Here is a 113,025-nt window from a genome sequence, read left to right on the forward strand (position 1 = left end):
CCCCATCCCACCACCAGGACACCCCCGCACCACCGGCAGCCGCCCCACAGACCCTCCCGCAGATCCCGCCGGTCACACCACAACCCTCCCGCAGCACCTGCGCGGGCGCTGCGCCACAGCTGAGGGAGCGTCACCTACAATGCTGCCGGAGCTGCGGGAGCGCCACCGCTGATCCCCCCGAGCTGCGGGAGCGTCCGCGATTCCGGTGCGCGCCCGGCGGCGCTTGCAGCTAACGGTGCTCTGTGAGACTTGCCACCGCCCTGGTCGAAAGACCCCCTGGCGTTCGTCGTGCGCAGGGGACTCGCCTAGAATTGGATGAGATGTACGGACTTCGAAGCGCTTGATTTCGGGTTGCGTAGGAACGAAACACGGAATAGAGCGGCTGCGATTGCGCCAGTGGTCAGCTCACAACAGGAGGAATCCAGCATGGCTGAGCACAACGACGGACATCGCGGCGGAAACGACCGCGGCAACTATGGCGGTGGCCGCAATTCGGGTGGCGGCGGATTCCGTGGCACCAACAATTCCGGTGGCGACCCCCGTGGGTTCCGTGCCCGGGATGACCGCGGATCCGAGGGATCCCGTCCCTCCTCCAATGATCGGGATCGCAAGCCGTATGGTGACCGCCCGGCGCGTGAAGGTGACCGCAAGCCGTACAGCGGTGGTGGCGATCGTAAGCCGTACAGCGGTGGTGGCGATCGTAAGCCCTACGGTGATCGTGGTCCGCGTGAAGGTGGCGGGGAGCGTCGGAGCTTTGGTGCCGGTGGTACGAGCGATCGTAAGCCGTACAGCGGTGGTGGGGATCGTAAGCCCTACGGTGATCGTGGTCCGCGTGAAGGTGGCGGGGAGCACCGTAACTTCGGCGGCGACCGTGACCGCAAGCCGTACAGCGGCGGAGACAACCGGAAGCCGTTCGGCAGCCGTGATGACCGTCCGGCCCGCAGCTTCGACCGCGGCGACTCCGGCCCGCGCCAGTTCGGCCGCGACAAGGCAGAAGACCGCCCGGTCCGCGTTCCGAATGCCCGGGACCTGCGCAGCGCCAACCGCCCCGACCGCGAGCGTTCGCCGCAGATCGACGACGACGTTACGGGCAAGGAACTGGACCGTGCAACACAGCACCAGATCAAGACCCTCGAGGACAACAGCGCCGAGTGGGTGGCCCGGCACCTCGTGATGGCCGGGCGCCTGATCGACGACGAACCGGAACTCGCCTTCCAGCACGCCCTCGCGGCCAGCCGCCGCGGAGGCCGCCTCGCCGCCGTCCGCGAAGCCGTGGGGCTCACCGCCTACGCCGCCGGCCACTATGGCGAAGCCCTCCGCGAGTTCCGCACCTACCGGCGGATCAGCGGCTCCAACATGCACCTGCCCGTGATGGCCGACTGCGAACGCGGACTCGGCCGGCCCGATCGCGCCCTGGAGATGGCACGCTCCGAGGAAGCCAAGGACCTCGACGCCCCGGGCAAGGCGGAACTGGCCATCGTGGCCGCCGGCGCCCGTACTGATCTGGGTCAGCTGGACGCTGCCGTCTCCGAACTGGAAATCGTCCAGCTGGATATCAACCGGGCGTTCTCCTACAGCCCGCGCCTGTTCCGCGCCTACGCCGAGGCCCTGGCCGCAGTAGGCCGCACGGCCGAATCCGAGAAGTGGCAGCGCCAGGCCGTGGTTGCCGAGAACGCCCTCGGCCTCGACGTCACGGAGGACCCGGACATCATCGACCTCGGCTGGGACGAGGAAGAGGAAGCCCGCGAAGAAGAGCAGCAGCGCCGACTCCTCGCCGAGCAGAGTGCCCAGCGGTCCGCTGCGGCCGGGGAGCAGGCGCCGCGTGCTGCCAGCGCCGAGGCTGTTGCCGGTCTTCCGGAATCGACTGAAGGGGCTGTGAACCATGACGAAGGCTCTGACGACGCGGAATCCGACTTCTGGGAGTCTGACGACGCAGAGTCCGATGATGACTCCGTCGAAAAGGACGCCCTGGACCGCTCCGAGGTTCTGACTGGTGACGACTCCGACACCGGACACGACGACACCGAGACGGGACACGGTGATTCCGACGACGACTCGCGCGACGCCGATTCCCGCGCGCCGGAACGCTTTGAGGGCTGATCGGGAATGGCCGCACCGGAACTGATCTCGACGTTCGACGCCCTTCTCGCTGACCTGGACGGTGTGGTCTACGCGGGACCGCACGCCATTCCGGGCGCCGTGGAATCCCTGCGCCGCCTGGCCGGGATCGGCGTCGGCCTTGGCTACGTCACGAACAACGCCTCCCGGACGCCCGCCCAGGTGGCCCAGCACCTGCGGGAGTTGGGGGCACCGGCGGAGGACCACCAGGTGGTCAGCTCCTCGCAGGCTGCGGGTGAGCTGCTGGCATCACTGCTGCCGGCGGGTGCCCGCGTGTTGATCACCGGCGGGGCTTCACTGGCCGAGGAGATCGAGCTGGCAGGGCTGGTGCCGGTCCGCAGTGAATCGGAGGGGCCTGTCGCCGTCGTGCAGGGGTTCCATCCGGACATCGGGTGGAAAGACCTGGCGGAAGCCGCGTATGTCATTGCCGGCGGCGCCCTGTGGGTGGCCACGAACACGGACATGTCCATTCCCCAGGCCCGGGGCATGGCGCCCGGCAACGGCACGCTGGTTGCCGCCGTAGCCGCCGCCACCGGGCAGCGGCCCCTCGTCGCCGGGAAGCCGGAAGCGCCTTTGTTCCATGCCGCCGCGAAACGGCTGGCCGCCGATCGGCCGCTCGTCGTCGGCGACCGCCTGGACACCGACATCCTGGGCGGGAACAACGCCGGTTTCGCCACGGTCGCCGTCCTGACCGGCGTCGACACGAGGGAGTCGATCCTTGCCGCCCGCACGCTGGAGCGGCCCGACTACCTCATCAACGACCTCACCGACCTCTACCGCCCCTACCCTGCAATCGAGCTCGACGACGCCGGGCAGCACCTTTGCGGCGCGGCCTCCGCCCTCGTCGACGGGCAGACGGTCCGGGTCAGCGGCGATCCGGGCGACCTCGACGCCTGGCGGGCCGCGTGTTCGGCCTGGTGGACGGCCAACCCCGAGGCCGCTGCGGCCTCGGCGCCGGTCCTGGAATGGCGGGATCACTAGGCTGCCTGGATCAACGGACTGGCGGGATCACTAGACTGGTGAGCATGACCGAGCTGAACCACACCACTGAGACGGATCCCGACAGGGGAGACGCCCATGTGACCTGGCCGGCTGTTCCCGTGAATCCGGCGGAAGCAGGCGACGCCGCGGGAAACACGGGGTCCCGGGACCCGGACGTCGACGCCCTGCTGGACCGACTCGGCCAACTGCCGGAACTGCCGGTGGCCCGGCACGGGGAGGTCTACGCCGGCCTGCACGACGACCTGCTGGCCGCCCTGAACGAGTCCGTCAACACCACCGCAACGGGGGATGCCACGCATGAGCAGGCTTGACCAGGCCCTCGTCAGCCGCGGGCTGGCGAGGTCCCGCACCCATGCCGCACGCCTCATCGCCGAAGGCAAAGTCAGCACCGACGGGGAAGTGCTGGCCAAGGCCTCCCTACAGGTCGGGGACGACACCAACCTCGACGTGGCCGCCTCGGTCGAGGACAACTACGTCAGCCGTGCCGGGCACAAGCTCGCCGGCGCGCTGGACGCCTTCCCCGCCGTCACGGTGGCCGGCAAGCGGTGCCTCGACGCCGGTGCCTCCACCGGCGGGTTCACCGACGTGCTGCTGCGACGCGGCGCGGACCACGTGGTGGCCGTCGACGTCGGGCATGACCAGCTGGTCCCCGCGATCCGGAACGACCCTCGGGTGTCCGTCCACGAAGGCCTCAACGTCCGGTACATGACAGCGGATGAGATCGGCGGACCGGCGGCGTTGACCGTCGCGGACCTGTCCTTCATCTCGCTGACCCTCGTGCTGGCACCCCTCGCGGCCTGCACCGATCCGGGCGGGGACTTGGTCCTGATGGTCAAGCCGCAGTTCGAGATCGGCAAGGACCGGCTGGGCCGCACCGGCGTCGTCACCTCGGAGTGGGAGCGCCGCCTCGCCGTGGGCAAAGTCGCGGCGAAAGCCATGGACACCGGGCTGGAACTGAAAGGCCTCGCCAGCAGCCCGCTGCCCGGCCAGGACGGAAACGTCGAGTACTTCCTGTGGATAAGCCGCGGGATCGCAACAGACCTGCCTAAGATCGAAGAGCGGGACGCAGCCGTTGCTGCGTTACTCGGATCAATCTGGCCCAAGTACTAATAGCACCAGAAGGCGGAACCCGATGAGCAGGCGCGTCCTCATCCTTGCCCACACCGGCCGTGAGGAGTCCCTCAAGGCTGCCTGGGAGGCATGCGCCCGGCTCCACGACGCCGGCATCGTTCCCGTGATGCTGAAATCCGAGCTCGGCGACATGGTCCGCTTTTTCGGACGCCTCGACCAGCCCGTCGAGATACTCCACGACCACGTGATGCTGCCCGACGTCGAACTCGTTATGGTGCTCGGCGGCGACGGCACCATCCTCCGCGCGGCGGAGCTGGTGCGCGAAGTCGACGTGCCCCTGCTCGGCGTCAACCTCGGCCACGTGGGCTTCCTGGCCGAAAGCGAGCGAGCGGACCTGGCCCAGACCGTCGAATGGATCGCGAGCCGCGAATACACCGTGGAAGAGCGGATGACCATCGACGTCCAAGTCTGGGTCCGCGGACAGAAAATCTGGCACACCTGGGCCCTCAACGAGGCCGCGATCGAAAAAGGCAACCGGGAACGGATGCTCGAGGTGGTCACCGAGGTCGACGAACGGCCCCTCACCTCCTTCGGCTGCGACGGCGTTGTCCTGGCCACCCCCACCGGCTCCACCGCCTACGCCTTTTCGGCCGGGGGCCCGGTGGTGTGGCCCGAGGTGGAAGCGCTGCTGATCGTGCCCATCAGCGCCCACGCGCTCTTCGCCAAGCCGCTGGTGGTCTCGCCCCGGTCCCGGCTGGCGGTCGAAATCCTGAACCGCACCAATGCGCAGGGCGTGCTGTGGTGCGACGGCCGGCGTTCAGTGGACCTGCCGCCCGGAGCCCGCGTGGAAGTGACCCGCTCCGCCACGCCGGTGCGGCTGGCCCGCACGCACCAGACACCCTTCTCCGGCCGCCTGGTCCGCAAGTTCGAACTGCCCATCCAAGGCTGGCGGGGACCCATGCCTCAGGCCGCCACCATCCACACGGGGCCGGTGCCGGTCATCCGCACACCCCGCCCGATGCCCCCGCTTCCCACTCCGCCGCACGCTGGGCCAGGCGACCCGGGGCCCGCCGAGACCACCGATCCATCGACTGCGAAGTGATCCATGCTTGAAGAACTGAGAATCCGCGACCTGGGCGTCATCACCGACGCCACGCTGCCCCTCGGCCCCGGCCTGAGCGTCGTGACCGGTGAAACAGGTGCCGGCAAGACCATGGTGGTGACCGCCGTCGGGCTGCTGCTCGGCGCACGGTCCGACGCCGGCGCCGTCCGCAGCGGCGCGAAAAGCGCCGCCGCGGAGGCTACCGTGAGGCTCGACGCCGGGCACCCTGCCGTGGCGCGCGCCCGTGAGGCCGGGGCAGAGGTCGAGGAGTTCGACGGCGGCGCCGAACTGTTGCTGGCCCGCAGCGTGGGTGCGGACGGGCGAAGCCGGGCCTACCTCGGCGGTCGCGCCGCGCCCGTGGGCGTGCTCGGGGAGATCGGCGAAACCCTCGTGGTGGTCCACGGCCAGTCCGAACAGATCCGGCTCAAGAGCCCGGTCGCGCAGCGCGGGGCCCTCGACAAATTCGCGGGGGAGAGCCTCGCCGCCACACTGGGCAGCTACCAGGAGCTCCACGCCCACTGGAAGTCCAGCCAGGCCGAGCTCGATGAGCTTCGCAGCGCCGCCCGGGAGCGGCTCCGCGAAGCCGAATCGCTCGAGGTTGCCCTGGCCGAAATCGACGCCGTCGACCCGCAGCCCGGCGAGGACGAGTCGCTCAAAGCGGAGGCCGTCAAGCTCGCGAACGTCGAGGAACTCCGGATCGCGGCCACGACGGCACACCAGGCGCTCATCGCCGAGGACTTCGGCGACGGCAACGACGCCACGGCCCTCGTCGACGCCGCCAAACGCACGCTGGAGCACGTCGCCGAACATGACGAGGAGCTCGGCTCCGCGGCCGCCCGGCTGGCCGAGGTGGGCTTCCTGCTCAACGACATCGCCACCGAACTTGCCAGCTACCAGGCCGCCCTCGACACCGAGGGCCCGGAACGGCTCGCCGAGATCGAGGACCGCCGCGCCGCCCTGGCGAAGCTGGTCCGCAAGTACGCTCCGTGCATCGACGAGGTGCTGGAGTGGGCCGAGCAGGCCCGGAAACGGTTCCTGGAGCTGCAGGACGACTCCACCCGGATCGAGGCGCTGGACGCCGAAGTGACGCGCGCCGAAGTGGAGCTGACCAAGCAGGCCGCCGCCATCAGCAAGCTCCGGAAGAAAGCAGCCAAGGACCTCTCCGCCCGCGTCAGCGCCGAGCTGAAGGCCCTGGCGATGGCGGATGCCACCCTGGTGATCAACGTCGAATCCGGCGGGCAGCCGGGGCCGTACGGCGCGGACGAGATTGCCTTCCTGCTCCAGCCGCACTCCGGCGCCCCGGCCCGGCCGCTGGGCAAGGGTGCCTCCGGCGGTGAACTGTCCCGCGTGATGCTCGCCATCGAAGTGGTGCTGGCCGCCGTAGATCCGGTCCCCACGTTCGTCTTCGACGAGGTGGACGCCGGCGTGGGCGGCCGCGCCGCCGTCGAGATCGGCCGCCGCCTGGCGATGCTCGCCCGGCACGTCCAGGTGCTGGTGGTCACGCACCTGCCGCAGGTGGCAGCCTTCGCCGACCAGCACATCCGGGTCACAAAGACCTCGGTGCGCGGCGCTGACGGGGCCACCGCCACTGGTTTCACCTCCAGCGACGTCCAGCTCCTCGACGAAGGGGAGCGCGTCCGGGAGCTGGCCCGCATGCTCGCCGGCCAGGAGGATTCCGAATCCGCCCAGGCCCACGCCCAGGAGTTGCTGGACGACGCCAAACTCCTGCCGCACCAGGCCTGAGCACCCCTGCACGGCGGGCTGGAGCTGGACGACAATCACAGCCGCTTTGCCGCAAACAGACCCTTGGAAGGCTGAAATGATGATAGGCTCGAACCCCGTGGTGCAGCGATCAAATTCCCGTGTAAATTCCCGGTTCCCGGGCTCGTCCAAGACGACCAAACACATCTTCGTCACCGGTGGTGTGGCGTCCTCGCTCGGTAAGGGACTGACGGCTTCGAGCCTCGGTCACCTCCTGCGGGCACGCGGCTTGTCTGTAACAATGCAAAAGCTCGATCCCTACCTGAATGTGGATCCGGGCACGATGAATCCCTTCCAGCACGGCGAAGTCTTCGTGACTGACGACGGCGCCGAAACGGACCTCGACATCGGCCACTACGAGCGCTTCCTCGATGAGAACCTCGAAGGCTCGGCGAACGTCACGACCGGCCAGGTCTACTCCACCGTGATCGCGAAGGAACGCCGCGGCGAATACCTCGGCGACACCGTCCAGGTCATCCCGCACATCACCGATGAAATCAAGCGGCGCATGCGGCTTCCCGCCGAGGGCAAGCACGCTCCCGACGTGATCATCACCGAAATCGGCGGCACCGTAGGCGACATCGAGTCGCAGCCGTTCCTTGAATCCGCCCGCCAGGTCCGCCAGGACATCGGCCGCGGAAACGTGTTCTTCCTCCACGTCTCCCTCGTGCCGTACATCGGCCCGTCCCAGGAACTGAAGACCAAGCCGACGCAGCACTCCGTTGCCGCGCTGCGCTCCATCGGCATCCAGCCCGAGGCGATCGTGATCCGTTCGGACCGCGAAGTCCCGCAGGCCATGCGCGACAAGATCGGCCGCATGTGCGACGTCGACATCGACGCCGTCATCGGCTGCCCGGATGCCCCCAGCATCTACGACATCCCGAAGACCCTGCACTCCCAGGGCCTGGATTCCTACATCGTCCGCGCCCTGGACCTTCCGTTCAAGGATGTTGACTGGACCAGCTGGGACAAGCTCCTGGACGCGGTCCACAACCCCAAGCACGAGGTTGAAATCGCCCTGGTCGGCAAATACATCGACCTGCCGGACGCCTACCTGTCCGTGACTGAGGCGCTGCGCGCCGGCGGTTTCGCCAATGACACCAAGGTCAAGATCCGCTGGGTCCCCTCGGATGAATGCGACACCCACGAGGGCGCGGTCAAGTCCCTGGACGGGGTCGACGCGATCTGTGTTCCGGGCGGCTTCGGCATCCGCGGACTCGAAGGCAAGCTTGGCGCGCTGAAGTATGCCCGCGAAAGCAAGCTTCCGGTCCTGGGTCTCTGCCTGGGCCTGCAGTGCATGGTGATCGAGTACGCCCGCAACGTGGTGGGCCTTGAGGGCGCTTCCTCGTCCGAATTCGAGCCGGATTCGAAGTACCCTGTGATCGCCACGATGGAAGAGCAGCTGGACTTCGTCGACGGCAAGGGCGACCTGGGCGGCACCATGCGCCTGGGACTGTACGAGGCCAAGCTGGACGAGGGTTCCGTGGTCGCCGAGACCTACGGCACCACCAAGGTCAGCGAACGGCACCGCCACCGCTACGAGGTCAACAACAAGTACCGCGACCAGATTGCCGCCCAGGGCCTGGTCTTCTCCGGAACGTCGCCCGACGGCAAGCTCGTGGAGTACGTCGAACTTCCCCGCGAAGTCCACCCGTACTACGTGGCCACGCAGGCGCACCCGGAGCTCAGCTCACGCCCCACCCGGCCGCACGCGCTGTTCTCCGGACTGGTGAAGGCTGCTCTGGAGCACCAGCATGGCGCGGACCAGCCTGCTGCGCCCGTCGCCAAGGCGGCCGCTGCCAAGCCTTCCCCGGCAGCGTCGAAGTAAAAATCCCAACTGAATCAAAGGACGGCGCGATGCCCGGTTACCCTGAGACCCCCCATGCTGCACGGCAGGTTTCGGATGAACCGAGCCCGCGCCGTCTTTTGTCTTCCCGGACGGTCTACGAAGGCCGGATCTGGGACGTTGTCAGTGACAGTTTCCAGCTCAACGACGACGGCGATCCGCTGGTCCGCGACTACATCGACCACCCCGGCGCCGTCGCGGTCCTGCCGATGAACGACGCCGGCGAGGTGCTGCTGATCAAGCAGTACCGGCACCCGGTCGGCATGGACCTGTGGGAGATCCCGGCCGGGCTCCTCGACGTCGAAGGCGAGGACTTCGTGGCCGGCGCGGCCCGCGAGCTCGCCGAGGAAGCCGACCTCGTCGCCGGCCAGTGGAACGTGCTGGCCGATTTCTTCAATTCCCCCGGGTCCTCCAGCGAAGCCATCCGCATCTACCTCGCCCGCGGCCTGAGCGATGTGCCCGGCCACGAACTCCACGTCCGCACCGACGAGGAAGCCGAGATCGAGCTGCACTGGATTCCGCTGGATGAGGCGGTCCTGGCCGTGCTGGAGGGTCGCCTGCACAACCCGTCCGCCGTCGTCGGAATCCTCGCCGCCGCCGCTGCCCGGGACAACGACTTCAAGGGCCTCCGCCCGGGCGGCGCGCCGTGGCCCGCGCATCCGAGCCAGCGCTGATGATGGAGCCGCTGACTGCCGAACCCGGGCAGCTCCCTGCTGCCCCGGCGGAGGCGGCCGATCCGGGGCAGCCGCCCGCCCGGCCCCAGACAGCGGTAGACCGCGCCATGACGGATTACCTGCAGCATATGGGCGTGGAGCGGGGGCTCGCGGCCAACACCCTCTCCGCGTACCGGCGGGACCTGGCCCGCTACGCCAAGTACCTCGCCCACGCCGGCCGCCAACGCCCCGCTGAGATCACCCGGCACGACGTCACCGGCTTCGTCCAGGCGCTGTCCGACGGATCCGACGGCGGCTCGGCCCTGGGTGTCCGCTCGGCGGCCCGGACGGTGGTGGCCGTGCGCGGACTCCACAAATTCTGGGCACTCGAAGGCGTCACTCCCACCGACCCGGCCAGCGACGTCCACCCGCCGATGCCCGGCAAACGCCTGCCCAAGGCCATCAGCGTCGACGAGGTCACCAGGATCCTGGAGGCCGCAGGAACGGACACGGCCACCGGACTGCGCGACCGGGCACTGCTGGAGTTCCTGTATTCCACCGGCGCCCGCATCAGCGAGGCCGTGGGACTCGACGTCGACGATATCTCCCTGCCCACGCCCGGCGAGGAGAGCGAACCGGGTCCGGCCATTGTCCGGCTCTTCGGCAAAGGGTCCAAGGAACGGCTGGTCCCGCTCGGTTCGTTCGGTGCCCGCGCCTTGGATGCCTACCTCGTCCGTGGCCGGCCGCTGCTGGCCGCCAAGGGCAAAGGCACGCCCGCTCTGTTTCTGAACGCCCGCGGCGGACGGATCAGCAGGCAAAGCGCCTGGACCATCCTCAAGACGGCCGCCGAGAAAGCCAACATCACCAAGGACGTCTCGCCGCACACCCTGCGGCACTCCTTCGCCACCCACCTGCTGGAGGGCGGGGCAGACGTCCGGGTTGTGCAGGAGCTGCTGGGCCACGCTTCCGTGACCACCACGCAGGTCTATACCCTGGTCACCGCCGACACCCTGCGCGAGATTTACGCCGCCGCGCACCCGAGGGCGCTGGGCTAAGCGGCGTTCCGCCGGTTTCGCCGGCCCGAGCCGGGTTCCGCCGGCGCCTTCCCGCCGATCCACTGCCCGCTGCAGATACGGGCGCTCGGGGCTGGCCCGCGACCCTCGGCGACTTGTTCCCGGAGGACCTCCTGTTTCACCGTGCCTGAGCGACTAGGTGGGAGAAGCTCCACTCCAGGAATCCTGCCCACCAGCAGTTAGGAACCTCCCGGCTTCACAACGGGACCGGTCCAAGATTCGGCGGGAAGAAACGCTTGACCGCGCGACGGGTCGGCGCCGGGCAGGCTGACAGAGAAGGTCCATCATGCTCCGGGGATCCAGTTCGACCGACGCCGATCTGAGGGCGGACTCGCCGGTCCAACTGGTTTTCCCGCATCCGGCCAGCGTCTTCGCCCCGTGAATCTTCTTGCGCACCCGTGTAAGAAAAAGCCCTTCACGGGACACTTAGTCATCAGGAAGAAGTCATCCGATGTCCGGGGGAGCACCATGTTGGCTGCGAAAGAGCAAGCGTTCATCGACCTGCACAATCAGCATTCCGCGCGGGTCTACCGCTACATCGCCTGCAGGATCAATGACCGGCACCGCGCCGAGGAACTCGCTGCGGACGTCTTCAGGATTGTCTGGGAGAAACAGCCCGCGGAACCGCCTGGCATCGGCTGGCTGTTGGCGACCTCGGAATCTGCTCGGCAATGAATACAGGGGCCGCCGACGCCGCCAGGAACTTGTCGACCGGCTGAAAGAGGAGGCCCGCAGCCAAGTCCCCGGCCCGGACACTGACGAACGGACCGCCGTGGCTGATGTATTGGTGAAGCTCAGGGAGCAGGACCGCGAGGTCCTCATGCTCAGTTACTGGGATGACCTGACCACCGCTGAACTGGCCCAGACCCTGGGGTGTTCCTCGTCCGCCGCCGCGGTCCGACTGCACCGGGCCCGTCGGGCGTTCTCGAAAGCCGCACCGGCCCATCTCATGACCGAACGGAAGGACTAGCCATGGACCGCATCGAACAGCTCATGAGGAATGCCAAACCGCAGGTCGGAGCACAAGTCGAAGCACAAGACGCAGCCCCCGGAATTGACTCCGCCCGCTCGAACGTCGTCTCTATGGACCCGAATGTCGTCCGCCTGGCACTGCGCAATCCGGCACAACACAATCCCGCACGACGCGCTCCGGCACGGCACAAGGCCGTACGGACTGCGGCCGCGACGGTACTGGCCGTAGCCGCCGTCGGGGGCGCAGTGTTTGTCGGCGGCAACCTCATGCCACCACCCGCGCCCGGGCCGGCGGGGACAAGCACCGAGGTGCCGACGGTCTCCGCCACGCCTTCGCCGGCATCCCCAAGCCCGTCCGCCGCCACTTCCTCGCAGGCGGGGACTGCGGCGGCAACCCTGAGTACCGGCGGCGTCGCCTGCACCATGGCCAACGTCGACCAGCAGCGCAACGACCAGGCCCGGGAGATCAAAGCGATTCCCGCCGCCGAGCAGCCCTACTACACAGTGCTGGGCTGTGCCGACGGATGGCTCGCCTACTCCATCTCCGACGACGGGGTCCGGGCTCTCCAGCTCGACGGCGGCAATGTCTGGTTCCAGCTCGCCAAGCTGCAGAACGGGCGTTTCCTCTCCGACTTCCGGCAGGTCTGGGCCAGCGTCTTCAACTGGAAATTCCAGGCCTTGAACAATCAGGGGCTCACTCCGCAGCAGGCCATGGACAAGGAATTCGCGGACAAGGGGATCCCGGTTGAACTTCGGCCGCAGCTGGTAGGCGAAGGCCCGGCGGCCGGGTAGCCTGCGGCGGCGATAAGGTGAAACACATGACGTTCACCCCGGTCACCCTCTGCTTCCTGCTCCGTGACGCCGCGAACGGTGCACAAGTGTTGCTGGGACTGAAAAGGACCGGCTTCGGCACCGGCAAGATCGTCGGCATCGGCGGCCACGTGGAGCCGGGGGAGAGCGACGCCGAGGCCGTGATCCGCGAGGTCTGGGAAGAAGCCGGCATCGTGGTGCTGCAGGAGGACCTGGCGCACGCCGGCGTCGTCGAGTTCAACTTTCCCGCCAGGCCCGAATGGAACATGTCCTGCAGGGTCTTCACCACCCGGCGGTGGCAAGGCGAACCGGCTGAAAGTCCGGAGATCACGCCCGAGTGGTTCGACGTCGACGCGCTTCCGCTGCACCGCATGTGGCAGGACGCGGAGCACTGGCTGCCGCCGGCGCTGGCCGGCGAGACGATCGACGTCGTCGTGGTTCTCAATGGAGACAACGAAACGGTCGCTTCGATCCGGTATCCATCCGCGCCGGGGTGAGCCGGGCGTCCGCGCCGGGCATTTCCGCGACTCGAATCGTGATGCCGGGAATGCCACGGCTTGTGCAGTAGCCTGAGGCTCGAACATCGCGCCGCGGCCGGCCACGCACTACCTTCGCCCGGCAGCAAGCGGCGCACGGACCAATTGGGGGCAGGGCATGGACTCGCACAATCTCGACCTTCCGGACACGGATTCCTACGACGAGGAACTGTCCACGGGCAACAGGGCGCGCCGGCGCTGGCCGCTGGCAGCTGCCGTCGTTATCGTCGCCCTGGCGGCCGTCGCCGGGGGCGTTGCCGTGGCAGGCAACTTCCGGTCCGCAGACCCGGCCCCCGCCGCGGCCCCGACGGCCACCATGATGGCACCTACAGCCTCCGCTTCCCCGACGGTGACGCCGTCGCCCACCACCGCAACGCCGGTATCCGTGACGCCGTCGGCATCAACGGCACCGGCAACGGACGGGGCGGTCAGCGAAGTTGCAAACGGGCGATACGTCAGTGCTGCGGCCGGAGTGTCGTTCACTTTGCCCGACCGCTGGACGGTCGAGGAATCCACGAACCAGAATCCCGGGTATCCGGGGAGCGGAATCACCATTTTCAACGAGGCCAGGATGCAGGTGGCCGCGCTTTACCACGGCGCCACCGGGGCAGTTGGGGGCGCCTGCCCTTCAGGCAATTACAAAATGACCGAACTAGATACTGCGCCGGCACTGGATACGCCGTGGGCCAAGGCGATGGGCGTGCGGTTTTCCTACCGCGTGCTGGATATGCGGGCCAGCGGTGGCGCCTTCCACTACCAGATTGGACTCGTCGACAGAAACAGCGGAGAAATCAAAGACAGCTGCTTGATGTACTCTTTCGTGGCCGGTGCGCCCAAGGGCACGCTGATCTTCGCGGACCGTTCCTACCAAAGCCAGAGGAACGATGACCCCATCTTCAACTCGCTGGCCGAGGCCAAGGACTACATGCGGAGCCCGGACTACCGGAAGCTGAAGGCCATGATCGTCAGCCTGCAGATGCAGCCCTAACAACAAAAGCAACAAAAAGCGCGGGCCGGCCACCTTTGAGAGGTGGCCGGCCCGCGCATTTTACCGCCGCGAAGGGCTTACGGCATGTGCCGTTCCTCGACGCCGTTGTATTCGCTCAGCGGGCGGATCAGGGAGTTCGAGTCCAGCTGCTCCATGATGTGCGCGGTCCAGCCGGTGATGCGGCTGGCGACGAACAGGGGAGTGAAGGTGGGAGTGTCGAAGCCCATCAGGTGGTACGTGGGTCCGGCCGGGTAGTCGAGGTTGGGCTTGATGGCCTTCGCCTCGTCCATCGCCGATTCCAGACCGTTGTAGAGGCCCAGCAATTCCGGCCGGCCGTAGTGCGCGATCATCTTGTCGAGGGCGGCCTTCATGGTGGGCACCCGGGAGTCGCCGTGCTTGTAGACACGGTGGCCGAAGCCCATGACCTTCTTCTTGTGGGCCAGGGCGTCTTCCATCCAGGCCTTGGCCCGGACGTGGGCGTCCTCCAGTGACTCCTCCGGCCGGATGCCGATTTCGTCGAACGTGTGCATAACGGCCTCGTTCGCCCCGCCGTGCAACGGTCCCTTGAGTGCGCCGATCGCCCCGGTCACGGCCGAATGCAGATCCGAGAGCGTCGAGGTGATCACGCGGGCCGTGAAGGTGGAGGCGTTGAAGGAGTGCTCGGCGTACAGGATCATCGAGACGTTGAAGGCCTCAACGACTTCCTGGACAGGCTCCTCGCCGAAGGCCATCCAGAGGAAGTTGGCGGAGTAGCCCAGGTCATCGCGGGGGGCCACGACGTCCTGCCCGTGCCGGCGGCGCTGGTCGTAGGCCACGATCGCCGGCATCGCCGCGAAGAGGTCAATCGCCTTGGCCATGTTGGCCTCCCGCGAGGAGTCCTCGGCGAGCGGGTGCCGTGCGCCCATGACGGAGGCCGCCGTGCGGCAAACATCCATCGGGTGCGAGGTGGTGGGCAATGCGTCCACCACCTGCTTCACCACCGGATCGATCGGACGCCCGGCGCGTTCCCGCGCCGTGAACTCCGCCAGCTGCTCCGGGGTGGGCAGCTCGCCGTTCCAGAGCAGGTAGGCGACTTCCTCGAAGCTGCAGTTGGCGGCCAGCTCCTGCACGGGGTATCCGCGGTAGAGCAGCGAATTGGTGTCCGGGTTCACCTTGGAGACCGCGGTGTAATCCACCACGACGCCGGCGAGGCCCTTTTTGATCTCTTGTTCAGCCATGCTGAAACTCCTTTGTTCCTGTCGCCTGTGTTGGACCGGCCGGAGCCGGAAGCCCGATGCGGGGTTTACTGTCCCGGGATCTGGAAATTGAAAACCCCGGTATCGAAGCTGTTGTAGGCCTCGTAGTCCACGAGGTCATACAAACGCGCCCGGGTCAGCATGTTCCCGACCTGGGCTTCCTGGGTACCGTCAGCCCTAATCGATTCCAGCGTACGCTCCGCAGCGCCCATGGCACTACGGAGCAGCGTCACCGGATAGATGATCATGTTGACCCCGACGCCGGCCAGCTGCTCCACCGTGAAGAGGGCGCTCTGGCCGAACTCGGTCATGTTGGCCAGGATCGGCACGTCGACGGCGTCACGGATGGCCTGGAACTCGCTGAGGTCTTTCATGGCCTCCGGGAAGATCGCGTCAGCGCCGGCCTCCACGAGGGCTTTCGCACGGTCCTGCGTGGCTTTCAAACCATCGGTGGCTCGGATGTCGGTCCGCGCCATGATGAGGAAGTTCGGGTCGCGCCGGGCATCGGCCGCCGCCCGAATGCGTTTGGTGGCAGTGTCCAGGTCCACGACGTTCTTGCCGTCGAGGTGGCCGCAGCGCTTCGGGTTGAACTGGTCCTCGATGTGCAGGCCGGCGAGGCCGGCGTTCTCGAGTTCCTGCACCGAGCGGGCCACGTTCATCGGCTCGCCGAAGCCGGTGTCGGCGTCGACGATGCTGGGCAGGTCCGTCATCCGGGCGATCTGCCCGGCGCGGGTGGCCACCTCGGTGAGCGTGGTCAGCCCGATGTCCGGAAGGCCAAGGTCGTTGGCCAGGACGGCGCCGGAGATATAGACCCCGGCGAAGCCCTTTTCCTCGATCAGCCGGGCGGAGAGCGGGTTGAACGCGCCCGGGAACTGCTGGATCGTCCCGGAAGCGAGGAGCTCACGGAACCGGATCCGCTTCTGCTCCGGCGTGACCTTCGAATACAGCATTTAGAAGAGTCCCTTCGGTGCGGCGGACAGGTCGATCACGCCGTCGGCAGCCTTGATGTTGAGCTGGTCCAGTTCGCCGGCGGCCAGTTCGGGCAGGCGGGCGGCGGCGGCCAGGAACCGTTCGATTTCCTCTTCGGCGACCAGCCCGGCGGCCAGGGTCCGGAACTTGTTCACGTACTGCTCCCGTGCGAACGGCCGGGCGCCCAGCGGGTGGGCGTCAGCGACGGCGATCTGGTCGGTGATGACCGTGCCGTCCTTGAGCGTGATGACAACAGAGCCGCCGAAGGCCTTCTCCGCGATGTCGAGGGAGTGGTAGCGGCGGGTCCATTCCGGGTCCTCGACCGTGGTGACTTTGTGCCAGAGGTCCACGGTGTCCGGGCGCGCGGCGCGCTCCGGGGCGTAGGAATCAACGTGGTGCCAGGCGCCGTCCTGCAGGGCGACCGTGAAGATGTACGGGATGGAGTGGTCCAGGGTTTCGCGGCTGGCCGTGGGGCTGTACTTCTGCGGATCGTTGGCGCCGGAGCCGATCACGTAGTGCGTGTGGTGGCTGGTCTTGATCAGCACGGACTCCACGTTGGCCGGGTCGGTGACCTCCGGGTGCTCGCCGTGGAGCTTGCGCGCCAGGTCGATCCACGCCTGGGCCTGGTATTCGGCCGAGTGCTCCTTGGTGTAGGTGTCCATGATGGCGCGCTTGGTTTCGCCGGGGGTCGGCAGCGGCACGGTGTAGGAGGCGTCGGGGCCGTCCAGCATCCAGGCGATGACGCCGTCTTCGCCTTCGTAGATCGGCACCGGGGAGGTCTGGCCGCGCATGGCGCGGTCCGCGGACTCGACGGCCATCTTGCCGGCGAACGCCGGGGCGTGCGCCTTCCAGGTGGAGATCTCGCCCTTGCGGGACTGGCGCGTGGCCGTGGTGGTGTGCAGGGCCTGGCCCACAGACTGGAAAATCGTCTCGACGTCGAGTCCCAGCAGGGTGCCGATGCCGGCGGCGGCGGACGGGCCGAGGTGCGCGACGTGGTCGATCTTGTGCTTGTGCAGGCAGATGGCCTTGACCAGGTTGACCTGGATCTCATAGCCGGTGGCGATTCCGCGGACCAGGTCCTGGCCGCTGGAGCCCACGTGCTGGGCGACGGCGAGGATCGGGGGGATGTTGTCGCCCGGGTGGGAGTAGTCGGCGGCGAGGAACGTGTCGTGGTAGTCCAGTTCGCGGACGGCGACGCCGTTGGCCCAGGCGGCCCATTCCGGGGCCACGCGCTCCTCGATGCCGAAGACCTTCGAACCCTTGCCGCCGGTGGTGGGGCCGTGCGTCAGGGCCTGGGCGCGGGCCGCGACGATCGGGGCGCGGTTCAGTGAGGCGATGGCTACCGAAGCGTTGTCGATCACCCGGTTGATCACCATGTCGGTGACCTCGTCGGAGACGGCGACGGGATCCGCGGCCACCTGCGCAATCTTGAAGGCGAGCTGGTCCTCGCGGGGCAGGTTTTCCTCGCTCTTGTAAACGCGGACGTGGTGTTCCTTAACCATGGTGCTCCTTCTTAGTGAGGTATGTGTGTGGCTTTGACGTGGGAAAGACTGCGGTGCAGATGCAGGGTGGTGGCCGCCTCAGCCAGCCGGGGGTTGCCGGCGGCGATCGCTTCGGCGATGGCGGCATGCTCGGCGGCCGCCGCGGTGAGCCGCTCGGCGTCGTCGGCCGCCAGCCGCCGGACGCGGACCAGGTGGACGCGCAGGCTGCGCATGGCCTGGGCGAGGTAGGAATTCTGGATCGCGGCGTCGATGGCTGCGTCCAGCCGGCCGACCAGCCGGTAGTAGTCGTGCCGGGCCGGATCCCCGGCGCTGATCAGCGACGGCGCCTGGCACAGTTCGTCGCGGAGCTGCTCGAAAGTCGCGGCGTCGCCGCGTTCGGCAGCCAGCGCGGCGGCCTTGCCCTCAAGGGTTTCGCGCAGTTCAAAGAGTTCGTCGATGTCTTCCAGCGAGATGTCGGTGACGACGACGCCGCGGCCGCCCGCCGTCGTCGTCAGGCCTTCTGCGGTGAGCCGGCTCAGGGCCTCCCGCAACGGGGTGCGGGAGATGCCGAGCCGCCCGGACTGCTCCACTTCCGCGAGCACCGTCCCGGGCAGGAGGCGCCACTCGATGATGTCGTCGCGCAGGGCCGCGTAGGCCTTGTCGCTGGCGCGCATCCTGCCTCCTTCGTTGGCTGACGGAATCCAGTGTATACACGGATGCCACAATTGCCTAGTATTTGGCCCCCAAACGCCTCGCGGTTCGCTTCAGTGTATACACGGGCCTTGTGGGCTGAGCCGGGGCGGGCTACCATAACGTCCATCACATCGTCGTGGACGGGACTCATTTCATGGTTACCAAGAACTACCGGGACAGCTACACACGCAGCCTGGAGAAGCCCGAAGCCTTCTGGCTCGAAGCCGCCGCGGAGATCTCGTGGTCCACCCCGCCGCAGCGCGCCTTGGACTCAGGCAGGGCGCCACTGTTCGACTGGTTCCCCGACGGCGTGCTCAACACGTCCTACAACGCGCTGGACCGCCATGTGGAGGAAGGCCGGGGCGGGCAGGACGCCCTGATCTATGACTCCGCCATGCTCGGCACGCAGCGGCGCTACAGCTACGCCGAGCTCACGGACCTCGTCGCCCGGTTTGCCGGCGTCCTGCGCAACCGTGGCGTGGGCAAGGGCGACCGAGTCGTCATCTACATGCCGATGATCCCCGAGGCCGCCATCGCCATGCTGGCCACCGCCCGGCTTGGTGCCGTGCACTCCGTCGTCTTCGGCGGCTTCGCCCCCAAGGAACTTGCCGCCCGCATCCGCGACGCCGCGCCCGCCGCCGTGGTCACGGCGTCCGGCGGCATCGAACCCTCGCGCCGGATCGAGTACCTCCCCGCCGTCGAGGAGGCCCTCGGCCTGGCCGGAGCGCCGGACACTCCGGTGGTGGTCAAGGCCCGGGACGGCTTCAATTCCACGGTGTCCGACCACTCCGGCTGGCTGGACTGGGACACCGAGATGGCCACCGCCGCGCCCGCCGCTCCGGTGGACGTCAAAGCCACGGATCCGCTCTACATCCTGTACACCTCGGGGACCACGGGTGCCCCCAAGGGTGTGGTGCGGGACAACGGCGGCCACGCCGTGGCGCTCAGCTGGACCCTGGCGAACATCTACGACGTCGGGCCCGGCGACGTGATGTGGACCGCCTCCGACGTCGGCTGGGTGGTGGGGCACTCCTACATCGTGTACGGGCCCCTGCTGGCCGGCGCCACGACCGTCATCTACGAAGGCAAACCCGTGGGAACGCCCGACGCCGGTGCGTTCTGGCGGGTGATCGAGGACCACAAGGTCAACGTGCTCTTCACGGCGCCCACCGCCCTGCGGGCCATCCGGAAGACCGATCCCGAGGCGAAGCTGCTCGAAAAGTACGACATTTCCAGCCTGCGCACCCTGTTTGCCGCCGGCGAACGCCTGGACACCGATACCTTCCACTGGGCCTCGCGGATCCTGGGCGTCCCGGTGGTGGACCACTGGTGGCAGACCGAGACCGGCTGGGCCATCTGCGCCAACCCCCGCGGGCTGGACGGCCTGCCCATCAAGGCCGGCTCGCCCAGTGTGCCGATGCCCGGCTTCAAGCTGAACATCGTCGACGGAGCCGGCATGGAGGTTGGGGCGGGGACCGAGGGCAACATCGTCCTGGCGCTCCCGCTGCCGCCCGGCACGCTGACAACGCTCTGGGGCAACGACGAGCGCTACATCTCCTCCTACCTGCAGGCATTCGAGGGCTACTACGCCACGGGAGATTCCGGTTACCGGGACGAGGACGGGTACCTCTTCGTGATGGGCCGCACCGACGACATCATCAACGTCGCCGGCCACCGGCTGTCCACCGGCGCCATGGAGCAGGTGATCGGCCAACACCCGGCCGTGGCCGAATGCGCCGTGATCGGCCTCGCGGACCCGTTGAAGGGCCAGCGCCCCAGCGGCTACGTGGTGCTCAAGTCAGGGGTGGATGTGCCCGAGGAAATCCTGGTCAAGGACCTCATCGCGCTGGTCCGGCGCGACATCGGCGCCGTTGCGGATTTCAAGCACGTCACCGTGGTGGAGGCCCTGCCCAAGACCCGCTCCGGGAAGATCCTGCGCAAGACTATGCGCCAGATCGCCGACGGCGACGACTACGTGGTGCCCTCGACGATCGAAGACGCAGGCGTGATCGACCAGCTCATCGGAACCCTGCGGCCCGGCCAGTAGGCCGCCAGCCAAGCGCGCCCCAGCCCGACGCCGAGTGTGCATTTCGCGGGAGTGTTTCCGTGGCACATTGCCGCGAAAATGCACACTCGATGGGCGTGTCGGCCGGTGGTACGCTCCGTATACATTCTCGGCACCCGCCCTGCGTGGCCAAAGCGAGGGGACCAACCGACCATGGGACGCCGTTACCGCTCGCCGGAGTCACCCGGGTCCACCATGGGCAATGCCGGAGCAATCTCATGGCTGTTCATACTGGTGGCTGCGCTGGTCGGCTGTGGCCCGGTTGGCGGGACGGAGCCGCCCGCAGCGACTCCAGGGCAGGCGACTCCGGCGCAGGCCGGCCTTGGCGCTTCACAAGGAACCGATTGCATAATTCGTGACGAGTTGGGCCAGCAAGTATGGTTCGGCGAGGCGGACCCCAGCGTGACCGCCGTCGGAAATGCGCTCCAGGCCATCGTTGAGGAGCACAACGACCAGACCACGGGAGTTGCGCTGTGCTCGCACTACGAGGGAGCAACGATCTTTGTTGTCTCGCCCGGCAATGATGTGCAGCAATCCATCGCAGAAGTCGCGTCAAAATTCCCCGATCTGCACGTGATCACCCGTGCAACCACAGCGTCCATTTCCCAGTTGTCGGCCGCAGGCAGGAAGCTGCTCCAGAGCCCGGGCATGCAGGGCCTCGTTACAGGTGCCGGCCCAGACATGTACTCCGGCGGACTCCGCATCACCGTGGCCCAGGACAAATGGCCACTGTCGGCGACAGAAAAGGGTCGAATTGACGATGCCGTGAAAGTCCTCAACGGCTCACGGCTGCCTCTCATCTACGAGCAGGGCGGCACAGCGGTCTTGGATTGATCGACCCGAGCCCCAGCCCGGCGCCGAGTAGGCATTTCGCGGCAATGTTCCACGGAATCACTGCCGCGAAATGCGCACTCGGCGGACGAGGGAGCGGAAGGCTTACGACGCCGGCCGAGTCCAGCGGTATTCGTTCTCCGGCCGGCCCGGTGTGCCGTAACGTGCCGTCCGGGAGACCGTGCCGGCGTCGGCGAGGTATTCCAGGTAGCGCCGGGCGGTGACCCGGGACATGCCGAGTGCGTCCATGACCTCGCTCGCTGACACGGCCCCGGACTGCTGCTTCATGAAGTCCTGCACCGAGTCCAGCGTTGACGCGGCCAGGCCCTTGGGCAGCGGCAGCTCGGAAGGCGCCCGCAGGCTCGCAAAGGCCTGGTCCACGTCGCTCTGCGACGCGCCGGGACCGGCGTGTCCGGCGGCGGGGGAGGTCAGCTGCTCGCGGAAGTGACGGTAGCTGGCGAGCTTGTCCGCGAACGTGGCGAAGGTGAACGGCTTGATCAGGTACTGGACCACCCCGGTGGCCACCGCGCTGCGGACTATATTCAGTTCCCGGACGGCTGTGATGGCGATGATGTCGGCGAACAATCCGGCGGCGCGCATCCGCCGCGCGATGTCCAGCCCATGCAGGTCCGGCAGGTTCATGTCCAGCAGCACCAGCTCCACGGGGGTGCCCGCCGCTGCGAAGTCCGTCATCAGCCGGAGCGCGGACTGTCCGTCCGGGGCCGAACCGGCCAGCGTGAATCCCTCCAGCCGGCCGATGTAGGCGGCGTGGGCTGCCGCGGCGATGGGCTCGTCTTCGACGACGAGTACACGGATGTCGCTCATTGCTGTCCCTCGGTGGTCAGTGATGTCGCCGTTGATGCCGCCGGCGACGTTGGCAGCGTGACCCGGAACAGCGCCCCGGCCGGGCTTGTGATTGTCATGGTACCGCCGAGCCGCTGCACCGCCTGGCGGACCATCGCCAGCCCCAGGCCCCGCCCGAACGGTCCCGGAGACTTGGTGCTGAAGCCGTGCCGGAAGATGTCGTCCACAGCCTGCGGATCGATCCCGGGGCCGCTGTCCTCCACCGTGATCTCCAAGGCGCCGGGGGAGGCCTCCACCGTGAGCTCCACGAGTCTTGGCGCGGGTGCCTCGGCCGCGGCGTCGATGGCGTTGTCCAGGAGGTTGCCCAGGATGGCCACAAGGTCCTGCACCGCCAGCCCGGTCACTGGAGTGGGCCCATGCCCGTTCCCGCCGGTGTTGAGGGTCAACTCGACGCCCCGCTCGTGGGCCTCGGCGGCCTTGCCCATGATGAGGGCTCCCAGCACAGGCTCCTCGATGGAACTCACCAGGTCATCGGTCAGCCGCTGGCTGAGCTCAAGGTCCTGGGTGACGAAGTCCAAGGCTTCCGTGCCCCGTCCCAGCTCCATCAGGGAGACGATCGTATGCAGCCGGTTGGCGTGTTCGTGGGTCTGGGCGCGCAGGGCATCGGAGAGCGTGCGCATGGTCTCCAGCTCGCTGCCGAGGGACTCGATCTCCGTGCGGTCGCGGATCGTGGCGACGGTTCCGTAGACGGCCGCGCCGGTGCGTCCGGCGGCGGAGCCGGGCCCGACGGCGGGTCCCTGGTTCACCACGAGGATCCGCGAGCCGGTCAGGTGGATCTCGTCGAGCGCGGTCCGGCCCGATTCGAATAGTTCCCTGAGGCTGGGGGCCAGCGGGAGGTCAGCGAGCGACGGCGCCTCCTGCCGGCCGCCGTCGGCCGCTGTACCGTCGCCGCCGGCAGCCGCATCTCCGGGGTTTGACGTGCGGGGAGCGAGGCCCAGCAGTTCGGCGGCCTGGTCGTTGTACATCACCACCTTGCCCTTGGGATCTATCAGAATGACGCCTTCGCGGACCGAGTGAAGGACAGATTCGTAGTACGCGAAGAGCTGGGCGAGCTGCTCCGGGCCCCAGCCCCGGGTGACCTGCCGGAGGTACCGTCCCAGCAGCCAGGACGCCGCCGATCCGCCCGCGAGCAGGGCCAGCCCGATCGCGAGCAGCGCCGGCAGCCTGCCGGAGACGGCGATGTCCACGGTGCGGACGGTTACCCCGGCCGCGACGAGGGCCCGCACCGTGCCGTCCGCGTCCTTGACCGGGGCAATGGTGCGGACGGAGGGGCCGAGGGTGCCAGCCGTGATTTCGGTGAAGACCTGGCCGTTCAGGGCGGCGTCGATGGAGCCGATATAGGGCTTGCCGAGTTCCTCGTTCTTCGGGTGGGTCCACCGGGTGCGGTCCGGCGCCATGATCGTGATGAAGTCAGCGTCCGCGTCCGCCATGACCTTGAGGGCGTAGGGCTGCAGGAGGGGCGTGGGATCCGCGGCGCCTGCCGCGTCCAGCACGAGGGGGTTGTCCGCCATGGTGGTCGCGACGGCGGCCATCCGCCGGCCGGCCTCGTCATAGGCCTGGTCGCGGGCATCAACGAACGTGGCCGTGCCGACGACGGCCGTCAGTGCCAGCATAAACAGCAGATGGGCAACAAACAGCCGTCGGGCGATGCTCCAGCGGTGGATCATCAACACCTTCCATGACCAATATGAACGCAAGGGTGATGCGCGTCACTCCATCACCAATGATGGTGGAACACGCAGAACGGACGCGACGGGCCCACAGCCTGGGCCGCACCGACTTCCAGCCTATCCAAGGAGAACACCATGGCCTCTCAACGAGGAGAGTCAGCGGCACTGGCCGCGACGCCGGTCAAGAAGCGCAAGGGGCTCGACAAGTCCCATTATCTGTACATCGCGGTCATCGCCGCCGTCATCCTCGGGGCCCTGGTGGGGCTGCTCTTCCCCGAGTTCGCCAAATCCCTGAAGCCCCTCGGTGACGGGTTCATCAAACTCATCAAGATGATGATCGGCCCGGTCATCTTCTGCACCATCGTGCTGGGCATCGGTTCGATCGCCAAGGCGGCCACCGTCGGCAAGGTCGGCGGTCTGGCGCTGGGCTACTTCATGGTCATGTCCACCTTCGCGCTGGCCATCGGCCTCGTGGTCGGCAACCTGATCCACCCGGGCGAGGGCCTCAAGCTGGCCCCCTACGATCCGAACAAGAAGGCCGCCACTGACAGCACCGTCGACTTCCTGCTGGGCATCATCCCCGGCGACATCCCGGTTCTGCCGACCCTTCTCGCCGCGCTGCTGGTGGGCTTCGCCCTCCAGCAGATGGGGTCGCAGGGCGCCCCGATCCTCAAGGCCGTCGGCTACGGCCAGGCCCTCGTCTTCCGCATCCTGGTCATGATCATGTGGCTGGCCCCGGTCGGAGCCTTCGGCGCGATCGCCGCCGTCGTCGGCGCCACCGGCATGCAGGCCATTCTCAGCATGGCCACCCTGATGGGCGCGTTCTACATCACCTGCGCCCTGTTCATCGTGGTGATCCTCGGCGGCCTGCTCAAGGTCGTCGCCGGCGTCAACATCTTCCGGCTGATGAAGTACCTCGGCCGCGAGTACCTGCTGATCTTCTCCACCTCATCCTCCGAAGCCGCCCTGCCGCGCCTGATTGCGAAGATGGAACACCTGGGCGTGTCCAAACCGGTTGTCGGCGTCACGGTCCCCACCGGCTACTCCTTCAACCTCGACGGCACCGCCATCTACCTGACCATGGCATCCCTGTTCGTGGCCAACGCCATGGGCACCCCGCTGGACCTCGGCGCCCAGGTCTCCCTCCTGATCTTCATGATCATTGCCTCCAAGGGGGCTGCCGGTGTCACCGGCGCCGGGCTGGCCACCCTGGCTGCCGGACTCCAGGCCCATAAGCCGGAACTGCTCGGCGGCGTCGGCATGATCGTCGGAATCGACCGCTTTATGTCCGAGGCCCGCGCCCTGACCAACTTCACCGGCAACGCCGTCGCCACCGTGCTGATCGGCACGTGGGTCAAGGAAATCGACGGCGGACGCGTAGAGCGGGTCCTCGCCGGCGGCGAACCCTTCGACGAGCAGACGATGATCGCCGGACACGGTGTGCACGATGCGGCCCCGGAAGCTACCACCGAGCCGGCCCGCCCGGTTCTGGCTAACGCCTGATACGCAGCACGACCCCACAAAACCGCCCGGACGCCCCCAAGGGTCCGGGCGGTTTTTCGTGCCCGGACTGGAACCTTCGACTTCTACCAGAAGGTTGAGGCTCAAATATTGGCCGCTGTCAAGGTCCGCGGAATACCGTGTCGGGCGCTGTAACCTTGGGAGGAATAAGATCGGCGCTGGACGTCCAGCACAGATCAAAAAGCATGATGATCACGCAGGCAGCAACACCAAGCAGGCAGAGACATCACGCAGGCAGCAATACCAGGCACGACCATCACCGTCATCGAAAGTGTGGATAGATACGTGAGCAGCGAACAGGGTTCAGCAACTCTGGAAGGCACCGAACTCGATCTGGAAGACGCCGTCATGGGCCCCACCGGGCGCCCTCAACGCGACTTTCCGGAGCCCGCGCCGCTGTCATCCCACGGCCCCGCGCGGGTCATCGCCATGGTCAACCAGAAGGGCGGAGTGGGTAAAACCACCTCCACCATCAACCTGGCTGCCGCGCTGGCCGAATACGGCCGCCGCGTGCTCCTTGTCGACTTCGACCCGCAGGGCGCCCTCTCCGCCGGCCTCGGCATCAACCCCCACGAACTGGACCTCACGGTCTACAACGTCCTGATGGACCGCAAGGTGGACATCCGCGACGCCATTCACAAGACCGGCGTCGAGAACGTGGACCTGCTTCCGGCCAACATCGACCTGTCGGCCGCGGAAGTCCAGCTCGTCAACGAGGTTGCCCGCGAGCAGGTGCTGGACCGTGCCCTCAAGAAGGTCGAGGACGATTACGACGTCGTCCTGATCGACTGCCAGCCCTCCCTCGGCCTGCTCACCGTCAACGCGCTGACCGCCGCCCACGGCGTCATCATCCCGCTCATCTGCGAGTTCTTCGCCCTGCGCGCCGTCGCGCTGCTGGTGGAGACCATCGACAAGGTCCAGGACCGGCTGAACCCCCGGCTCCAGGTCGACGGCGTCCTGGCCACCATGTATGACGCCCGCACCCTGCACAGCCGCGAGGTGATCTCGCGCCTGGTGGAGGCCTTCGGCGATAAGGTCTTCGAGACCGTGATCAAGCGGTCCATCAAGTTCGCCGATGCCACCGTCGCGGCCGAGCCCATCACCAGCTACGCCGGCAACCATATCGGCGCCGACGCCTACCGCAACCTGGCCAAAGAGCTCATTTCGCGCGGCGGCGCGCCCTAGTCAGGGCTGTGGCAGGGGCGGAAGCTCCGACGGCGGACGTCTCGCCGCCGGACGCGAAGAGCGGCGCGGTGAGCAACCCGGCGGCAGACACAGGGCAGCTGGAGGCGTCCGCCGGGAAGAAACCTGGGTTCGAGGTCCGGCTTGCCAACTTCACCGGTCCCTTCGACCTCCTGCTCGGCCTGATTTCCAAGCACCAGCTGGACATCACCGAGGTGGCACTGTCCACCGTCACCGACGAATTCATCAAGTACATCAAGGGTCTGCAGAAACTGGGCGAGGAGTGGGCCCTTGATGAGGCCAGCGAATTCCTGGTCATTGCCGCCACCTTGCTGGACCTCAAGGCAGCACGGCTGTTGCCCGCCGGCGAGGTTGAGGACGAGGAAGACATCGCCCTGCTGGAGGCCCGTGACCTGCTGTTCGCCCGGCTCCTGCAGTACAAGGCGTTCAAGCACGTGGCGGGCATGATGGGGTCCACCCTCGAGCTTGAGGCCGCCCGGTATCCCCGGCAGGTCGCGCTGGAAGGACACTTCGCGGCACTTCTGCCGGAACTGCTGTGGCGGCACACCCCGCAGCAGTTCGCAGCCCTCGCCGAGGCCGCCCTCAAACCCAAGGAAGCCGCACCCACCGAGGTCGGCCTCGCCCACCTGCACGGCACCCCCGTCAGCGTCAAGGAACAGGCCGAACTGCTGGGGCGCCGGCTGCAGCATGCCGGCCCGCTGACCTTCCGGGCGCTGATCGCCGACGCCGAATCCACGCTCGTTGTCGTGGCACGCTTCCTGGCGCTGCTGGAGCTGTTCCGGGACAAGGCAGTGGCCTTTGAACAGTTGCTCCCGCTGGGGGACCTGACGGTCCGCTGGACCGCCGACGGCGAAGCCTGGAGCAGCGCGAACCTGAGTGAAGAATATGAGGAGCAGCCGTGAACGAAGCACCCGACACCGGTCCCGACACCGGCCTGCCCGACGTCGGCAGCTTGCCCGGCGGCGCCCGGGCAGCCCTCGAGGCCGTCCTGATGGTGATCGACCAGCCGGCGACGGCGGCCGAGCTCGCCTCCGGCCTGAACCTGACCGTCGACGTCGTCGAGGACCTGCTCGCGGAACTGCAGCGGGAGTATAACGGCTATACTGTTAATGCCCCGGATGTGGACGATGCCAGTTTCGCTATCAATACTGCTGGTTTCCGTGCCGCCCCCCGGGGTTTTGAATTGCGGAATATCGCCGGAGGCTGGCGGATCTATTCACGCGCGGAGTTCGCCGACATCGTCGGCGGGTTCGTGCTGGAGGGACAGACAGCCAGGCTGACGCAGGCGGCGCTCGAAACGCTCGCCGTCATCGCTTACCGCCAGCCTGTATCAAGGGCGCGGGTGTCTGCAATTCGAGGAGTCAACGTTGACTCTGTCGTGCGGACGCTGACGCAGCGGGGGCTGATCGAGGATTCAGGAAATGATCCTGAATCCGGGGCCATCCTGTACCGCACGACGTCGTATTTCCTGGAAAGAATGGGAATCGGCTCGGTGGCGGAACTACCGCAACTTTCCCCCCATCTTCCGGGGCTGGAAGGCATCGAAGAGTTCTACGACGCAGGAAGAATGTAGACAGTATTGGTGCAGGCACAACTGCCTGCGCACGAGTATCCACCGGGGCGCTGTTTGCCCCAGCCGGCGGGTGCTGTCGGGAGACAGCGGCCGTGGACAACAAACGAAGGACGGGTCATGACACAGGCGGGACGCCAGGGTTCACCACGTAACAGTTCGGGACGCAACAGTGCCGGACAAAGCAGCGCCGGACAAAGCAGAGGTCAGGGCTCCGGCCGCGGCGCACAGGGCGGCGCAGGCCGCAGCGGCGCAGCCGACTACAAGGGCGGCTCCGGCCGCCCACAGGGCGGAAGCCGCAGCGGGGGAGCAGGCTACAAGGGCGGCAGCGACCGCCCCTTCAAGCACCCCAAGCCCCGCGAAGAGGCCTTCATCGATCCGGACCTGCAGGGACCCGACGGTGCGCCGTCGGCAAGGCCGTCGACAAGCCGCCCCGCCTCCGGGGACTGGAAGTCCAAGGCGCCCTCCGGCAAGGACGCGGCCCGCAAGGCTGCCGCCCGCAAGCCCGGCTTCGGCAAGGCCCCCGGCACGCCCGGGGCCCTCAAGCCCAAGCCGCGCATCGGCGCCGGAGCGGCCAAGGCCACCGGTTCCCGCGCCTTCGGCAGCGAACGCTTCGGGCAGAGCCTCGGGCCCGTGCGCAAGCCGGCCCGCAAGCGCGGACCCCGCGCCGAGGTGCCGCAGTCTGAACTGCATGACCAGGACGGCATCCGCCTCCAGAAGGTCATGGCATCGGCCGGCGTCGCCTCACGGCGTGTCTGCGAAGAAATGATCGCCGAGGGCCGGGTTGAGGTCGACGGCCAGGTGGTCACCGAGCTCGGTGTCCGCGTCGACCCGAAGTCGGCCGTGATCCACGTCGACGGCCTCCGCATCCAGCTGGACGAGAACATGGTCTACATGGTGTTCAACAAGCCCAAGGGCGTTGTCTCCACCATGGAAGACCCGGACGGCCGCCCGTGCATCAGCGACTTCGTCCGCAACAGCCATGGCGAACGCCTGTTCCACGTCGGACGCCTTGACGTCGCCACCGAGGGACTGCTGCTGCTGACCAACGACGGCGAACTCGCCAACCGCCTGACGCACCCGTCCTACGAAGTGCCCAAGACCTACCTCGTGCAGGTCCGCGGGCCCTTCCCGCAGGGTATCGGTGCCGAGCTGAAGGCCGGCGTCGAACTCGAGGACGGCATCGCTTCGGTGGACTCCTTCAAGCTCGTTGACTCCACCCCGGGCCACGTGCTGATCGAGGTGGTGCTGCACTCGGGCAAGAACCGGATCGTCCGCCGCCTGTTCGACGCCGTCGGTTTCCCGGTGCTTCGCCTGGTCCGCGTGAAGGTCGGGCCCATCGGCCTGGGCGACCAGCGCCAGGGCAGCATCCGCAACCTCGGCAAGCAGGAAGTCGGCCACCTGCTGGCATCCGTAGGGCTGTAGGCATGTCCGCCTTTCGCACCCACGGCCGCGGCCACCTCAACGGCCCGGTCGTGGTCGTGGGGACCGGGCTCCTTGGCACCAGCATCGGACTGGGCCTGCGGGGCCGCGGAGTGGCAGTCTTCCTCTCCGACCCTTCGCCCACCAACCAGGCGGTCGCCGTCGACATCGGCGCCGGCCTGCCTTTGGCGCGCCTTGACGGCGAGCAGCCGGAACTCGTGGTGGTCGCCGCACCGCCGGATGTCACCGCCGATGTTGTGGAACGCGCCCTCAAGGACTACCCCGAGGCCACGGTCGTGGACATCGCCAGCGTCAAGGCCGGCATCCAGGCCGAGCTCCGCACCCGCGGCGCCGACCTCAGCCGGTACGTGGGCACCCACCCGATGGCGGGCCGTGAAAAGTCGGGTCCCGTCGCCGCCCGCGGTGAACTGTTCACCTCGATGCCGTGGGTACTGTGCCCCTCGGAAGAGACCCTTCCGCAGGCCCTCAAGGCAGCGCACGCGCTGGCCGGGGACCTCGGCGCCGTCGTCTCCGAGTTCGGGGCCGAGGAACACGACGAGGCGGTGGCGCTCGTCTCGCACGTGCCCCAGGTGGTGTCCTCCCTCGTGGCCAGCCGGCTGCAGGGCACACCCCTGCACGCGCTGTCCCTCGCCGGCAACGGACTGCGGGACGTCACCCGGATCGCGGCGAGCGACCCCACCCTGTGGGTGCAGATCCTCGGCGCGAACGCGGACAAGGTGGTGGATATCCTGCACGGGGTCCGCGAAGACCTCAACCGGCTCATCGGCACGCTCGAGAACCCGACGGCGCCCGGCGCCCGGCTCGACCTCGCGCAACTGATCAGCGAAGGCAACGCCGGGCAGTCCCGCATCCCGGGCAAGCACGGCGGACCGCCGCAGGCGTACTCCTGGCTGACTGTCCTGGTGGACGACACGCCCGGACAGATCGCCAGGCTCCTGACGGAGATCGGCGAGATCGGCGTCAACCTCGAGGACCTCAGGCTGGACCACTCCTCGGGACAGAACGTGGGCATGGTGGAAATCTCCGTGCTGCCCAACAAGCACGAAATGTTAATCGAAGCCCTCAATGACCGCGGATGGCGGGTACTCCAGTAATGACCCAGGAACTTATTGAAAGCGTGGACATTCTCCGTCCCGGAAAAAGCCTTGTCGTCGCAATCGACGGGCCGTCCGGATCGGGCAAGTCCAGCGTCAGCAAAGAGGTGGCACGCCGGCTCAAGCTGGCCTACCTCGACACCGGTGCCATGTACCGCGCCCTGACCTGGTTCTGCCTGGACAGCGGCACGGACCTGGACGACGGCGCCGCGGTGGAGGCAGCCGCCGAGAACCTCCCGCTGGAAATCAGCACGAGCCCGCTGGAGGAATACGTCCGGGTGGGCGGCACCGACGTCACCCTCGCGATCCGGGAGCCGTCGATATCCGCCGCCGTCAGCGCCGTCGCCACCACCCTCGGCGCCCGCACCGAACTGATCCGCCGGCAGCGCGAGCTGATCGAAAAGCACCACCGCCGCATGGTGGTCGAAGGACGGGACATCACCACCGTCGTCGCGCCCCATGCCGAAGTACGGATGCTGCTCACCGCGAGCGAGGAGGCGCGGCTGCGCCGCCGGGGCATCCAGCTCGGCGGCAGCCAGAGCGCCGAACAGCTCGCCGCACAGGTAACCCAGCGCGACGCGAAGGACTCGACCGTGGTGAACTTCACCCGGGCCGCCGACGGCGTGGTCACGCTGGACTCCTCGGAGCTCGATTTCGCCGAGACCGTCGACGCCGCGCTCAGCATCGTCGACGGCATCGTCAACCACCAGGCCCTCAACCGTGACTGACGCCGGGCAGCGGCCGGACATGTCTCCTGCCGGGACTTCCGCCGCCGCGGTGCCGGCCCGCTGGACCACCCTCTGGAGCCGGCCCGTGGGCTGGGCCCTGAACCACGTCCTGTACCGGACCTCGGTCACCGGCCGCTCGAACGTTCCGGCGACCGGTCCGGTGATCTTCGCCGGAAACCACATCAGCTTCCTGGACGGACCGGTGATGTTCGGGGCGTCCCCGCGGGCCATGCACATCCTGGTCAAGAAGGAGATGTTCAGCGGTTTCCTCGGCCGGGTGCTCCAGGCCTCCGGTCAGCTGGCCGTGGACCGCACGGGCGACCGGGCGGCCCTCCTGACGGCTAAGAGCGTGCTGGACGCCGGCCGGTGCATCGGCATCCTTCCCGAAGGGACGCGGGGGAGCGGCGAAGCCTCCGCCATCAACAACGGGGTCGCCTGGCTCGCGCTGAACTCCGGTGCGACCGTGGTCCCCGTGGCCATCCTTGGTACCCGGACCGGCGGCGAACACCTCGACGCCGTTCCGCGGCTGCGCCGGCGTTTGCACGTCAGCTTCGGCGGAGCCCTCAACGTCAGCCGCAGGCCCGGTGAGACCGGGCGTGTTTCAATGGACAGGGCCGGAACCGAGATCCGCGCCGCGCTGGCCCGCCATGTCCAGGACTCGATCCAAAGAACCGGGCAGCCTCTGCCCGACGCGGATTCCCCGCAAGAACGTCATGAAGCAGCAGCCGGGACGCCGGCAGATCACCCCATAAGGAAAGTGCAATGAGCGATACGACTCAAACCTCCGGCCCCTTTGGCGCCGGCGAAGACGAATACACGCCCACCGGCACGGACCAGGTGGCCGAACACCTTGCCGCCCTGGACGATGAGGAAGCCGAGGTCCGCGCGGCCTCCCTCCGGGCCGGCCTGGACGACTACGAGCTGGATGAAGACGACGCCGCGCTCCTGAGCGGCGAATACGACGACGAGGATTTCGACGGCCCGGTCAAGCTTGACCCGGTCCTGGCGATCATCGGCCGGCCCAACGTGGGCAAGTCCACCCTGGTGAACCGTATCCTCGGCCGCCGCGAAGCCGTGGTGGAAGACACCCCCGGCGTCACGCGTGACCGCGTGATGTACTCGGCGACGTGGAACGGCCGGAACTTCACCGTGGTCGACACCGGCGGCTGGGAGCACGATGCCCGCGGCATCCACGCCCGTGTTGCCGAACAGGCCGAGATGGCCGTGGAACTCGCCGACGCCGTGCTGTTCGTCGTCGACTCCGCCGTCGGCGCCACGGCCACGGACGAAGCCGTCGTCAAGATGCTCCGCCGGTCCAAGAAGCCGGTCATCATGGTGGCCAACAAGGTGGACGACTTCGCGCAGGAAGCCGACTCGGCAACCCTCTGGGGCCTCGGTTTCGGCGAGCCGTACCCGGTTTCGGCTTTGCACGGCCGCGGCGTCGCCGACCTCCTGGACCACGTGATGGACACGCTGCCCGAGTTCTCCACCATCGAAGGCCTGGAGCGTTCCGGCGGTCCGCGCCGGATCGCCCTGATCGGGCGTCCGAACGTCGGCAAGTCCTCGCTGCTGAACAAGCTGGCCGGTTCCGAGCGCGTTGTTGTGGACAACACCGCCGGCACCACCCGCGACCCGGTGGATGAGTTCATCGAACTCGGCGGCCGCACCTGGCGTTTCGTGGATACCGCCGGTATCCGCCGCCGCCAGCACATGGCGCAGGGCGCGGACTTCTACGCCTCGCTGCGGACGCAGAGCGCCCTCGAAAAGGCCGAGGTCGCCGTCGTCCTCCTCGCGGTGGACGAGGTGCTCAGCGAGCAGGACGTCCGCATCCTGCAGCTGGCCATCGAATCCGGCCGTGCCCTGGTTCTGGCGTTCAACAAGTGGGACCTGCTGGACGACGAGCGCCGCACCTACCTGGAACGTGAAATCGAGCAGGACCTGGCCCACGTGGCGTGGGCGCCGCGCGTCAACATCTCGGCGCTGACCGGCTGGCACAAGGACAGGCTGGTCCCTGCCCTGGACACCGCCCTGGAGAGCTGGGACAAGCGCATCCCCACCGGCCGGCTCAACGCCTTCCTGGGCGAACTCGTCGCGGCGCACCCGCACCCGGTCCGCGGCGGCAAGCAGCCCCGCATCCTCTTCGGCACCCAGGCCTCCAGCCGTCCGCCGAAGTTCGTGCTCTTCACCACCGGATTCCTGGACCCGGGCTACCGCCGCTTCATCACCCGCCGGCTCCGCGAAACCTTCGGATTCGAGGGCACGCCCATCGAGGTCAACATGCGTGTGCGGGAAAAGCGCGGCAAGAAGCGCTAATTCCGGACCGCCCGCCGAGGGAAAAAGTTCCCGTGACGGGCCAAAAGTGTCACGGGCACCCTCCGGGATCGTGTAAGCTTTTCAAGGTGGTTCGGCCGGACTGCTCAGATGAAATCTTCTGGATATTCAGAGGATGGAATCGGGAGCGGAGAACGGCGGAACCAGCGGGCTGTAGCGCAGCTTGGTAGCGCACTTGACTGGGGGTCAAGGGGTCGCAGGTTCAAATCCTGTCAGCCCGACCAACAGAAAGTACCCCGTCATTCCCGATCAGGGAGTGGCGGGGTTTTCTGCGTCCCCGGCCCGGTTCCCAGCAAGGGCCCGGGCCGACACAAAGGGCGGCGACGCCTATTTCAGGAAACGCGACGTCCGGCGGTCGGCCAGGATTTTGCCCTGCGTCTGGCAGCCGGGACAGTACTGCAGGGCCGTATCGGCGAACGACACCTCGCGGACGGTGTCGCCGCACACCGGGCACGCTTCACCGGCCCGGCCGTGGACCCGCATGTGGCTCCGCTTCGTGTCCTTGAGTTCAGCGGGCGGCTTTCCGGCGGCTTCCCGGAGGGCCGTACCGAGAACGCTGTGGATGGCGTCGTAGAGCCGCTTGACCGCTTCGCCGTCCAGGGACTTCGCCACGGCGAAGGGCGACATCCCGGCCGCATGCAGGATCTCGTCGCTGTAGGCGTTGCCGATGCCCGCCATTACACTTTGGCTCCGCAGCACACCCTTGATCTGGTGCGGACTGGCCGCGAGGATGCCCGCTAAGGTGTCGGCGTCGAACCCTTCACTGAACGGATCGGGCCCGAGGGCGGCGATTCCGGGAACGTCGGAGGGATCCCGGACCACATACACCGCCAGGCTCTTCTTCGTTCCGGCCTCGGTCAGATCGACGCCGAGCGGGCCGGAGCCGCCGGCAAATGACAGCCGCGCCGCGATGTAGCCCTTGCCGGGCTTCAGCGGGGTGTCGGTGGGCGCGTCGGTGAAGCGGACCCAGCCGGCCCGCGCCAGGTGGAAGACAAAGAACAGCCCCTCGGCATCCAGACTGACGAACTTACCGAAGCGGCGCACGCCGGTTACCGTCCGCCCCTCCAGTGCGGAGAAGGGCGGATCAGCGGTTTTCAGCACGGCGAAAGATACGATCTGGACCTTTGTGACGAGGGCGCCCCGCAGGTGCCCGTCCAGAAAGTCCGCGAGGGCCGCCACTTCCGGAAGCTCTGGCATTGCCTAGCCGATTTCGGTGTTTTCGGTCATCGCTTCATGATGCCAGAGTCCTCCCCGGGCCCGCCCGGATATGCCTATACTTTCACCGGCGGACAGTTCAGCTGACCGCCGAAGACAATGGTGATTGACCCGATGAAAGGCCCGTCATGAGCATCATTCCCGAAGAGCTGTCCTATACCGCAGAACACGAGTGGGTTTCCGCTCCGAACGCCGACGGTGTGGTGCGCGTGGGTATCACTGATTTTGCCCAGGACGCGCTGGGAGACGTCGTTTATGCACAGATGCCGGAGGCCGGCACCGCCATCAAGGCAAACGACGTCATCGGCGAGGTCGAGTCCACCAAGAGCGTCAGCGACATCTACGCTCCGGTCTCCGGTGAAGTGGTGGCCCGGAACGAGGCCCTGGACACCGATTCCGCCCTGATCAACTCGGATCCCTACGGTGAGGGCTGGCTGATGGAAATCAAGCTGGCGGAGGCCGACGCGATCGAGTCGCTCCTCAGTGCATCGGAGTACGAACAACAGGTAGGCTAAAGCTAAAGGCCATTCGGGCCGGGGCGTTGGGACAACCGTTGGGAAACCAGTCGAACGACGCCCCGCCGGAGGGCTGTATCCCGGATTTGCGAGGCATTTCCGGACGGCATGCGTTGTTTGCAGGGGGGACACCTGCAGCGAATGGAGGAATCAATGTTTGGGCACGAACACAACAACACCGGTGACGGCTATGGCACGGGTGGAGTGAAGGCTTCGGAGACCACGTCGATCAACCTCACCCCGGTCCGCGATGAACCCACCATCGCCCCGAAACTCTCGGCTGAGGAGCGGTCCGCCGTTGAGGCGCTGCCATATGGCTCCGCCCTGCTCGTGGCGCACAGCGGACCCAACACGGGCGCGCGTTTCCTGCTGGACTCGGACGTCACGACGGCGGGCCGGCACCCGGATGCCGACATCTTCCTCGACGACGTCACGGTTTCCCGCCGGCACGTCGAGTTCCGCCGCACGGCGCGCAGCTTCGAAGTGGTGGACACCGGAAGCCTGAACGGCACCTACGTGAACCACGACCGCGTCGACAGCGTGGAGCTGAAGTCCGGCAACGAAGTGCAGATCGGGAAGTTCCGTCTCACCTTCTACCTGAGCCCTGCCCGCGCAGCAGGCAACGTCTGATTCCGGGGTAGCTGCCTGTGGCCATGGCACAAGCTGAACGGCGCGGACCCCAGGTTCTGAACATCGGGGAAGTCCTGGCTCAACTGAGCGACGATTTCCCCAGCATGACGGCGTCAAAAATCCGGTTCCTCGAGGAAAAGGGGCTGATCAATCCCCAGCGGACCCCTGCCGGGTACCGGCAGTACGCCGAGAACGACGTCGAGCGGCTGCGCTTCGTCCTGTCGCTCCAGCGGGACCAGTACCTGCCGCTGAAGGTTATCAAGGACTATCTCGATGCGATCGACCGCGGGGAACGCCCCGAGAACCTGCCCCCCGGTGTCACGGTCTCGCCGCGGATTGTCTCCGAGGAACTGGCTTCCGAACTGCAGAACCGGGTCCGCCGGCTCAGCGAGGAACAGCTCCGGGCGGAGTCCGGGGCGAGCGTTCCGCTGGTTGAATCGCTCCTGAGCTTCGGCCTGATCGGGCATGTCAACGGCAAATTCGATGAGAACGCCCTCCAGGTGGCCCGCGCCTGCGTGCAGCTGGAGAATCACGGCCTGGAACCGCGGCACCTGCGGCCGTTCCAGGCGGCCGCCGAGCGGGAATTCGGACTCGTGGAGCGCGCGGTGGCCACCCTGACCTCCCGCAAGGACGCCGCCTCCCATGCCCGGGCCGCCGAGGCCGCCCGGGAGATCAGCGAATTGTGCCTGACGCTGCACCGCGCGCTGGTTCAGGACCGCATCTCGAGGATGGACATCTGATGATTGAGGTGGAAATTGTAGGCGTGCGGATCGAACTGCCGTCGAACCAGCCGCTCGTCCTGCTCAAGGAGATCCACGGGGAGCGGCACGTGCCGATCTGGATCGGCACGCCCGAGGCCAGCGCGATCGCCTTGGCCCAGCAAGGGGTGGTGCCGCCGCGCCCAATGACCCACGACCTGCTGATCGACGTCGTCGAATCGCTTGGCCACAACATCGTCAGCGTGAATATCGTGGCCGTGGAAGACAACATCTTCTACGGGCAGCTCCAGTTCGAGAACGGGACCACCGTCAGCTCCCGCGCCTCGGACGCCCTGGCTCTCGCCCTCCGCGCCAAGTGCCGGATCTGGTGCGCCGATGCCGTGATGGAAGAGGCCGGAGTCCGGATCACCGAACACGACGAGGGTGAAGACACCCACCCGGGACCCGCCGTCGACGAAGAGGGGGAGCTGCGCAGGTTCCGCGAGTTCCTCGACGACGTCGAGCCTGAAGACTTCGCCGGTTGAGCGGGCCGGTGCCACATCAAGGTTAAAGTCGAGGATGAAAGTTTCGACACGCCCCGGCAATACCCCGAACGTCTTTGACCTTGGGCCCCGGCAGGCCTAACGTCAGAAGTACAAGTTCCCATTGCATGCAACAGCCGCTCAGGTCACACTGGAAGGTGCAGCCTCGGCAGAATTACACGGATGAATTTTATCCACCTGTGGTTCGTTTTAGCTAGGCATAACCGGTTGTTGGTGCATTGTCCGCAGGGGAGCCATGACAAGGAGGATCCACGTGAGTCCGAAAGGCGAAGCAGGCGAGCTGAAGCAGCCCTCGACGGCTGGTGTAGCCGTGCCCGCAAGCGGTGCCCAGGGCCTGCTGTTCACCGAGGATCTCCCTGTCCTGGACGAGGACGCGGGCTACCGCGGTCCCACCGCCTGCAAAGCGGCTGGCATCACGTACCGCCAGCTGGACTACTGGGCGCGTACCGGTCTGGTGGAGCCCGCCGTCCGCGGCGCTGCCGGCTCAGGCTCCCAGCGACTCTACGGTTTCCGCGACATCCTCGTTCTCAAGGTGGTCAAGCGCCTCCTCGATACCGGCGTCTCCCTGCAGCAGATCCGCACCGCCGTCGAGCACCTCAGGGAGCGCGGCGTGGAGGACCTTGCCCAGATCACCCTCATGAGCGACGGCGCCAGCGTGTACGAGTGCACCTCGGCGGACGAAGTCATCGACCTTGTCCAGGGCGGACAGGGTGTCTTCGGCATCGCCGTCGGCCGTGTCTGGCGCGAAGTGGAAGGCAGCCTCGCGGCCCTTCCCAGCGAGCACGCCAGCGACCAGTCGTTTCCCGACGACGAACTCAGCAAGCGCCGGGCCGCCCGCAAGATCGGCTAGGCTGCAGCTGCCCTAGTTCCACCAACGGCGAAGGCCGCCTTCCCCAGGGAAGGCGGCCTTCGCCGTTTAAACGTTGCGGGCCCCGTTAGGCACCTTTTGTCGCCGCCGGGGTGGGTGCGTCCGCCTAGTGGTGGACACGCTCCCGGACCGGGGCGCCGGTTTGCCGGCGGTCCGTGTCCAGCACGTTCGCCAGCAGGGCGTCGAACAGGGCGGCGGCGTTCTTGGCCGATTCCCCCGGCCAGTGGTGGATGGAGTGTGCGGCGCCCTGGATCTGCTGCCAGTTGGCCTGCTCCGGGATGTGCGGGGAAAGCAGCAGCCCGCCGAACATGGCCTCCATCTCTGAAAGCCGGAAGGTGTGCTCCGCGGAGCCGCTGCGCACCCGGTTGGCGACAATCCCCGCAGGGGAGAGGTTCGGGGCGAATTCCTGGCGGAACAGCTGGATGGCGCGCATGGTGCGCTCCGTGCCCGCGACCGAGAACAGCCCTGGCTCGGCCACCAGCGTGACTTTGTCGCTGGCGGACCAGGCCATCCTGGTGAGCCCGTTCAGGGAGGGCGGGCAATCCACGAGGACCAGCTCATAGTTCTGCGCGCCGGCCAGCACAGTGGAGAGCCGGCGCAGGTCGCGGCGGCCCAGGTCGGGGCGGTCATAGATGCCCGTGTAGGCGGAGCCGACGGCCACATCCAGGACGGGCGCGGCGGAGCCGGCGGGGACGACGCCGTTGGCGTGGGCCCGATCCACCCAGCCGCTGGGGACCACGTTCTCGGCCAGGCGTGCCCGCCGGGGAGCCTTGAGCATCCGGCCGATATCCTGCTGGTCACCCGGCCGGACGCCGAGGGCCGTGCTGGCATCCGCGTGCGGATCAAGGTCGACGACAAGGGTGGGGATGCCGGCGGCCAATGCCGCGGACGCCAATCCGGTGGTCACCGATGTCTTGCCGACACCGCCTTTGAGGCTGCTGATGCTGACTACTTGCACTTGAAAAACCAATACCTAACGCCGGTTGCCGGGACGGGGTCCTGCCGGCTCCTGCGTTCTCCGGAGCCGGGGCGAGCATGCGCCACCCACCCACTCATCATATGTTGCCGCCCCGAGGAAACCTGTCTCATCGGGTGCCGGGGCGGCAGATCATGGATAAGCTTCCATCAGGGCGGTAGCCGCCCTTGGCTAATCCGGTATCCCTACGTGACGCACGCCCCTGTGACGGTCGCCACAATAGTTTGTGTTTGCCCGTTCACGTCTTAGACACTGTGACCAATTACAGATACACCCGCGATGATGCAGGAGAAGTATGTTTTCGAAGATTCTGGTGGCCAACCGCGGCGAAATCGCGATCCGTGCCTTCCGCGCCGGCTACGAACTTGGCGCCAAGACCGTGGCAGTCTTCCCGCATGAGGACCGCAACTCCATCCATCGTCAGAAAGCCGACGAGGCATATCTGATCGGTGACGAGGGCCATCCTGTCCGGGCCTACCTCGACGTCGACGAAGTGGTGCGGGTGGCCAAGGAAGCCGGGGCCGACGCCATTTACCCCGGCTACGGTTTCCTCTCCGAGAACCCGCGCCTGGCCCGGTCCGCCGCCGCGGCCGGCATCACCTTCGTGGGCCCGCCCGCCGAGGTCCTGGAACTCGCCGGCAACAAGGTCGCAGCCCTTGAGGCGGCCCGCAAGGCCGGCGTGCCCGTCCTGAGATCCAGCCAGCCCTCGAAGGACCTCGACGAGCTGATCGCCGCCGCCGACGAGATCGGTTTCCCCATTTTCGCCAAGGCCGTCGCCGGCGGCGGTGGGCGCGGCATGCGCCGCGTCGACACCCGCGAGGCGCTGCCCGAAGCCCTGCAGGCCGCCATGCGCGAAGCCGACGCGGCCTTCGGCGACCCCACCATGTTCCTGGAGCAGGCTGTCCTGCGGCCCCGCCACATCGAGGTCCAAATCCTGGCCGACGCGGAGGGCAACGTGATGCACCTCTTCGAACGCGACTGCTCCATCCAGCGCCGCCACCAGAAGGTCATCGAGATCGCCCCGGCGCCGAACCTCGACGAAGGCATTCGGCAGGCGCTGTACCGCGACGCCGTGAAGTTCGCCAAGGCACTGAACTACGTCAACGCCGGCACCGTGGAATTCCTCGTCGACACCGTGGGCGAGCGGGCGGGCCAGCACGTCTTCATCGAGATGAATCCGCGCATCCAGGTCGAGCACACTGTCACAGAGGAAGTCACCGACGTCGACCTTGTCCAGGCCCAGCTGAGAATCGCCTCCGGGGAAACCCTCGCGGACCTGGGCCTCTCCCAGGAGACAGTCCAGCTCAAGGGCGCCGCCTTGCAGTGCCGCATCACGACGGAGGACCCGGCCAACGGCTTCCGGCCCGACGTCGGCAAGATCACCGGCTACCGTTCGGCCGGCGGCGCCGGCGTCCGGCTCGACGGCGGCACCGTCTACTCCGGCGCCGAGATCAGCCCGCATTTCGACTCGATGCTGGTTAAGCTGACCTGCCGCGGCCGCGAATACCCGGCCGCCGTGGCCCGGGCCCGGCGTGCCCTCGCCGAGTTCCGCATCCGGGGCGTCTCCACCAACATCTCCTTCCTGCAGGCCGTCCTGGACGACGCCGACTTCATCGCCGGCAACGTGGCCACCTCATTCATCGACGAACGCCCCGAGCTGCTCAAGGCACGGGTGTCGGCGGACCGCGGCACCAAGCTGCTGACGTGGCTCGCCGAGGTCACTGTGAACAAACCCAACGGCGACCTCACGGTCCACAGCGATCCCGCCGCCAAGCTCCCGGCCCTGGACGAGTCCGTGGCCCTGCCGGGCTCCCGCCAGCGGCTGCTGGAGCTGGGACCGGAAGGCTTCGCGGCCGCACTGCGCGCCCAGGAAGCCGTCGCCGTCACCGACACGACGTTCCGCGACGCGCACCAGTCCCTGCTGGCCACCCGCGTCCGCACCCGCGACCTCGTGGCCGCAGGCCCGGCCGTCTCCAAGCTCCTCCCGGAGCTGCTCTCCGTCGAGGCCTGGGGCGGTGCCACGTACGACGTCGCCCTCCGCTTCCTCGGCGAGGATCCCTGGGACAGGCTCGCCGCACTGCGCAAGGCCCTGCCGAACGTCTGTCTGCAGATGCTCCTGCGCGGCCGCAACACGGTCGGCTACACCCCGTACCCGGAAGAAGTCACGGTTGCCTTCGTCAACGAGGCCGCCGCCACCGGCATCGACATCTTCCGCATCTTCGATGCGCTCAACGACGTCAACCAGATGGCCCCGGCCATCCGCGCCGTCCGCGAGACCGGCACGGCCGTCGCCGAAGTGGCACTGTGCTACACCGCGGACATGCTGGACCCGAACGAGACGCTCTACACTCTGGACTACTACCTGGAGCTGGCCCAGAAGATCGTCGACGCCGGCGCGCACATCCTGGCGATCAAGGACATGGCCGGCCTGCTGCGTCCCGCCGCCGCTGCCCGTCTGGTATCGGCACTGCGCGAACGTTTCAGCCTCCCGGTGCACCTGCACACGCACGACACCGCGGGCGGGCAGCTGGCAACACTTCTGGCAGCCGTCGACGCCGGCGTGGACGCCGTGGACGTGGCTTCCGCCTCGCTGGCCGGCACCACCAGCCAGCCCTCCGCCTCCGCCCTGGTCGCCGCACTGGCCCACACGCCCCGCGACACCGGCCTGAGCCTGGCGAGCGTGTGTGCCCTGGAACCGTACTGGGAAGCCGTACGCCGGGTCTACGCACCCTTCGAGTCCGGCCTCCCGGGACCCACCGGACGCGTCTACCAGCACGAAATCCCCGGCGGCCAGCTCTCCAACCTGCGCCAGCAGGCGATGGCGCTGGGGCTCGGCGAACGGTTCGAGGCGATCGAGGACATGTACACCGCGGCGGACCGCATCCTGGGCCGGCTGGTAAAGGTCACCCCGTCCTCCAAGGTCGTCGGCGACCTCGCACTGCACCTCGTGGGCCTCAACGCCGATCCCGCGGACTTCAACGAGAACCCCCAGAAATATGACATCCCGGATTCCGTGATCGGGTTCCTGTCCGGAGAACTGGGCGATCCTCCGGGTGGCTGGCCCGAGCCGTTCCGCACCAAGGCCCTGCAGGGTCGCACGGTGAAGGTCCGCGACGTGGAGCTCAGCGCCGAGGACAGCGCCGCGCTCAAGTCCGATTCCAAGACCGTGCAGCAGACCCTCAACCGGCTGCTCTTCGCGGGACCCACGAAGGACTACCAGAAGAGCGTGGAGACCTACGGCAACCTCTCGGTCCTGGATACCCGCGACTACCTCTTCGGGCTGCAGCGCGGCGCCGAGCACGAGATCGAGCTGGAGAAGGGCGTCAACCTGATCGCCTCGCTCGAGGCGGTGTCCGAGCCGGACGAGAAGGGCATGCGCACGGTCATGTGCACGCTGAACGGGCAGTCCCGTCCGGTGGTGGTCCGCGACCGCTCCGTGGTCAGCAACGTCAAGGCCGCTGAACGCGCCGACACCTCCCAGCCGGGCCAGGTGGCCGCACCGTTCGCAGGGGCCGTCACCCTGACCGTCAAGGCCGGGGAAACCGTCAAGGCAGGCGACACCGTGGCCACGATCGAGGCCATGAAGATGGAGGCGTCCATTACGACGCCGGTCGCCGGCACGGTCTCGCGCCTCGCCGTCGGTGCGATCGAGCAGGTCCAGGGCGGGGACCTGCTGCTGGTCGTCGAATAGCGGCAGCGAACAACCTCGAGCCGGACACAAAAAGGGACCCTCCGCCACTGCGGAGGGTCCCTTTGCTGAAGTGCTTAGAGCTGGGTGGGACGCGGGGCGCCGTACATCTCCTCGATGACGTTCTCGAAGTCCTTCATCACCTGGGCGCGCTTGACCTTCATCGACGGCGTCAGGTGGCCGGAGGCCTCCGTGAAGTCGGCCGGCACAATCCGGAACGACTTGATCGCCTCCGCCTGGGACACCGACTGGTTGGCGCCGTTGATGAGCTCCTGCACCGCGGCCTTGACCACGGGGTTGTCGGTGGCTTCGGCAATGGTGGTCGAGGCGGGCAGCCCATGGCGGTGCAGCCAGCCGGGCAGGGCCTCCTCGTCGAGGGTGACCAGGGCGCCGATGAAGGGTCGGTTGTCACCCACCACGAGCACCTGGGAAACCAGCGCGTCGGCACGGATCTGGTCCTCCAGGAGGGCCGGCACCACGTTCTTGCCGCCGGCCGTGACGATGATTTCCTTCTTGCGGCCCGTGATGGTCAGGAAGCCCTGCTCATCGAGCTGGCCGATGTCGCCGGTGCGGAACCAGCCGTCGTCGAAGGATTCGGCGGAGAGGTCCTCGCGGTTGAAGTAGCCGCGCATGACGCAGACGCCCTTGGCGAGGATCTCGCCGTCGTCGGCGATCTTCACGGCGTTGCCGGGAATCGGGGCGCCGACGGTGCCGATCTTGATGAGCTCAGGGGTGTTCACGGTGACGGGGGCCGTGGTCTCGGTCAGTCCGTAGCCCTCCAGGATCTGCATGCCGATGCCCTGGAAGAAGTGTCCCAGCCGCTCGCCCAGCGGGCCGCCGCCGGAGACGGCGTGGGCTACCTCGCCGCCCATGGCGGCGCGGAGCTTGCCGTAGACGAGTTTGTCGAAGAGGGTGTGCTTGAGCTTGAGGCCCAAACCGACCTTCCCGGCCTGCCGGGCGCGGGAGAACTCGATCGCGGTGTCCGCGGCGCGGTGGAAGATGGCGCCCTTGCCGCCGTCCTCGGCCTTGGTCAGCGCCGAGTTGTAGACCTTCTCGAAGACCCGCGGCACCGCGAGGATAAAGGTCGGCTTGTAGCTCTGCAGGTCCGGCAGGAGGTTCTTGATGTCGGGCGTGTGTGCCACCGTGACACCGGCGGCCACGGCGAGCACCGAAATGAACCTTGCGAACACGTGGGCGAGCGGCAGGAACATGATGGTCCGGGCCTGCTCGTGCACGATCTTGTTCAGCGAGGTCGCCAGCGCGTTTTCCGAGAGTTCAACAAAGTTGCCGTGGGTCAGCTCGCAGCCCTTCGGCCGGCCGGTGGTGCCCGAGGTGTAGATGATCGTCGCGAGGTCCGTGAGCGAAGCCAGGCTGCGCCGGGCCTCCAGTTCCTCGTCGCTGACGGACGCACCGGCGGCGCGGACCTCGTCGAGGCCCTTGCCTTCGAGCTGCCAGACGTGGGCCAGTGCGGTGAGCCCTTCCGAGGTGGCGGCCTGCCGGATGATGTTTTCGTGGTGGGCTGACTCGCCGAAGGCGGCGACGGCGCCGGAATCGCCCAGGTTCCAGGCAACCTGCGAGGGGGAGGACGTCTCGTAGATCGGCACCGAGACGGCGCCGGCGAACCAGATCGCGAAGTCGATAAGCGCCCATTCGTACCGCGTGCGGGACATGATGCCAACCCTGTCGCCGGCCCCAACGCCGCTGGCCATCAGGCCCTTGGCGAGCAGTGAAACATCGGCCAGGAAATCGGTGGCCCGGACGTCCTGCCACTGTCCGGCCTCGTCCAGGCGGGAGAACAGGGCCGGGTTGGAGGCCTTGGCCGCCTGACGCAGGACCAGGTCCGTGACGTTCGACTCCGGGGGGACGGTGACCAGGGCCGGGACACTGATTTCTCGCACGTTAGCTCCTTTGATATCCATGGACCCGCAAGGGGTACGACTAACACTAGTATGTGGGCCAAAGCATGTGCGTTCCACCACAGTTACTGGCGAGTAACCTTACGGTTTGGTAAAGCCGCGGCTGCCGGGCGGGGGCCCGGACCATGACCGGGGGAGCGGCGGCCGCCCGGTGGAGCGCCGCCAGGCCGCCCGATGGTGCGGCCTCCGCCCGGGTGCCCGGGCAAAGCGGCCCCCGCACTGGCGCTCGGGCGAATAGGATGGGGAACCATGCACACACCAACACCTGGACAGCAGCCCGGTCCGTATCGCAGGACCTCCGCCTGGCGGCGCCGGACGCTTGCCGGAGCGGCTGCGGGACAGGCCGGCCAGGGATTCCGGGAGCATCTGCGGCTGGGCCGGAAGGGCCTCGCCATCGGCGTGGACATCGGCGGCACCAAGGTGGCGGCCGGCGTCGTGGACGCGGAGGGCAGGATCCTCGCCCAGGCCAAGCGGTCCACCCCGGGCAATGATCCCCGGGCGGTGGAGCAGGTCATTGTTGAGCTGGTTGAGGAATTGGGCCAGGGCCACCGGATCTGGTCGGTCGGGATCGGCGCGGCCGGCTGGATGGACCTCGACGGCGGCACCGTGCTGTTCAGCCCCCATCTGGCGTGGCGCAACGAACCCCTCCGGGACAACCTGCAGCGGCTGCTCCGCCGGCCTGTACTGCTGACCAACGACGCCGATGCGGCCGGCTGGGCCGAGTGGCGCTTCGGCGCCGGGCAGGGCCAGAACCGCCTGGTCTGCATCACTCTCGGTACCGGAATCGGAGGAGCCATGGTGATGGACGGCCGGCTGGAACGCGGGCGCTTCGGCGTCGCCGGGGAGTTCGGCCACCAGATCATCATGCCCGGCGGCCATCGCTGCGAGTGCGGTAACCGCGGCTGCTGGGAGCAGTATGCGTCCGGCAATGCGCTTGGTCGGGAAGCCCGGGAGCTTGCCGCCGCCAACTCCCCGGTGGCGCAGGAACTGCTCAAAGCGGTGGACGGCCACGCGGAGCGCATCACCGGTGTGATTGTCACCGAACTGGCTAAGGCGGGGGACGCCACGTCCCGGGAGTTGCTCGAAGACGTCGGGGAGTGGCTCGGTCTGGGGCTCGCCAACCTGGCTGCCGCACTTGATCCGGGCAAGTTCGTGATCGGCGGCGGACTCTGCGACGCCGGAGAACTGCTGGTCGGTCCGGCCCGGAAGGCTTTCGCCCGGAACCTGACCGGCCGCGGCTTCCGGCCGGCGGCGGACATCGACCTGGCGGCCCTCGGCCCGAATGCCGGCCTGATTGGTGCTGCGGACCTGTCCCGGGTCAGCAGCCGCATGCACAGCTAGCAGGGCTAGAGGCGGGCGCCGTCGTCGTGCTCGTCCTTCTCGCCCGGCAGCTTCATGATCAGGAAGACCACCGACGCCGCAAAGGCGGCCACCATGCCGAGGATGGCCACCAACGGGGCCGAGCGCCAGAACATCGCCGACATCACGAGCGCCACGGGACCGCCCACCGCGCCCAGCCAGGCCAGCACGGTCATGGGGTCGGCGCCGGCGAGGCTGGGCGGCTCCTCCGGCACGAACTCGCCCGTGAAGGGGTCGCCATCATCGGCTGCATAGTCCCGCGGCCCCGAAGGGGCCCCGGAAGCATCCGCGGCTGGTGTGCCTGCTGGTGTGCCTGCTGGTGAACCTCCGGCGGACTGGCTTTGCGCGAGCCGCTCCTCGGCGGAGAGTTCGATCGGGGCGCCGGCGGACAGGCCCAGCGGGTCGAAGTCGCTGAAGGGCCGGCGGGCGAAGCCCTCAGTGCCCGGGCCCTCACTGGCGGGGCCGTCGAGGGACGTGACGTCCCGGTCCACGCCGTCCGTCACAGGAGCTCCCGGACGCTCCACCTCGTCCCCGCTGTCCTTGGCTCCCGGTACGTCCGGGGCGCCGGGGTCCGCTGCTTGGTCCCTCCCTTCCAGCCTCGCGACCAGGTCGAGCCAGACGGCGTCGTCCTGGCCGGCGCGGGAATCCGATGAATCGGGGTCAGGAGAGTTGGAGTCCGGTCTACTCATCTGCCGTGTCCTTCTGGCTAGCGTGGGCAGCGTCCGGGGCGCCTCCCGCGACCAGCGACCGGATAAATTCGGCCGAGCCACGGAAGATTTCGGGCGCATCGTTGTCCATCGTAGCCACGTGGTAGCTGTTTTCCAGCCGGATCACCTCCAGCGGGGCGTGGGTCAGGCCGCGGCGCAGGGCCAGCATGCTCGATTCGGAGACCACATGGTCCACCGTGGAACGGTACACCCGCACGGGAGCGGTGATCCGGGGGAGCAGCCGCACCGTGTCTTTGAACATCCTGTTCAGCTGGTACGCCGCGGCGACCGGCGTCCGGGAGTAGGCACCCTCGTCGATGCCCTCTTTCAAGATGTCGTTGGCGATCGCGGGGGTGCTCTTCAGTACGAATCTCAGGATGCCCGCCAGCGGTGCCCGGGGATCGTCAATGACAAGGCCGGGGTTGACCAGTACCGCCCCGGCGACCGGACGCGTCGCAGCGATCCGCAGCGCCAGCGCCCCGCCCATGGACAGGCCGGCCACGACTACCTGGTCACACTCCTGGGCCAGCTCGACGTACGCGGCATCCAGTGCGCCATGCCAATCCTGCCAGTGCGTCCGGGCCAGCTCGTGCCAGCTGGTGCCATGCCCGGGAAGCAACGGCGTCCGCACTGCGTAGCCGGCGTCCGCCAGCGACCTGGACCAGTCCCTGACGCCGTGCGGGCTGCCGGTAAAGCCATGAGACACCACGACGCCGGTGCGGGTGCCGGTTCCGGTGAAAGGGCTGCTGAACGGGGTGTGGTCCAAGGGGATGGTCATGGGGTCTCCGGGGCTCGGGCGGCGGACTGGACAGCTGACGCCGGGGACTGCGGCGCGGCGGTTGCGTGGTGGAGGAAGAACTCAACGGACTGCTGGAAGATCGTGGGGGCGTCGACGTCGAGCGTTGCCACGTGGCCGCTGTCCGGCAGGCCCACGATCTCAAGCTCCCGCGATCCCAGCCGCTTCCGCAGCAGTTCCGTCGACGACGGCGGAACCACCGCGTCCGTCGCGGACTTGAAGACGAGGGCCGGAGCGGCGACCGCGGGCAGGTCGCGCAGCGTCGCCTTGAACAGCCTGCTCAGCTGGTGGACAGCCTCCAGCGGCGTGAGCGAGTAGTCACCGTCCTCGGTGGTGACGGGCGTCGGGTTCGGTTCCTGGACGGGAACCGTGGTGCGCTGGACGTGCTTGAGGAGGCCGATGTAACGCACCCGGCGGTCGTAGAAGCTCAGCCCCGGGTTGACCACGGCGACCCCGGTGACGTTGTGGCGGGCGGCCACGCGCAGGGCAATGGTCCCGCCCATCGAAAGGCCTGCCACATAGCAGTGCCGGGTTTTGGCGGCGAGGTCCAAGTAGGAGTGCTCGAAGGCCCGGTACCAGTCCTGCCACGTGTGCCGGGCGAGGTCGCGCCAGTCCGTGCCGTGTCCGGGCAGCAGCGGGACAGATACGGCAAAGCCCTGCCTTGCCAGATGTTCGGCCCAGGGGAGGACACTGAGGGGGCTGCCGGTGAAGCCGTGGCAGATGGCCACGCCGATGCCCGCGTTGCCGCCGTGGCCGGGATAACTGAACGCTGCGGGCGCCAGGGGAGTGCTGCTTCCGGTCATGTGCCCATCGTGTCACTGTTCCGGACAAAACTCACTAGAGTAGGGTGTCATTGAAGTCCGGGCCGGGTCCGACGCGGGGCCTGCCAGACGCCTTCCGGAGGGGTACACCACGTGTTTTATTGGTTCATGAAGACGTTCGTTCTCGGGCCGGTGCTGAAGACGCTTTTCAGGCCGTGGGTCAAGGGCCTGGACAACGTTCCCGCCGAGGGTGCCGCCATCCTGGCCTCCAACCACCTCTCCTTCTCGGACTCCATTTTTATGCCCCTGATGGTGCCCCGGCCCGTTGTGTTCCTCGCGAAATCGGAGTACTTCACCGGCAAGGGGATCAAGGGCAGGCTGACGGCCACGTTCTTCCGGCTCACCAACCAGCTGCCGATGGACCGTTCCGGCGGGGCCGCGTCCGCCCTCTCGCTCAATGCCGGCATGGACGTACTGAAGAACGGCTCGCTCCTGGGCATCTACCCCGAGGGAACCCGCAGCCCGGACTCCCGGCTGTACCGGGGCAAAGTGGGAGTGGCACGGCTGGCGCTGCAGGCCCGCGTCCCCGTCATACCCGTCGCCATGATCGGCACGGACAAGGTCCAGCCGATCGGCAAGCGGATGCCCAACATCCGGCGGATCGGGATGATCTTCGGCGAGCCGTTGGACTTCAGCCGGTACTACGGCATGGAGGATGACCGGCTGATCCAGCGCTCCGTGACCGACGAGATCATGTACGAGCTGATGCGGCTCTCCGGCCAGGAATACGTCGACGAGTACGCCGCAGTCGTCAAGCTCCGGCTCGCCGGGAAGGCCACGGAGGTCCCGGAGGAGGGGCCGGCCGGCGCCGGCCCGGCCGCACCCGGAAGCGTATGACCCCAGCGTGTGACGGGACCGGCGCTATCAATGACGGTCGGGGGCCGACGAACGCCACGGAGGCTACTATCCTTAGAAGGTGACTGAGCTATCTGCGCCTTCGGCCTCCCCCCTGAACAGTTCCCTGAGCGGCTCCGCCCTGACCGGCTCCGCCCTGACCGGCTCCGCGCTGACCAGCACCGCCCAGAGCGGAGCGGCAAACTACCCCGGCCTGGATCACTGGCGGGAACTGCCGGCCTCGCAGCAGCCCAGCTGGTCCGACGCGGCCGTTTTTGAAGCCTCCGTCAAGGAACTTTCCGTCCTCCCGCCACTTGTCTTCGCGGGCGAAGTGGACATCCTGCGCGAACGGCTCGCCGCGGCTGCCCAGGGGAAGGCCTTCCTGCTCCAGGGCGGCGACTGCGCGGAAACCTTCGAGGCCGCCACTGCGGACAAGATCAGCGCCCGCGTCCGCACCATCCTGCAGATGGCGGTGGTCCTCACCTACGGCGCCGCGATGCCCGTCATCAAGATGGGCCGTATGGCCGGACAATTCGCCAAGCCGCGTTCCTCCAACGATGAGACCCGCGAGGGCGTCACGTTGCCGGCCTACCGCGGCGACATCGTCAACGGCTACGACTTCACGCCGGAATCCCGCGCCCACGACGCCGGCCGGATGCTCAAGGCGTACCACACCTCGGCCTCCACTCTGAACCTGATCCGCGCGTTCACGCAGGGCGGCTTCGCGGACCTGCGGCTCGTGCACCAGTGGAACAAGGGCTTCACCGAGAACCCCGCCCACGCGCGCTACGAGTCCCTGGCCCGGGACATCGACCGCGCCATCAAATTCATGGCTTCCTGCGGCGCGGACTTCGAGGCCCTCAAGCGCGTGGAGTTCTACGCCAGCCACGAAGCGCTGCTGCTGGACTACGAGCGCGCCCTGACCCGCATCGACTCCCGCACCGGCTTCCCGTACGACACATCCGCGCATTTCCTCTGGATCGGTGAGCGCACGCGCGAACTGGACCACGCGCATGTCGACTTCCTCTCCCGTGTGCGCAACCCGATCGGTGTGAAGCTGGGGCCGGGAACCTCCGGCGACGACGCGCTGCGCCTGATCGACAAACTTGATCCGGACCGCGAACCCGGCCGCCTGACCTTCATCACCCGGATGGGCGCCGGTAACATCCGTGAGAAGCTGCCCCCGATTGTGGAGCGGGTCACGGCATCCGGCGCCCAGGTCCTGTGGGTCACCGACCCCATGCACGGCAACACCGTCACCTCGCCGAACGGCTACAAGACCCGGAACTTCGACGACGTTATTGACGAGGTGCGCGGCTTCTTCGAGGTCCACCACGCGCTCGGCACCGTTCCCGGCGGCCTGCACGTCGAAATGACCGGCGATGACGTGGCCGAGTGCCTTGGCGGCGCGGACCCGGTGGACCAGGAGTCCTTCCTGGACCGCTACGAATCGGTCTGCGATCCCCGCCTGAACCACATGCAGTCCCTGGAGATGGCCTTCCTGGTGGCCGGAGCCCTGTCCAAGCGCTAAAACCCCGTAGCATCAGAAAGCTCCGCCCCGGCTGGATTCAGCCGGGGCGGAGCTCGTTTAAACCGGGATGGCTGTCAGACCACGGTCAGGGTGACCACGGAGCCCTCCGGAACCTCTTCATCCACCGGATCCTGATCCCGAACGGTGCCAAAGAACCCGCCGAGAATGTCATTCACCTGCACGTCGAAGCCCAGCTCCCTGAGGGCTGCCTCCGCCTCGTCGGCCTGCTTGCCGATGAAGCTGGGGACTTTAACGAGCCGGGGGCCCTTGGAGATGGTGAGCGTCACGGATCCGCCCTTGGCCAGGTTTCCGGACGCCGGATCCTGCGCCACGACGGCGCCCTCGGGCACCTTCCGGTCGTTGACGGCAACGGGTGCGACGACAGCTTTCAGCCCGGCGGCTTCGATGGCCTTGACCGCGTCTGCCTGGTCCTGGCCGCGAACGTCCGGCACCGGAATCGGCTGCGGTCCCTTGGACACGGTCAGGTCGACGGGGGTGCCGTGCCGGACGGGATTGCCGCTGCGCGGCGCCTGCGCCAGGACCGTACCGGCGGGTTCGGATTCATCAAAAGTTTCGGAGATCTTCCCCAGGGCCATGCCCGCGCCGTTGAGGGCGGTCTTGGCCTCGTCCAGGGACTTTCCGGTCAGCTGCGGCAGGGGGAACAGCTGGGGCCCCTTGGACACGGAGAGGGATACCGGCAGGAACTTCCGGATCACCTCGCCGGCCGCGGGTTCCGTGCCCACCACCAGTCCCGGCTTGACGTCGTCGTCGTAGACGTCCTTCGTGGTGGACTGGAACCCGGCGGCGCGGAGCAGCTGCTGGGCCTCGGCCACGGTTTTGTTTGAGAGTTGCGGGACGGTGCCGGGGGAGCCCGGTCCCATCCCGAAGAACCAGCCGGCACCGCCGGCCAACAGCGCCGCGACCACCAGCACCAGAATCCAGAGCAGGCCGCGGCGCCGGGGGTTTCCCTCGCGCAGGCTCCGCACCGGAGTGGCGGCGGCGCGCTGGCGTGCCTTTTCTTCATCACGGTCGTGCTTGCGCTGCGCCCGTTTGCTGGCCGGGACCGCGGAGTCCGGTCCGTCGTCGGAGTTGCCGGGGTACTCAACTTCGTCCGGTGCGGACAGCGGGCCGTAGCCGTGCCCCCGGGGGGCGGCGGACATCACGGTGGTCGGGTTGTTGCCGCGGGCGATGAACTCCGTGGGCTGCTGCCGGCCGCCGATCACTTCGGTGGCGCCGTCGCCGGCAAGCGGGTCCGGGGCGCCGCCGCCGGGGCGCCGGACGGGCGGGCTGGGCGCCGGCGGTACGGGCGGCAGGGACGGGTGCGCTGCCGGGGGCTGCAGGTCGAGCTCGGCGTCGCTCAGGTTCCGCCGGATGTGCCGGAGTTCGGAGAGCAGGGCGTTTCCGTTGACGGGGCGCTTGTCCGGGTCGTTGGCGGTGCACCACTGCACCAGCTCGTCGAGTTCGCCGGCGAGTCCCGGAACCAGCTCCGAAGGGGCCCCCACGGACGAGTTGACGTGCTGGTACGCGACCTGGATGGGGACCTCGCCGTCGAACGGCTGCCGGCCGGTGATCATCTCGTAGAGCATGATCCCGACCGAATAGATATCGCTGCGGGCGTCGGCCTGCCTGCCCAGCACGAGCTCCGGGGAGAGGTACGCCACGGTGCCGATGAGGGCTCCGGTGCTGGTCGACGTCGAAATGGCGCGGGCCAGCCCGAAGTCGCCGAGTTTGATCCTCCCGTCGTCGGCAATCAGCACGTTTTCGGGTTTGATGTCCCGGTGGATGAGGCCGGCCTCGTGGGCCGCCCCCAGCCCTTCAACGACGGGGTCGATCAGGGCCAGGGCCAGGCGCGGAGGCAGTGCGCCCCTGTCTTTGAGGACGTCACGCAGGGTGTGGCCCTTGATGTATTCCATCACCAGGTAGGCCACCCGGTCGTCCTCGCCCTGGTCAAGAACTCCCACGACGTGCGGGTGTGAGAGCCGGGCGGCGGTCTTGGCTTCGCGGCCCAGCCGGTCAAGGAACTGCGGGTCACCGGCCATGTGGGGGTGCAGCACCTTCAGCGCCACATCACGCTCCAGCCGGCGGTCGGTGGCCACGTAGACGGTGGACATCCCGCCGCTGGCGAGCCTGGACTGAATCAGGTACCGGCCATCCACGAGGGTGCCAACTAGAGGGTCCGACGAGTATTCCTGCACTATACGATCCTAATCGCTGCACGGAAACGGGCCCGAATTAACATGCGATCCGGGCCCGTATCGTTATCCGCCGGGAGTGGCCTGGGCGGCTGGTCGCGCGGCCGGCCGGGGCCGCCGCGGACTCCTAGCTGAAGTTTTTCCGGTGTGCCTTGATGGACGCCACGTAGCTCTTCGTGTCGTCGTACATGCCGTACTTGCTGACCGAATACTGGCCCTGGTAGTAACCCGCAATTGCGGTGTCAAGGTCCTTGCTGGTGCGGACCAGTTGGCGGATGATGGCGACGCCGGCCGTGGCGTTGTCATAGGGGTCCAGCAGGTTCAGCTTGCGGCCCACGAGGTCCGAGGCCCACTGGCCCGAGGACGGGATGACCTGCATGGTGCCGATCGCGTTGGCGGGGGAGACCGAGCGGTGGTCGAAGCTGGACTCCTGGAAGGCGAAGGCCAGTGCCAGCGAAGGGTCAACCCCCATGCGCCGGGCGGTGTCCGCCACGATCGTCTTCATCTGTTCGCGGCTGGGCACCGGTGAGGCGTTCAGCAGGGCCTTGTTCTGGTTGGCCGAGTTGACGACGGCGGCCGGGTAGCTGAAACCGAGGAAGGTGCTGGGGACGAGCGGCGTCACCGTGGCGGCCGGCGGGGTGGAGGCCGGGGCAATGGACGCGCCGGCAAGCGCGAGCTTCTGGCCGGGGTAGATGATGCTGCTCATCGTCAGGCGGTTGGCCGAGAGAATGGCGGAGAGCTTGACGCCGTGCCGGGCGGCGATACCGGACAGTGTGTCGCCGGACTTGATGGTGTAGGAACCCGCCGGGGCAGCGGCGGTGGGGGCCGCAGGAGCAGCCGGGGCCGACGGGGCAGGCTTGGTAGGGGCAGGCGTGGACGGAGACGGAGACGGGGCCGCGGCGCCGCCGATCTTGATCTTCTGGCCGGGGTGGATGATCGAGCCCATGTTGAGCCCGTTCCAGCTGAAGACCTGGGAGAGCTTGACACCGTGGCGGGCGGCGATCGCGCCGAGGGTGTCACCGGATTTTACGGTGTAGACGGTTCCCCCGGCGGCAGCCGCCGGTTTTGGCGCGGCAGGCGCCGCCTTGGCGGGAGTTGCCGCCGGCCCGCTGAGTTTGATCTTCTGCCCGGGGTAGATGATCGAGTTGGCCTTTAGCCCGTTCGACCGCAGGACCACGGCGGTGTCCAGGCCGAACTTGCCGGCAATGGCGCTGACCGTGTCGCCGCGGGCGACAGTGTACGTCCCCGGCACGGCAACCTTGGCGGGCCGGAAGGCGGACGGAACGGTGGCCGGGACGGAATTCGCCGGGATGAAAGCGGACGCCAGCGACTTGGCGGTCAGTCCCTGGGCCTGGGCCTGGATGGCCGCGGCCAGTGTGGCCGGGATGGCGCGGGCGCGCGATTCGGCTGCGGCCGGCTGTGCGATCGCCAAAGAAGAAAGGACGACGGCGGGAAGTGCCGCCGTCGTGGCCGCAATCATCGGCAGGCTGGGCCCCGGGTTGGGCTTTGGCGAACGTGACGTCATGGGGAAGATCCTCTTCTCAGCGGCGGACGCTGCGGGTCTGGCCTGGCTTACTCGTGAAATCGCTGTTACTGATGTTACTAGTGTGACTTAAGTTGTCACTGTTACAAATGTGATCCATGTGAATCTCTCACGAATTGGCAAATAGCACAAGAAATGCTTGGCATTCCGAAAAGGCAGCCACGGGGAGTTCCGGCCGGGGGCTTCGAGCCAGGCGCGGAAGAACCGCTCGGAGTGCTGTCCTTGAATACCCGGACGCCGACTAGGCGCGGAGCCCGCCGGCATGGCAATCTTGATCCGTGAGTAATGTAGAAAGCCTTGTGGGCGAATGGCTGCCCCTGCCCGACGTGGCACAGCTCCTGAACGTTTCCATTACGAAAGTCCACGCGCTACTTGACGAGCGTGCGCTGGCTGCATTGAGGGTTGGTGAACGCCGGATCCGTTCCGTTCCCGCGGAATTCATTCAGGACGGGCATGCCGTCGAGAGCCTCAAGGGAACAATTGTGGTCCTCGCGGATGCAGGCTATTCCGACGAGGAACTCATTCTCTGGTTGTTTACTCCGGATGAGTCGCTGCGGGGCCGGCCGATCGATGCCCTGCGTGAGGGGCGCAAGACGGAAATCCGGCGCCGGGCTCAGTCCCTGGCTTGGTAGGCCACTGAATATCCCTGAACTGAAACTCAAGGCAGGCCCTGCACCTCGGACATGAGGGGCAGGGCCTGCCTTGTTGTGGAGGCGGTTAAGCCAAGTCCAGCGGGGTCCCTAGGGCCGGGTCAGGCCGTGCGGCTGACCGTGGCCTCGGCCAGCTTTCGGAGCGCCGTTTTGGGAAGTTCATCCAGCTCCAGGAGTTCCAGTTCGGAGAACGCCGCCCGTCCGAATTCCTCGATCAGTACCTCCGTGGCCTGCAGTGCACCGCAGTCCATGATGATGCGGCGGATTTCGTCCACGTCGGTGTCCTGGAGTTCGGGGCTGCCAAGCTTCGCGTCGATGTACGCGGACTCGGCCTGGCTGGCAAGGTCCAAGGCAAAGGCGATCAGTACCGTCCGCTTGCCCTCGCGGAGGTCGTCTCCGGCCGGCTTCCCGGTGGTGACAGGATCGCCGAAGACGCCCAGGACGTCGTCGCGGAGCTGGAAGGCCTCGCCGAGCGGGAGGGCGAAGGCCGAATAGCCCCGCAGCAGCTCGTCGCTGGCTCCGGCCAGCGCGCCGCCCAGAGCCAGCGGATGCTCGGTGGAGTACTTGGCCGATTTGAAGCGGATGATGGACTGGGCCCGGCTGACGGCACCGGCACGGTCCCGTTTTGGCCCGGCGACTTCCTCGAGGATGTCGAGGTACTGGCCTGCCATGACTTCGGCCCGCATCAGGTTGAAGATCAGCCGTGCCCGGCTTCCGGACGCCGCACTCTGCCCGATTTCGGTAAACGACTCCTCGCTGAAGGACAGGCACAGGTCGCCGGTCAGGATGGCGGCCGCGTGGCCGAACCGTTCGCTGTCCAGCGCCCAGCCCTGGGTCTCGTGCAGTTCGCTGAAGCGCCGGTGCACGCTGGGGCCGCCCCGGCGCGTGTCGGAGCGGTCGATGATGTCGTCATGGATGAGGGCCGCTGCCTGGAAGAGTTCCAGCGCCGAACCTGCCGTCACCACTTCGCCGGCTCCGGCCACACCGCCTGCGCCGCGCCAGCCCCAGTAGCACATGAGTGCCCGCAGGCGTTTTCCGCCGGTGACCAGGTTCGAAATGGAACCCATCAGCGGATCAATGTCGGTAGAGATCGACGACATCACAGCCTGGCGCGCGGTCAGGAAATCGGTGAGCTTTCCGGCGACGGCGGCGACATACGCGGCCTGCTCAAGCCGCAATTGCTCCGCGAGGGTCACTTGACGGACTCGGCGGCGACATTTGCGCCGATGGTGAAGGTGGAAACCCCGGCTGAGGCCACCACGGCGATGTTGACCGTGTCATTGTCACCGCGGAGGAAGTCCTTGGACGGTACGGCCCCGACAGTCTCCCCGGGAACGGCCTTGAAGCCCTGGGCCTGGAGTTCCTTCGTATAGAACGCCATCACTTCAGCCGGCGGCGCTGAGATGCTGCCGACGAGTGCCACGGTTGCAGGCACCGTGGTCTTGTCAAAGCTGCTGGAGACGATCTTCGCTTCCGGCATCACCGGAAGGAGCTTCTTCGGGAACCCGGGGACCATGGCACCGACGGTGGCTGACGTGCCGGGCTCGGCGAAGGGGCTGGCCGGCGCTGTGGAGGAGGGCTGGGCCGCGGACGGCTCGGCCGAGGCCGACGTGGGACCCGCGGAAGGGGTCCCCTGGGTGGCGGGCGTGCATGCGGCCAGGGCCATCAGCGTACCCGCCGCCAATATGGCTGCCGCGGCACGTTTGCGCTGTCCAAATACCTTCACAGGGGCTTTCCTCCTGGTGTTGACGCCGGATTCAGCCTCCAGTTTAGTCAGTCCCGGGGCATAGGATTGAAGTTGTGGTGCCGGAGAAGGATAAACAGCAGCGGGAGCAGTCTCCCCAGGGTGCAGCCAGACGGCTCAGCGAAGCGCAACTGCGCGAGTTCCGGCGCAGCAGCATCATGCACGTGGACATGGATGCGTTCTTTGTCTCCGTGGAACTGCGCAGCCGGCCGGCGCTCGTTGGAAGGCCCGTTATTGTCGGCTACCCCGCTGACCGTTCGGTGGTGCTGTCCGCCTCGTATGAGGCCCGCAGGTTCGGTGTCAAGTCGGCCATGCCAATGGCGGTCGCCATGCGGATGTGTCCGGCGGCTGTGGTCATCGAGCCCCGGCACAAGCTGTACTACGAGGTCTCCGGCCAGATCATGGATATTTTCGGGTCGATTACCGAGCTCGTGGAACCGCTGAGCGTGGACGAGGCTTTCCTCGACGTTGGGGGAGCGATCCGGCGGCTGGGTCCGCCCCGGGAGATCGGCGAACTCATCCGCACCCGGGTCCGCAGCGAACTCGGCATCACCGCGTCCGTGGGAATAGCCGCCAGCAAGTTCGTGGCAAAGATCGCGTCCACCCGCTGCAAGCCGAACGGACTGCTGCTCATTGGCCCGGAGGAGACGGTCCCGTACCTCCACAGCCTTCCGGTCAGCGCACTCTGGGGTGTGGGAGCCAAAACCGTCGAGGTGCTCTCCAGGATGGGCATCCGGACCGTCGCGGACGTCGCGGCGTCCCCGCTGCCGTCCCTGCGGAAAGTGCTGGGTGCTTCAGGGGAGCACGTCCACCGCCTGTCGTGGGGGATCGACTCCCGTCCGGTAACCCCCGTCCGGCTCGAGAAGAGCATCGGGGCCGAAGAGACCTTCGCGGTGGACACCGCCGACGAGGCACAACTGCACCGGGAACTGCTGCGGCTCTCGCACCGGACGGCGGAGCGGCTCCGCAGTGCCGGCATGCACGCCCGCACCGTTGCCCTCAAATTGCGCTACGCGGACTTCTCCACCATCACCCGCAGCCGCACAGTCAGCACGCCGATCGACAGCGCCCAATTGCTCTACGCCGTCGCCATCCAGTTGCTGGAATCAGTCGGTGACCGGCCCATGACGGTGCGGCTCGTGGGGATACGCGCCGAACAGCTCGAGGAAGCCGCCCACGCACCCTTGCAGCTGAGTCTGGACCGCAGGGACGACAACTGGCGCGCCGCCGAGCAGGTCCTGGACCAGGTGACCCGCAAATTCGGCACAAAATCGGTGCTCCCGGCCCGGCTCCTGGACCCCGGGAACAATCCGGGCTGATATTGGCCGCCAGACGCCCGCTTCATGATGTCAACAGGACGTTCGGCATCTTTCAGAACAGGGCGCAACAAACTATCCTTATTTATACGTAGGTTTGGAACGACTGGATCGAGCGTTCGGACTAATGCAGGACCAGTTGAACTCCCCGTCAGGGGCCGTGGAAAATCCCGTTCGACCAACGGCGGCGAAAGGGAACCACGCGGGAATCCCACACGTTGTGGGTTTAGGGACACTGGCCGCGTCAGTCTGGACGTTGGCCGACTTAAGGAGGTCGTGATGCCGCTCTCGGAGCACGAACAGAAGTTGCTGGAGCAACTTGAGAAGCAGCTGCATGAGGACGATCCCAAGTTCGCCAGCTCGATGGGCTCGGACGCGGGACGTTCATGGTCAACCCGCCATTTGGTGATCGGCGTCCTTGCCACCTTGGCCGGCGTCGTACTCCTGCTCTTCGGCGTGACGATCCAGAACATTTTCGTCGGAGTCCTGGGCTTCGTCGTGATGGGCGCGGGTGTGTATTACGCCACCATGCGCGGCTCGGCCGCCGGCAAGGCGAAGGCCGCAGGTACGGCCCGGAAGTCCGGAAAACCCCGGAGTTCGTTCATGAGCAGTCTTGAGGACCGCTGGGACGAGAGGCACCGCGGGGAATCCTGACCGTTTCCGGGGCTGCCGCCCGTCCAGTCGCCGGCCTCCGCTTTCCACCTCCATTCCGCGCCCTCCATTCCGCACCACCGGAACATCACAGGTGGCACAAAAGACCCGCTGCGGCGGGTCTTTTGCCGTTAATCGGGCCATTCCGGCCCGGACCGGGGACGCGGGAGTGCCCCGGGGGCCTTCGCGGCCTTCCGTGACACTCCCGCGCGCGGCCGGGCGCCCCGGCCCTCCACAATCCCTCCACTGCGCACCACCAGGCCTGGATCCTTGCCATTGCAGGGAACCGCTGAGCGGTTTCTCCCACAAATTGACGCAGAATCGTTCGGCGTGTCGTTGACTGTGGAGGGATGTGGAGTAATGTGGAGGACGTAAGAGGGTAGTGGCAGCACAGGGGACGTTGGGCTTCCTACGAACAGACAGGCGGTGGGCCGTGTTTCTCGGCACACATTCGCCGCGTCTGGACGAAAAAGGTCGAATCATCCTTCCCGCGAAGTTCCGTGAGGAGCTTGCCGGCGGGCTGGTTCTCACAAGGGGCCAGGAACGTTGCATCTACGTCTTCAGTGAGGCGGAATTCGGCCGGGTTCACGAGCAAATGCGGGAGGCTCCAATCTCCAACAAGCAGGCTCGCGACTACATCCGGGTTTTCCTCTCTGGAGCCTCCGACGAGGTACCTGACAAGCAGGGGCGCGTGACGATTCCGCCGGCGCTCCGGGAGTACGCAGGACTCGGCCGGGAACTCGCCGTTATCGGTGCAGGAACCCGGGCTGAGATCTGGGACGCCCAAGCCTGGAACGAATACCTCGCCGAAAAGGAAACGGCCTTCTCGGAGACCGACGATGCCATACCGGGGATTCTCTGAAGCCCCACAGGAACCACGCAGCACCGCACGATTCTTGACCGAGATCTCCAGCCGCCCATCCCGCGGATCTTCCTGGCTCACTTCCCCGGAGCCAGGCGGACGCAGGATAGGCGCGGATGGGGATCTGGATCAAGAAGCGGCGGACACCGACCGCACTCCCAGACGCAGCCGAACCACGAAAGGACGCAGGCATGACGGACCCTGACCAGGCGAAGCCTACGTCCGAACGGCATGTGCCGGTCCTCAAGGACCGGTGCATCAATTTGTTGGCACCCGGGTTCGAGGCGGCCCGCAGCCGTGGGGAGACTCCCGTGGTCATCGACGCCACCTTGGGCATGGGCGGCCACTCCGAGGCCATGCTCCAGCGCTTCCCGGACCTGCACCTGATTGGCATCGACCGCGACGAGGAAGCCCTGGCGCTGGCGGGGGAGAGGCTGAAACCCTTCGCCAGCCGGATTGACCTCGTGCACGCCGTGTACGACGAGATCCCCGAGGTCCTGGCTGATCTCGGTTTCGCGGAGGTCCACGGGGTCCTGATGGACCTCGGCGTCTCCTCACTCCAGCTGGACGAGCGGGAACGCGGCTTCGCGTATTCCTTCGACGCCCCGCTGGACATGCGCATGGACACGAGCCGCGGCCAAACGGCCGCCGACGTCGTCAACAACTACTCCGAAGAGGACCTGGTCCGGATCATCCGGAAATGGGGCGAAGAGAAGTTCGCCGGCCGCATCGCCAACCGGATCGTCGCCGCCCGGGCCGAGAAGCCATTCGCCACCACGGGGGAGCTGGTCGAACAGATCCGCGGCGTTGTCCCCGCCGGCGCCGCAAAATCCGGCGGGCACCCCGCCAAACGCACCTTCCAGGCGCTCCGCATTGAGGTCAACGAGGAACTCGACGTCCTGGAACGCGCCGTTCCGGCAGCCATCGACGCGATCGCCGTCGGCGGCCGCGTCGTGGTCATGTCCTACCACTCGCTGGAAGACAAGATCGTCAAGGGCTTCTTCCAGGCGGGCTCAAAATCCTCCGCGCCCCTCGGGTTCCCCGTAGAGCTCGAAGAGCACAAAGCAGAACTGAAAACCCTGACGAAGGGCACCGAGGTGCCCACCGCCGCCGAAATCGCCGAGAACCCGCGCGCCGCGTCCGCCAGGCTCCGCGCCGTGGAACGCATCAAAGCCAGGAGGGCCGCATGAGCACCGCAGCTGTCAGCAGATTCCCCGTTGCCACAGGCGCGACGGCCCGCGCCCTTCCCGGGCCCACCCCTGGCACCGGCCCGTCCCGGAAGGCGCGGACTCCGCTTTCGCTGGTCCGTTCCGCTCCGCGGAAACGCCGGGCCCCGTTCGTTGTGCTCTGCTTCGGCCTCCTCGCGGTGGCCCTGATGGCCGTGCTGGTCCTGAACATCTCCGTCTCCACCGCCCAGTACCAGCTGGTACAGCTCCGGGGCGAGCAGTCCACCCTGACGAAGCAGAACCAGGACCTCACCCAGCAGGTGCAGAACTTTGGCGCCCCGCAGAACCTGGCGGCCAAAGCCGCCGAACTGGGTATGGTCACCTCCACCGCCAAAGGCCAGATTGACCTCTCCACGCTGACCGTTACGGGCAAGGCCAAGCCCGCGGTCAAGGGAGACGCCGCCGGAGCCGTCATCGCCGCGCCGGCCGTCGCCGGGCAGCTCAGTGTCGTTCCGCCGGCCACCGTCAACGAGCCGCTCGCGAACCGCAAACCCGCCGAGGCAGATTCAAACTCTGCACCCGCCGCCGCCGCGCCCGCCGCCGCTAAGCCCAAGCCGGCCGCGCCCAAACCTGCCGCCCCGGCCGTCGAACTCCACGGTGGCACCGTTCCCGCCCCCGCACAGAAGGTGCCGGGACAGTAAGCAGGACGGACCACCAGCCAAGGCAAGCAGCAAGGAAACATCGTGGCGCAGAACACCGGCAAGGCACGCAAGGCGAAAGCGCCGAGCGCGACCCGGCGGCTGCGGTTGGGCCTCGGCGTTATGCTGACGCTCCTGCTCGTCGTCGGCGGGAAGCTCTTTCTCGTCCAGGGCCTCGACGTCGGGGGCATGGCCGAGGCCGCCCTCCAGAACAGGCTCACACCGGTTGAACTTCCGGCTGAGCGCGGCAGCATCCTGGACGCCAACGGCACGGTCCTGGCCAGCAGCGTCATTCGCTACAACGTCGTCGTGGACCAGCGGGTCAACACCAAAACCGAAACGTTCCGCCGGTTTGACGAAAGAACAGAGGAACTCGTCCAGGTTTCCCGTGACCAGGGCATCTCCGACCTGGCCGCGCTGCTGGGTATGGACGCGTCCGCGCTCAAGGACGCCCTGACCGGCGCGAAGCCCTACTACATCGTGGCCAAAGACGTGAAGCCTGACATCGAGGACCGCATCTCCAAACTGCAGATCCCGGGCATCGTCACGGTGGGCACCAGCAAGCGGGTGTACCCCAACGGCTCGGTGGCCGGCGGGATCGTCGGCTTCCTGCAGGACGGGACCACCGGCCAGGCCGGCCTCGAGCAGACCCAGGACGAAATCCTCAAGGGCACCCCCGGAAAACGGCTCTTCGAAATCGGCGCCGACGGACTCCGTATCCCGGTCGGCGTGGACCAGCTCACGCCAGCCGTGAACGGCAAGGACATCAAGCTCACCCTGAACTCGGACCTGCAGTACTTCGCCCAGCAGGCCATCCAGAGCCAGCGGGACAAACTCAGCGCCGAGTGGGGGGTCGTGATTGTCCAGGACATCAAGACCGGCGACATCATCGCCATGGCGGACACCAACTCCCCGGACCCCAACGATCCGGGCAAAGTCGACGCGCAGGACCGCGGCGTCCGTGCCGTGACCGCCGCCTATGAGCCCGGCTCGGTGGAGAAAATGATCACGGCCGCAGCCCTGATCGAGGAGGGCAAGTCGAGCCCGCTGGACACGTTCACCATCCCGCCGTCGTACACCGTGGACGGGCAGACATTCAACGACGCCTTCTCCCACGGCACCGAGGACCGGACCCTGGCCGGCATCCTGGGCTGGTCGATGAACACCGGTACGGTGATGGCCGGCCAGCGGCTCAGCAAGGAGCAACGCTATAACTGGCTGAAGAAGTTCGGCATCGGGGAGGCGCCGGACATCGGCCTGCCCGCCGAGGCCAAGGGCATCCTGACGCCGCACGATCAATGGGACGGCCGCCAGGAGTACACCGTACTGTTCGGCCAGGGCGTCTCGCAGTCCACGCTCCAGACGGTCCGGGCTTTTCAAAGCGTCGCCAACGACGGCGTAATGCTCCAGCCGCGGCTGATCGACAGCTACATCACCCCCGACGGCGTCGAGGAGAAGGTGCCCGCGCAGGCGCCCCGGCAAATCGTGTCCGCGGCCACTGCCAAGCAGGTGCGGGACATCCTCGAGAGCGCCGTCACGGAGGGCCAGATCAAGGAAGCAGGGCTGGACGGCTACCGGGTCGGGGCGAAGACCGGCACCTCGCAATCGCCCTGCGACGACGGGACGGCCGGGTTCTGCGGCTTCACGGCGTCGATGGTGGGGATGGCGCCGATGGACGATCCGCGGTTTATTGTTGAAGTGGTCCTGCAACGGCCCAAAGGCGATATCTACGGAATCTCGAACGGGCCGGTCTTCCGGTCCGTGATGAGCCAGGCGCTGCGGACGTACAACGTCCCGCCGTCCAAAGGCCAGCCCGTCAGGCTGCCGCAGTACGCCAAGTAGCACCCGCGCGAGAACCAGCACCAGCCCGTCCACGAACCTGTTCCGGGAAAATGAGCCTGCGGGCCGGAGTACTCCTCCATGCGCAGCGCCAGATCCACCAGCACCACCAACGGAGATGCACGTGTCAGATCAGAATGCCCCCGGCGCTTCCGCCGCGCCGTCCGGCCCCGGGTCCACCCCGGGGTTCCGGCCAACTGCGGTTGCCGCAGTGCAGCTGGCATCCATCGGCGAGGCGATCGGCGTCGTGGTCCCAGGGGCTTCCGGCTCCGTCCCGGTTACCGGGATTTCCCTGAACTCCCGCGCCGTGCAGCCCGGCGACCTCTACGTCGCCCTGCCCGGCGCGAGCCGGCACGGGGCCGATTTCGTCTCCCAGGCGGTGGAGGCCGGTGCGGCCGCCGTGCTGACGGACGACGCCGGCGCACGCCTGCTGGCGTTCTCACACGACATCGCCGTCCCGGTGCTGCTGGCCGAGGAGCCCCGCAGCCTCGTGGGCGGCCTGTCGGCCCTGATCTACCGGAGCCGGCCGGAGGACGCCCCGGCACCGGCCCTCTACGGTGTGACAGGCACCAACGGGAAAACCACCACCACGTACTTCATCAACGCCCTCCTGCAGGCCCTCGGGCAGAAGACGGGACTGATCGGCACCATCGAGATCCTGGCCGGCGGTGCGCCGATTCCGAGCCTCCTCACCACGCCCGAGTCCACCGATGTCCATGCCCTGCTGGCCCTCATGCGCGAACGCGGCCTTGACGCGGCCTCGATGGAGGTCTCCTCGCACGCGATCTCCTTCCGGCGCGTGGACGGTGTCGTGTTCGACGTCGCCGGCTTCACCAACCTGACGCAGGACCACCTCGACCTGCACGGCAGCATGGATGAGTACTTCCAGACCAAAGCGCAGCTCTTCACACCCGGGCGGGCCAGCAAGGCAGTGGTGACCGTGGACGACGACTGGGGCGCCCAGCTGGCCGGTGCCGCAGCCATCCCGGTCACCACGCTGTCCACACACGCGGCCGCGGGAGCGTTGGTGGCGACGGGGGAGCCGGCAGCAGCGGACTGGACCGTCAGCCGGCAGGCCCCGCACGGACTCGGCACCGACTTCACCCTCCGCCACCGCGACGGCACGGAACTGCGGGTCCACACCGGGCTGCCCGGGAGCTTCAACGTGGCCAACGCCGCGCTGGCAACGGTGATGGTGCTCGCGGGCGGCCACGACGCGGCCGCCGTCCAGGCGGCCCTCGACGCCGCCGACCCCTTCACGGTCGCCGTCCCGGGCCGCATGCAACTCGTCTCCACCGCCCCCGCCGCGGTGGTGGATTTCGCCCACAACCCGGATGCCCTGGCCCGGGCACTTGACGCTGTCCGGTCCCCGGAACCTGGGTCCCGCGTGATCGTCGTCTTTGGTGCCACCGGCCAACGCGACCAGGGCAAGCGTCCCGCCATGGGTGCCATCGCCGCCCGCCGCGCGGACACCGTGATCATCAGCGACGACGACCCGCACGACGAGGACGCCGCGGCGATCCGCGCCGACGTCATGGCGGGCGCGGTCGAAGCGAAGGAACGTGAGGGCCTGGACTGCAGCATCATCGAAGTTTTCCCCCGCGATGCCGCCATCCGGAAAGCCGTGGAACTCGCGGGCCCGGCGGACACCATCCTTGTCGCGGGACGCGGCCACGAAGTGTGGCAGGAGGTCAAGGGCGTCAACCTCGCCCTTGACGACAGGGTGGAGCTCCGCTCCGCCTTGACAGCTCGGGGATTCACCGTTCTCGAAGACCAGCGGATAGAGTCCTAAACCGACATGATTGCATTTACCGCGGCGGAAATCGCCGACATAACCAACGGCCGCCTGGCCGCCGAGCCGGGGATCACCCCCGGCTCCGTGGTGACCGATTCCCGGGAAGCGGCCTCGGGCTCCCTCTACGTGGCCAAACCGGGGGAGACGGCCGACGGCCACGACTTCGTTGCCGCCGCCTTCGAACGCGGCGCCGTGCTGGCGCTGGTGGAACACGACGTCGCCAACGACGCCGGGGTCAACTACCCCGCCGTCGTGGTCCAGGATTCGGTCCTCGCGATGGGCGCCCTTGCGGCGGAGGCCGTCCGGCGGATCCGCGCCAGCCGCGCCGCCGCCGGCGCGACGCTGACCGTCATCGGGATCACCGGATCCGCCGGCAAAACCACCACCAAGGACCTGCTGGCGGGAATTCTCGCCGCCGAAGGAACCACCATTGCCCCGCAGGGCTCCTATAACGGCGAAGTCGGCGTTCCGCTCACGGTCTTCAAAGCCGGCGTCGACACCCGTTATCTCGTGATCGAGATGGGCGCCACGGGGGTAGGCCACATCAGCTACCTTGCGGACATGGTCCGCCCCGACATCGGCGTGGTTCTTGGCGTCGGTACCGCCCACGCCGGGGAATTCGGCGGCGTCGAGAACATTGCCCTCGCGAAGGGCGAACTCGTCGAAGCCCTGCCATCCACCGGAACCGCCATCCTCAACCTGGACGATGCGCGGGTGGCCGCCATGGCCAAACGAACCCGGGCCACGGTCCTTGGCTACACCGCGCAGGCCGCCCGCGGAGGCGGATCAGACGCAGCCGGTGGGGGAGCAGTCGGTTCAGAATCAGCCGGTGCTGACCTGGTCCGCGCGGAAGGAGTCGGGCTGAATGCCGGCGGCAACCCCGAATTCGAACTTTTCCTGCCCGGCGACACCGCCGGGCACCACGTCTCAGCCAAACTGATCGGGGCGCACCACATCGCCAACCTGCTGGCCGCAGCGGCAGCCGCCCATGCCGCCGGCGTTCCGGCCGCACGGATCGCCGCCTCGCTGAGCGCGCAGACCGCCGCCAGCCGCTGGCGGATGGAACGCACCGAGCGGGCCGACGGCGTCACCGTCATCAACGATGCGTACAACGCCAACCCGGAGTCCATGCGCGCGGCCTTGCGCACGCTTGCGGACCTGGGAAGGGGCCGCCGGACCTGGGCCGTGCTGGGCGCCATGCTCGAGCTCGGCCCCGACTCCATCCGCGAACACATGGCGGTGGGAACGCAGGTGGTCCGGCTCAATATCTCCCGGCTCGTCGTCGTGGGACGCGAGGCCCGTTCGCTCTACGTCTCCGCCGTCAACGAGGGGTCCTGGGGCGACGAATGCGTCTTCGCCGAGACGCCGGAGGAGGCCTACAACCTGTTGCAGGCGGAGCTGGAGCCCGGCGACCTGGTGCTGTTCAAGTCTTCCAACAGCATCGGGCTGCGTCATCTGGGCGATCGGATAGCATTACCCCCACAGGCCCCCGGGACCGCTGCGGGTTCCGCTGAAGGGCAGGCTGCCGAAAAAGCTGCCGGAGACACCGCCGGAACCGCCACTGAAGGGAGTGCGCTGCTGTGATTGCACTGCTGATGGGGGCCGGGCTGGCCTTGCTGTTTGCCTTCCTGGGCACGCCGCTGTTTATCCGCTTCCTGGTCCGGAAGAGCTACGGGCAATTCATCCGGGATGACGGACCCACCACACACCACACCAAACGCGGCACCCCCACCATGGGAGGCACGGTGGTGGTCCTGGCAGTGCTAGCGAGCTACGGCATCACCCACCTCGTGATGTGGATGATCAACCCGGCCTCGCCGGGCCCGTCCGCTTCGGCCCTGCTGCTGCTGTTCCTGATGGTCGGCATGGGGCTGGTGGGCTTCCTGGATGACTTCATCAAGATCTCCAAGCAGCGCAGCCTCGGCCTGAACGCCAAGGCCAAACTGATCCTGCAGGCTGCCGTGGGCATCATCTTTGCGATCCTCGCGCTCTATTTCCCGGACGAGAACGGTGTGACGCCCGCGTCGTACCAGATCTCCCTGGTCCGGGACATCCCGTGGCTGAACCTGGCCTTCGCCGGCACCCTCCTGGGCACCATCCTCTTCGTGCTCTGGTCGAACCTCATCATCACCGCCGCCACCAACGGCGTGAACCTGACGGACGGACTCGACGGCCTGGCCGCCGGCGCCTCCATCATGGTCTTCGGCGCCTACACGCTGATGGGCATCTGGCAGAGCAACCAGTCCTGCGGTTCGCCGCGGCAGGCCGGCTCGGGCTGCTACATCGTCCGGGACCCGCTGGACCTGGCCCTGCTTGCCGCCATCCTCAGCGCGGCGCTGGTCGGCTTCCTGTGGTGGAACACCTCCCCGGCGAAAATCTTCATGGGCGACACCGGATCACTGGCCATTGGCGGCGCCGTCGCTGGCTTCGCGATCCTCTCCCGGACCGAACTGCTGCTCGCCTTCATCGGCGGACTCTTCGTCCTGATCACGCTGTCGGTCATCATCCAGGTGGGCTACTTCAAAATCACCAAGGGCAAACGGTTCTTCAAGATGGCCCCGCTCCAGCACCACTTTGAGCTCAAAGGCTGGGCGGAGGTCACAGTGGTGGTCCGGTTCTGGATCCTGTGCGGACTCTTTGTCGCCGCCGGGCTGGGCATTTTCTACGCCGAATGGGTGGTACTCCTGTGACCAGTCCGATTCCCGCGCCCCTCACCACATCACCCCGGCTTGAGAACCTGGTCACCTGGGACTCCGACTGGGCCGGGCTGCGGGTGGTTGTCACCGGCATCGGGATCTCCGGCTTCGCCGCCGCCGACACGCTGATCGAACTTGGCGCCCGCGTGGTGGTTGTGGACGCTGCCACGGGACCGAAAGCCCAGGCCCAGGCGGACACCCTGCGGATCGTCGGGGCCGCCGACGTCCTGCTGGGCGAGGACGCCGTGAACACCATCCCCAAAATCGACGGTGACAAGCCGGACCTGATTGTCACCTCCCCGGGCTGGCGCCCGGACCAGGCCCTGCTCGCGGCGGCAGCCCGGGCCCACATCCCGGTCTGGGGCGACGTCGAACTCGCGTGGCGGGTCCGGGAACGCAAGGGACGCAAGACCGCGGACTGGCTCACCATCACCGGCACCAACGGAAAGACCACAACCGTGGGGCTGACCGAATCGATGCTGCAGGCCGCAGGACTCAAAGCCATCGCCGTCGGCAACGTCGGCACACCCATCCTGGACGCCCTGCGCGACCCGGTGGACTACGACGTCTTCGCCGTCGAGCTCTCCAGCTTCCAGCTGCACTGGAGCCATTCCGTCTCCCCGGTGGCAAGCGTCTGCCTCAACGTCGCCGAGGACCATGTGGACTGGCACGGATCCTATGCGTCGTACCTGGCGGACAAGGCGAAGGTCTACGAAAACACCCAAAAGGCGTGCATCTACAACGCCGAGCAGATCGAAACCGAACGCATGGTGGAAGACGCCGACGTCGTCGAGGGCTGCCGGGCGGTGGCCTTCACCACCGTCACGCCGGCCGTCAGCATGCTCGGCGTCGTCGAGGGCCTCCTGGTGGACCGCGCCTTCATCGCCGAGCGCAAGGACAGCGCCGCCGAGCTGGCGTCCGTAGCGGACCTCGGCGCCGTCGCGCCACGCCACATGGTGGCCAATGCCCTGGCAGCGGCGGCCCTGGTCCGGGCCTACGGCGTGGAGCCGTCCGCCGTCCGCAAGGGCCTGCTGAACTACCTGCCGGGGGACCACCGCATCCAGCTCGTCGCCCGGCACGAGGGCGTCCTCTGGGTCAATGACTCCAAAGCCACCAACCCGCATGCAGCCGCGGCATCCCTCTCCGCGTTCGAAAACGTCGTGTGGATAGCGGGCGGGCTGTCCAAAGGCGTGAACTACGAGGCGCTGGTCCAGGAGCACGCCCGCCGGCTCAAGGCTGTGGTCCTGATCGGGGCGGACTCCAGCGATCTGCGCTCCGCGCTGCAGCGACACGCGCCGGATGTCCCCGTGATCGGCGAGGCGAAGGGCGAAACTGAAGACGTGCAGACTGCCGGTACGGCCGACGCCCAAGCAGGACCATCACCGATTTTCGGTGAGACTGTGATGGCCCGGGCCGTTGCTGCGGCGGCGCAGCTTGCCGCCTCCGGGGACACTGTGCTCCTGGCCCCGGCGGCTGCATCCATGGACCAGTTCTCTTCCTACGCTCACCGTGGCGACGCCTTCATCGAAGCTGTCCGCGAGCTCGTGGAAGGGCAGGCTCAGACCAGCGAGGAGTAACTATGGTCAGCACGCCCACACGTTCGCCCGCGGCCTCACCGGCCGCAACCAAGCCGACGGCGGCCAGGACGGCGCCAGCCCAGGCACCCTCAGGCCCTCAGGCGGCCGGCCGCAAGGTCCGGGACTGGTACCGGGGGTTCTGGTCCGCCCTTGAAGGAACGGGCAAGTCCCGCAACGGATCCACGTACTACCTGATCCTGGGTTCCACCCTCGCTCTGACGGCGATCGGCATCATGATGGTGCTCTCCGCCTCGAGCGTCGAGGCCATCGCAGCGGGGGAGTCGCCGTACACGGCGGCGCTCAAGCAGGGGCTGTTCGCCGGGATCGGCCTGTTTGGCATGTTCCTGCTTTCCCGGGTCAACGTGGTCTGGCTCAAGCGCGGCGCCTGGATCGCCATCATCGTCGCGTTCGTCCTGCTGGTGCTGGTGCTGGTCATCGGCCGCAGCGCCCTCGGCAACAAGAACTGGATCGACGTCGGGCCCTTCACGTTCCAGCCGTCCGAGGCGGCCAAACTGGCGCTTGCCCTCTGGATGGCCACCGTGCTGGACCGCAAGGCCAAGCTGCTGTCCCAGGCAAAGCACGCCCTGGTCCCCGTGGTGCTCCCGGGCGCCGCCGGAATTGTCGGGCTCATCCTGATGGGCAACGACCTTGGCACCGCCATGATCGTCATGATGATCACGGCGGCCGCCCTGTTCTTCGCCGGGGTGCGGCTGTACCTGTTCGGGATCGCCGGCGTCATCATCGCCGCGGGCACCGCCGTCATGGCCATCACGAGCCCCAACCGCGTCTGCCGCATCCTGTCCTGGACGGGGCAAACCTGCGCGGACGGCTCCGACCTGAACTACCAGTCGACCAACGGCCTGTACGGTCTGGCTTCCGGCGGGTGGTTCGGGGTAGGGCTGGGGCAGAGCCGGCAGAAGTACAGCTGGATCCCGGAAGCACACAATGACTTCATCTTCGCCATCATCGGCGAGGAACTGGGACTCGTCGGAACCCTCGTGGTGCTGGTGCTCTTCGCCATCCTCGGCACCGCCATCTACCGGGTGGTTGTGGCCCAGAAGGACATGTTCCACCGCGTCCTGGCCGGCACCATCATGGTCTGGCTGCTGGGCCAGGCGACGGTCAACATGGCCGTGGTCACCGGGCTGGCCCCCGTGGTGGGAATCCCGCTCCCTTTCATTTCCTACGGCGGCTCGGCCCTGCTCATGTCCCTGTGCGCAATCGGCGTAGTGTTGTCCCTGGCCCGGGCACAGATGGCGCCGGGCCTCCAGCCGAAACGGCTCTTCCGGTTCGGCCCGGCCGGGCTGGCGGCGTCGCTGCGGAAGCGGATCGCGGCACGCGGCGCAGCGACGGCCACAACCGGCAACGCAGTCAAGACAGCCGGCACAACTTCCGGTAAAACAGCCAAGACCGCACACCGGACCGCAGCCGGCAACGAAGCCAGGAAACCGCCTCCCAACACGTCGGCCCGTACCGCGCCAACCACCAGAACGCCGGCTGCCACAACGCCGGCCGCCAGGACGCCGTCCACCCGAACTCCCGCCCCCAGAAATCCCGCACGAAAGCGCAATAGGCCTTTATGAACACCGAGTCGTCTTTGTCCGTCGTCCTTGCCGGCGGCGGAACAGCCGGACACATCAGCCCGCTCCTGGCCATCGCGCACGCCCTCCGCGAGGCCCGCCCCGACGTGCGGCTGCTGGCCGTAGGAACACCAGGCGGCATGGAAGCCCGCTTGGTACCGGCCGCAGGGGTTGACCTCGCCACGATCAGCCGGGTCCCTTTCCCCCGACGGCCCTCGCTGGACCTGTTCCGGCTACCCGGACGGCTGGCGGGCGCCGTCAAGCAGGCCGGTGTCATCCTTGAGGACGCCCAAGCGGACGTCCTGGTGGGCGTCGGCGGCTATGTCTGCACACCGATGTACTTCGCGGCGTGGCGCCGTAAGATCCCCATTGTCATCCACGAGGCGAACACACGCCCCGGGCTGGCGAACCGGGTGGGAGCACGGCTGGGCGGACACGTTGCCGTGGCGTTCGCAGCGACCAGGCTGGGCGCCTCCCGGCACGTCGGCATGCCGATGCGCGGGGAGATCTCAAGCCTCGACCGGACCGCTGCCAGGGCCGCGGCGCGGGCAGCCCTGGGACTGGACCCGGACCGTCCGGTCCTGATCGTGACCGGCGGCTCCTCGGGCGCCCAGAGCATCAACCGCACCATTGCGGCGTCGGTCGGCCTCCTGGCGGAGTCCGGCATCCAGACCCTGCACATCACCGGGCGGGACAAAGCCGTCCACGACGTCGACGGCAAGCCACTCGCTGCACGCGGCTACCAGCAGCGCGAATACGTCGACGGCATGGAAACGGTGTACGCCGCGGCGGACCTGCTGCTGGCCCGCTCCGGCGCCGCGACGGTCTGCGAGGTCGCCGCCGTCGGCGTTCCGGCAGTTTTCGTTCCGCTGCCGATCGGCAACGGCGAACAGGCGCTCAACGCCGCCGGCCTCGTCGAAGCGGGAGGCGCCCTACTCGTGGAGGACAGCACGTTTTCTCCCGCCTGGGTCCGCGAGCACATCATCCCGCTGCTGCAGGATCCGGACCGGCTCGCCAGAATGGCCGCAAGCGCCGAAAAGCTCGGGATCCGTGACGCCGACCAGCGCATGGTAGGCCTCGTCCTGGAAGCGGCCCAGGTAAACCCACCATCAGCAAAGCCCTCGAAGCAGCACGGCAGGAAGCGGTAGAGGAATGACCCAGCCCGAACACCAGCACACCACCACGGCCACCCGCACGGCGGCGTCCCTCGGCCGGGTGCATTTCATCGGCATCGGCGGCGTGGGAATGTCCGCCGTGGCCCGCATCATGGTGGCCCGCGGGCTGCCGGTCAGCGGCTCCGACGCCAAGGACCTGCCGGTCATGGCAGACCTTGCCGCGGCCGGCGCCCGGATCTGTGTCGGCTACGACGCCGCCAACCTGGGCGACGCGCAGAGCGTGGTGGCGGGCTCAGCCATCCGCCCGGACAACCCCGAACTGGCAGCGGCGCGGGCCGCCGGGCTGCCGGTGCTCCACCGCTCCGAGGCACTCGCGGCCGCGATGGCGCAGGACACCGCAGTGACGGTGGCCGGCACACACGGCAAGTCCACCACCACGTCAATGATTGCCGTCCTCCTGCAGGGCGCGGGCCTGGACCCGTCGTTCGCCATCGGCGCGAACGTGCCCGCACTGGGCGTCAACGCCGCCAGCGGCAGTACCCCCATCTTCGTCGCGGAAGCGGACGAATCCGACGGGTCCTTCCTGAACTACCGCCCGCAGATCGCCGTCGTCACCAACGTCGAACCGGACCACCTCGACCACTACGGCACCGCCGAGGCCGTCTACGCCTCCTTCGACCGCTTCACCGCACTGCTCCCGGCCGACGGAGTCCTGGTTGCCTGCGCGGACGACGCCGGAGCCAGGGCCCTGGCCCTGCGGACGCTCGAGCGCGGCAACACCCGCGTGGTGCTCTACGGCACCGGCGATGACGCCCATCTTGTGCTGCACGACGGAGGCCCGGGAGACGTTGCCATCAGCACTCCCGCCGGCCGCTTCCCCCTCGAGCTGCACGTTCCCGGACGGCACAACGCCCTCAACGCGGCGGCGGCGTTCGCCGTCGCCCTTGAACTTGGCGTGGATCCCGCGGTTGCCGCCAGCGCCCTGTCGCACTTCACCGGGGCATCCCGGCGCTTCGAATTCAAGGGTGAGGGCCGCGGCATCCGGGTCTACGACGACTACGCGCACCACCCCACCGAAGTGCGGGCGGCCCTGTCCGCGGCACGGTCGGTGGCCGGCGGCCACAAGCTGCACGTCCTCTTCCAGCCGCACCTGTTTTCCCGGACCCGGGAATTCGCCGAAGAGTTCGCCGCGGCCCTCAACACCGCGGACACGGCCCTGGTCCTGGACATCTATCCCGCCCGCGAAGATCCGATTCCGGGCGTGAGCAGCCAACTGATCGCCGCGCACCTTGGCGCCGGCGGGAGGCTCGTCGGACCGGGCACGGAGGCAGTGCAGTCCCTTGTGTCCGCCGCCGGGCCGGGGGACATCGTGCTCACCATCGGCGCCGGCGACGTCACGGCCTACGGGCCGCTGATCGTTGCAGCCCTGAACGACCGCGCTGACCTGAACGACAGGGCTGACCTTAACGACGGAGTGCCCGGTGCCTAGCACCCGCCGCCCCGGCTACACGGCGGGCGCACGCCGGTCCCCGTCAGGGAACGGGGCCTCGGCGACGCCGGACGTCATTTCGGCGTCCAAAGACAGCAGGGACAGCCCTGGGAGCACAGACAGGGCAAACGGCCCCGAATCCGGCACCCCACGCGCCGCGTCGGGACCCGCAGCCGGAGCCGCAGCGAAACAGGCGGCCCTGCCGGCCCGGGACAACGTGCTGTCCTTCCCCGAACCAAAGGCCAGGCGCCGCAAACGCATCGTCGTGGGCACCATCGCCACCCTGGCGGTGCTGGTCGCGGGGATCGTCGCCGGGGCTGTCTACTCTCCGGTCCTCGCGCTGCAGACAGTGAGCGTGGAGGGGACGAAACTGCTGACGGCGGCCCAGATCCAGAAGGCCCTCGCCCCGCTACAGGGCAAGCCCCTGCCGCAGATCAGCGACGGCGACGTCGCGGCCCTCCTGAAACCGCTGGTCCAGGTCAAAGCAGTCACCACCCAGGCCCGCCCGCCGTCCACGTTGCAGGTCAAGGTGACCGAACGCGTGCCGGTGGCCCTGGTCAAACAGGGCAAGGCCCACCAGCTGGTGGACGCCGACGGTGTGAAGCTCAGCGACTCCGCCGACCCGGCGGCGATTAAGCTGCCGGTCATCGACGGCGGAGGCGGCACGCTGCCCAAGGACCTGTTCCATGCCATCACCGGGGTCTTGGGCGCGCTGCCCGCCGATGTGCTGGCCCGGCTTTCCAACGCCTCGGCGAAGTCGGTGGACGCCGTTGAACTCAAGCTCGTGGACGGCCAGACGATCGTGTGGGGCAACGCGGGGGACAAGGAGCTGAAGGCCAGGGTCCTCGAGGCCCTGCTGAAGGTGCCTGCGGACCCGGCCAACCCGGTCCGGATCTACGATGTCAGTGTGCCGCGGCACCCGGTCACCCGATAGCTGCCGATCACTTGGCAGCGGAACGGCGGGGCGGCAGGAAGACACCAAAAGAGGCGATTTCAGCGGTATTACCGCGACACGCGGCGCCGGTTATTGAATGTCATCACACAAGGAAATAGCGTCACAGCATGAGTTACTTGACATAACTATAACCTTCAAGTCGAAGGTTAAGGTTCAAAGCTTCAAGCCCGACTCCATCAGTTTTCGCAATAGAACACGAACAAGGGACACGTAACGTGGCAGCTCCGCAGAATTACTTGGCCGTCATCAAGGTCGTCGGCATCGGCGGCGGTGGCGTGAACGCAGTCAACCGCATGATCGAGGTCGGTCTTCGCGGCGTCGAGTTCATCGCGGTCAACACCGATGCGCAGGCATTGTTGATGAGCGATGCAGACGTCAAGCTCGACATCGGGCGTGAGCTGACGCGCGGCCTGGGAGCCGGTGCGAATCCTGAGGTGGGCCGGCAGGCTGCCGAGGACCACGCCGAGGAAATCGAAGAGGTCATCCGCGGCGCTGACATGGTGTTCGTCACCGCCGGCGAGGGTGGCGGCACCGGCACCGGCGGCGCGCCCGTCGTGGCCCGGATCGCACGCTCCCTCGGTGCGCTGACCATCGGCGTCGTCACCCGCCCGTTCACCTTCGAAGGCCGCCGCCGCGCCGGCTCCGCGGAGGCCGGCATTGACGCCCTCCGCGATGAAGTGGACACGCTCATCGTCATCCCGAACGACCGCCTGCTGTCCATCAGTGACCGCAACGTCTCCGTCCTGGACGCGTTCCGTTCCGCCGACCAGGTCCTGCTGTCCGGTGTCCAGGGCATCACCGACCTGATCACCACCCCCGGCCTGATCAACCTTGACTTCGCCGACGTCAAGTCCGTGATGCAGGGTGCAGGTTCGGCCCTGATGGGCATCGGCTCGGCCCGGGGCGAGGACCGCGCCGTCAAGGCTGCGGAGCTGGCCATCGCCTCGCCGCTGCTGGAAGCATCCATTGACGGCGCCCACGGCGTCCTGCTGTCCATCCAGGGCGGCTCGGACCTGGGCCTCTTCGAAATCAACGAGGCTGCACGGCTGGTCCAGGAAGTCGCCCACCCCGAAGCCAACATCATCTTCGGTGCGGTCATCGACGATGCGCTCGGCGACGAAGCGCGCGTTACCGTCATTGCCGCCGGCTTCGACGACGTCAAGGCGACCTCGCCGTCCATGGACCAGTCCCTTCCGCAGGCGGCACCGCAGCGCCCGGCGGCCCCGGCCGCAGCCCCGGCTCCGGTCCAGGCTCCGTCCTCGGCCCAGGTCCAGCCGCTGCACGCCACGGTTGGTGCCTCCGGTTACGGCGGCTGGGGCCAGCAGCGTCCGTCCGCGGTCCCTGCAGACTCCGGATTCGACGTCGACCTTCCGTCCGTCGTGGAGCCGGACCTGTCCGGCCGCCACTCCGACGACCTGGATGTCCCCGACTTCCTCAAGTAGGTCCTGAAGCACCATGGCACTGCCGGATGGCAGTGCCATGGTGCTTTCTCGTAGGATCGTAGTTCTGTAAACACGTTCGGCAACGATCTGGGGTTTTGAATGTTCTCGTGGCGGGCCGAAGTACGGCCGGGCGTCTGGGTGGCTTTTACCGACGCCGCAGCCGGCAACCTGGCGCTCCATGTCGGCGACAGCCCGTTGGACGTCCGGCGCCGGCGCGGGGACGTCGCAGCCGCCGCGGGGCTCGCCGGCCGGCCCTTCCGGTACATGAACCAGGTCCACGGCAACGAGGTGGCCGTCATCGGCGCCGCGACGGCGGCCGGCCGCCGTGTTGCTGCCCCCGACGCTGACGCCCGTGTTGCTGCCCCTACCGCTGACGCCATGGTCTCCCTGGGGGAGCCCCTGGCCGTGATGGTGGCGGACTGTGTGCCGGTTGTCCTGGTGGGGGACCGGGCCGACGGCGAAACTCCGGTACTCGCCGTGGTGCATGCCGGCCGCCCCGGCGTTGCCTCCGGTGTCGTCCCGGCCGCCATCACGCGGATGCGGGAACTGGGCGCGGCCCGGCTCAGCGCCTGGATTGGCCCGTCCGTCTGCGGACGATGCTACGAGGTCCCCGAGGACATGCGCCGCGATGTCGCCGCCAGGGTGCCCGCCGCATGGTGCACCACGGCCCGGGGCACACCGGGCCTGGACCTGCCGGCCGCCGTCCGCAGCCAACTGCAGGACGCCGGCGTGGCGGTCGAATACTCCGGCAACTGCACCCTGGAAGACGAACAGCTGTTCTCCTACCGCCGCGACCCGGACACCGGGCGATTCGCCGGACTCGTGTGGACGGACCGAGCCGATGAATGAACACCCCAATACGCAGCAGCCCGACGGCGGTCACACTGATCCGCGGCTCGACCAGCTCCGGGAGCGGCTCGCCGCCGTCCGGGAACGGATCAGCAGCGCCGCTGCCGCAGCCGGCCGGGCGGAATCGCCGCCGCAGCTGATCGTGGTCACCAAATTCCATCCTGCCGAGGACGTCCGGCGGCTCGCCGCCCTGGGCGTCACGGACGTGGGCGAGAACCGGGACCAGGAGGCCTCGGAGAAAGCGGCCGCACTGGCCGGGCTGGAGCTGCGCTGGCACTTCATCGGCCAGCTTCAGAGCAACAAAGCCAAATCTGTCGTGAAGTATGCCCATGCCGTGCACTCCGTGGACCGGCTCCCGCTGGCCGGTGCCCTGGCCAAGGCCATGGCCGCCGAACAGGAACGTACCGGGCGGGCGCCGCTGGAGTGCTTCATCCAGGTGAGCCTCGACGACGACGCCGGCGGACACCGCGGAGGCGCACTTCCGGCGGACGTCCCGGCACTGGCCGAGCAGTTGGCCGGCTCGGCCGGCATCCGCCTCGCGGGCGTCATGGCCGTCGCCCCCTTCGGCGCGGATCCGGTCCCGGCCTTCGAGAAACTCGCGGAGCTCTCGGCGCGCCTCACGGCAGTCCACCCCGGCGCCACGGGAATTTCCGCGGGCATGAGCCAGGACCTGGAACAGGCCGTCCGCCTGGGGGCGACACACCTTCGCGTTGGCTCCGATATTCTCGGTCCGCGTCCGGCGTTGCGGTAGGTTCAACGTATTGGAAGGTAATGGCGGGGATTCCAAGGCTGCTTAGTCATTGATCGGCCCGCTCACGGACACGATTAGGAGTCGACCATGGCCGGCGCTCTGCGCAAGACAATGATCTATCTTGGGCTCGCCGACGGCGACGAACACTACGAGTCCGAACACCAAACATCGCACAAGGATGAGGACGATTCCATGGAGCATGACCGGGAAGAGCGCCGTGCACCGGCGCCTGTCCGCGAGGTCCCCAGGGAAGAGCCCTACGCCGCTGAAGAGGAATATCGCGCACCTGTGACACCCATTAAGCGAGCGGCATCGAGCCGCGAAGATCACACCGGGCTCCGCCAGATCACCACGATCCACCCGCGGTCCTACAACGATGCCAAACTCATTGGTGAAAGCTTCCGTGACGGCATCCCCGTCATCATGAACGTCACTGACATGGGCGAGGCGGATGCCAAGCGGCTCGTCGACTTCTCCGCCGGGCTGGTCTTCGGACTGCGCGGCAGCATCGAGCGCGTGACGAACAAGGTCTTCCTGCTCTCGCCGTCGTACGTCGAAGTCATCGGCGATGACAAGAAGGTCAGCGAGACACAGGCGAGCTTCTTCAACCAGAGCTAGTCCGGATTCTGCCCAAGGATGCCAGGCGGGGACACCCTGCCTGGCATCCTTGCTGAATTATCCGTGTTGAAATAGAGGCGTAACTATCAAGAGGACACTGCGGTATCCGGAATGAACATGGAGATATGAGATAACTCATGGGAATTGTTTTCGGACTTGTCTATATCGCACTGCTGTTGTTTTTTGTTGCCCTCATCGTCCGCCTGGTCTTCGACTGGGTGCAGATGTTTGCGCGGAGCTGGCGGCCGCGCGGCGTGGCGCTCGTCACCGCCCACGCCGTGTATTCGGTCACAGACAAACCCCTCAAACTGCTCCGCCGGCTCATTCCGCCGCTGCGGCTGGGCGGAATCTCGCTGGACCTTGGCTTCCTACTCCTGTTCGTGGCAGTCACCATCGCCATGGGAGTGGCCAAGTTCCTGGTCGTGTCCCAGCCCATCACGGCGTAGCCGGGCGGCGGACCTGGTCCGCGGCCCAAACTGATAGAAACTCCGGTTTGACACTGCGGTGTTGAATTAGAGGAACCAGACCATATTTAGGTACCGTAGTTTTGACGGCCGGAAGGCCTACTGACTAACTAGACCAACGAGGTGACCAGATGGCTTTGACGCCAGAAGACGTTGTCAACAAGCGCTTTCAGCCGACCAAGTTCCGCGAAGGCTACGACCAGGACGAAGTTGATGACTTCCTGGACGAGATCGTCGTCGAACTGCGACGCCTGAACCAGGAGAACGACGAGCTCCGCAAGAAGCTCGCCGAACTGGGCGCCGGCACGCCTGCCAGCTCCGCCGCCGCGGCTCCCGTCGTGGAAAAGGTCCCGGCACCCGTCAAGGCCGATAAGGACAAGGAAGACCGCGCCAAGGCAGAAGCTGAGGCCAAGGCCGCCGAAGCCGCCAAGGCCGCTGAGGTTGCCAAGAAGAAGGAAGCCGAGCAGGCGGCCGCACCGGCCCGCAGCGCCGCTACTCCGGCTGCCGAGTCCGCTGCAGGGCTGCTGGCCATGGCGCAGCAGATGCACGACAAGCACGTCGCCGACGGCGAGCAGCAGCGCGACAAGATCATCGCCGAAGCGCAGATCGAGGCCAGCAGCCTCGTCAACGATGCCCAGGAGAAGTCCCGCAAGATCCTCGGCGCCCTCGAGCAGCAGCGCTCCGTGCTGGAACGCAAGGTCGAGCAGCTCCGCGGCTTCGAACGCGACTACCGTTCACGCCTGAAGGCCTACATTGAAGGCCAGCTGCGTGACCTGGACGCCCGTGGCTCCGTGGCCGCTCCTGAGGTCGAAGCAAGCTAGGGCCAAAAGCAAAGTATTCTGATAGCCGGTGGCTGAGGATTCCTCGGCCGCCGGCTTTTGGCATTAACCGCAGGTTCCGCCGGCGGCAGTGCCCAAGCAACCAGCTCCCAGTCCCCGCACTGGCCCGTGAACGAAAGCCCTATGACTGACGCATCATCACCTGACGCCGCGCAGCCCGCTGAGTCCGACGAAGCACGTCCCATCAAGCCGCGGCCGCGGCGGGCCCTGCTGCTCTCCTTGTTCTTTGGCCTGGCGGCCTTCGCCTATGCCTTCGACCAGCTGACCAAACTGTGGGTCACCGCCAACATGACCGAGGGGGAGCGGATTCCCGTCCTGCCCCCGCTCCTGCATTGGTACTACATCCGCAACTCCGGTGCCGCCTTCTCCATCGGCGAGAACGTCACCTGGGTGTTCACGATCATCATGACCGCGGTGGCGATCGCCATCCTGCTGCAGCTGCGGAAACTCGGCTCGCTCTGGTGGGCCCTGGCGCTCGGGCTGCTCCTCGGCGGCGCCCTGGGCAACCTCACAGACCGCCTGTTCCGCGAACCCTCGTTCGCCATGGGCCATGTGGTGGACTTCATCCAGTTGCCCAATTTCGCGATCTTCAACATCGCCGACTCAGCCGTAGTGTCCTCGGTAGTGATCATCTGCCTGCTCACGCTGCGCGGGATCTCCCTGGACGGCTCGCACCCCACGAAGGACACAGTGAACCATGACTCCTAGGGACACGGCGCCTGAGCACACGACGCCCGAAGACCTCACGCCCGAAGACCTGGCCACTTCCGGCACACTGCCGGAGGACATCCTGCCGGAGGACGTCGACGACGAATTCACAGCCGACGACACCGGGGCGGGGTCCGCCGCGACACCGGCAGCATCCTTCCGCTTTGTGGTCCCGGACGAACTGGCCGGGACCCGCGTGGATGCCGGGCTGGCGAAGCTCATGGATATCTCCCGTTCGCAGGCCGCCGTGCTGATCGGCGAGGGCAACGTCAGCAGCGGGGACAAAGCGGTCGGAAAATCGCTCAAGCTTGCCCCCGGCACCGTACTCGACGTCGTCGTCCCGGCGCGCCGGGACCCCCTGGAAATTGTGGAGGAAGTCGTGGAGGACCTGACCATCCTGCTGGACGATGACGAATTTGTCGTCATCGACAAACCGGTCGGCGTGGCCGCGCATCCCTCGCCCGGCTGGGTGGGACCCACCGTCGTCGGCGGCCTCGCCGGCCTCGGCTACCGGATCTCGACCTCCGGCGCGCCGGAACGCGCGGGCATCGTCCACCGGCTCGACGTCGGGACGTCCGGGGTGATGGTGGTCGCCAAAACGGAAGAGGCGTACACAGCCCTTAAGCGCGCCTTCAAGGAACGCACCGTGGACAAGGTCTACCACGCCGTCGTCCAGGGCCTGCCGGACCCGCTGGCCGGCACCATTGACGCGCCGATCGGCCGCCACCCGGGCCACGACTGGCGCTTCGCCGTGATTGAAGACGGCCGGGATTCCATCACGCACTACGAGGTCCTGGAGGCGTTCGGCAAGGCGTCGCTGGTGGAAGTCCACCTCGAAACCGGCCGTACGCACCAGATCCGGGTGCACTTTTCCGCCTTGCGCCACCCCTGCGCCGGCGACCTGACCTACGGCGCGGACCCGCGGCTCGCCGCCACGCTGGGGCTCACCCGGCAGTGGCTGCACGCGCGGCAGCTGTCCTTCGCCCATCCCCGGACCGGGGAACAGGTCACCGTCACCAGCGAGTACCCGCAGGACCTGCGGTACGCCCTGGAGGTTCTGGAGTCCGGACAGGCCTGATTGGCTGCCCGGGCTGCGGTCCGCTGCCCGGGTCCCGCGGTGCGATCGGGCGGCGTCCGGAGTGCCGCGCTGAATCGTCCGTGCGCGGCACTAGAATGATTCGGTGACTTCCAGCAACAAATCGTTCGTTCATCTCCACAACCACACCGAATACTCCATGCTGGACGGTGCCGCCCGGCTGGGGGAGCTGTTCGACGAAACCGAACGGCTGGGCATGCCTGCCCTCGCCACCACGGACCACGGCTACCTGTTCGGAGCCTTCGACTTCTGGAAGCGGGCCACGGACCAGGGCATCAAGCCGATCATCGGCGTCGAGGCCTACGTCACCCCCGGAACCGCACGCACGGACAAGACCCGCGTCCGGTGGGGCGAGGAAAACCAGCGCAAGGACGATATCTCCGGCGGCGGTTCCTACACGCACATGACGCTGCTCAGCTACAACAACAAGGGCATGCGGAACCTCTTCCGTGCGTCGTCGATCGCCTCCTTGGACTCGGTCTTCGGCAAATGGCCCCGGCTGGACCGCGAGCTGCTGAACACCTACTCGGAAGGCCTGATCGCCACCACCGGCTGCCCGTCGGGCGAGGTCCAGACGAGGCTCCGGCTCGGCCAGTACCGGGAAGCCGTCGAGGCGGCCGCCGAATTCCGCGACATCTTCGGCGCCGAGAACTACTTCTGCGAACTCATGGACCACGGCCTGGACATCGAGCGGCGCGTCACCGGCGACCTGCTGCGGCTGGCCAAGGAACTAAACCTGCCGCTGGTGGCCACCAACGATCTTCACTACACCCACGAACACGACGCCAAGGCGCACGAGGCCCTGCTGGCCATCCAGTCCGGTTCCACTCTCCTGGAACCGACGTACGACAACGGCGGATCCCGGTTCGCCTTTTCGGGCAGCGGCTACTACCTGAAGTCACCCCAGGAGATGCGGGAGTTGTTCCGGGACCACCCGGAGGCGTGCGACAACACACTGCTGATCGCCGAGCGCTGCGAAGTGTCGTTCAACACCGGGGCCAACTACATGCCCCGGTTCCCCTGCCCGGAAGGGGAGGACGAGACGTCCTGGCTGGTCAAGGAAGTCGACAAGGGACTCCGCTACCGCTATCCCCAGGGCATCCCCGACAAGGTGCGCACCCAGGCCGACTACGAACTGGGCGTCATCAATTCCATGGGGTTCCCGGGCTACTTCCTGGTCGTGGCCGACTTCATCAACTGGGCCAAAAACAACGGCATCCGGGTGGGCCCCGGACGTGGCTCGGGCGCAGGTTCCATGGTGGCCTACGCCATGCGCATCACCGACCTCGATCCGCTGCACCACGGCCTGATCTTCGAGCGCTTCCTCAACCCGGACCGCGTCTCCATGCCTGACTTCGACGTCGACTTCGATGACCGGCGCCGCTCCGAAGTGATCGACTATGTCACACGCAAATACGGCGACGAGCGTGTCGCCATGATCGTCACCTACGGCACCATCAAGACCAAGCAGGCGCTCAAGGACTCCTCACGCGTGCTGGGCTACCCGTTCAGCATGGGCGAGACGCTCACCAAGGCACTGCCGCCGGCCGTGATGGCCAAGGACATCCCGCTCGCCGATATCCAGAACAAGGACTCCAAGCGGTACAGCGAGGCCGGCGACTTCCGGCAGCTCATCGCCACCGACCCGGAAGCCGCCAAGGTGTTCGAGACGGCGCTCGGCATCGAGGGCCTGAAGCGGCAGTGGGGTGTCCACGCGGCCGGCGTCATCATGTCCTCGGACCCGATCATCGACGTCATCCCGATCATGCGCCGCTTCCAGGACGGCCAGGTCATCACACAGTTCGACTACCCGACGTCCGAGGGCCTCGGCCTGATCAAGATGGACTTCCTCGGCCTCCGGAACCTCACGATCATTTCGGACGCCCTCGAAAACATCAAGATGAACCGCGGTGTGGACCTGGACCTGGAGTCCCTGGAGCTCGACGACGCGGCGTCCTACGAGCTCCTGGCCCGCGGCGACACCCTCGGCGTGTTCCAGCTCGACGGCGGCCCGATGCGGTCCCTGCTCAAGCTCATGAAGCCTGACAACTTCGAAGACATCTCCGCCGTGCTGGCGCTCTACCGGCCGGGCCCCATGGGCGCCAACGCCCACACCGACTATGCGCTGCGCAAGAACAAGATCCAGGAAGTCATTCCGATCCACCCGGAACTCGAGGAACCACTCGCCGAGATCCTTGGCGGAACCTACGGCCTGATCGTGTACCAGGAGCAGGTCATGGCCGTGGCGCAGAAGCTCGCCGGGTACACGCTGGGCCAGGCAGACATCCTGCGCCGGGCCATGGGCAAGAAGAAGAAATCCGAGCTGGACAAGCAGTTCGCCGGGTTCTCCCAGGGTATGCAGGACAACGGCTACTCCATGGCCGCGGTCAAGACCCTGTGGGACATCCTCCTGCCGTTCTCCGACTACGCGTTCAACAAGGCACACTCGGCCGCCTACGGCGTGATCTCCTACTGGACGGCGTACCTCAAGGCGCACTACGCGCCGGAGTACATGGCCGCCCTGCTCACCAGCGTCGGCGACGACAAGGACAAGTCGGCCATCTACCTCAACGAATGCCGGCGCATGGGCATCACGGTGCTGCCGCCGGACGTCAACGAGTCCGCCCTGAACTTCACCCCCGTCGGCAACGACATCCGCTTCGGCATGGGCGCCATCCGCAACGTCGGCGTGAACGCCGTCGAGGCCATGGTGGCGGCGCGCGAAAAGGAGGGCGCCTACACGTCCTTCAAGGACTACCTGATGAAGGTCCCGGCCGTGGTGTGCAACAAGCGCACCATCGAGTCCCTGATCAAGGCCGGCGCGTTCGACTCCCTGAACCACCACCGGCGCGCCCTGGCGATGATCCACGAAGAAGCCATCGACTCCGTCATCACGCTCAAGCGCAACGAGGCGATCGGCCAGTTCGACCTCTTCGCCGGGTTCGACGAAGCGGAATCCGAGGCGTCACTGAGCATCGAAATCCCCGATCTGCCCGAATGGGACAAAAAGGACAAACTCTCCTTCGAACGCGACATGCTCGGGCTCTACGTCTCGGACCACCCGCTGCAGGGCCTCGAAGGACTGCTGAGCCAGCACGCCGACCAGTCCATCACCTCGATCATCGCCGAGGACGGCCCGCACGACGGCGCCATCGTCACCATCGCCGGGATGATCACCTCGCTGAGCCGGCGGATCGCGAAAGCCAGCGGCAACGCCTACGCCCGCGCGGAGATCGAGGACCTGGGCGGCTCCGTCGAGGTCATGTTCTTCGGCCAGGTCTACGGCCCCATCGCGTCCGTCCTGGCGGAAGACCTGATCGTGGTGGTCAAGGGGCGGCTGCAGCGCCGTGACGACGGCGCCATCGCCCTGAACTGCATGGAACTCTCCGTCCCGGACCTCAGCGAGGGCCTCAACGGGCCGCTCGTGATCACGGTGCAGACGCACAAGGCGACCGAAGCCGTGGTGACCGAGCTGGGAGACGTGCTGCGGACCCACCGCGGCAAGTCCGAGGTGCGGCTGCACCTGCAGGGCGACTCCCGCGTGGAGGTCATGGGCCTGCCTGTGCATCTGCGGGTCAACCCCAGCCCGTCATTGTTCGGAGACCTCAAGGTGCTCCTCGGTCCCACCTGCCTGGATAACTAATCATCTGCAGGGGGCTCTCCGGCCGCCGAAGTGACAGTTGATGCCCATGCCGCGCAAGGACATGGGCGTTAAGTGTCACCTCGGCGGGTGAAGGCGCGGCTCAGATCTCGTAGTCCAGCGGCACGGGCTGGCCGTAGGAGCCGGAGTGGTAGAGCAGGGGAGCGCCGTCAGCGCCCACTTCACCTTCCACGACCTCGACCACTACCACGGCGTTGTTCTCGAAGGAGAGACGCATCTGGACCTTGCCGATCAGCCAGCCGGCAACATCATTGAGGATCGGCACGTCGTGGGGTCCGAGCGCCCAGTGGTCGCCCTCGAATCGGTTGCTGGTCCGGGCGAAGCGGTCGGCCAGCTCCTGGTTTTCCAGCCCCAGCATGTGGACGCCGATGTAGGTGGTGTTGGCCACGGCCGGCCAGGAGCTCGAGGTCCGGGCCATGTTGAAGGTGAACCGGGGCGGCTTCGCCGAGAGCGATGCCACGGAGGTTGCCGTGAATCCGAAGGGAACACCGTTGAAGTTGGCCGTGATGATGGCCACGCCGGCGGCGTGCCGGCGGAACATCTCCCGAAAAGTTCCCTCGAAGGCTTGGTCCTCTGTGGCCACTGCGATCCAACTCCCTGCTGCGTGTGTGATGTTCCTACCCTGCCAGCGTATTGCTCCTTTGCCCGGTCGCGGTATTTGTTCCACCGGAGGTGACCCGTGGGAACGTCATCCGGGGTCGTACGGTGTCATGTGCCCGGCGCCGGAAAGCTTGTTAAGGTTTGTTGCATGACACAGCCAGCAGTACACGGCCAGCACCCGCACGATGCCCCGCAGAACGTCCGGCCGGGCGACACTGTGCCCGCCGCTTTTCCGGCGGACGCTGCCCCCAGCCACCCGGCGCCGGAGGCGGGTAGGTCCGCCATGTCGTGGCGGAAGGCCGCTGTCATTGCCGCCGCCGGTGTCCCGGTGGGGCTGGTCTGGTGGCTCCTGGCGCCCTCGGGGTTGAACCTGCTCTCGGGCAATCCGGAGCTGCGGAGCGGCGGCAACACGGAAGGGTGGCTGCCCCGGGACCTGGTGCTGGCGGGGCTGTTCCTGCTCGCCGGCTGCATTTCGGGTGCCGTAGCCTCCGGAACCAAGCACCACGGACCGTCCGGGCGGGACGTCCTCCTGGCCGTGGGTGCAGGAGCAGCAGGCGCCCTCGCCGCCTGGGGGACGGGCGTCGTGTGCGGCCTGTGGTGGGGAACCCCGGAGGACACGTCGGCCAGCGCGAGTATCGCGTTTTCCCTGCGGTCCTTGGCCGTTTTGGCAATCTGGCCCGCCGCCACTGCCCTGGCCATCTTCCTGAACACCGTCTTCACCACGACGAAGCCCGAAACAACGGGCGAAACGACAAGTCCGGCTCCGTTGTAACCGGCACGACGTCACGGGCGCGGGACTCTGCGGCGCGGCACGTAAAATGAACGGGTGACCCCTTCAGCTGACAGCACCGTGCCCGCCGTTAATGCGCCCCCGGTACCCGCCGAACTCAACTTCCGCACCGTCGACCTGCGCGGCCAGCGGCTCACCCTCGCCGGGCTCCGTGCCGCGGTTCCCCGCGCGCAGGCAGGCACCAGGGCTGATGCCGAGCAGAAAGTCCTGGACATCATCGACGCCGTCCGCACCCGGGGCTTCGACGCGCTCAGCGAGCTCGCCCGGGCCTTCGACGGCGTGGAGCAGTCGCACCCCCGTGTCCCCGCCGACGCCCTGACGGCGGCGCTGGCCGGGCTCGATCCCGCCGTACGTGCCGCACTGGAAGAGTCCATCAAGCGCGCCCGCCGTTTTGCCGACGCGCAGCGCCCGGCGGACACCGACGTCGAACTCGGCGAAGGCGCGGTGGTCAGCCAGAACTGGGTGCCCGTTGCCCGGGTGGGCCTCTACGTCCCCGGCGGCCTGGCCGTCTACCCGTCCTCCGTGATCATGAACGTCGTCCCGGCCCTCGCCGCCGGCGTCGAATCCATCGCCCTGGCCTCTCCTCCGCAGAAGGACTTCGGCGGACTGCCGCACCCCACCATCCTGGCCGCAGCGTGCCTGCTCGGGATCGACGAGGTCTACGCCATCGGCGGCGCCCAGGCCATCGCGGCCTTCGCCTACGGCATCCCCGGCGCGGGGGACACCGCCGGGCTGGACCCGGTGGACGTCGTCACCGGCCCGGGCAACGTCTTCGTCGCCACGGCCAAGCGCCTTGTCAAGGGCGTCGTCGGCATCGATTCGGAGGCGGGCACCACTGAGATTGCGATCCTCGCAGACGCCACCGCACAGCCGGGACTGGTTGCCGCCGACCTGATCAGCCAGGCCGAGCACGACCCCAAGGCCGCGTCCGTCCTGGTGACGGACTCCGAGGCCCTCGCCGACGCCGTGCGCGTCGAACTGGACCGCCAGGCGGCAGCGACCAAGCACAGCGTCCGGGTCCGGGAGGCGCTCTCCGGCCCGCAGTCGGGCGTCGTATTGGTGGACGACCTCGAACAGGGCATCGCGGCGTGCAACGCCTACGCGGCCGAACACCTGGAAATCATGACGGCGGACGCGGCCGGCGTCGCGGGTCGGATCCGCAGCGCCGGTGCGATCTTTGTGGGGGACTACAGCCCCGTGAGCCTGGGTGACTACTGCGCAGGTTCCAACCACGTGCTGCCGACCAGCGGCACGGCAGCGTTCTCCTCCGGACTGAACGTCACCACGTTCCTGCGAGCCATCCAGGTGGTCAACTACACCCGTGCCGCACTGGAAGAGGTCAGCGGGCACATCGTGAGCCTGTCCGGAGCGGAGGATCTTCCCGCCCACGGCGAGGCCGTCACGGCCCGGTTCTCCGGGGGCCACTAACCACAACATGTAGTAATTACAGGCTTGTTATTCAGCTACATCTAGTCGTAAACTGATGTCGGAGCCAACGGCTCCGAGAATTGCTGGCGTGCTCACGTCGACTGCTGTATTCACGTCGACCAGTTCGGCCGTCTGCTTTGCGACAGGGGAGGAAACAACGTGTATTGCCCGTTTTGCCGCAACCCTGATTCCCGCGTGGTGGACAGCCGGATCGCCGACGACGGCTCGGCCATCCGCCGCCGCCGGCAGTGTCCCGAATGCGGGCGCCGCTTCACGACTGTCGAAACCACCAGCCTCACGGTGATCAAGCGGTCCGGCGTCGGCGAGCCTTTCAGCCGCAGCAAGGTCATCAACGGCGTCCGCAAAGCCTGCCAGGGCCGTCCCGTCACGGAAGACGACCTGGCCATGCTCGCGCAGGAAGTCGAGGAAGCGATCCGCGCCTCCGGCGCCGCCGAGATCGATGCGCATGAGGTCGGCCTGGCCATCCTCAACCCGCTGCAGAAGCTCGACGAGGTCGCCTACCTGCGCTTCGCGAGCGTCTACCAGGCCTTCGAGTCCCTCGAGGACTTCGAAGCCGCCATTTCCCTGCTCCGCCATGAGGCCGAGACCAAGGGGCGCGAAGGCACCAGCCAGCAGAAGAGCCCGCTCTAGTACCAGCGGTCCTCAACCGGCGGAATCTGCCCATAGACTCCGGTGGTGGCAGCGGAGGGGAAGCCGCAGCCACCACCGGCACCACACACAACAAAGAGCTATCACTCCGGGTCGTTCCCAGCGTTCAGAACGACCCGGAGTGATAGCTCTTCTGGCTACCTCGCCTCGTGTGGCTACTTCGCCAGTTTGTGCTTCAGCGCGATTTCGACGGCGGCCCCCACGATGCCGGCGTCGTTTTTCAGTTCCGCCGGGACAATCGGCGTGCGCAGCTGCAGCCGCGGCAGGTATTCGTCCGCGCGCTTGGAGATGCCGCCGCCGACGATGAACAGTTCGGGGGAAAAGAGGAACTCCACATGCGAGAAGTAGCGCTGCAGCAGGACACTGTACTCCTCCCAGCTCAGGCCGTCCCGTTCGCGGGCGACGGCTGAGGCCTTGCTTTCGGCGTCGAATCCGTCAATCTCCAGGTGTCCGAGCTCGGCGTTGGGGACGAGCTTGCCGTCGAAGATGAACGCGGAACCGATTCCGGTGCCGAGGGTGATGACCAGGACGGTGCCCTTCACGAACTCGCCCGCGCCGAAGCGGGCCTCGGCGAGGCCGGCGGCGTCGGCGTCGTTGATGACCTCCACTGGACGGCCCAGCCGGGCAGTCAGCAGGCCATCGATGTCCATTTCCAGCCAGGACTTGTCCACATTGGCGGCGGAGTGGACCACACCGTGTTGGATGATACCGGGGAAGGTGACACCCACCGGCGAGTCGGGGGCCGGCGCCTCGGGGCGGGCGGACAGCTCGGCGACCACCTGGGCGACCACCTCGGCCACGGATTCCGGCGTGGAGGGCTGCGGAGTGGGAATGCGGAGCCGGTCACCGATCAGCTTGCCCTTTTTCAGGTCGACGATCCCGCCCTTGATTCCGGTGCCGCCGATGTCGATGCCGATCAGCGGGGCGTTCTTCTTCGACTTCTCGTCCTTCTTGGCCAATGTGGTTCCGTTCGTGGAAGGGTCAGGGGCAGGGCTAGGAGGGGGCGGCGCAGGGCCGACCGGAGAAGACCGGGATCTTCTCGTGGGAATCAGGGGAGGGTCAGGACTTCCGCGCCGGACTCCGTGACGAGCAGGGTGTGCTCGAACTGCGCGGTGCGTTTGCGGTCACGGGTGACGACGGTCCAGTCGTCGGCCCACATGTCCCAGTCCACGGTGCCGAGTGTCAGCATGGGTTCGATCGTGAACACCATGCCCGTCTCCATCACCGTGTTGTAGGCGGGCGCGGCGTCGTAGTGCGGGATGATCAGGCCGGTGTGGAAGGCCTCGCCCACGCCGTGGCCGGTGAAGTCGCGGACCACGCCATAGCCGAAGCGTTTTGCATAGGACTCGATGGTGCGGCCGATCACGTTGATTTCGCGGCCGGGGGCCACGGCCCGGATGGCCCGGCTCAGGGATTCCTGCGTGCGCTCGACGAGCAGCCGCGATTCCTCGTCGACGTCGCCGACCAGGAAGGTGTAGTTGGTGTCGCCGTGCACGCCGCCGACGAAGGCGGTGATGTCGATGTTGAGGATGTCCCCGTCCTTGACCACGGTGGTGTCCGGGATGCCGTGGCAGATGACCTCGTTCAGTGACGAGCACAGCGACTTGGGAAAGCCGCGGTAACCCAAGGTGGAGGGATACGCGTTGTGGTCGAGCAGGAATTCGTGGCCCACACGGTCGAGCTGGTCCGTGGTGACTCCGGGCTGGATGTGCTTGCCGACCTCCACGATGGCCTGCGCGGCGATCCGTGAGGAGATCCGGATCTTCTCGATGGTCTCCGCCGACTTGATCTCCGAGCCGGTGAACTTGGCCGGTCCGGGCTTGCCCACGTATTCGGGGCGCGGGATCGACGCCGGAACGGAACGTTGCGGGCTGACTGTTCCCGGGACGAGGGTGCCGATGGGTGCAGTCGAGGCTAGAGAAGGCATAGATTGATCATATAAGGCGATGCCGGAGGCAAATAAACAAACGCCAATAAACATCAGCGCAAGGAGCATCAATGCCGGAGTACTGGTACAACGTCAACACACACGAGGTTGAAGAGGACGCCATGTCCGACTGGAGCCAGCTGATTGGCCCCTACAAGACGCGCGAAGAGGCTGAGCACGCCCTCGAGAAGGTCAAGGCCCGCAACGAATCCTGGGAAAAGGGCGACGAGGACGATTAGCCCCCGCGGGTGAGAGTCCGGCCGGCGGTTCTCGTGCGCGTCGCCGCTGGGCCGCCCGGCCGGCCCTTGTGGGCATTCCTGCTGGATTGCGGGGGCTGATTTTCTCACCCGGCGCGGATGAGGGCCTGCCGGTTGGGCCCGGCCATACTGGGAAAATGCCGACGAGCGTTACCCGCACCCGCGGCGCCCGATTCTCCGATCTGGCCAGGCTGGCCGCAGCCTGGGCTGCCTCGACGGTTGCCCTGATTGTCACCGGTGCCCTGTTGCCGGGATTCTCGGCCAGCAGCTGGTGGTCGTACGCCGCCGTGGCCGCGGCAGCCGGCGTCGTCGGCCTGGTCCTCCGCCCGGTGCTGGTGGAGGTTTCGGCGCGGGTGGGCTGGCTGGCGGTGCTGCTTACCGCCCTCCTCGGGCAGGCCCTCATCATGTACGTGGCTATCCTGCTGGTGCCCGGCATCGAGTCGACGGCGTGGACGGCCTTTGCCGCCACCTGGGTGAGTGCGGCCGTGGGCACGCTCATCTCGTGGACCACCACGGCCGGTACTGATGACGGCCTGATCACCTCATTGGCCGGCAGGGCGGGCCGGCAGCAGACGGTGGCCGACCCGGAGGTCGACGGCGTCCTGTTCGTGCAGCTCGACGGTGTCCCCTTCCCGGTACTGCAATGGGCGGTCCAGTCCGGGGCCGTGCCGCATGTGCGGCGCTGGCTGGCGTCGGGGGATTACGTGCTCAGGGAGTGGACTCCGCAGCTGCCGTGCACCACGCCGGCCAGCCAGCTGGGCATCCTGCACGGCACCGTTGACGGGATCCCGGCGTTCCGGTGGTACGACCGTGACCTCAACCGGGTCCTGGTGGCCAACCGTCCGGCGGACGCCCGGGTGATCGAAGAATGGCACAGCACCGGCCGCGGCCTGCTCAGCGACGACGGCGTCTCCATTTCGAACCTGTTCACCGGGGACGCGCCCCGGGCGCTCATGACGATGAGCAGGGTGGAGGTCCAGCGCGGCTCCACGCAAACCCGGCGTGCGTTTGCGTGGTTTTTCACTTCCCCGAACGGTTTTATGCGCAGCCTCACCCGGACCGTCGGGGAGATCGTCAAGGAACGCTGGCAGGCCCGACGTCAGGTCAGGCGTGACCTCGACCCGCGTGTGCACCGCGACTGGACCTTCGCCCTACTGCGGGCAGTGACCAACGGGCTGCTGCGCGACCTCAACACCGCCCTGGTCGCCGAAGAACTGCGGCGCGGAACAAAGAGCATCTATGTCGACTACGTTGACTACGACGAAATCGCCCATCACGCGGGCATGTTCCGGCCCGAGTCGCTCGCCGCCCTGGATGGCCTGGACCGCACGCTGGGGTCCCTGGCACAGCTCGCCGGCGATGCTCCCCGCCGCTACCGGCTGGTGGTGCTCTCGGACCACGGCCAGTCCCAGGGCACCCCGTTCGCTGACCGGTATGGCCAGTCGCTCGGCGATTTGTGTGCGGAACTCATGCAGGAAGACGTGCAGAATGTGGACGCGTCCGTCGAAGGGCTGGGGCGTGCGGACTCCATTGCCGGCGACGTCGCGGCAGGCGGGATGACAGGAAAGCTCGCCGTCCGGGCCGGCGAGGGGCTGGCAAAGGCCCAGCAGACGCCGGCAGCCGGCGACTCCGCTCCAGGCAACGCCGCCGAGGAGCCGGTGGTTGTGCTGGGCTCGGGCAACCTGGGCCTGGTCTACGTGCGGGGTGACCGGCGCTGGACGCTCCAGGGGCTCGACCGGGAATGGCCGGCGCTGGTCCCCGGCCTGGCGGGGCACCCCGGCGTCGCGTTCGTCGCCGGCATCGACGACGAAGGCCGGGCGTGGGCGATCGGGAGCGGCGGGCGCCTCAACCTCACCAGCGGTGACGTGGAAGGGACCAACCCGTTGGCCGGTTTCGGTCCCCACGCGGCGCGGGTGCTCCTGCGCGCCCTGCTGCTTCGCGAGGCGCCGGACCTGTACGTCAACAGCACGGTCGATCCGGTGACCGGCGACGTCGCAGCGTTCGAGGGCCTGGTCGGATCCCACGGGGGTCTCGGCGGTTGGCAGGACCGCGCGGTGCTGCTGGGCCCGGCCGATCTTATGGCGGGGCTGCCGGAGCGGATAGAGGGGGCCGATCAGCTCCACCGGGTGCTGGTGGCAATGCTCGAATCCTGTGGCCAGCGCCTCACCCTGCGGGACGTCCAGCCCTGATGCGAACCCGGGAACCGGTTGAAATGCGACCGGTTGAAAGGCGGCCGGTTCAAAAGAGACCCGTTCAGAAGAGACCGGTTAAGAGGCGAAACTGTGCCGGTTGCGGGCCTTCGGCTCACGCCGGCACAGTCCAGGACTGGCCGGGGGCGAGAACCACTGCCGAGCAGCCGGGAGCCTGATCCGCCACAGAGTCAGCGAAGCGGCGCCCCGGCAGTTCAAGCCAGCTCCGCGCGAAGTGGTTGACGAAGGGCGGGTGCAGCGTTCCCCAGTGCACCGGCAAGGCGAACCGCGCGCCGCTCGCTGAGACCGCCCGGGCCGCGGTCTCGGGCGTCAGATGCCCGCCGGAGAGCTTTGGTCCCCACCCCCACACCGGCACCAGGGCGACGTCGATGGATCCGCCCGCCATGGCCGGGAGCGCCGCCATCTCCGGATACAACCCGGTGTCACCGGCGATCCAGACGACGCCCGACGGGCCCCGGACCAGCTGGCCATTGGCGTCGTTGGGCCGGTGCGGCATGGGACGCTGACCATGGTCGGCCGGCACTTGGCGTATCTCGACTCCGCTGCCCACCTGGACCCAACCGTCCCCCAAGGGAACCGCAGGCATCTGCGTTCGGCGGCGTAACCAGTCGGCGTTGGCCGGCGCGCTCATCAGGACTGCCCCGCGCAGCATCCGGAGGGAGCGCAGTTCGGCGTGATCGTGGTGGAGGTGGGAGAGAAGCACGACGTCGGGCCGGTTCCACGACGCAGGGTCCGGCCGGGGCGCCAGGCGTCGCAAAAACCCGGCATGGGGACGAAGCAGCGGATCGGTCAGGATCCGGATCCCGTCCAGATCGAGAACCACCGACGAGTGGCCAAGCCAGGTAATTCTCATGCCCGCACCCCTGACCGACCGCACCGCTGACCGACCGCACCGTGACCCGACTGCAGGGGTCCGACCGCACGGTGGACCGACTGCAGCGGACCGCGGCGCAGCCCGTGGTCAGGTCAGGCCATCGCCTTGGCCTTGAGGGAATCGAATTCGGTCTGGCTGATGGCGCCGGAGTCGAGCAGCGCCTTGGCGTCGGCGATCTGGCTGGCCGGGGAGGCTGACTTGCCGGCGACCTGCTGGATGTACTCCTGCTGGGCGGCCTGTTGTTCCGCTATTGCCTTCATCTGCCGCTCCGTCATGCTGCGGCCCCTGGCGATCAGGTAGATGAGTGCTCCGAGCCAGGGGACAAAGATCAGCAGTATCGACCAGCCGGCCTTGCCCCAGCCGCTGAGCGTGTGGTCGCCGAACAAGTCGAACAGGCAGCGGAACCAGACCATCAGGGCCGCAATCCAGATGAAGAACCAGAAACTCCACAGCAGGACGTCCCAGAAGTCAGTCGAAATTGAGTCCATGGCTACTCCTCCACTAATGTCCCCCGGTGTCTGGCCCATCGCGTCGCTCGCGAATCCGGCCGGAATGGCGGAACTTCTGCCGGGGCCCGATGCAGGCCCTCAACCGCCAGCCTGCTCGTAATGGCGGTCCTCCGCATCGTTCGTGAAGGATGAGGTGACGCCGCGAACCCGCAGTGGTGGACCCGGGAGGACAGCGACAGCGGGTGCCTAGAAGGAGTGCTCGGGGCCGGGGAACTGACCGGACCGCACGTCCTCGCCGTACGCCTTGGCGGCATCGCTGAGGGAGGTGCGCAGGTCCGCGTACTGCCTGACGAACTTGGCCATCCTGCCGCCGCGCAGGCCCGCCATGTCCTGCCACACCAGGACCTGGCCCGTGGTGGCGTTGCCGGCGCCGATGCCGACAGTGGGGACGTCGACGGCGGCGTCCACGGCCGCCGCCGTCTCCGCCGGAACCATTTCCATCAACACGCAGAACGCGCCGGCGTCGGCCAGGGCGACAGCGTCGTCGATCAGGCGCTGGGCGTCATCGCCGCGGCCCTGGACCCGGTAGCCGCCGAGGGCGTGCTCGCTCTGCGGGGTGAAGCCGATGTGCGCCATCACAGGAATCCCGGCCTGGACCATGGCCCGCACGGTCTCCGCGTAGAACTTGCCGCCCTCGATCTTGACCGCGTGGGCGAGCCCTTCCTTGAGGAACCGCACGCCGGTGGCCACAGCCTGCTGCGCGGAGACCTCGTAACTGCCGAACGGCAGGTCCGCCACCACGAGGGCGCGCCGGGCGGAGCGGGTGACGGCGCGGCACAGCGGGAGCAGTTCGTCCACGGTGACGGGCAGGCTGGTTTCGTTGCCGAACACGTTGTTCGAGGCGGAGTCTCCCACCAGGAGGACCTCGATGCCGGCCTGGTCGAAGATTTCCGCCGTGTACTGGTCATAGGCCGTCAGCATGGCAAAGCGCTCACCGTTGAGTTTCGCCTGGCGCAGGTGGTGGGTGCGGATCTTCGCCGCCGGCTTCCGGGACGGCTCAGTCCCTGCTGCCGATGCGGCCGGCTGGGCGGCGCCGGCGGCCGAGGGGCCATTGCCGTAAGGAGCCGTTACTTCTGCTGCGGGCATGCTGGAATCGGGGCTTTTGCTTGTGGCCATGGCACGAGCGTAGTGCGATACCGCGCGTCCTAGCTACCGCGTTCCGGCCACCGGGCCGGTGAAACACATCACACCGCCCGGTGAACCGACTCCGTGTCGGGCCTTCGGGCACCGGCTTCCGGCAACTGGACCCCGGAACCGTATGTTAACGCTGTGTTACGTGAGTCGGCTGCTCCAGCAATCACTGGCAATGATTAGTAAAGTGAATCCTGAGCAGCTGCGGGACCATGCCTGGCGGGAGTCAGGTGGGGCCCCGGGCACGGACGTTGAACCGGAAAGAGGCCACTATGGACCGCCAGCAAGAGTTTGTCCTGCGGACAATCGAAGAGCGCGACGTGCGGTTCGTGCGGCTCTGGTTTACCGACGTCGTGGGTTCACTGAAATCCGTGGCGCTCGCCCCGGCCGAGGTCGAAGGGGCCTTCGAGGAAGGCCTCGGCTTTGACGGCTCCTCGATCGAAGGCCTCGCCCGTGTCTTCGAATCGGACATGCTGGCCCAGCCGGATCCCGCCACCTTCCAGATCCTGCCCTGGCGCGGCGAGACGGAGGCGACGTCCCGTATGTTCTGCGACGTCCTGACGCCCGACGGCGAACCCTCCGCCGCGGATCCGCGCAACGTCCTCAAGCGCAACCTGGCCAAGGCCGCTGACATGGGCTTCACCTGCTACACGCACCCCGAGATCGAGTTCTACCTGTTGAAGTCCCAGCACCCGGGACCGGACGGCGCTCCGGTGCCGGTGGACGAAGGAGGCTACTTCGACCACGTCCCGGGCGGCGTCGCCCAGGACTTCCGCCGCACCGCCGTGACCATGCTCGAATCGGTCGGCATTTCGGTCGAGTTCAGCCACCACGAGGCGGGCCCCGGCCAGAACGAAATCGATCTGCGCTACGCGGACGCGCTGCAGACCGCCGACAACATCATGACGTTCCGCACCGTGATCAAAGAGGTCGCGCTGCAGCAGGGCACCTACGCCACTTTTATGCCGAAGCCGTTCACGGCGCATCCGGGCTCGGGCATGCACACGCACTTCTCGCTCTTCGAGGGCGACACGAACGCTTTCTACGAGGCCGGGGCCGAGTTCCAGCTCTCCGAAACGGCGCGGCAGTTCATTGCCGGCATCCTCAAGCACGCCCCCGAGTTCACCGCGGTCACCAACCAGTTCGTGAACTCGTACAAGCGGCTCTGGGGCGGCGGCGAAGCCCCGAGCTACCTCAGCTGGGGCCACAACAACCGCTCCGCCCTGGTCCGCGTCCCGCTGTACAAGCCCGGCAAGGGCCAGTCCGCGCGGATCGAATACCGCGGCATCGACTCAGCGGCCAACCCGTACCTGGCCTACGCCGTGCTGCTCGGGGCCGGGCTCAAGGGCATCGAGGAGGGCTACCAGCTCCCTGCCGCCGCCGAGGACGACATCTGGTCGCTGAGCTCGGCCGAGCGCCGCGCGATGGGCCACGATCCGCTCCCGGCCAGCCTGCACGATGCCATCCGCACCATGGAGGACTCCGAGCTGATGCCGCAGATCCTGGGCGAGCAGGTGTTCGAGCACTTCCTGCGGAACAAGCGGGCCGAATGGCAGGACTACCGCCTGCAGGTCACGCCCTACGAGCTGCAGCGCAACCTCGGCATCCTTTAGGCGCCCCGGTGAGCCTGGCACGACGCCTCATTGCCGCCGGTTTCAGCGACCTGGAAAACGGCGAACGGTGGCTGGCGGCCCCCGAACTGGAGGGCCTGGACCAGGACGTCCTCTTCGCCGGGCTGCAGCTTGCCGCGAACCCGGACACGGCGCTGCAGTCCCTGGTCCGGCTGATAGAGAAGCACCCGGACTTGCGGAAGCTCGCGGCCGCGGAGCCCGAACGCAGCGAACCGCTGTACCGGGTGCTGGGGGCCTCGGAGGCGCTGGGCGAGTTCCTGATCCGCCACCCCGAACACCTCGACGCCTTCGACGTGACGGCCAGCCCGGAACCGCGCGCCGCGGACGCGGCCGTGCTGCGGGCCCGGCTGCTGCAGTCCGTGCGCGCCGATCCGAAATCCGCCCGCCCGGTCGCCGCACTGACGGGGCAGGAAGGTTACGAGGCGCTCCGCACGGAGTACCGCCGCGGCCTCGTGGATCTCGCCGTCAAGGACCTCTGCGCCGCTGACCCGCTGGACTTCATGCCCGCCGCCGGCGCCGAGCTGGCCGACCTCGCCGGTGCCGCGATCGAGGCGGCCCTGGCCGTCTCCCGCGCCGAGGCCGCCGGGCACTTCAGCGCCGCGGAGGTGGCCGACGTCGGGCTGGCCGTCATCGGCATGGGCAAATGCGGTGCCCGGGAACTCAACTACATTTCCGACGTCGACGTCATTTACGTGATCGAGTCCGGCGAGCTGGACGACCCTCGCGCCAACACCATCGGCACGGCCTTGGCCTCCGGCATTTCCCGGGCCATCATGTCCCCGGGCCGCGAACCCGGGTTGTGGGAGGTGGACGCCAACCTGCGGCCGGAGGGCAAGTCCGGGCCCCTGGTCAGGACCCTCGCCTCGCATCAGAGCTACTACGCCCGCTGGGCCGAGAGCTGGGAGTTCCAGGCCCTGCTCAAGGCCCGCACCATCGCCGGGGACGCCGAGCTCGGTGCCAGCTACGAGGCCGCCGTCGCGCCGCTGATCTGGTCCTCCGCCGGCCGGGAAGGTTTCGTGGAGTCCGTCCGCTCCATGCGCCGCCGGGTCACCGAACACATCCCCGCGGACGAGGAGCAACGGCAGATCAAACTGGGCCGCGGGGGACTGCGCGACGTCGAATTCACCGTCCAGCTGCTGCAGCTGGTACACGGCAAGTCCGACGAAACCCTGCGCTGCCGCGACACCACGTCGGCGATCGCCGCGTTGTCCGCGGGCGGATACATCGGCCGCTCCGACGCCGCCGAGTTCGACCGGGACTACCGCTACCTCCGGCTCCTCGAACACCGGATCCAGCTCTTCCAGCTGCGCCGCACCCATCTCATGCCAGTCAAGGAAGCCTCGCTCCGGGCCCTCGCCAAAGCCATGCTGGGGCCCTTCTCCAGCGAACGGCCCAAACCCGACGCCCTGGCCGCGGCCTGGCGCAGCACCAAACGCTCCGTCCGCGAGCTGCACGAGCGCATCTTCTACCGCCCGCTCCTGAACACCGCGGCGGCGCTCAGCAGCGAGGAAGCCAGGCTCACGCCGGAAGCGGCGCAGGGACGCCTGGCCGCGCTGGGCTACCTCGATCCGAGCGGCGCGATGCGGCACATCGAAGCGCTCACCGCGGGCGTCAGCCGCCGCGCCGCGCTCCAGCGCCAGCTCCTGCCGATCCTGCTCGGCTGGCTCGCGGAGGGTGTGGATCCCGACGCCGGCCTGCTGGCCTTCCGCCGGGTCAGCGAAGCGCTCGGCACCACCCACTGGTATCTCGGCATGCTGCGGGACTCGACGGCGGCGGCCGAACGGCTCTGCCATGTGCTGTCCAACTCCCGGCTGATCGCCGATCTGCTGGAGGTCTCACCCGAATCCGTGGCCTGGCTGGGCTCGGACAAGGACCTGGTTCCACTGACCTTTGAGGCGCAGTGGCTCGAGATTGTCTCCAAAATGTCCCGCCACGCGGAGCCGGAAAGCGCCATGCGGCTGATCCGGTTGATCCGCCGCCGCGAGATCCTGCGGATTGCGATCGCGGACAGTGCCGGGCTGCTGGACCAGGACCAGGTGGGCGCGGCGCTGGCCGACACCGACCGTGCCGCCGTGCTGGGCGCCCTGCGCGTGGCGGAAACCGTCGTCACAGCCGGGGAGCCGCTCAAGACCCATGTGCTGGTGGTAGCCATGGGACGCCAGGGCGGCCGGGAGATCGGCTACGGTTCGGATGCCGACGTGATCTATGTGCACCGCGGCCTGCCCGGCGTCCAGGAGGACGAGGCCCAGCAGCAGGCCCTGCAGATTGTGGGCCGGCTCTCCAGCCTGCTGACGCAGCCGCTCAAGCCCGCCATCCTCGCCGAGCGCGTCCTGATGGTCGACGCCGACCTGAGGCCCGAGGGCAAGAGCGGGCCGATGGTGCGGTCACTCGAATCCTATGCCGAGTATTACCGCCGGTGGTCGCTCGTCTGGGAGGCCCAGGCGCTGCTGCGCGCCCGCCCGATGGCGGGAGACGATGAGCTCGCGGCCGATTTCGTCGCGCTCATCGACTCGCTCCGCTACCCGGAGTCGCTCTCCGAGCAGGACGCGCGTGAGGTCCGGCGCGTCAAGGCCCGGGTGGAGGCGGAACGGCTGCCCCGCGGCGCGGACCCCGCCCGGCACCTGAAACTGGGCCGCGGCGGCCTGAGCGACGTCGAATGGCTGGCCCAGCTGCTCCAGCTGCAGCACGCCGGTGAGTACCCGGAACTGCGGACCACGTCCACCGTGGAGGCGCTCGAGGGCGCTGCCGCCGTCGGGCTCCTCGAACCGGACGACGTCGAGATCCTGCTCCGGGCCTGGCGCCTCGCGAGCCGGATCCGGTCGGCCAACGTGATCTGGACCGGCCGGGCCTCGGATGTGCTGCCGTCCTCCCGCCGGGACCTGGAAGCGGTGGCCCGCTGGTGCGGCTACGGGCAGGGCAACGCCGCAGCGCTCGAGGAGGATTACCTGCGGTTGAGCCGGCGCGCCCGGAGCGTGTTCGAACGGGTCTTCTACGGCCAGTAGGTGTTTTGTGGCGGGCCCGGGCAACCGGCCGGGGGAGCGTCCGGGGGCTGACACTCCGCGGGCGCGGTGCTACCTTAGCCGCATGCCCAGACAACTGTTTGTGAACCTTCCCGTCCAGGACCTCGACAAGACGGTGGAGTTCTTCACCGCGTTGGGGTTCTCGTTCAATCCTGACTTCACTGATGAGAACGCCACGTGCATGATCGTCAACGACGACGCATTTGTCATGCTGCTCGTTGAGGCCTACTTCAAGACGTTCACGTCGAAGGCCGTCGCGGAAGCAAAGGGTGCCGCCGAAGTCATCATGTCCTTCTCCCTGGACAGCCGCGAGGCCGTCGACGAGGTCATCCGGAAGGCGCTCACGGCCGGCGGGGCGCCGTCCGAGGAAGCCCAGGACTACGGTTTTATGTATACCCACAGTTTCCAGGACCCCGACGGGCACCTCTGGGAAGTGTTCTGGATGGACCCCGCAGGGCCGCCGAAGGACGCGGCGCTCTGACCGAGTCCATGTAGCGTGCGGTCCATGTAGCGCTTGATCCACGTAGCGTGCGGCGGGTCCCGTCCGGCTTGGGTACGCTTTCTGTCATGCCTGAAAACGTGTGGCTGATGCCGCTGAAGAATCTCGACGACGACGCCCGCGCCATCAAACTGGGGGAGATCGCCGAACTCGGGGTCACCGAAGAGCAACGCAGGTTCGTCGGCGAGCCGCTGCGGATGATGCTCGTCGGGCTGGAGGAGGAGTCCCGCCACCCCATGGCGATTGACGCCAACGGCGCCGCGGTGGGCGTGCTGACGCTGCAGTCCGGAGCCGCGACGCTGGCGGGCTGGGCGGATGATGAGTCAGTCTGGCTGCTGCGCGGCTTCCTGATCGACCACCGGCAGCAGGGCAAGGGCCTCGGCGCCCCGGCCGTGGACGCCGCGGTGCGGGCCGCGGCGAAACTCACGGCCGCCCTCGGTGGCGACCAGACCGGCGTCGTGCTCTCGGTCAACGAAGAGAACCCCGCCGGGCAGTCCGCCTACCGCAAGGCCGGCTTCGAGGACTGCGGCCGGTACCTCGGCGGCGACGCCGGACCGCAGCGGACCATGTACCGGCCGTTCTGACCTCGCTCGCAACTCCCGGGCCCACCGCTGAGTCAGTCGCTGGGCCGTCACGTCCCGAGCGGCGGCTTAACGACCGGCGGCCCCCACCGTGAAGGTGGGGGCCGCCGTTAATTCGCGGGCGACTAGACGCCGTAGTACAGCTCGAACTAAACAGACGTGATTGGGGATGATTGCATAGCGTTGAAATCCGCTAGAAGACGCGGGGTTCGGCGTTGTGAATGATTGGCGCGAATCGCTCTGTTCTGAACTTCTTGCGGACTTTTTGCGGACTAGCGACGGTCAGAACCGGGGATCGTCCGTCTTGTCCTGGTGGTGCGCCGCGGCTCGGGCGTCTTAGCAGTAGATTCGAGAATGCTGTCTACATCGGAACGGCTGAACAGAATACTTCCTCCGACCTTATGGAAAGGCCACCGCTCGCTGAGGCGGAGGGCCATGATCGCGGACTTCGACAGGCCGAATATTTCCCCAACCTGCTCGGGCGTGTAGAGCAGTAGTTCTGCGGGGTACCTATACGCGCGTCTGTCGACTGGTGGCGTGTCCAGGGCTTCGGGGGCAACGGGTTCTTCAACAGTCATCCGTAGAGCTTAGCTAGCCGTGGCACGAACAGGTGCAGTGGGCTGCGGGTTCCAGGAACTCATAGTCGGGCTCTAGGTCCGCGTAGCTAGACGGGCCGGGATCCGCCAGCATCTCGTCAAGCATCCTGCCTACTGCGTCCACGTCAATCTTCACCACGCCACGGACACTACGCCGAGGGTCAGACAGCGAACCAATGGCGTGGTTATGATACTCGAGTTGGCTGGAGTGAACCCGTCGCTCGCCTGAATAATCGAAGGCAGATCCACTTGCTCAGGAACGATTTTGACACCCACCCCCTTTGGGGTCATGTAGACGACACGCTAAAAATCGTGGACAAGGTCGGAGATACTGCGACCGCAGAGGAATTGCTGGCGCTGCAACGGATCGATTTTCTCCTCAGGTACGTGCGGTCGTTCAGCGAGCTGGCGGCCACTTCGAGCGAGATGTTCAACGCAAACCTTCTCGATCCCGTCGATCAAACGGTGACTCAAGTTGCCCAAAGCCTGAACCAACGAGCAGCCGGCCCCGCCTACAGGTCCTACACGGATAACGCCATGTACCAAGCTGAATCGCTACTTCCAGAAATAGGACTGTGGCCGCGGCCCTACGCGCGTGGTGTGCAGGTCAAACAGATGGGCACCCTCTTTCAAGATCTTCTGTCTGCCCAGGCCGACCAGATCGCCGTTCTGCAAGCCAAACACGCCGACGCGCGGGCCGACATCGATGTTCTGCTGAAGCGAGTAACTGAGCGCAAAGACGAAGTACAGGCCGAGCTCGAGACATTCCGGGTTGAGGGGCAAGGGGTGCTGACAGCCGTAAACGACCAGAAGTCCAGAATCGACGATGTTATCCAGAAGGGCTTGGAACGCGTAAACGATCTTCAGAATCAAAATTCAGACGCGTTCGATGCGTGGAAGGCGGATCGTCAGAAGGACTGGGAGTTTTTTGCGGGCACGACAGAGAGTGAAATGAAGGAAGCGGTATCGGTCAGTGCCGGGTATCTCAAGACGATCCGGGAGGAAGAGAAGCAATACGCGAACATCAGCACTCATCTCGCAGGGGCGAAGTTGGGCGACGAGTACAACAAGGAAGCTTCGTCGGCTCAGAAACTTGGACTTGGGCTGTATGCAATCGGGTTTGTGATTCTCGCCGCTTCTGCCGCTCCGCTGATGATGATGATGATCTGGCCACCGGTCTATCAAAACGCAGAAGGACCCTGGCAGCACTTCCTCGTCCGAGTATCGCTGGGTGTTTTGGGCGCCTCTGCGGCCACCGTACTAATCCGGTTGGGATCCAGATTCGTTACGGGCGCTACCGCCAGCAGGCGCATGGCACTTGAACTTCAAACATTCGGTCCATTCCTGGCCAATGTCAAAGACAAGAACACTGTGGACGGCGCCCGGTTGGAGCTAGTCGACCGTGCCTTCGGCAAGAGCTACGCGCCGAACGACGGGGACTCTTCTTCCACCGATGCCGTTCCTGTGACGGCCTTCGCACACATCCTAGAAATAGTGAAGGCGATTAAGTAAGCCAATACGCCGCAGCAGCTAATAACTGATCCCGCGTGAAAACGAGCACTCGGGGGGATATTTGTCCTCGCGCCTGTCACCTTGAGGCTGGTCCGGGACCTCGGGGATGAGGGGTTCTTCGACAGTCATCCGTAGAGCTTATCTAGCTATGACAAGGACAACTTCAGAGTTAGTCGGGCTCCAGTCCTCGAACTTGGGCCCGGCCACCAAAGCGCCCCCGCATCATTTCTCCGCCGTCGCCGCTAACATTGGGGGGGGGCTCCGTAGATGAACGACAGCGAGCAACCCGGCTACCGTGAGGAATGGCGAGCATGACTGCTTCTGAGGTGATAACGGTCGTGGTGCAGAGCCCTACCGACTTCACAGGACCCATGATCGGCATCGCCGGCGTACTCATCGGCTCTGCGTTGGCATTAGTTGGTTTGCGCTGGCAGCACAACGCGCAAAAAACCCACGAGGTCCGTCAGAAAGGTGCTGACATGATCTTTCTGGGAGAGAAAATAGAACGGCATCTCAATACACCCCGACTGTCCTGGTCCAGCGTGCGCCCGGGCGAAACTAAAAATTCTCCCCCCAATCCGCTGGACGCTTGGGTGGACGAGATGACGTCCATATTTCGGTATTTGGAGTTGGTTGCTCCTTCCCGAACGTTCTGGCTCTCCTTTGCATACTGGGACGACAGCAAGTCGTTGATCGAATTTGAAGGTGACGATCACTGGCCAGAAGTCCATGCGTCATGGGTCAAGAACAGGCAGAAACTTATTGACCACCTCAGGAAACCAAGAGGCCCAGTAATGGACGATGTGGTGAAGCCCCGTAGACGCCGCATCATGGCCAGCCGGTAGGGCCAGGACTACATGGGGAAGTTCCTCTTGATCATCGCCATGCCCTACATGGATCACCCGGACTACCCTCCGGGCTTGCCGCAGCAGGAACTGCGCTAGAAGATCCGGTGGGATCCGCCACGGGATTTTACTGCGACGCTGCACCCTCTCCGGGCACAACCGGTCTCTGATTTGGGGCTTTGCTTAGGCGGGCAGGAATCCCGGTAGGCCGTTTCCCCACTGGATCGCGCGTAGGTGTTCCGGGCAGCGCCTGTACTCCTCTATATCCCAGTCCGAGTCGGTCACGCGCTCCACGTTGCCGGCGGGGATCCAAGCCCAATGCCCATGCCGGTTTTCATCTGCCCAGCCCACCAGGATGTAAGAGGGTTCCAACGTTCCGCAACAGCGTAGACGCGTACCGTGCCGCCGTCGGCCAGGGGCAGCGTTGCAAGCACTTTGGGATAATTCCCGTACTCCCACGACTTGGTATCTTTCGGCGGATGTCCCGGATCCGGCTTCAGGTACTCGTACGTTTCGCCGTCGAGCGTGAATGCTGCCATGCGCTGAATATATCTGCCACGCGTCAGCATCGCGCCTACCGCTTCAACATCAATCTTCACCACGACCGACACGTTAGTGGGCAGCACGGACAAACCGGCGGCAGTCGGTCGTGAGCGGCACTAACCAACCACTAGCGGCGACAAAGCAGCATGCCGAATAGTTAGGCTCCTTCAACCGACACAGTCTCCTTGGGGGCTTTCTGTTCCTGCTCGTACCGATCTGCTTCTTCCCGTTCTTCCCTCCTGATCTCCTCATAGTTATCCATTTTTTCGATCAGGTTCTCGTAATTCTTGGGACGAGCAGTCGAAGGGTCCGCACCTTCTTCAAGGGAAATGAGGCGCAGGAGCCAATCGTGTGCGACATCGAGGCGGAGCCACTCGGATCCAATGATGTGGTCTAGGAGTTGGTCATCATCTACGAGCCCCACTAGAAAATCCAAGTCACTTCGGAGTGCTTGATCATTGATCGAAGACACAGCTTCATCGAATCTAATCCGCATCAAGTATTTATCCCGAGCGGTTGCAAAGCGCTTTTCATTGAGCATGTGGTAATTGAGTGCTTGGAGGTTGCCTATTACCGCAAGGCAATCCCGCAGAGCACTCAAGTCGTGGCGCCTCCTATCTTCGGCCCGTACCGCGATACGATCCGCTGTTCTCTCCTCCACGAGAATGTGCCGTTCCATCCGCCATAGCCACCCCGCGCCACCGAACGCTACGGCACTGCCAACAAAGCTTCCGATGAGGCCGGACCAGAACGCCTGATGTTCGGGGGCAAGCGACGGCAATGCGAGGAACCCGAAATAGATGACGGCGCCGGTCAAAACTAGGCTCAATATTATTGCAACCCAGAGTTGGCGTGGCGTTTTGGATTTATTGCCCGCAGGAACATTCATGGGCAAAGCTTAGGTCATGACCCCGGAGCCTACGCCGAGATTCCTGACCATCGAGCAGGTGGCGGACGAACTTAATGTCGGAGTGCCCCTTGTGCGGTCGCTACTGAAGTTCGGTGAACTCCGCGGGATCCAGATCGGCGGAATGGGGCGAAGGCATGGCCAGGGCGGAGCTCGCAGCCCAAATTGCGGAGGCCGATTTGAAGACGGATGAGGCAAGGAATGCGGTCAGACGACCAACGAAGTCCGTTGCGGCCAGATTCCGTCCGTCTCGGATAGTATGCGAGACGAAGCGGTGGTTTTCCTCCATCCAAAGTGAAATAAGCCAAGATTATGCGGACGCCCAATTGACGCACAGGGAAGACATCCAGCGCTCAGGGCACGAAGGCGAGTCCACGTGGGCCGATCTACTCTCCAAGTGGCTGCCGCCGGCCTATGGCGTGGGTTTACGTAAGTACATAATCGGTTCGGACGACAGTGTGAAGCCATTTGAGACTGACATCGTCATCTTCGAGCCGGCGTATCCCCAGCACCTCAGGTATAGGGCTAAAGTGCATGCGGGTGGCATAGCCGCCGCATTCTCCGTAAAACTCACAGCGAGAACGACTCATTTCGGAGAAATCTCCAAATGGTCAGCAGACCTGGCAGCGCTTACGCACCCCAAGATTTCGACCGCCGAAGGTCAGCTCTTGTCAGGGTTCCCCACGGGGTTTCTGGCGCACTCTCACGCTTTTGGCGCGGATCCATTGGTGGCCTTGACGTCGGGTTTTGAAACGCAATCTGACGCGGCTGCTCACCCGCGGGACCTTGTCGATCTGGTTTGTGTGGCCGACCTTGGCACTCTCAGATGCACCAAGCCTGCCTACATGAGTGGATCCACCCATGAACCACCCATTGATGACTTCGTTGGTTCCTTGTACCTCGCAATGAATGACGATCAGGAGTTTGGAGCTGTCGCTCACTTCATCGTGACCCTATACGAGCTCCTGGGACGCAATGATCCCTCACTCAAGAAGCTCGCGCTGGAACTTGCTACTACTACGGGCACGGGGCAGGGCTCGGGTATTATGCGCCGCTGGGTTCCGTCTGCCGTTTACGACAGCAGCTTCTTGGAGCACAACTTCCGGGATCTGTTTCAGTTCAACGGGTACAGCAGGCACATCTAGTCTGGAACTGCGAAGGCCTGGAGCTACGGCCGCGCGCCCGAGAAAAGCGAAAACCCAGCCAAAGAGCGCGTAGCGAAATCCACCGACATTGTGGCGTGGACCTGAATCGTAAGATTGAAAGCGCTGCTACGCTCACGACGTGGAACGTAGAAATCATCTGTCGAGCGCCATCAAACGCGAAGTACGGCAGCGCTGCGGGTTCGGCTGCGTCCTATGCGGCTCACCCGTCTTCGACTACGAACACATCGACGGCTATGGCCTTACCGGACATGACGCGCAGTCCATGACTCTTCTGTGCCCCGCGCACCATCGGGAAAAGACAGCAGGGAGACTTCCCGTAGCCGCGGTGCGCAGGGCCAACCAGAGTCCCTTCAACGGCAAACAAGAGCTGACCAGCCATCATTCGCTGTACTTTGAAGGACCCGCCTTTGATATCGAGCTGGGCTCGGTCCGGTTTGAAAGCACTGACAAACATCAGCGATGGTCTGCTATCGAGATCGACGACGAACCGGTCCTGACGGTGGAATTCATTGAGGGGCGAGTTGCCTTGGGGATGATCCTCCGCGACCAGGACAACCGGCCCCTCGTCGTGGTGCGCAATGGAGAGCTTCGGTACTCCGCCAGATCGTGGGATGTCACGTTCGAGGGGAAGACACTGGTCGTTCGGCGCGGTCCACGCGACATCGTCCTGAGCCTGAAATTGCTTCCTCCGAATCGACTTATTGTCGAACGTGCAGAGCTCTGGGCGCGTGGGGTCCTCCTGCGCATCGGATCATCGTGCCTGAACGGGGACGGCTACGAAATAGCCAACATGGACGCCAGCATGAGCGGCGGAACCACTCAGAACTGCCGGCCAATGTTGGCCATCGGAGGAAAGGCTGAGTCCGAAGGAACGCTCTTTTACACCGCCGATCCTCCCCGATGGTGGGGAGGAAGGCCTGCGGATCCCGGAACTTTTTCACGCTTTGGTGGCAGTCGGACCAGCCCGTTCTTGGGCTAAATAGACGTGGCACCGATCTTGGGGGCGGCCACAAGGCACACCCCCAGGTGCCGGTACCCAGGAGCCGGCTCCAGACTCCCTCCGATTGTGTGGAGCCAGCCGCCGGGTGCTGTTGCCGTTTACGCTTCGGCCGGCGCCGCCTAGACTTCTCGCCATGGAGCCCAATGCGCTGTGCCCGGAGTGCTTCCACAGTCGACCGGCCCCAGAACTCCCTCCGCTGAGGCGCGTGCGCGATATCGGGCCGGTGCTGGCAAAGCGTTGCCCGGAGGTGGTGGAAGCGGAAGAGTCAGCCAGTGGCGTCGCGGGCCTTGCTGGTGTGACAACGAATTCCACGGGCAGCACCATTTCGGCAGGCACTCAAGTAAGCCATGATGCGAAGTCGCCCCCGCAGGAGTCTGGGGGAGAGACTACTACTGCGGGGGCGGCCACGTAACGGCGCTCCGCCTCAAGGACAGATGGCGGAACTGACGCAACATAGATTGGTCGGGATTGCAAGTCAAATGCCGATTTCTGCCTGCCTGCGGAGGGTTGCATTGGTCGATCGGCATTCCAAGGAAATACCAAGTTCTCGCCGGTAGCTTGACCTCGGGACGTGGCACTCTTCGGTGACGGTGCCACACGGCACACCCCAGCGAAGTGCCGCTCCCCGAGGCTGGCTCCGGGCTCCCTCCGATTGTCTGGAGCCAGCCTGCCGCGCGCCGCGGCGTGGTGGAAAACAGAGGGGGTACGGTTGGCGCCATGGTGAAAAACATACTCATGAAATGTCCAGTGACCGACACATACGTCCCGACCGGGGTTGCCATGGATGCTGGCTCGTATCAGTCAAGCGATATGTCCGACAACACATCGGGTTGTGCCGCGTGTAATGGTACTCACACCTGGGGTGAGGTAGAAACAGTCCTCGGAAATTAGCGATGACGAAAAACGCCCCGCACCCGGTCAGGATGCGGGGCGTTTTGCTTCGCCTGCGAGGTACGGTAACTGACAAGCTACGAAAACATACGAAAGACGAACAAAGCAGACGCAGCACCCTCGTAAAGCAACACATGTCCAGGCTGCAGCATATGGTCGCGAGAGCGAACGCTGACAGCAAACATTGGGAGTACTTCGAGTCCCAGTACGAAAAGTGGCAAACCGTTCGTCAGATGCGCACATTTCTGGCCGAATTGGAAAGCGTCACGGACGATACGCGGCCTGGACTGGATCAGGACATGCGGAGTGACTGGTTTCAGAGGGTCGCGCGGCGATTGGATTTCGAAGATCCAGTCAAGAATCCCGGCTCCATCCCACGGCTGGAGATGGCATCTGAGCGCGAAGTTTACGAGTTTGCGAGGTCGAGACTGGAACCGGCTGGTCCCGCTGGCCGAGTGATTCCGTAACCGGAAACAGAAGGAGGCTGGTCCCGGCGCAATGCCAGGACCAGCCTCCTTCTGAATATGAAACTAGATTCTTGCGGACTGCTGGCGGACTATGCCCCCTCTAGCCGCTTGATCTAGCTAGACGCCGTAGTACAGCTCGAACTCGTACGGGTTCGGGCGCAGCGAGAGCGGACGGATCTCGTTCTCGTACTTGTACTCGATCCAGGTGTCGATCAGGTCCTGGGTGAAGACGCCGCCGGCCTGGAGGAACTCATTGTCCTCGGCCAGGGCATCCAGGGCCTCTTCGAGCGTGCCGGGAGCCTTGGGGATGTCCTTGGCTTCCTCGGCGGGGAGCTCGTAGAGGTCCTTGTCGATCGGTGCCGGCGGTTCGATGCGGTTGCGGATGCCGTCGATGCCGGCCATCAGCTGGGCTGCGAAGGCCAGGTACGGGTTGGAGGAGGGGTCCGGCGCGCGGAACTCGATGCGCTTGGCCTTCGGGTTCGAGCCCGTGATCGGGATACGGATACCGGCGGAGCGGTTGCCCTGCGAGTAGACCATGTTGACCGGAGCTTCGAAGCCCTTGACCAGGCGGCGGTAGGAGTTCACCGTCGGGTTGGTGAAGGCCAGCACGGCCGAGGAGTGCTTCAGCAGGCCGCCGATGTACCAGCGGGCCATGTCGGACAGGCCGGCGTAGCCCTTTTCGTCGTAGAACAGCGGCTCGCCACCGTTCCACAGCGACTGGTGGCAGTGCATGCCCGAGCCGTTGTCACCGAAGACCGGCTTCGGCATGAAGGTGACCGACTTGCCCCAGGCATCGGCCGTGTTCTTGATGACGTACTTGAACTTCTGCAGGTCATCAGCCGCGTGGGTCAGCGTGGTGAACTTGTAGTTGATTTCGGCCTGGCCGGCGGAACCGACCTCGTGGTGGCTGCGCTCAACCTCAAGGCCGGCCTCGTCCAGGGCGACGCACATGGCGTCGCGGAGGTCCGCCTGCTTGTCAGTGGGGGAGACCGGGAAGTAGCCGCCCTTGACCGGGGTCTTGTAGCCGAGGTTTCCGCCCTCTTCTTCGCGGCCGGTGTTCCAGTGTGCTTCCTCGGAATCGATCTTGTAGAAGCTGCCCTGCGGGGAGGACTGGTACTGGACGTTGTCGAAGACGAAGAACTCGGCCTCGGGTGCAAAGAATGCGGTGTCGGCAATACCGGTGGAAGCCAGGTAGGCCTCGGCCTTCTCGGCCACGCCGCGGGGATCGCGGTGGTACGGGTCACCGGTGCGCGGGTTCACGATCGAGAAGTTCAGCGCGAGGGTCTTCTCCATGCGGAACGTGTCGAGGAACGCCGTCGTAACGTCCGGGATGAGCTGCATGTCCGACTCGGCGATGCCCTGGAAGCCGCGGATCGAAGATCCGTCGAAGAGCTGGCCGTTGACGAAGAAGTCCGCGTCAACGCTCTTGGCGGGCACGTTGAAGTGCTGCTGAACGCCAGGGAGATCGGTGAAGCGAATATCGACGAACTTTACGTCTTCGTCTTTGATGAACTTGAGGACTTCGTCCGCAGTCTTGAACATCTATGCTCCTTATGCATGTGAAAGATCTGGCCGTCAGGCCGTGTGGTCCAGCGCAGTCCGACAGCGGGGTAAACACAAAGGTCTGCCCCGCTCCTATGCCGCCAGCAACTGTTACCACCCTAAGGACACGGGATTTCCCCACGGTGTCCGCTTTGTTTCCGGCAGGTTACAGAATGCCCTGACATGTAAACGGTAGTCGCTGTCCATAACGTGGCCTATCCGTGACCAGAGTGTGGCCCCAGGATGTCCACACTCTGAACAGAGCGGAGCGGCCTTCGTTGCCGATAGTCTTGGAGGGTGGTTGATCGTAAAGACATAGGCTCATGGCTCAGCGGGCCGGACACGTCCGGCATCTCGAAGTACCCGGGGGAGCGGCTGGGCCTGCCCGAGTCCGGCCCGGGGTCCATCGCCCGCGCCGGCCGGCGCATCGTTGCCATCTGCATTGACTGGGGAATCGCGCTGCTGATCAGCAACTACGCGTTCGCCGGGAACCCCTGGGCAACCTTGGCCGTGTTCGCGGTGGAACAGGCCCTGCTGGTCGGAACCCTGGGCTACAGCATTGGCCACCGCATGGTGGGGATCCACGTCATCCGTCTTGGCGGCGGCCCCGCCGGACCGGTTCCGGCCCTGGTCCGCAGCCTGCTGCTGTGCCTCGTGATCCCCGCCGTCATCTTTGACCCGGATCACCGCGGATTGCACGACAAGGCCATGAACACGGTCCTGGTCCGGATGTAGCTCCTCCCGGTGCCGGGGCGGGCTTAGAGGTCGACGGCCCCGGCAGTTCCCTGGCCTCAAGGGCGCACCGGAGGCCGCCGTTCGCCACGAATGGCCGCTCAACCTCTCCGGATAGCGGCCAATTGCGTCAGATGGGTGCCGTGGGGGTGCCAAGGCGCGGGCAAGGGGGCTGCTGCGCGGTGGCGACGGCCCCGTGGCATGGCATTACTAACCGGAAGGCCCACGCCGGACCGTGGCGGCTAGACGCCGGCGGTTTCCTGCGCCGGCGTTGCCGCATCCTGTCCGGCGTTGACCGTCAGGTAGCCGCGGCGGCCAGCCCAGCGCTCAAACCAGACGGTGGCGAACGGGAACACCGCGGAGAGCCCGGCGAAGAACGCCACACGGAACGGCCAGCGCTGCATGCCCCACAGGCTCAGCGCCGCGATCCCGTAGCCGATAAAGAGCGCCCCGTGGATCGGACCCGCGATCTCGACTCCGAGTTCCGTCGTCCGGGTGACCCATTTGAGAAACATGCCCACCAGCAGCGCGGCCCAGCTGAAAGCCTCGGCAATGGCCAGGATCCGGAAGATGCGGATGACGGCAGCGGTGGATGGCAGTTTCATGGCGGAGTCTCCGGCTCTGTCCCGGCGGGACGTGGAAGTGTCGTGGGCAATGGAAACGCCCCGGCTGCCAGCCTGTAAGGCGGTACCGGGGCGTCCCTGTTCTCTGGCGTGTGGCCTAGCGTCCGCGGGCTGCTTTGCGGTCCGGGCGGGCCTTGTAAGGATCGATGCCCTTGGGGATCGGCAGCCGGCTTCCAAGCGAGGAGATGCGCTTGGAGACGGTGCTGACTTCGAGCTTGGTCAGTTCGTTCTTCATCTTGGTCATCTTCTTGGCGACCTGGCTGATCGGAACCTGGCCCTCGCCGCGACCGCTCTCAATCACGTGGATGGTGACGTTCGGCAGGATACGGGCGAGGCGCTTGCGTTCGGCGTCGAGGAGCGGCTTGACGCGGGCGCTGGGGCCTTCGCTGACGAGGACGACGCCGGGGCGGCCGATGGCGCGGAAGACGGCGTCCTGCGTGCGGGGGTTCACAGCGACGGGCTGGTCTTCGACGATCCAGCCGCGCTTGAGTGTGCCCAGTGCAGCGCCGGACGCACCCGGCTGGTTTTCAATACGGGCGAAAGCCGCGCGCTCCGCGCGGCGGGACAGGATCAGGGTCGCCGCGAGGACGCCCAGCGGGATGCCGATGATCAGGCCGGTGATCCAGTTGTCCAGCAGGAATCCGATGACGAAGCTGACAGCGACGACGCCGAGGAACGCCAGCAGCATGAGCCACGGCACCATCGGATCGTGCTGGCGGGTCATCTGGAAGACCTCGCCGATCTGCTTCAGGCGGCTCGGCTTCTTGACCTTGGCCGCCTTGGGCTTGCGGGAAAAGAGGCCTCGCTTTGGAGCATCAGAAGCCGGAGTGGAGTTGCTGGAATCAGGGGAAGTCGCCATAGTGCCTTAATTCTACGTGATGGACAGCGAAGGGCCGGACGCCGGATTCCTCCGGTGCCGGCCCTTTTGCGGTATTCGTTGCGGCTGTGGTCAGGAGTGCGCCGCGAGCAGTGAGCTGGCTTCCTGGCGGGTACTGCCGGAGCTTTCGATGTGGGCGAGCTGGGCCGGGATTT

At 66.7% G+C, this 113,025-nt stretch carries 99 protein-coding genes, 1 tRNA gene and 2 pseudogenes; 73 read left to right on the forward strand and 29 right to left on the reverse strand.

Going from position 1 to position 113,025, the window contains the following annotated elements:
- Positions 1-426: 426 nt before the first annotated feature.
- From AC6EUH_RS15150 to AC6EUH_RS15215, 14 genes are all read left to right on the forward strand, one after another.
- Positions 427-2,100: a hypothetical protein gene (locus AC6EUH_RS15150; protein ID WP_499739171.1), complete on the forward strand. Its 1,674-nt coding sequence runs from the start codon at positions 427-429 to the stop codon at positions 2,098-2,100.
- 6 nt (positions 2,101-2,106) lie between these two features.
- A complete protein-coding gene (locus AC6EUH_RS15155) occupies positions 2,107-3,099 on the forward strand; it encodes an HAD-IIA family hydrolase (RefSeq protein WP_499739172.1) in 993 nt (330 codons plus the stop codon).
- Between the two features lie 44 nt (positions 3,100-3,143).
- Positions 3,144-3,431, forward strand: coding sequence for a hypothetical protein (locus tag AC6EUH_RS15160; protein WP_056431068.1), 288 nt, complete (start codon positions 3,144-3,146; stop codon positions 3,429-3,431).
- Positions 3,418-4,230: a TlyA family RNA methyltransferase gene (locus AC6EUH_RS15165; RefSeq protein WP_200913056.1), complete on the forward strand. Its 813-nt coding sequence runs from the start codon at positions 3,418-3,420 to the stop codon at positions 4,228-4,230. Before AC6EUH_RS15160 ends, AC6EUH_RS15165 begins: the two co-directional genes overlap by 14 nt.
- A 22-nt stretch (positions 4,231-4,252) precedes the next feature.
- A complete protein-coding gene (locus tag AC6EUH_RS15170) occupies positions 4,253-5,293 on the forward strand; it encodes an NAD kinase (RefSeq protein WP_499739173.1) in 1,041 nt (346 codons plus the stop codon).
- A 3-nt stretch (positions 5,294-5,296) separates the two neighbouring features.
- Entirely contained in the window at positions 5,297-7,036 is a 1,740-nt protein-coding gene (gene recN, locus AC6EUH_RS15175) for a DNA repair protein RecN (RefSeq protein WP_499739174.1), read from the forward strand.
- 79 nt (positions 7,037-7,115) lie between these two features.
- Positions 7,116-8,882, forward strand: a complete 1,767-nt coding sequence (pyrG, locus tag AC6EUH_RS15180) for a CTP synthase (RefSeq protein ID WP_499739214.1) — start codon at positions 7,116-7,118, stop codon at positions 8,880-8,882.
- Between the two features lie 29 nt (positions 8,883-8,911).
- The gene (locus AC6EUH_RS15185) at positions 8,912-9,574 is read left to right on the forward strand and encodes an NUDIX domain-containing protein (RefSeq protein ID WP_499739175.1); all 663 of its coding nucleotides are present in this window, start codon (positions 8,912-8,914) and stop codon (positions 9,572-9,574) included.
- A gap of 2 nt (positions 9,575-9,576) precedes the next feature.
- The gene (xerD, locus tag AC6EUH_RS15190) at positions 9,577-10,608 is read left to right on the forward strand and encodes a site-specific tyrosine recombinase XerD (protein WP_499739215.1); all 1,032 of its coding nucleotides are present in this window, start codon (positions 9,577-9,579) and stop codon (positions 10,606-10,608) included.
- Positions 10,609-11,094: 486 nt separating this feature from the next.
- Positions 11,095-11,301: an RNA polymerase sigma factor gene (locus tag AC6EUH_RS15195; protein WP_499739222.1), complete on the forward strand. Its 207-nt coding sequence runs from the start codon at positions 11,095-11,097 to the stop codon at positions 11,299-11,301.
- Positions 11,225-11,596: an RNA polymerase sigma factor gene (locus AC6EUH_RS15200; protein ID WP_499739216.1), complete on the forward strand. Its 372-nt coding sequence runs from the start codon at positions 11,225-11,227 to the stop codon at positions 11,594-11,596. The genes AC6EUH_RS15195 and AC6EUH_RS15200 overlap by 77 nt, the downstream gene beginning before the upstream one ends.
- 2 nt (positions 11,597-11,598) lie before the next feature.
- On the forward strand, positions 11,599-12,390 hold the full coding sequence (locus AC6EUH_RS15205) for a hypothetical protein (protein WP_499739176.1): 792 nt from the start codon (positions 11,599-11,601) through the stop codon (positions 12,388-12,390).
- 26 nt (positions 12,391-12,416) lie between these two features.
- A complete protein-coding gene (locus AC6EUH_RS15210) occupies positions 12,417-12,905 on the forward strand; it encodes an 8-oxo-dGTP diphosphatase (RefSeq protein WP_056431087.1) in 489 nt (162 codons plus the stop codon).
- A gap of 157 nt (positions 12,906-13,062) precedes the next feature.
- Positions 13,063-13,932 carry a hypothetical protein gene (locus AC6EUH_RS15215; RefSeq protein ID WP_499739177.1) on the forward strand — a complete coding sequence of 290 codons (870 nt, stop codon included), beginning with the start codon at positions 13,063-13,065 and terminating at the stop codon, positions 13,930-13,932.
- Between the two features lie 77 nt (positions 13,933-14,009).
- Here AC6EUH_RS15215 and AC6EUH_RS15220 read toward each other — a convergent pair whose 3' ends face one another.
- From AC6EUH_RS15220 to AC6EUH_RS15235, 4 genes and pseudogenes are all read right to left on the reverse strand, one after another.
- Complete coding sequence (locus tag AC6EUH_RS15220) at positions 14,010-15,149, reverse strand: bifunctional 2-methylcitrate synthase/citrate synthase (RefSeq protein WP_499739178.1); 1,140 nt, start codon at positions 15,147-15,149, stop codon at positions 14,010-14,012.
- Positions 15,150-15,214: 65 nt separating this feature from the next.
- The gene (gene prpB / locus AC6EUH_RS15225) at positions 15,215-16,117 is read right to left on the reverse strand and encodes a methylisocitrate lyase (RefSeq protein ID WP_056431096.1); all 903 of its coding nucleotides are present in this window, start codon (positions 16,115-16,117) and stop codon (positions 15,215-15,217) included.
- Positions 16,118-17,638 (reverse strand): MmgE/PrpD family protein, encoded by a 1,521-nt coding sequence (locus tag AC6EUH_RS15230; protein WP_499739179.1) that lies wholly within the window; start codon positions 17,636-17,638, stop codon positions 16,118-16,120.
- A pseudogene (locus AC6EUH_RS15235) lies at positions 17,631-18,291 on the reverse strand (GntR family transcriptional regulator). The gene AC6EUH_RS15230 and the pseudogene AC6EUH_RS15235 overlap by 8 nt, the downstream one beginning before the upstream one ends.
- Before the next feature lie 173 nt (positions 18,292-18,464).
- Between AC6EUH_RS15235 and AC6EUH_RS15240 the strand changes: the two are divergent.
- Positions 18,465-20,357 carry a propionyl-CoA synthetase gene (locus AC6EUH_RS15240; protein WP_056431105.1) on the forward strand — a complete coding sequence of 631 codons (1,893 nt, stop codon included), beginning with the start codon at positions 18,465-18,467 and terminating at the stop codon, positions 20,355-20,357.
- Positions 20,358-20,738: 381 nt separating this feature from the next.
- Complete coding sequence (locus tag AC6EUH_RS15245) at positions 20,739-21,209, forward strand: hypothetical protein (protein WP_499739180.1); 471 nt, start codon at positions 20,739-20,741, stop codon at positions 21,207-21,209.
- Between the two features lie 102 nt (positions 21,210-21,311).
- On the opposite strand, the gene AC6EUH_RS15250 is transcribed toward AC6EUH_RS15245, so the two are convergent.
- Positions 21,312-22,031: a response regulator gene (locus AC6EUH_RS15250; RefSeq protein WP_056431110.1), complete on the reverse strand. Its 720-nt coding sequence runs from the start codon at positions 22,029-22,031 to the stop codon at positions 21,312-21,314.
- On the reverse strand, positions 22,028-23,737 hold the full coding sequence (locus tag AC6EUH_RS15255) for a sensor histidine kinase (protein ID WP_499739181.1): 1,710 nt from the start codon (positions 23,735-23,737) through the stop codon (positions 22,028-22,030). Before AC6EUH_RS15255 ends, AC6EUH_RS15250 begins: the two co-directional genes overlap by 4 nt.
- 138 nt (positions 23,738-23,875) lie before the next feature.
- Here AC6EUH_RS15255 and AC6EUH_RS15260 point away from each other — a divergent pair, with 138 nt between their 5' ends.
- The 10 genes from AC6EUH_RS15260 (at position 23,876) to AC6EUH_RS15305 (ending at position 33,854) form a co-directional block, all read left to right on the forward strand.
- A complete protein-coding gene (locus AC6EUH_RS15260; protein ID WP_056431115.1) occupies positions 23,876-25,243 on the forward strand; it encodes a cation:dicarboxylate symporter family transporter in 1,368 nt (455 codons plus the stop codon).
- Between the two features lie 303 nt (positions 25,244-25,546).
- Positions 25,547-26,446 (forward strand): ParA family protein, encoded by a 900-nt coding sequence (locus AC6EUH_RS15265; protein ID WP_056431118.1) that lies wholly within the window; start codon positions 25,547-25,549, stop codon positions 26,444-26,446.
- Between the two features lie 8 nt (positions 26,447-26,454).
- On the forward strand, positions 26,455-27,366 hold the full coding sequence (locus AC6EUH_RS15270; protein ID WP_499739182.1) for a segregation and condensation protein A: 912 nt from the start codon (positions 26,455-26,457) through the stop codon (positions 27,364-27,366).
- A gap of 89 nt (positions 27,367-27,455) precedes the next feature.
- Positions 27,456-28,037: an SMC-Scp complex subunit ScpB gene (gene scpB, locus AC6EUH_RS15275; RefSeq protein WP_499739217.1), complete on the forward strand. Its 582-nt coding sequence runs from the start codon at positions 27,456-27,458 to the stop codon at positions 28,035-28,037.
- A gap of 117 nt (positions 28,038-28,154) precedes the next feature.
- On the forward strand, positions 28,155-29,459 hold the full coding sequence (locus tag AC6EUH_RS15280) for a pseudouridine synthase (RefSeq protein ID WP_056431126.1): 1,305 nt from the start codon (positions 28,155-28,157) through the stop codon (positions 29,457-29,459).
- A 2-nt stretch (positions 29,460-29,461) separates the two neighbouring features.
- Positions 29,462-30,571, forward strand: coding sequence for a prephenate dehydrogenase (locus tag AC6EUH_RS15285; RefSeq protein WP_499739183.1), 1,110 nt, complete (start codon positions 29,462-29,464; stop codon positions 30,569-30,571).
- Complete coding sequence (gene cmk / locus AC6EUH_RS15290; RefSeq protein WP_056431132.1) at positions 30,571-31,299, forward strand: (d)CMP kinase; 729 nt, start codon at positions 30,571-30,573, stop codon at positions 31,297-31,299. The genes AC6EUH_RS15285 and cmk overlap by 1 nt, the downstream gene beginning before the upstream one ends.
- Before the next feature lie 85 nt (positions 31,300-31,384).
- Positions 31,385-32,065 carry a lysophospholipid acyltransferase family protein gene (locus tag AC6EUH_RS15295; RefSeq protein WP_499739218.1) on the forward strand — a complete coding sequence of 227 codons (681 nt, stop codon included), beginning with the start codon at positions 31,385-31,387 and terminating at the stop codon, positions 32,063-32,065.
- Positions 32,062-33,612 carry a ribosome biogenesis GTPase Der gene (gene der, locus AC6EUH_RS15300; RefSeq protein ID WP_056431135.1) on the forward strand — a complete coding sequence of 517 codons (1,551 nt, stop codon included), beginning with the start codon at positions 32,062-32,064 and terminating at the stop codon, positions 33,610-33,612. The genes AC6EUH_RS15295 and der overlap by 4 nt, the downstream gene beginning before the upstream one ends.
- Before the next feature lie 165 nt (positions 33,613-33,777).
- Positions 33,778-33,854, forward strand: a tRNA-Pro gene (locus AC6EUH_RS15305).
- 103 nt (positions 33,855-33,957) lie between these two features.
- Here AC6EUH_RS15305 and AC6EUH_RS15310 read toward each other — a convergent pair.
- The gene (locus AC6EUH_RS15310; protein WP_499739184.1) at positions 33,958-34,827 is read right to left on the reverse strand and encodes an Fpg/Nei family DNA glycosylase; all 870 of its coding nucleotides are present in this window, start codon (positions 34,825-34,827) and stop codon (positions 33,958-33,960) included.
- Positions 34,828-34,973: 146 nt separating this feature from the next.
- On the opposite strand from AC6EUH_RS15310, the gene gcvH reads away from it, so the two are divergent.
- The 5 genes from gcvH to AC6EUH_RS15335 all read left to right on the forward strand — a co-directional run bounded on the left by gcvH (position 34,974) and on the right by AC6EUH_RS15335 (position 38,101).
- Positions 34,974-35,360 (forward strand): glycine cleavage system protein GcvH, encoded by a 387-nt coding sequence (gene gcvH, locus AC6EUH_RS15315; protein ID WP_056431139.1) that lies wholly within the window; start codon positions 34,974-34,976, stop codon positions 35,358-35,360.
- A 153-nt stretch (positions 35,361-35,513) separates the two neighbouring features.
- On the forward strand, positions 35,514-35,990 hold the full coding sequence (locus AC6EUH_RS15320; RefSeq protein WP_056431144.1) for an FHA domain-containing protein: 477 nt from the start codon (positions 35,514-35,516) through the stop codon (positions 35,988-35,990).
- A gap of 23 nt (positions 35,991-36,013) precedes the next feature.
- On the forward strand, positions 36,014-36,730 hold the full coding sequence (gene ftsR, locus AC6EUH_RS15325) for a transcriptional regulator FtsR (RefSeq protein WP_499739185.1): 717 nt from the start codon (positions 36,014-36,016) through the stop codon (positions 36,728-36,730).
- A complete protein-coding gene (locus AC6EUH_RS15330) occupies positions 36,730-37,233 on the forward strand; it encodes a bifunctional nuclease family protein (RefSeq protein WP_056431150.1) in 504 nt (167 codons plus the stop codon). Before ftsR ends, AC6EUH_RS15330 begins: the two co-directional genes overlap by 1 nt.
- A 271-nt stretch (positions 37,234-37,504) precedes the next feature.
- Complete coding sequence (locus AC6EUH_RS15335) at positions 37,505-38,101, forward strand: MerR family transcriptional regulator (RefSeq protein ID WP_056431152.1); 597 nt, start codon at positions 37,505-37,507, stop codon at positions 38,099-38,101.
- Positions 38,102-38,225: 124 nt separating this feature from the next.
- Here AC6EUH_RS15335 and AC6EUH_RS15340 read toward each other — a convergent pair whose 3' ends face one another.
- Positions 38,226-39,077 (reverse strand): ParA family protein, encoded by an 852-nt coding sequence (locus AC6EUH_RS15340; protein WP_499739186.1) that lies wholly within the window; start codon positions 39,075-39,077, stop codon positions 38,226-38,228.
- Positions 39,078-39,390: 313 nt separating this feature from the next.
- On the opposite strand from AC6EUH_RS15340, the gene AC6EUH_RS15345 reads away from it, so the two are divergent.
- Positions 39,391-42,786 carry a pyruvate carboxylase gene (locus tag AC6EUH_RS15345; protein ID WP_499739187.1) on the forward strand — a complete coding sequence of 1,132 codons (3,396 nt, stop codon included), beginning with the start codon at positions 39,391-39,393 and terminating at the stop codon, positions 42,784-42,786.
- 74 nt (positions 42,787-42,860) lie between these two features.
- On the opposite strand, the gene AC6EUH_RS15350 is transcribed toward AC6EUH_RS15345, so the two are convergent.
- Positions 42,861-44,681: an AMP-dependent synthetase/ligase gene (locus AC6EUH_RS15350; RefSeq protein WP_499739188.1), complete on the reverse strand. Its 1,821-nt coding sequence runs from the start codon at positions 44,679-44,681 to the stop codon at positions 42,861-42,863.
- A gap of 267 nt (positions 44,682-44,948) precedes the next feature.
- On the opposite strand from AC6EUH_RS15350, the gene AC6EUH_RS15355 reads away from it, so the two are divergent.
- Positions 44,949-46,040, forward strand: a complete 1,092-nt coding sequence (locus tag AC6EUH_RS15355; protein ID WP_056431166.1) for an ROK family glucokinase — start codon at positions 44,949-44,951, stop codon at positions 46,038-46,040.
- Positions 46,041-46,045: 5 nt separating this feature from the next.
- On the opposite strand, the gene AC6EUH_RS15360 is transcribed toward AC6EUH_RS15355, so the two are convergent.
- The 3 genes from AC6EUH_RS15360 to AC6EUH_RS15370 are packed head-to-tail and all read right to left on the reverse strand — an operon-like array spanning position 46,046 to position 48,364.
- Positions 46,046-46,747, reverse strand: coding sequence for a hypothetical protein (locus tag AC6EUH_RS15360; protein ID WP_499739189.1), 702 nt, complete (start codon positions 46,745-46,747; stop codon positions 46,046-46,048).
- Positions 46,740-47,543 (reverse strand): alpha/beta hydrolase, encoded by an 804-nt coding sequence (locus AC6EUH_RS15365; RefSeq protein WP_056431172.1) that lies wholly within the window; start codon positions 47,541-47,543, stop codon positions 46,740-46,742. Before AC6EUH_RS15365 ends, AC6EUH_RS15360 begins: the two co-directional genes overlap by 8 nt.
- Entirely contained in the window at positions 47,540-48,364 is an 825-nt protein-coding gene (locus AC6EUH_RS15370; protein ID WP_499739190.1) for an alpha/beta hydrolase, read from the reverse strand. The genes AC6EUH_RS15365 and AC6EUH_RS15370 overlap by 4 nt, the downstream gene beginning before the upstream one ends.
- Before the next feature lie 111 nt (positions 48,365-48,475).
- Here AC6EUH_RS15370 and AC6EUH_RS15375 point away from each other — a divergent pair, with 111 nt between their 5' ends.
- Complete coding sequence (locus AC6EUH_RS15375) at positions 48,476-49,219, forward strand: lysophospholipid acyltransferase family protein (RefSeq protein ID WP_056431178.1); 744 nt, start codon at positions 48,476-48,478, stop codon at positions 49,217-49,219.
- A 154-nt stretch (positions 49,220-49,373) separates the two neighbouring features.
- Positions 49,374-50,747, forward strand: coding sequence for a class II 3-deoxy-7-phosphoheptulonate synthase (locus tag AC6EUH_RS15380; RefSeq protein ID WP_499739219.1), 1,374 nt, complete (start codon positions 49,374-49,376; stop codon positions 50,745-50,747).
- A gap of 74 nt (positions 50,748-50,821) precedes the next feature.
- Here the strand turns inward: AC6EUH_RS15380 and AC6EUH_RS15385 are convergent, their stop codons facing one another.
- A complete protein-coding gene (locus tag AC6EUH_RS15385) occupies positions 50,822-52,945 on the reverse strand; it encodes a Stk1 family PASTA domain-containing Ser/Thr kinase (protein WP_499739220.1) in 2,124 nt (707 codons plus the stop codon).
- Positions 52,946-53,066: 121 nt separating this feature from the next.
- Complete coding sequence (locus AC6EUH_RS15390) at positions 53,067-54,464, reverse strand: lytic transglycosylase (protein WP_499739191.1); 1,398 nt, start codon at positions 54,462-54,464, stop codon at positions 53,067-53,069.
- Positions 54,465-54,760: 296 nt separating this feature from the next.
- On the opposite strand from AC6EUH_RS15390, the gene AC6EUH_RS15395 reads away from it, so the two are divergent.
- The gene (locus tag AC6EUH_RS15395) at positions 54,761-55,114 is read left to right on the forward strand and encodes an Rv2175c family DNA-binding protein (RefSeq protein ID WP_056431183.1); all 354 of its coding nucleotides are present in this window, start codon (positions 54,761-54,763) and stop codon (positions 55,112-55,114) included.
- Positions 55,115-55,233: 119 nt separating this feature from the next.
- Here the strand turns inward: AC6EUH_RS15395 and AC6EUH_RS15400 are convergent, their stop codons facing one another.
- A complete protein-coding gene (locus AC6EUH_RS15400) occupies positions 55,234-56,328 on the reverse strand; it encodes a polyprenyl synthetase family protein (RefSeq protein ID WP_056431186.1) in 1,095 nt (364 codons plus the stop codon).
- Positions 56,325-56,858, reverse strand: coding sequence for a hypothetical protein (locus AC6EUH_RS15405; protein WP_056431187.1), 534 nt, complete (start codon positions 56,856-56,858; stop codon positions 56,325-56,327). The genes AC6EUH_RS15400 and AC6EUH_RS15405 overlap by 4 nt, the downstream gene beginning before the upstream one ends.
- A 176-nt stretch (positions 56,859-57,034) precedes the next feature.
- Between AC6EUH_RS15405 and dinB the strand changes: the two genes are divergently transcribed.
- The 23 genes and pseudogenes from dinB (at position 57,035) to dnaE (ending at position 85,025) form a co-directional block, all read left to right on the forward strand.
- On the forward strand, positions 57,035-58,195 hold the full coding sequence (gene dinB / locus AC6EUH_RS15410; protein ID WP_499739221.1) for a DNA polymerase IV: 1,161 nt from the start codon (positions 57,035-57,037) through the stop codon (positions 58,193-58,195).
- A gap of 276 nt (positions 58,196-58,471) precedes the next feature.
- Entirely contained in the window at positions 58,472-58,846 is a 375-nt protein-coding gene (locus AC6EUH_RS15415) for an SCO2097 family morphological protein (protein ID WP_056431190.1), read from the forward strand.
- 430 nt (positions 58,847-59,276) lie between these two features.
- Positions 59,277-59,705: a division/cell wall cluster transcriptional repressor MraZ gene (mraZ, locus tag AC6EUH_RS15420; protein ID WP_056431195.1), complete on the forward strand. Its 429-nt coding sequence runs from the start codon at positions 59,277-59,279 to the stop codon at positions 59,703-59,705.
- A 191-nt stretch (positions 59,706-59,896) separates the two neighbouring features.
- On the forward strand, positions 59,897-60,895 hold the full coding sequence (rsmH, locus tag AC6EUH_RS15425) for a 16S rRNA (cytosine(1402)-N(4))-methyltransferase RsmH (protein ID WP_056432170.1): 999 nt from the start codon (positions 59,897-59,899) through the stop codon (positions 60,893-60,895).
- Positions 60,892-61,572 carry a cell division protein FtsL gene (gene ftsL, locus AC6EUH_RS15430; RefSeq protein ID WP_056431198.1) on the forward strand — a complete coding sequence of 227 codons (681 nt, stop codon included), beginning with the start codon at positions 60,892-60,894 and terminating at the stop codon, positions 61,570-61,572. The genes rsmH and ftsL overlap by 4 nt, the downstream gene beginning before the upstream one ends.
- Positions 61,573-61,614: 42 nt before the next feature.
- A complete protein-coding gene (locus tag AC6EUH_RS15435) occupies positions 61,615-63,411 on the forward strand; it encodes a peptidoglycan D,D-transpeptidase FtsI family protein (protein WP_056431200.1) in 1,797 nt (598 codons plus the stop codon).
- A 115-nt stretch (positions 63,412-63,526) separates the two neighbouring features.
- Positions 63,527-65,200, forward strand: coding sequence for a UDP-N-acetylmuramoyl-L-alanyl-D-glutamate--2,6-diaminopimelate ligase (locus AC6EUH_RS15440; RefSeq protein ID WP_056431203.1), 1,674 nt, complete (start codon positions 63,527-63,529; stop codon positions 65,198-65,200).
- A gap of 6 nt (positions 65,201-65,206) precedes the next feature.
- On the forward strand, positions 65,207-66,787 hold the full coding sequence (locus AC6EUH_RS15445; protein WP_499739192.1) for a UDP-N-acetylmuramoyl-tripeptide--D-alanyl-D-alanine ligase: 1,581 nt from the start codon (positions 65,207-65,209) through the stop codon (positions 66,785-66,787).
- Entirely contained in the window at positions 66,784-67,893 is a 1,110-nt protein-coding gene (mraY, locus tag AC6EUH_RS15450; protein ID WP_056431208.1) for a phospho-N-acetylmuramoyl-pentapeptide-transferase, read from the forward strand. The genes AC6EUH_RS15445 and mraY overlap by 4 nt, the downstream gene beginning before the upstream one ends.
- Positions 67,875-69,476, forward strand: coding sequence for a UDP-N-acetylmuramoyl-L-alanine--D-glutamate ligase (gene murD, locus AC6EUH_RS15455; protein ID WP_056431211.1), 1,602 nt, complete (start codon positions 67,875-67,877; stop codon positions 69,474-69,476). Before mraY ends, murD begins: the two co-directional genes overlap by 19 nt.
- A gap of 2 nt (positions 69,477-69,478) precedes the next feature.
- Positions 69,479-70,774, forward strand: a pseudogene (gene ftsW / locus AC6EUH_RS15460) (putative lipid II flippase FtsW); the annotation flags it as partial.
- A 281-nt stretch (positions 70,775-71,055) separates the two neighbouring features.
- Positions 71,056-72,204, forward strand: a complete 1,149-nt coding sequence (murG, locus tag AC6EUH_RS15465) for an undecaprenyldiphospho-muramoylpentapeptide beta-N-acetylglucosaminyltransferase (RefSeq protein ID WP_499739193.1) — start codon at positions 71,056-71,058, stop codon at positions 72,202-72,204.
- A 4-nt stretch (positions 72,205-72,208) separates the two neighbouring features.
- A complete protein-coding gene (murC, locus tag AC6EUH_RS15470) occupies positions 72,209-73,660 on the forward strand; it encodes a UDP-N-acetylmuramate--L-alanine ligase (RefSeq protein ID WP_499739194.1) in 1,452 nt (483 codons plus the stop codon).
- Positions 73,653-74,594 (forward strand): cell division protein FtsQ/DivIB, encoded by a 942-nt coding sequence (locus AC6EUH_RS15475; protein WP_499739195.1) that lies wholly within the window; start codon positions 73,653-73,655, stop codon positions 74,592-74,594. Before murC ends, AC6EUH_RS15475 begins: the two co-directional genes overlap by 8 nt.
- 236 nt (positions 74,595-74,830) lie before the next feature.
- A complete protein-coding gene (gene ftsZ, locus AC6EUH_RS15480) occupies positions 74,831-76,057 on the forward strand; it encodes a cell division protein FtsZ (protein ID WP_056431226.1) in 1,227 nt (408 codons plus the stop codon).
- Between the two features lie 99 nt (positions 76,058-76,156).
- Positions 76,157-76,906, forward strand: a complete 750-nt coding sequence (locus AC6EUH_RS15485) for a purine nucleoside phosphorylase YfiH/LACC1 family protein (RefSeq protein ID WP_499739196.1) — start codon at positions 76,157-76,159, stop codon at positions 76,904-76,906.
- The gene (locus AC6EUH_RS15490) at positions 76,899-77,657 is read left to right on the forward strand and encodes a YggS family pyridoxal phosphate-dependent enzyme (protein ID WP_056431238.1); all 759 of its coding nucleotides are present in this window, start codon (positions 76,899-76,901) and stop codon (positions 77,655-77,657) included. The genes AC6EUH_RS15485 and AC6EUH_RS15490 overlap by 8 nt, the downstream gene beginning before the upstream one ends.
- A gap of 87 nt (positions 77,658-77,744) precedes the next feature.
- Positions 77,745-78,275, forward strand: coding sequence for a cell division protein SepF (locus AC6EUH_RS15495; RefSeq protein WP_056431241.1), 531 nt, complete (start codon positions 77,745-77,747; stop codon positions 78,273-78,275).
- Positions 78,276-78,412: 137 nt separating this feature from the next.
- Positions 78,413-78,721, forward strand: a complete 309-nt coding sequence (locus tag AC6EUH_RS15500; protein ID WP_056431244.1) for a YggT family protein — start codon at positions 78,413-78,415, stop codon at positions 78,719-78,721.
- A gap of 149 nt (positions 78,722-78,870) precedes the next feature.
- On the forward strand, positions 78,871-79,560 hold the full coding sequence (locus AC6EUH_RS15505) for a DivIVA domain-containing protein (RefSeq protein ID WP_056431247.1): 690 nt from the start codon (positions 78,871-78,873) through the stop codon (positions 79,558-79,560).
- Positions 79,561-79,701: 141 nt separating this feature from the next.
- The gene (lspA, locus tag AC6EUH_RS15510) at positions 79,702-80,286 is read left to right on the forward strand and encodes a signal peptidase II (protein ID WP_056431248.1); all 585 of its coding nucleotides are present in this window, start codon (positions 79,702-79,704) and stop codon (positions 80,284-80,286) included.
- Positions 80,276-81,364: an RluA family pseudouridine synthase gene (locus AC6EUH_RS15515; protein ID WP_268753760.1), complete on the forward strand. Its 1,089-nt coding sequence runs from the start codon at positions 80,276-80,278 to the stop codon at positions 81,362-81,364. The genes lspA and AC6EUH_RS15515 overlap by 11 nt, the downstream gene beginning before the upstream one ends.
- Positions 81,365-81,467: 103 nt before the next feature.
- A complete protein-coding gene (gene dnaE, locus AC6EUH_RS15520; protein ID WP_056431251.1) occupies positions 81,468-85,025 on the forward strand; it encodes a DNA polymerase III subunit alpha in 3,558 nt (1,185 codons plus the stop codon).
- Between the two features lie 100 nt (positions 85,026-85,125).
- On the opposite strand, the gene AC6EUH_RS15525 is transcribed toward dnaE, so the two are convergent.
- Entirely contained in the window at positions 85,126-85,584 is a 459-nt protein-coding gene (locus AC6EUH_RS15525; protein ID WP_200913066.1) for a flavin reductase family protein, read from the reverse strand.
- Between the two features lie 207 nt (positions 85,585-85,791).
- Here AC6EUH_RS15525 and AC6EUH_RS15530 point away from each other — a divergent pair, with 207 nt between their 5' ends.
- The 3 genes from AC6EUH_RS15530 (at position 85,792) to nrdR (ending at position 88,512) form a co-directional block, all read left to right on the forward strand.
- Positions 85,792-86,415 (forward strand): hypothetical protein, encoded by a 624-nt coding sequence (locus tag AC6EUH_RS15530; RefSeq protein WP_499739197.1) that lies wholly within the window; start codon positions 85,792-85,794, stop codon positions 86,413-86,415.
- 54 nt (positions 86,416-86,469) lie between these two features.
- Complete coding sequence (gene hisD, locus AC6EUH_RS15535) at positions 86,470-87,861, forward strand: histidinol dehydrogenase (RefSeq protein ID WP_499739198.1); 1,392 nt, start codon at positions 86,470-86,472, stop codon at positions 87,859-87,861.
- A gap of 159 nt (positions 87,862-88,020) precedes the next feature.
- Positions 88,021-88,512, forward strand: a complete 492-nt coding sequence (nrdR, locus tag AC6EUH_RS15540) for a transcriptional regulator NrdR (protein ID WP_082492733.1) — start codon at positions 88,021-88,023, stop codon at positions 88,510-88,512.
- Positions 88,513-88,685: 173 nt separating this feature from the next.
- On the opposite strand, the gene ppgK is transcribed toward nrdR, so the two are convergent.
- Complete coding sequence (gene ppgK, locus AC6EUH_RS15545) at positions 88,686-89,489, reverse strand: polyphosphate--glucose phosphotransferase (protein WP_056431258.1); 804 nt, start codon at positions 89,487-89,489, stop codon at positions 88,686-88,688.
- Between the two features lie 89 nt (positions 89,490-89,578).
- A complete protein-coding gene (gene map / locus AC6EUH_RS15550) occupies positions 89,579-90,457 on the reverse strand; it encodes a type I methionyl aminopeptidase (RefSeq protein WP_499739199.1) in 879 nt (292 codons plus the stop codon).
- A gap of 71 nt (positions 90,458-90,528) precedes the next feature.
- Between map and AC6EUH_RS15555 the strand changes: the two genes are divergently transcribed.
- Both AC6EUH_RS15555 and AC6EUH_RS15560 read left to right on the forward strand, forming a co-directional pair.
- On the forward strand, positions 90,529-90,696 hold the full coding sequence (locus AC6EUH_RS15555; protein WP_128081649.1) for an SPOR domain-containing protein: 168 nt from the start codon (positions 90,529-90,531) through the stop codon (positions 90,694-90,696).
- A 155-nt stretch (positions 90,697-90,851) separates the two neighbouring features.
- Positions 90,852-92,903 carry a phage holin family protein gene (locus tag AC6EUH_RS15560; RefSeq protein ID WP_499739200.1) on the forward strand — a complete coding sequence of 684 codons (2,052 nt, stop codon included), beginning with the start codon at positions 90,852-90,854 and terminating at the stop codon, positions 92,901-92,903.
- Positions 92,904-93,018: 115 nt separating this feature from the next.
- Here AC6EUH_RS15560 and AC6EUH_RS15565 read toward each other — a convergent pair whose 3' ends face one another.
- The 3 genes from AC6EUH_RS15565 to panB all read right to left on the reverse strand — a co-directional run bounded on the left by AC6EUH_RS15565 (position 93,019) and on the right by panB (position 95,423).
- Entirely contained in the window at positions 93,019-93,777 is a 759-nt protein-coding gene (locus AC6EUH_RS15565) for an MBL fold metallo-hydrolase (RefSeq protein ID WP_499739201.1), read from the reverse strand.
- Positions 93,778-93,890: 113 nt separating this feature from the next.
- Positions 93,891-94,286: an SHOCT domain-containing protein gene (locus AC6EUH_RS15570; RefSeq protein WP_056431268.1), complete on the reverse strand. Its 396-nt coding sequence runs from the start codon at positions 94,284-94,286 to the stop codon at positions 93,891-93,893.
- Positions 94,287-94,493: 207 nt separating this feature from the next.
- Positions 94,494-95,423 carry a 3-methyl-2-oxobutanoate hydroxymethyltransferase gene (panB, locus tag AC6EUH_RS15575; protein ID WP_056431271.1) on the reverse strand — a complete coding sequence of 310 codons (930 nt, stop codon included), beginning with the start codon at positions 95,421-95,423 and terminating at the stop codon, positions 94,494-94,496.
- 287 nt (positions 95,424-95,710) lie between these two features.
- On the opposite strand from panB, the gene glnA (AC6EUH_RS15580) reads away from it, so the two are divergent.
- From glnA (AC6EUH_RS15580) to AC6EUH_RS15595, 4 genes are all read left to right on the forward strand, one after another.
- Positions 95,711-97,051 carry a type I glutamate--ammonia ligase gene (gene glnA, locus AC6EUH_RS15580; RefSeq protein ID WP_056431274.1) on the forward strand — a complete coding sequence of 447 codons (1,341 nt, stop codon included), beginning with the start codon at positions 95,711-95,713 and terminating at the stop codon, positions 97,049-97,051.
- 8 nt (positions 97,052-97,059) lie between these two features.
- Positions 97,060-100,071 carry a bifunctional [glutamine synthetase] adenylyltransferase/[glutamine synthetase]-adenylyl-L-tyrosine phosphorylase gene (locus AC6EUH_RS15585; RefSeq protein ID WP_499739202.1) on the forward strand — a complete coding sequence of 1,004 codons (3,012 nt, stop codon included), beginning with the start codon at positions 97,060-97,062 and terminating at the stop codon, positions 100,069-100,071.
- A gap of 82 nt (positions 100,072-100,153) precedes the next feature.
- Positions 100,154-100,570, forward strand: a complete 417-nt coding sequence (locus tag AC6EUH_RS15590; RefSeq protein ID WP_056431280.1) for a VOC family protein — start codon at positions 100,154-100,156, stop codon at positions 100,568-100,570.
- Positions 100,571-100,656: 86 nt separating this feature from the next.
- Positions 100,657-101,172, forward strand: coding sequence for a GNAT family N-acetyltransferase (locus AC6EUH_RS15595; RefSeq protein WP_499739203.1), 516 nt, complete (start codon positions 100,657-100,659; stop codon positions 101,170-101,172).
- 269 nt (positions 101,173-101,441) lie between these two features.
- On the opposite strand, the gene AC6EUH_RS15600 is transcribed toward AC6EUH_RS15595, so the two are convergent.
- Together AC6EUH_RS15600 and AC6EUH_RS15605 are read right to left on the reverse strand one after the other, a co-directional pair.
- Positions 101,442-101,747: a helix-turn-helix domain-containing protein gene (locus AC6EUH_RS15600; RefSeq protein WP_499739204.1), complete on the reverse strand. Its 306-nt coding sequence runs from the start codon at positions 101,745-101,747 to the stop codon at positions 101,442-101,444.
- Positions 101,748-101,760: 13 nt separating this feature from the next.
- The gene (locus tag AC6EUH_RS15605) at positions 101,761-101,904 is read right to left on the reverse strand and encodes a hypothetical protein (RefSeq protein WP_499739205.1); all 144 of its coding nucleotides are present in this window, start codon (positions 101,902-101,904) and stop codon (positions 101,761-101,763) included.
- 173 nt (positions 101,905-102,077) lie between these two features.
- On the opposite strand from AC6EUH_RS15605, the gene AC6EUH_RS15610 reads away from it, so the two are divergent.
- Both AC6EUH_RS15610 and AC6EUH_RS15615 read left to right on the forward strand, forming a co-directional pair.
- Positions 102,078-103,277 (forward strand): hypothetical protein, encoded by a 1,200-nt coding sequence (locus AC6EUH_RS15610; protein WP_499739206.1) that lies wholly within the window; start codon positions 102,078-102,080, stop codon positions 103,275-103,277.
- Positions 103,278-103,588: 311 nt separating this feature from the next.
- Positions 103,589-104,122 carry a hypothetical protein gene (locus tag AC6EUH_RS15615; protein ID WP_499739207.1) on the forward strand — a complete coding sequence of 178 codons (534 nt, stop codon included), beginning with the start codon at positions 103,589-103,591 and terminating at the stop codon, positions 104,120-104,122.
- 281 nt (positions 104,123-104,403) lie between these two features.
- Here the strand turns inward: AC6EUH_RS15615 and AC6EUH_RS15620 are convergent, their stop codons facing one another.
- A complete protein-coding gene (locus AC6EUH_RS15620; protein WP_499739208.1) occupies positions 104,404-104,724 on the reverse strand; it encodes a hypothetical protein in 321 nt (106 codons plus the stop codon).
- A 98-nt stretch (positions 104,725-104,822) separates the two neighbouring features.
- Entirely contained in the window at positions 104,823-105,554 is a 732-nt protein-coding gene (locus AC6EUH_RS15625; RefSeq protein WP_499739209.1) for a hypothetical protein, read from the reverse strand.
- A 155-nt stretch (positions 105,555-105,709) separates the two neighbouring features.
- Here AC6EUH_RS15625 and AC6EUH_RS15630 point away from each other — a divergent pair, with 155 nt between their 5' ends.
- Entirely contained in the window at positions 105,710-106,717 is a 1,008-nt protein-coding gene (locus tag AC6EUH_RS15630; RefSeq protein ID WP_499739210.1) for a DUF6602 domain-containing protein, read from the forward strand.
- A 139-nt stretch (positions 106,718-106,856) separates the two neighbouring features.
- Positions 106,857-107,717 carry an HNH endonuclease signature motif containing protein gene (locus AC6EUH_RS15635; RefSeq protein ID WP_499739211.1) on the forward strand — a complete coding sequence of 287 codons (861 nt, stop codon included), beginning with the start codon at positions 106,857-106,859 and terminating at the stop codon, positions 107,715-107,717.
- 1,496 nt (positions 107,718-109,213) lie between these two features.
- Here AC6EUH_RS15635 and glnA (AC6EUH_RS15640) read toward each other — a convergent pair.
- Positions 109,214-110,638, reverse strand: a complete 1,425-nt coding sequence (glnA, locus tag AC6EUH_RS15640) for a type I glutamate--ammonia ligase (protein ID WP_144673548.1) — start codon at positions 110,636-110,638, stop codon at positions 109,214-109,216.
- Positions 110,639-110,935: 297 nt separating this feature from the next.
- Here glnA (AC6EUH_RS15640) and AC6EUH_RS15645 point away from each other — a divergent pair, with 297 nt between their 5' ends.
- The gene (locus tag AC6EUH_RS15645; protein WP_499739212.1) at positions 110,936-111,373 is read left to right on the forward strand and encodes an RDD family protein; all 438 of its coding nucleotides are present in this window, start codon (positions 110,936-110,938) and stop codon (positions 111,371-111,373) included.
- A 239-nt stretch (positions 111,374-111,612) separates the two neighbouring features.
- On the opposite strand, the gene AC6EUH_RS15650 is transcribed toward AC6EUH_RS15645, so the two are convergent.
- Positions 111,613-111,975, reverse strand: coding sequence for a DUF3817 domain-containing protein (locus tag AC6EUH_RS15650; RefSeq protein ID WP_056431292.1), 363 nt, complete (start codon positions 111,973-111,975; stop codon positions 111,613-111,615).
- Between the two features lie 115 nt (positions 111,976-112,090).
- The gene (locus AC6EUH_RS15655; protein ID WP_499739213.1) at positions 112,091-112,852 is read right to left on the reverse strand and encodes a DUF4191 domain-containing protein; all 762 of its coding nucleotides are present in this window, start codon (positions 112,850-112,852) and stop codon (positions 112,091-112,093) included.
- Positions 112,853-113,025: the final 173 nt, after the last annotated feature.

The sequence above is a fragment of the Arthrobacter sp. 001422645 genome (assembly GCF_059816125.1).

Excerpts from the sequence above, each read along its gene's own strand:
- AC6EUH_RS15150 (WP_499739171.1), top strand. The coding sequence starts at position 427 with ATGGCTGAGCACAACGACGGACATCGCGGCGGAAACGACCGCGGCAAC.
- AC6EUH_RS15155 (WP_499739172.1), top strand. The coding sequence starts at position 2,107 with ATGGCCGCACCGGAACTGATCTCGACGTTCGACGCCCTTCTCGCTGAC.
- AC6EUH_RS15160 (WP_056431068.1), top strand. The coding sequence starts at position 3,144 with ATGACCGAGCTGAACCACACCACTGAGACGGATCCCGACAGGGGAGAC.
- AC6EUH_RS15165 (WP_200913056.1), top strand. The coding sequence starts at position 3,418 with ATGAGCAGGCTTGACCAGGCCCTCGTCAGCCGCGGGCTGGCGAGGTCC.
- AC6EUH_RS15170 (WP_499739173.1), top strand. The coding sequence starts at position 4,253 with ATGAGCAGGCGCGTCCTCATCCTTGCCCACACCGGCCGTGAGGAGTCC.
- recN (WP_499739174.1), top strand. The coding sequence starts at position 5,297 with ATGCTTGAAGAACTGAGAATCCGCGACCTGGGCGTCATCACCGACGCC.
- pyrG (WP_499739214.1), top strand. The coding sequence starts at position 7,116 with ATGATAGGCTCGAACCCCGTGGTGCAGCGATCAAATTCCCGTGTAAAT.
- AC6EUH_RS15185 (WP_499739175.1), top strand. The coding sequence starts at position 8,912 with ATGCCCGGTTACCCTGAGACCCCCCATGCTGCACGGCAGGTTTCGGAT.
- xerD (WP_499739215.1), top strand. The coding sequence starts at position 9,577 with ATGGAGCCGCTGACTGCCGAACCCGGGCAGCTCCCTGCTGCCCCGGCG.
- AC6EUH_RS15195 (WP_499739222.1), top strand. The coding sequence starts at position 11,095 with ATGTTGGCTGCGAAAGAGCAAGCGTTCATCGACCTGCACAATCAGCAT.
- AC6EUH_RS15205 (WP_499739176.1), top strand. The coding sequence starts at position 11,599 with ATGGACCGCATCGAACAGCTCATGAGGAATGCCAAACCGCAGGTCGGA.
- AC6EUH_RS15210 (WP_056431087.1), top strand. The coding sequence starts at position 12,417 with ATGACGTTCACCCCGGTCACCCTCTGCTTCCTGCTCCGTGACGCCGCG.
- AC6EUH_RS15215 (WP_499739177.1), top strand. The coding sequence starts at position 13,063 with ATGGACTCGCACAATCTCGACCTTCCGGACACGGATTCCTACGACGAG.
- AC6EUH_RS15220 (WP_499739178.1), bottom strand. The coding sequence starts at position 15,149 with ATGGCTGAACAAGAGATCAAAAAGGGCCTCGCCGGCGTCGTGGTGGAT.
- prpB (WP_056431096.1), bottom strand. The coding sequence starts at position 16,117 with ATGCTGTATTCGAAGGTCACGCCGGAGCAGAAGCGGATCCGGTTCCGT.
- AC6EUH_RS15230 (WP_499739179.1), bottom strand. The coding sequence starts at position 17,638 with ATGGTTAAGGAACACCACGTCCGCGTTTACAAGAGCGAGGAAAACCTG.
- AC6EUH_RS15240 (WP_056431105.1), top strand. The coding sequence starts at position 18,465 with ATGGTTACCAAGAACTACCGGGACAGCTACACACGCAGCCTGGAGAAG.
- AC6EUH_RS15250 (WP_056431110.1), bottom strand. The coding sequence starts at position 22,031 with ATGAGCGACATCCGTGTACTCGTCGTCGAAGACGAGCCCATCGCCGCG.
- AC6EUH_RS15255 (WP_499739181.1), bottom strand. The coding sequence starts at position 23,737 with ATGATCCACCGCTGGAGCATCGCCCGACGGCTGTTTGTTGCCCATCTG.
- AC6EUH_RS15260 (WP_056431115.1), top strand. The coding sequence starts at position 23,876 with ATGGCCTCTCAACGAGGAGAGTCAGCGGCACTGGCCGCGACGCCGGTC.
- scpB (WP_499739217.1), top strand. The coding sequence starts at position 27,456 with ATGGTGATCGACCAGCCGGCGACGGCGGCCGAGCTCGCCTCCGGCCTG.
- AC6EUH_RS15280 (WP_056431126.1), top strand. The coding sequence starts at position 28,155 with ATGACACAGGCGGGACGCCAGGGTTCACCACGTAACAGTTCGGGACGC.
- AC6EUH_RS15285 (WP_499739183.1), top strand. The coding sequence starts at position 29,462 with ATGTCCGCCTTTCGCACCCACGGCCGCGGCCACCTCAACGGCCCGGTC.
- cmk (WP_056431132.1), top strand. The coding sequence starts at position 30,571 with ATGACCCAGGAACTTATTGAAAGCGTGGACATTCTCCGTCCCGGAAAA.
- der (WP_056431135.1), top strand. The coding sequence starts at position 32,062 with ATGAGCGATACGACTCAAACCTCCGGCCCCTTTGGCGCCGGCGAAGAC.
- AC6EUH_RS15310 (WP_499739184.1), bottom strand. The coding sequence starts at position 34,827 with ATGCCAGAGCTTCCGGAAGTGGCGGCCCTCGCGGACTTTCTGGACGGG.
- gcvH (WP_056431139.1), top strand. The coding sequence starts at position 34,974 with ATGAGCATCATTCCCGAAGAGCTGTCCTATACCGCAGAACACGAGTGG.
- AC6EUH_RS15320 (WP_056431144.1), top strand. The coding sequence starts at position 35,514 with ATGTTTGGGCACGAACACAACAACACCGGTGACGGCTATGGCACGGGT.
- ftsR (WP_499739185.1), top strand. The coding sequence starts at position 36,014 with ATGGCACAAGCTGAACGGCGCGGACCCCAGGTTCTGAACATCGGGGAA.
- AC6EUH_RS15330 (WP_056431150.1), top strand. The coding sequence starts at position 36,730 with ATGATTGAGGTGGAAATTGTAGGCGTGCGGATCGAACTGCCGTCGAAC.
- AC6EUH_RS15345 (WP_499739187.1), top strand. The coding sequence starts at position 39,391 with ATGTTTTCGAAGATTCTGGTGGCCAACCGCGGCGAAATCGCGATCCGT.
- AC6EUH_RS15355 (WP_056431166.1), top strand. The coding sequence starts at position 44,949 with ATGCACACACCAACACCTGGACAGCAGCCCGGTCCGTATCGCAGGACC.
- AC6EUH_RS15360 (WP_499739189.1), bottom strand. The coding sequence starts at position 46,747 with ATGAGTAGACCGGACTCCAACTCTCCTGACCCCGATTCATCGGATTCC.
- AC6EUH_RS15365 (WP_056431172.1), bottom strand. The coding sequence starts at position 47,543 with ATGACCATCCCCTTGGACCACACCCCGTTCAGCAGCCCTTTCACCGGA.
- AC6EUH_RS15370 (WP_499739190.1), bottom strand. The coding sequence starts at position 48,364 with ATGACCGGAAGCAGCACTCCCCTGGCGCCCGCAGCGTTCAGTTATCCC.
- AC6EUH_RS15390 (WP_499739191.1), bottom strand. The coding sequence starts at position 54,464 with ATGACGTCACGTTCGCCAAAGCCCAACCCGGGGCCCAGCCTGCCGATG.
- dinB (WP_499739221.1), top strand. The coding sequence starts at position 57,035 with ATGCACGTGGACATGGATGCGTTCTTTGTCTCCGTGGAACTGCGCAGC.
- AC6EUH_RS15415 (WP_056431190.1), top strand. The coding sequence starts at position 58,472 with ATGCCGCTCTCGGAGCACGAACAGAAGTTGCTGGAGCAACTTGAGAAG.
- rsmH (WP_056432170.1), top strand. The coding sequence starts at position 59,897 with ATGACGGACCCTGACCAGGCGAAGCCTACGTCCGAACGGCATGTGCCG.
- ftsL (WP_056431198.1), top strand. The coding sequence starts at position 60,892 with ATGAGCACCGCAGCTGTCAGCAGATTCCCCGTTGCCACAGGCGCGACG.
- AC6EUH_RS15440 (WP_056431203.1), top strand. The coding sequence starts at position 63,527 with ATGCACGTGTCAGATCAGAATGCCCCCGGCGCTTCCGCCGCGCCGTCC.
- AC6EUH_RS15445 (WP_499739192.1), top strand. The coding sequence starts at position 65,207 with ATGATTGCATTTACCGCGGCGGAAATCGCCGACATAACCAACGGCCGC.
- murD (WP_056431211.1), top strand. The coding sequence starts at position 67,875 with ATGGGTGGTACTCCTGTGACCAGTCCGATTCCCGCGCCCCTCACCACA.
- murG (WP_499739193.1), top strand. The coding sequence starts at position 71,056 with ATGAACACCGAGTCGTCTTTGTCCGTCGTCCTTGCCGGCGGCGGAACA.
- murC (WP_499739194.1), top strand. The coding sequence starts at position 72,209 with ATGACCCAGCCCGAACACCAGCACACCACCACGGCCACCCGCACGGCG.
- AC6EUH_RS15485 (WP_499739196.1), top strand. The coding sequence starts at position 76,157 with ATGTTCTCGTGGCGGGCCGAAGTACGGCCGGGCGTCTGGGTGGCTTTT.
- AC6EUH_RS15490 (WP_056431238.1), top strand. The coding sequence starts at position 76,899 with ATGAATGAACACCCCAATACGCAGCAGCCCGACGGCGGTCACACTGAT.
- AC6EUH_RS15495 (WP_056431241.1), top strand. The coding sequence starts at position 77,745 with ATGGCCGGCGCTCTGCGCAAGACAATGATCTATCTTGGGCTCGCCGAC.
- AC6EUH_RS15500 (WP_056431244.1), top strand. The coding sequence starts at position 78,413 with ATGGGAATTGTTTTCGGACTTGTCTATATCGCACTGCTGTTGTTTTTT.
- AC6EUH_RS15505 (WP_056431247.1), top strand. The coding sequence starts at position 78,871 with ATGGCTTTGACGCCAGAAGACGTTGTCAACAAGCGCTTTCAGCCGACC.
- lspA (WP_056431248.1), top strand. The coding sequence starts at position 79,702 with ATGACTGACGCATCATCACCTGACGCCGCGCAGCCCGCTGAGTCCGAC.
- AC6EUH_RS15515 (WP_268753760.1), top strand. The coding sequence starts at position 80,276 with ATGACTCCTAGGGACACGGCGCCTGAGCACACGACGCCCGAAGACCTC.
- AC6EUH_RS15525 (WP_200913066.1), bottom strand. The coding sequence starts at position 85,584 with ATGTTCCGCCGGCACGCCGCCGGCGTGGCCATCATCACGGCCAACTTC.
- AC6EUH_RS15530 (WP_499739197.1), top strand. The coding sequence starts at position 85,792 with ATGACACAGCCAGCAGTACACGGCCAGCACCCGCACGATGCCCCGCAG.
- map (WP_499739199.1), bottom strand. The coding sequence starts at position 90,457 with ATGCCTTCTCTAGCCTCGACTGCACCCATCGGCACCCTCGTCCCGGGA.
- AC6EUH_RS15555 (WP_128081649.1), top strand. The coding sequence starts at position 90,529 with ATGCCGGAGTACTGGTACAACGTCAACACACACGAGGTTGAAGAGGAC.
- AC6EUH_RS15560 (WP_499739200.1), top strand. The coding sequence starts at position 90,852 with ATGCCGACGAGCGTTACCCGCACCCGCGGCGCCCGATTCTCCGATCTG.
- AC6EUH_RS15565 (WP_499739201.1), bottom strand. The coding sequence starts at position 93,777 with ATGAGAATTACCTGGCTTGGCCACTCGTCGGTGGTTCTCGATCTGGAC.
- AC6EUH_RS15570 (WP_056431268.1), bottom strand. The coding sequence starts at position 94,286 with ATGGACTCAATTTCGACTGACTTCTGGGACGTCCTGCTGTGGAGTTTC.
- panB (WP_056431271.1), bottom strand. The coding sequence starts at position 95,423 with ATGGCCACAAGCAAAAGCCCCGATTCCAGCATGCCCGCAGCAGAAGTA.
- glnA (WP_056431274.1), top strand. The coding sequence starts at position 95,711 with ATGGACCGCCAGCAAGAGTTTGTCCTGCGGACAATCGAAGAGCGCGAC.
- AC6EUH_RS15590 (WP_056431280.1), top strand. The coding sequence starts at position 100,154 with ATGCCCAGACAACTGTTTGTGAACCTTCCCGTCCAGGACCTCGACAAG.
- AC6EUH_RS15595 (WP_499739203.1), top strand. The coding sequence starts at position 100,657 with ATGCCTGAAAACGTGTGGCTGATGCCGCTGAAGAATCTCGACGACGAC.
- AC6EUH_RS15600 (WP_499739204.1), bottom strand. The coding sequence starts at position 101,747 with ATGACTGTTGAAGAACCCGTTGCCCCCGAAGCCCTGGACACGCCACCA.
- AC6EUH_RS15615 (WP_499739207.1), top strand. The coding sequence starts at position 103,589 with ATGACTGCTTCTGAGGTGATAACGGTCGTGGTGCAGAGCCCTACCGAC.
- AC6EUH_RS15625 (WP_499739209.1), bottom strand. The coding sequence starts at position 105,554 with ATGAATGTTCCTGCGGGCAATAAATCCAAAACGCCACGCCAACTCTGG.
- AC6EUH_RS15630 (WP_499739210.1), top strand. The coding sequence starts at position 105,710 with ATGGCCAGGGCGGAGCTCGCAGCCCAAATTGCGGAGGCCGATTTGAAG.
- glnA (WP_144673548.1), bottom strand. The coding sequence starts at position 110,638 with ATGTTCAAGACTGCGGACGAAGTCCTCAAGTTCATCAAAGACGAAGAC.
- AC6EUH_RS15650 (WP_056431292.1), bottom strand. The coding sequence starts at position 111,975 with ATGAAACTGCCATCCACCGCTGCCGTCATCCGCATCTTCCGGATCCTG.
- AC6EUH_RS15655 (WP_499739213.1), bottom strand. The coding sequence starts at position 112,852 with ATGGCGACTTCCCCTGATTCCAGCAACTCCACTCCGGCTTCTGATGCT.